Raw genomic sequence first — 111764 nt, 5'->3', positions numbered from 1 at the left:
GCCGCTCGCCGCCGTCCACGGGCTGGAGGTGCGCACCGACGACGGGCTGCTGGAGGCGGAGAACGCCTTCGAGGGCAAGACCGTCTCCGTCGGCAGCGGTGCGCTGAGCAGCCCGCGGTACTGGCCGCTGCTGCGCGACCCGTTCACCCCGTCGTGGGGCGAGCCCTACCTGCGGATCGCGCACCGCATGCTCGCCGCCGTGCACCGCGCCCGCGAGCTGGCCGAGGGCCACGAAGCCGTGTGCGTGTCGCACCAGCTGCCCATCTGGACGCTGCGCCGGTTCGTCACCGGGCAGCGCCTGTGGCACGACCCCCGGCGCAGGCAGTGCGCCCTGGCGTCGGTGACCTCGCTGGTGTTCACCGGCACGGAGCTCACGCAGCTGCGCTACACCGAGCCGGCCGGCGCCAGCGACCCCGGCCAGACCGGCGCATGAACCGGCTGCGGGCCGCGGCCCTCGCCCTGGTCGCGCTGCTGCTGGCGGGCTGCTCGAGCACGCAGGAGGCGGTGGCCACCGGCGGGGACTTCCAGTTCGTCGCCCCCGGCGGCCAGACGACGATCTTCTACGACCCCCCGGAGAGCCGGGGCACCGTCGACGGCATCACCGGCGAGAGCCTGCTGCACGAGGGCACGACGATCGGGCTCGCCGACCACGCCGGGAAGGTCGTGGTGCTCAACATCTGGGGATCGTGGTGCGGCCCGTGCCGCGAGGAGATGCCCGACCTGCAGTTCATCGGCAACGAGACCGGGGCGGTTGTGCTCGGGCTCGACGTGCGCGACGTCCGGCAGGACGCCCTCGACTTCGTCCGCAACCGCGGCATCACCTTCGACTCGATCTTCGACCCGCCGGCCCGCGCGCTGGCCGGGCTGTCGGGCTACCCGCGCAACGTGGTCCCGTCGACGATCGTGTTCGACGAGCAGCAGCGGGTGGCGGCGGTCTACCTGACGAAGATCCGCGTGGCCGAGCTGATCCCGGTGGTGGAGCGCCTGCAGGCCGAGTCCCCCGCCGCTCCCGCCTGACCGCTGCGAGTGCGCCGCCACGATCGACTACACGTTGTAGAACCCGGTGCGGGGGCCCGTTAGCACGCGGCCTACCCTCATGGGCGATGGACCCCTCGACCGCGCTCGCCGTCTCCGGCCCGTTGCTGGTCGCGGCCGCCGTGGCCGTGCTGGCCGGGGCCGTGAGCTTCGCGTCGCCGTGCGTGGTCCCGCTCGTGCCCGGCTACCTCGCCTACCTGGCCGGCCTGGTCGGTGCCGACGCCCCGCCCGCCACGCTCGCGGAGGCCGGTGAGCGGCGCAGCGGGAAGTGGCGGGTCGCCGGGGCGGCCGTCCTGTTCGTGGCCGGCTTCACCGTGGTGTTCGGCGCGATCCTCACCGGCGTCGTCTGGCTGGCCGACGTGCTCGTGGCCAACGAGGCCGCGCTGCAGCGGGCCGGCGGCGTCGTCATGATCGTGATGGGGCTGGCGTTCGTGGGGCTGGTGCCGGTGCTGCAGCGCGAGCGCCGCGTGCACTGGGTGCCCCGTGCCGGTGTGTGGGGCGCGCCGCTCCTGGGCGCCGTGTTCGGCCTGGGCTGGGTGCCGTGCATCGGGCCGACGCTCGCGGGCGTGGTGGCGGTGGCCGCGGGCACCGGCGGCGGTTCGCTGCGCGGCGTGGTGCTGACCCTGGCCTACTGCGTCGGGCTCGGGCTGCCGTTCGTGCTGATCGCGCTCGGGGCCTCGCGGGCCGTCCGCGCACTGGGCTGGCTGCGCCGCCACACCCGCACGATCCAGATCGCGGGTGGCGTCCTCATGGTGGCCGTCGGGGTCCTGCTCGTCACCGGCGTCTGGGGTGCCCTGCTCGCCCGGATGCAGGTGTCCGTCGCCGGCTTCGTCCCGGTGCTGTAGCCGTGAGCACACCCACCGAGGCACCCGCGCCCGCGGGCCCCGACCCGCGCGCACCAGGACCCCGCCTCGCGGGGGTGCGGGCCGTGCTGCGCAACGGGTGGCGCGGGCTCACCTCGATGCGCACAGCGCTCGTCCTGCTGTTCCTGCTGGCCCTCGCGGCGCTGCCGGGGGCGCTGCTGCCGCAGCGCTCGCTCAACCAGCGGCTCGTCGACCAGTACTTCACCGACTACCCCTGGCTCGCGCCCACGCTCGACCGCCTCGGGTTCTTCGACGTCTTCGCCGCGCCGTGGTTCGCCGCGATCTACCTGCTGCTGATGGTCTCGCTGGTCGGCTGCGTGCTGCCGCGGACGCTCGACCACGCCGTGGCGCTGCGGGCCACGCCGGTCGCCACACCGCGCAATCTCGCCCGCATGCCGCACCACGCCGCGGCCACGCTCGACGTCGGCCCCGACGAGGCCACCGAGCGCGTGCGGGCCCGGCTGCGCGGGTGGCGCCGCGTCGAGCGGCCCGACGGGCCGGGGCGCACGATCTCCGCGGAGAAGGGTTACCTGCGCGAGGCCGGCAACCTGCTGTTCCACCTGAGCCTCATCGGCCTGCTGGTCGGTTTCGGCGCCGGGAAGCTGTTCGGCTACGAGGGCCAGGTCATCGTCATGTCCGGGGGTGGCCAGTTCTGCAACACCGGCATCCTCGGCTACGACTCGTTCCGCGCGGGCCTGAGCGTCGACGGCACCGGCCTCACCCCGTTCTGCGTCCGGCTCGACGACTTCGAGGCCGAGTTCCAGCCGAACGGCCAGGCCGAACGCTTCCACGGGGCGCTCTCCTACCAGAGCGCCGAGGACGTCGAGGCGGGCCGCATCGACGAGTGGAAGAGCCACGAGCTGGAGGTCAACCACCCGCTGCGGCTCGACGGTCACCGGGTCTACCTGCTCGGTCACGGGTACGCGCCGCAGTTCACCGTCACGTTCCCGGACGGGCAGCAGCGCACCGGCGGGATCCAGTGGCGACCGGTCGACCAGGCCACGCTGCTGTCCGAGGGCGCCACGAAGTTCGAGCCACCCGGGATCACCGACGAGGCGCAGCGCCGGGAGTCCCAGCTCGCGATCACCGGGCTGTTCGCCCCCACGAGCTCGGGCGGTCAGATCGTCACGTCGGTGTTCCCCGGGTTGCTCGCGCCCGAGGTCGCGGTCGACGTCCTGCGCGGTGACCTGGGCCTGGACGACGGGCGCGGCCAGTCGATCTTCCAGGTCGACCAGGGCATGGTCGAGTCGGGGGAGCTCCAGCGGGTCGCCCGCGCCAACCTCGTGCCGGGCGAGTCGCTCACCCTCGACGACGGCACCGTCGTGCGCTTCGACGGTGTGGAGGACTGGGCCTACCTGCAGGTCAGCTACGACCCGGGCCAGCAGGCCGTACTGGTCTTCTCCGTGCTCCTGCTCGCCGGGCTCGGCCTGTCGCTGACGATCCGCAGGCGCCGCTTCTGGGCCCGCCTCACCCCGGCCGACGACGGCGCCCGCACCGTCGTGGAGATCGGCGGCCTCGCCCGCACCGACCGGGCGGGCTACGGCGAGGAGTTCGACCGCATGCGCGCGGACCTGCTGGAACCGACCACCGCACGATCCGAGGAGAGCTGATGCTCGCGGAACTCGCCGTCTACAGCGACCGCCTGTTCGTGGCGGCCGCCGCGATCTACGCGTTCGCGATGCTCCTGCACGCCGTGGAGTACGCGGCCGGGCGGGCGAAGGCATCCGTGCTGGTGGGCGCAGGCGGCCCGCAGGCCGAGCCCGACACCGGCGCGGAGCCGACGCAGGCGCCCCGCCGGAGCCGGGCCGAGCGCTTCGGCCGGATGGGTGTGGCGCTGGTCGTGTTGGGCGCGCTGCTGCACGCGGCGTCGATCGTCCTGCGCGGGGTGGCCGCCGAGCGGTGGCCCATGGGCAACATGTACGAGTACATCTCGGTGATCTGCCTCGCCGCGGTGGTGACGTGGCTGGTCGTGCTGCGCCGCGCGCCGGCGTCACGCCCCGCGGGCCCGTTCGTCCTGTTGCCGGTGCTCATCCTGATGCTGCTGGCCGACTCGGTGCTCTACGCACCCGCAGGGCCGGTGGTGCCGCCGCTGCGCTCGTACTGGATGAGCATCCACGTCACCACGATCAGCATCTCCTCGGGCCTGCTGCTCGTGTCGGGTGTCGTGAGCATGCTGTACCTGCTGCGCCTCACGAGCGCGCTGCCCGCGGTCACGAGCGCGCTGCCCTCCGCCGACGCGCTCGACCGGCTCGCCTACCGCGTCACGATCGTCGCGTTCCCGCTGTTCACGTTCGCGATCATCACCGGGGCGATCTGGGCGGAGGCCGCCTGGGGACGCTTCTGGGGATGGGACCCGAAGGAGACCGTGGCCTTCGTCTCCTGGGTGATCTACGCGGCGTACCTCCACGCCCGGGCGACGGCGGGGTGGCGCACCGGTCGGGCGGCGTGGGTCAACGTCGCGGGCTTCGCTACGATGATCTTCAACCTGTTCTTCATCAACATGGTCGTCGCCGGTCTGCACTCGTACGCCGGGGTGGGCTGACACGCCGTGACGCGGTGCCACCCGACCGCGCCTCGACCGCGGGCACACATCCGACTACCGTCGGCGTCCGTGCGGGGGTTCAGCGGTCGACTCGACGGGTTCGGCGGGATGCATCGATGACAGAGCGTGAATTCGGTGACGATCGGGATTACCCGGACGGATCGGTGGGCCGTTACGTGCGGGAACGATGGGGTGCCACCCCGTCGCGGGGCGCGGCCGCACAGGTCGCCGCGTCCGACCCGCCCGCGCCGCGCCGGCAGCCGGACCTCGAGTCGGTGCCGTCCACGCCACCCGCTCCGGTCGCGCCCGACCCCGAGCAGGCGTCGCCCCGGCGTCCGGCCGGTGAGCCGGCGGGCCGCAACGGGTCCGTTCCCGACCACCTGCCGCCGGGATGGCCCGCCGCCGACGACACCGTGCCGCGCACGCCGCCGCGCGGCACGGCGCGCTGGATCGACCCGGGCGCCGTGGCCGCGCAGGAGGCCCAGCGCGCCCGCAGCGCCCACGGCGCCGGTGACGACGGGCAGCGGCCCACCGACCTGGCCACGGCCCGCGTGCTGCGCCCCACGCGCCGCCCCCCGCAGTCGGGCTGGCGCCGGTTCGTCTACGTCGCGTCCGGGCGGCTGATCAATCCCGGTGAGAGCCCGTCCGACGTGCGCCGCCGCGAGCTGACCGCCCGCGTCAACCAGCCGCTGATCGGCTGCCACAAGATCGCGATCCTCAGCCTCAAGGGTGGTGTCGGCAAGACCACGGTGACGGCCACGCTGGGCGCCACGTTCGCCTCGCAGCGCGGCGACCGCGTGGTGGCGGTGGACGCGAACCCGGACCGCGGCACGCTGAGCCAGAAGATCCCGCTGGAGACCAGCGCCACGGTGCGCAACCTGCTGCGCGACGCGCAGCGCGTGCGCCGCTACACCGACGTGCGCGCCTACACCTCGCAAGGCCCGTCGCGCCTGGAGGTGCTGGCGAGCGAGCAGGACCCGGCCGTGTCGGAGGCGTTCAGCGAGGACGACTACCGGCGCACCGTCACGCTGCTGGAGCACTTCTACAACATCGTGCTCACCGACTGCGGCACCGGCCTCATGCACTCCGCGATGTACGGCGTGCTCGGGCTCGCCGATCAGCTGATCATCGTGTCGTCCGGGTCGATCGACGGTGCGCGCAGCGCCTCGGCCACGATGGACTGGCTCGACGCCCACGGCCACGGTGACCTGGTGCGCAACTCGGTCGCGGTGATCAACTGCGTGCACCGCTCGGCGGGCGGCGTGGACCTGGCCAAGGTGGGCGAGCACTTCGCGGCGCGGTGCCGCACCGTGGTGCGGGTGCCGTTCGACGCACACCTCGAGGAGGGTGCGGAGGTCGACCTCGACCGCCTGGAACCCCGTACGCGCCTGGCGCTGCTGGAGCTCGCGGCGGCCGTGGCCGACGCGTTCGAGGGTGTGCCTGCCTGAGGCCCACCCCGGGCCGCCCGGTCAGGGGCTGGGCGGCTCGTCGCGCTTGCGCACCTTCTCGTCGAGCTGACGCAGGAAGTCGGGGTCGTCGTCGGGGCCGCTGACCCGGGACGGCCGGGTCGGGCGGACCACAGGGCGTTGCCGCTGCGGCTGCGGGAACTCGACGGCGCCGGAGTTCATCGCCTTCCACAGCACCAGAGCGATGATCGCGGCGCCGACGAATGCGATGAGGAAAAGCATTGTCGAACCACCTCCGACGCCGAGGTTAGCCGAGGACGTGCGGCGTCGGGGTGAAGTCCGGCCCGGTGCTGTGAGCGGAGGCGGGTCAGGGACGGGCGGGCGGCAGCGTGGCCTCGCTCGTGAGGTCGGCCAGCATGCTGCGCACCTCGGACTCGCGGAAGCGCCGGTGGCCGCCCGGTGTGCGGATCGACCCGATCCGGCCGGCGGACGCCCACCGCGTGACGGTCTTGGGGTCGACCCGGAAGAGGGCAGCAACCTCACCGGGGGTGAGCAGTCGCTCGGTGCTGCCGGCGTGGACCGTGGTCGACATCCATGACCTCCCAGAACGAGGATGTTTCCGGGCCATCGTGACACCTGGGACCCCGGGTACTCGAACGGTTGTCCGGAGGTAAAGGGCTCTTCAAGGACGAACCGGACACAGCTGGCAGGGCTGCGGAGACCGGTCCGGCGGTCGCGGTCGTACCCTCGGTGCATGTCCTCGCCCACTCCGAGCACCGGGCAGCCGGGGCTGGCCGCCACCGTCGCGCTCTACACCGGCGCCCGCGTGGCGCTGGTCGCCCTGGTGGCGGCACTGCTGCTCCTGGCGGGGGTGCCACTGCTCCTCGCCCTGCTCATCGCGTTGATCGTCGCGCTTCCGCTGTCGATGGTCCTGTTCCGCGACCTGCGCAGCCGGCTGGACGGCGCGCTGGCCGTGGCCCGCGAGCGGCGCGCGCAGGAACGGGAGGCGTTGCGCTCCCGGCTGCGTGGCGACGCGCCTGCGGACGCCGGACCGCCCACCGCGTCAGACGAACCGGCCGACCGCGAGTCCGACCGCGGTCAACACTGACCAGGCGAGCAGCAGCACCCCGGTCTGGGCCAGCACGCGGATCAACGCGGTGCCCTCGACGCCGCGCAGGACGTCGCGCACGGGCACCACGGCGAACGGCACCGCGAGCAGCGCGAGCAGCATCGGCCAGCTGCGCACCCCGGCGCCCGCCGACAGCAGGAACGGCAGCAGCATCAGCGCCGCGTACAGGCGGCGGGTGTCGCGGTCGCCCAGGAACACCGCGAGCGTCCGCTTGCCCACGGCGGTGTCGGTGGGGATGTCGCGCAGGTTGTTGGCCACCAGCACGGCGCTGGTGAGCATGCCGACGCCGATCGCGGCGACCACGGCGAGCGCCCCCGGCGGGCCGCTCTGCGTGTACACCGTGCCGAGCACGCCGACGAGCCCGTAGAACACGAACACCGCGATCTCGCCGAGGCCGAGGTACCCGTAGGGGTGCGAGCCCCCCGTGTAGAACCACGCGGCGGCGATGCAGGCGACCCCCACCGCGATCAGCCACCACTGCTGGGTCAGCGAGACCAGGGTCAGCCCGGCCAGCCCGGCGACCGCGAGGCTGGCGAGCGCCGCCGCGCGCACGGTGGACGGCGCCGCGAGGCGGGAGCCCACCAGCCGCAGCGGCCCCACCCGTTCGTCGTCCGTGCCGCGGATGCCGTCGGAGTAGTCGTTGGCGTAGTTGACGCCGATCATCAGCGACACCGCGACGACGAGCGCCAGCACCGCCCGGCCGGGAGCGACGACACCCTGGCCGATCGCCGCTCCGGTGCCGGCGATGACGGGGGAGAGGGCGGTCGGCAGGGTGCGCGGTCGTGCACCCTCCACCCACTGCGCGAGCGTGGCCACGCATGAACGTTATCCCGCGCCCGCGTCCCCCTCGCCGGGAGTCCGGCCCGCGGAGGGCGATCCGCGTGCACCCAGAGCCCGACTCGCGGGGAGAGGGGGGCGTTCCCCCCGCGAGTCGGGGTCTCGGTGCACGCGTCTCCCGCGTCGGGTGCTCACGGCCGGGCACAGGTCGTGGCCTGCTCCAGGTCGGGGACCGCCGCGGCCTCGAGGTACTGGTCGGCGCCGATCCGCAGCCAGCGCCCGGCACCGGTGTCCAGCACGCACTCCACCGGGACGGCGGCGTCCTCCGCCGCGATCCCGACGACCTCGGCGGCGGCATCGGGGGCGGCGAGCACGTCGGTGTCGTCGTCGACCCGGGACAGCCGCTCGGCACCCGTCCACAGGTAGTCCACGGTGACCCAGGCGTTGTCCCGCAGGCCGAGGGCGTCCCAGAACAGGCCGTCTCCCAGGTCGATGCCCGCCGGGTTCGCCACCCGGCGGCCGTACTGGTCGCGCCCGCCGTTGTAGCCGTCCTGGTGCGCGGCCTGCGCCTGCGGCACCCCCCGGGGCAGGTCGCGCCACTCCTGGCGCCGCGAGGGCGGGTTCCAGTAGTCGTCGCGGGTGTTCCACGGTCCGACGTCCCAGACCGGGGCGAAGGCGCAGCGGCCGGTCGGCGCGCACACCTCCACCGAGTAGTCGCTGCTGCCGCGGGGCGCGAGCGCGCGGCGCGAGGGCAGCGCGGCGAAGTGGTCCCGGGGGCGGATGACGTGCCCGTTCGCGGTGGTGCCGCCGACGAGCCCCTCGCGCGTGGCGAACACGCGGTAGGACAGCGCCTCCGCCGCCTGCCCGCTCTCGGCGCGACCGGGCGGTGCCGGGTGGGCGGTGAGCGTCACCGACCGGACGACGGGCCCGGCCGCCGGGTCACCCGCGAGGACGAGCCTGCCCTGCACCTCGGTGGCGGCGACCGGGAGCTCCACCGCCTGCCCGCCCCCGTCCGGGGTGGCGGGGACCCACTCGGTCCAGCCGCCGCTGCTGCGCCGGGCGCGGACGTCCACGGTGGCGGTGGCGCCGGGCGGTACCTCGGCGTCGATCCTCGCGACGACCCGGTCCGCGGTGCGCTGCAGCCGCTGCGCCGGGAAGGTCAGCAGGCCGGTGGGCCGGACCGCCGCCTCCGGCGTGGCCCGGTCCTCGGCGCCGCCCTCGGTGGCGGCCGGGAAGGCGGTGGCCGGGTCGAGGCGGGCCGACGTGGCGTCGACGGCGACGCCCGCGGCCTCGCCCGTCCGCAGGTCCGCGGTCCACGAGGGCGGCGGGTCGGCGGCCGCGGCCGGCGCCGCCGCGCCGAGGGCGAGGCTGCCCGCGAGGCCCAGGACCGCGGTCGCCGTTCCCCACCTCATGCCCCGTGCCCCCTGGTGCCGCTGTGACGGGAGTACCTGTCCGGGATGCAGCAGAACGGATGAGGCGCGCGGGGTCAATGAGCGCAGGGTGAGCGCCACGAAGAGGTGTAGTCCGAAGTCATCCGTCCCGGTGGTGTGGCCGGGTGAGGATCTGGGCAGTGGCGGCGCGGTCGGGTTTGCCGATGCCCCGCAGCGGGATCGCGGCCACGGCGCGCAGGATCCGGGGCACGGCGGCACGGCCGAGCTCCGCCCGGACCGCGGCGCGCAGCCGCTCGGCCAGCACGGGATCCAGCGCCGGGTCGGGCGGGCGGCCCGGCGCGCCGCCCTCCGGGACGACGGCGGCCGCCACGAGCCGGCCCCACTCGCGGTCCGGGAGCCCGACGACGCACGCGGCGGCCACGCCTGCCTGGGCGGCCAGCACGCGTTCCACGGCGGCCGGGGCGACCTTCTCCCCGCCCGTGACGATCACGTCGTCGGCCCGCCCCAGCACCTCGAGGCGGCCGTCCCGCCAGCGTCCGAGGTCGCTCGTGCGGAACCACCCGCCCGCGAACGCCGCGGCGGTGAGCGCGGGCGCGTCGAGGTAGCCGTCGGCGAGCGTGGCACCGCCCAGCAGGATGCGGCCGTCCGCGTCCAGCGCGACGCGCACGCCGTCGAGGGGGCGTCCGTCGTAGACGCAGCCGCCCGCCGTCTCGCTCATCCCGTAGGTCGTGACGACCGCGACGCCCGCCGCACCGGCGCGGGCGCGCAGCGACGGGGTGAGTGCGGCCCCGCCGACCAGCACGGCGTCGTAGCCGCGCAGCGCGTCGAGGGCGGCGCCGCCCGCGTCGAGGATCCGGCCGAGCTGGGTGGGCACGAGGCTCGTGCTGCGCCGTCCGGTGCCGAGCTGCCGCGTCGCGGCCGCGAACGCCTCCGGCCGGAACCCGTCGCGCAGGTCCTGCACGACGGGCGGGGCGCCCGCGAGCAGGGACCGGACCACCACCTGCACCCCGGCGACGTGCTGCGCGGGCAGCGCGAGCAGCCAGCGGCCCGACCCGCCGAGCCGCGCCGCGGTGGCCAGCGCGGACGCCCGCAGCGCCGCGGCGGAGAGCACCACGTGCTTGGCGACGCCCGTCGAGCCGGAGGTGGCGATCACGAGCGCCGTGCCGGGCCCGGGATCGGCGGTGGGGACCGGCTCCCCCGGCCCGAGCGGGAGTACGGCAGGGCCGCCCTCGAGCGCCGCCCGGACGGCCGCGACGAGCGCGCGGGCCGACGCGGGCGAGCCGTCGACGGTCACGACCCGCAGGGTCACCGCCCGGTCCTGCTCGCGCTCGGGCCCCGACCCGCGGGGGTCAGTAGTGCCACGGGTAGGCCGTCCAGTCGGGGTCGCGCTTCTGCAGGAACGCGTCGCGACCCTCGACGGCCTCGTCGGTCATGTACGCCAGCCGCGTGGCCTCGCCGGCGAACAGCTGCTGCCCGACCAGCCCGTCGTCGATCAGGTTGAAGGCGTACTTGAGCATCCGCTGGGCCGTCGGCGACTTGCCGTTGACCTCCCTCGCCCACTCGAGGGCGACCTTCTCCAGGTCGGCGTGCGGGACGACCGCGTTGACGGTGCCCATCCGGTGCGCCTCCTGCGCGGAGTACTCGCGTCCGAGGAAGAAGATCTCGCGGGCGATCTTCTGGCCCACCTGCCGCGCGAGGTACGCCGAACCGAAGCCGCCGTCGAAGGAGCCGACGTCGGCGTCGGTCTGCTTGAAACGGCCGTGCTCGGCGCTGGCGAGGGTCATGTCGCAGACGACGTGCAGCGAGTGCCCGCCCCCCGCGGCCCACCCCGGCACGACCGCGATCACGACCTTCGGCATGAACCGGATGAGCCGCTGGCACTCGAGGACGTGCAGCCGCCCGGCGCGCGCCGGGTCGACGGTCTCGGCGGTCTCGCCGGACGCGTACTGGTAGCCGGTGCGCCCGCGGATCCGCTGGTCGCCACCCGAGCAGAAGGCCCAGCCGCCGTCCTTGGGCGAGGGCCCGTTGCCGGTGAGCAGCACGCAGCCGACGTCGGGGGTCTGACGGGCGTGGTCGAGCGCGCGGTACAGCTCGTCGACGGTGCCGGGCCGGAACGCGTTGCGCACCTCCGGCCGGTCGAACGCGATCCGCACGGCGCCGGTGTCGACGGCCCGGTGGTAGGTGATGTCGGCGAAGTCGAACCCCTCGACCGGCCGCCACGCGGCGGGGTCGAACAGCTCCGACGGGGCAGCGGTGTCCACGGGGTCGGAGCCTATGCGGGGCCCGCGCCCGGGCGCGGCCGGTCCTCTCCGACCTCGCCCACGTCCTCGCCCACGTCCTCGCCCGCCGGGCGCGGCAGCAGCCGTTCGGCCGCCCGGCCCGACCACTGCACCAGCACGAGCGTGGCGTCGTCGCGCAGCGAGGCGCCGCGGTGCTCGCGCACGGCGTGGGCGAGCCTGCGCAGCGTCTCCGGGGCGGGGAGGCCGTCGGCCGCCGCGCGCTCGGCGAGCGCGATCAGCCGGTCGGTGCCGAACTCCTCGCCGTCGGCGTCGCGGGCCTCCTCCACGCCGTCGCTGTAGAGGAGCACCAGGTCGCCCGGCTCCAGGAGCTCCTCGGCCGGTTCGGCGGTCTGCGGTGCGAGCGACGCGAGGCGCCCGAGTGGCATGCGCCGCGCGCCCTCCAGCGTGCGTACGGCCCGACCGGCCCGGACCAGCACCGGGGCCGGGTGCCCGGCGACGAGGTAGCGCAGCCGCCCCGTCCCGACGTCGAGCCGGGCCAGCACGCCGGTGACGAAGCGGTGGTCGCTGAACTGCTCGGTCAGGGCGGCGTCGACGCGCTCGGCCATGCCCGCGAGGTCGTGGTGCTCACGGCGGGCGGTCCGCGACGCCGCGAGCGCGACGGAGGTGGTGAGGCCCGCGCTCAGGTCGTGGCCGGACGAGTCGAAGATCGCGAAGTACGCCTCCGTGGCCCCGACCGAGTAGTCGAAGGCGTCCCCGCTGACGTCGTAGGCGGGCTCGAGCACGGCGGCGAGCGCCAGCGAGTCGGTGGCGACGGTCAGCGGAGGCAGCAGCTGCCACAGCAGCTCCCCCGCCACCGACATCGGCTGCCGGCGCCGCGTCGTCACCAGCAGGTCGCTCTGCGCGAGCTTGGAGGCGAGGACGTGGGCGAGGGTGCCGCTGAAGACCACCACCCGCTCGCGCAGCCGGGGGCCGGCTTCCGGGGCGTCCGGCGCGAGGAGCACCCGGAGCAGGCCGAGCCGCTCGACGCCGTCGACCAGCGGGACCCAGAGCACGCGGTGGCCGTCCGCGTCGTGCGCCTCGAGCACCGTGCCCAGCTGGTAGGCCCGGCCCGGAACCGTGGAGTCGACCCGGTCCGGGGACCCGGCGCCGGGGCGCAGCGGCCGGAGCTCGAGCTGCTCGTGGTCGACGAGGTACAGCTCGGGACGCAGCCGCAGCGGGGCGAGGACCTCGTCGAGGGCGGTCGCGATCGTGTCGCCGGTGAGTAGGTGGGAGCGCTCCAGCAGCGCCACGAGCGCCCGCTGCCACTGCGCGTCGAGCCCGCTCACCGGAGTGCGCGGTGGCGCATCGCGGTTCGCCTCCTCGTTCCGCCGCCCGTCGACCCGATCTCCGGTCCCGGCTACCCCGGCAGCGCCGCGTCCACGCCTCGACGCCCGCTGACCTCCCGGGGCCAGTCTCGCGGACGACCCGTTTCAGGGGCGGCGCTTCGGTGACCCCGGGCGAGCGACATCGCCGATTCCCAGAGGAGTACGGATGTTCCTCCACCGCCAGGAACTGCAGTTCAAGTCCACGCCGGACAAGCCGGATGCCGTCTACGCCCGCAAGCTGCAGGAAGTGCTCGGGGGCCAGTACGGCGAGATCACCGTGGCGATGCAGTACATGTTCCAGGGCTGGAACATGCACCTGCCCGGCAAGTACCGCGACCTGGTGTTCGGGATCGCGTCCGAGGAGATCGGGCACGTCGAGATGCTGGCGACGATGATCGCCCAGCTGCTGGAGAAGGCGCCGCTGGGCATCACGAGCGACGCCGTGCAGGACGACCCGACGGTGGCCGCGATCGTCGGCGGCACCGACGTGCAGCACGCGATCGTCGCCGGTGCGGGCGCGCGCCCCGTCGACAGCAACGGCAACCCGTGGCAGGGCTCCTACATCACCGCCAGCGGCAACCTGCTGGCCGACTTCACGGCCAACGCCAACGCGGAGATGCAGGGCCGCATCCAGGTGGCCCGGCTCTACCACATGACCGACGACGCCGGCGTGCGCGACCTGCTGTCGTTCCTGCTCGCCCGCGACAACATGCACCAGAACCAGTGGATCGCCGCGGCCCGGGAGCTGCAGGAGGAGGGCTACGAGACGCTCCCGACCCCGAGCAACTTCCCGCTGTCGAAGGAGTACCAGCCGGTGTCCTACCAGTACCAGAACTTCAGCGACGGCAAGGCGGCCGCCGAGGGCAGCTGGGCCGCCGGTCCGACGCCCGACGGCAAGGGCGAGTTCAGCTACCACGACGGCCCGACGACGACGGCGCCGATGCCCCCGCCCACGCGTCCGGACGCGCGCATGTACGGCACCACCGACGTCCCGAACCCGGTGGAGAAGGCGGCGGGCACCGCGCAGGACAAGCTCCACAAGGAGTGACGGCACCGCCGAACGGCACTTCCGTCGACCGGTGACGGGCCGGCTCGCGGCCCTGCCAGCCGTCTGAGGCCCGTCCGCACACACTTCCCGCCCCCGGCACACATGTCCGGGCGTCTGTGCGGAGTCGTGCAGGTGTGTGCGGCGGGTCGCAGCGTTGCGGAGGCGCGCGCGTCCCCGTCCGTCCTCGGCGGGCCGTGGGTCGTCAGGCGGTTGGGCGCTCCAGCGTCACCAGCAGCCCGTCCACCCCGCCCGGGCCGATCCGGCCCTTCACCTCGGTGGAGGTGATCGCCTTCAGCTGCCAGCCCTGTTGCGCCTCGTCGTTCAGCAGCTTCTCCAGCTTGTCGGCCGAGAGCTTCCCGCCGATCATGCTCTCGCGCAGCTGCAGCACCCGGTACTCGTATCTGGCCATGGGACCAGGTTGCCATGATCCGCTGGCAGTATCGGCGGGGTGCAGACCCTCGCGAAGGGCGCGAACGCGCCGCTCCCGCCCGGTCCGGTCGCGGTGCGCGTCTCGGCGGGTGCCGCGGTAGACGTCTCCGCGCTGCTGGTCACGGCGTCCGGCATGGTGCGTGGCGACGCCGACTTCGTCTTCTACAACCAGCCGGAGGCACCCGGCGTCCGGTACCGCCCGGACGGCGTGGACGTCGAGCCCGCGGCCGTGGAGCCGGCGGTCGAGAAGGTCGTCGTCACGGCGAGCCTCGACACCGGGACGTTCGGCACCCTCGGGCCGCTGCGCCTGGACGTCGCCGTGGGCGGCGTGCCGGTGGCCGTGTTCGAGCCCGGTGGCCTCGGCGCCGAGACGGCACTGCTGTGCGTCGAGGTCTACCGTCGCGGCCAGCAGTGGAAGGTGCGCGCGGTCGGGCAGGGCTACGCGTCCGGGCTGGCGGGCATCGCCACCGACTTCGGCATCACCGTCGAGGACGAACCGGTGCCCGTGCCGACGCCGAAGGTCACGCTCGACAAGGGGAGGGTGTCGCTCGAGAAGCGCCAGACCGTCTCCCTCACCAAGGGCGGTGCCCCGGCGCTGCGGCGCGTCGCGATGGGGCTGGGCTGGGACCCGGCGGCGCGCGGGCGCAGCGTCGACCTGGACGCCTCGGCGATCCTCGTCGGCACCGACGGGCGCAAGGCCGACGCCGTCTGGTTCATGAGCAAGCAGGCCCTCGACGGGCGGGTGCAGCACTCCGGGGACAACCTCACCGGGCACGGCGCGGGCGACGACGAGACGATCACCGTCGACCTGGAGGGGCTGCCGGGCTCGGTCGCGGCGATCGTGTTCGTCGTCAACTCCTTCCAGGGCCAGGAGTTCACGGCCGTGGCCGGGGCCTACTGCCGGCTGGTCGACCTCGCCTCCGGGGCCGAGCTCGTCCGGTTCGACCTCACCGAGTCGGCGCCGCGCACCGGCGTGGTGATGAGCGTCCTGCGCCGCGCGGGCGCGGCGTGGGAGATGACCGCGATCGGCGAGTTCCACGACGGCCGCAGCGCGCGGTCGATGTTCGGCGTGGCGGAGGAGGTCGTGCGGGGGCTCACCTGATCCCCGCGTCACCCCCACCTGATCCATCGATCAGTGCGCATTGATTGACGGGTCGTGTCCCGGGTGCCACGGTCGGGAGATCCCTCCCTCACCGTCGAGAGGATCATGATGGCGACCGCGAACAAGGTGAGCGTGATCCCCTGCGGAGCGATGACGGCCGACCTGACCTGGCTGTTGCTCAAGCCGGGGCGCTCGATCACCGACCGCAACCACAAGGACGGCCCGGCGCCGTGGGTCGACGTCCCCACGCACTGCGTCCTCGTGGAGACCGACGAGGGCAAGCTGCTGTGGGACACGAGCTGCCCGCGTGACTGGGAGGAGCGCTGGGGGCCGACCGGCCTGCAGGACTTCTTCCCGTACGACAACGTGAGCGACGAGGAGTACCTCGACTCCCGGCTCCACCAGATGGGCGTGGGCCTCGACGAGATCGACTACGTCGTCCTGTCGCACCTGCACTTCGACCACGCGGGCAACGCGCAGATGTTCAAGAACACCGGCGCGAAGCTCGTGTGCCACCAGCGGGAGAAGGACTTCGCGTTCGGGTTCGACGGGCTGTTCACCGGCGCGCACCTCAAGACCGACTACGAGGGCCTGGAGTTCCAGACCGTCAGCGGGGACACCGAGTTCCTGCCCGGCGTCACGCTGATCGAGACGCCCGGCCACACCGTCGGCACGATGTCGATGCAGGTGGACCTGCCCGACTCCGGCACGATGATCTTCACGTCCGACGCCGTCTACATGGGTGAGAGCTACGGGCCGCCCGCCACGCCCGCCGCGATCGTCAACAACCTCGAGGACTTCTACGCGTCCGTGGAGAAGCTGCGCGGCGTCCAGGAGCGGACCGACGCCACGATGGTGTTCGGCCACGACGCCGAGCAGATCCACCAGCTGCGGGTCGCGCCGGAGGGCTCCTACACATGACCGGGGTCGATCTCACCGAGGAGACCATCTTCACGTGGGGCGCGCCGCCGCTGAAGTTCGGCGCGGGCGCCTCCGACGAGGTCGGTTTCGAGATGTCCGGGTACGGCGTGCGGCGGGTGCTGATCGTCACCGATCCGGGGATCCACGCCATCGGCATCCCGGAGCGCATCGCCGACAACCTCCGGCGCTACGAGATCGAGTCGGAGATCTTCGACGGGGTGCACGTCGAGCCCACCGACGACTCGATGAACAAGGCCACCGAGTACGCCCGCGCCCAGGGGCCGTGGGACGGGTTCGTGGCCGTCGGCGGCGGCTCGGCGATCGACACCGCCAAGGCCATCAACCTGCTCACCAGCCACCCCGGCGAGCTGATGGACTACATCAACAAGCCGATCGGGGCCGCGAAGACACCGCCCGGGCAGCTCAAGCCGCTCGTCGCGATCCCGACGACGGCAGGCACCGGCTCGGAGTCCACCGCGATGTGCGTGCTGGACATCCTGTCGATGAAGGTCAAGACCGGGATCAGCCACTGGCGGCTGCGGCCCACGCTCGCCGTGATCGACCCGCTGCTGACCATGTCGCTGCCGCCCGAGGTCACGGCGGCGTCCGGGATGGACATCGTCTGCCACGCGCTGGAGTCCTACACAGCGCGCTGGTACACCACCTTCGACCGGAAGAAGCCCGAGGAACGGGTCACCTACTGCGGGTCGAACCCGGTGTCGGACCTGTGGTGCGAGAAGTCCATGGCGCTGCTCGCGCAGTCGTTCCGGGACGCCGTGCACCGCGGCGCCGACGACGTGGAGGCGCGGTCGAACATGATGATGGCCGCCACGTTCGCGGGCATGGGCTTCGGCAACTCCGGCGTGCACATCCCGCACGCCAACGCCTACCCGATCGCGGGGATGGTGAAGGACTACCGGCCCGCCGGCTACCCGCAGGAGGAGCCGATGGTGCCGCACGGCCAGTCCGTGTCGCTGACGGCGCCGGAGGCGTTCCGGTTCTCCTTCGACAGCGCCCCCGAGCGGCACCTGAAGGCCGCCCAGATGCTCGATCCGCGCGCGGACACGGTGAACGACCCGCGTGAGCAGCTCCCGTCGGTTCTGGTGTCGCTGATGCGCGACATCGGGATCCCGAACGGCATCGGCGGCGTCGGCTACACCGAGGCCGACGTGCCCGACCTGGTCCCCGGCACGATGAAGCAGCAGCGGTTGCTCGCCACGTGCCCGCGGACGCCCACCGAGGACGACATCGCCGACATCCTCACGAAGTCCGTCGAGAACTGGTGACCCCGTGAGTGGAGACGAGTGCTCGGGCACTCGTCTCCACCCACGACCCGCTGGAGGCGCCGACATGCCGATCTACGTCTACCGCTGCGAGTGCGGCGAGCGGTTCGAGCGGCTCGTCGGGGTCGGGGCGGCTGCACCGGCCTGCCCGGCGTGCGGCGGTGCGCCGCGGAAGATCCCCGCGGGCCCGAGCCTGCTCGGACAGGCGAGCGCCGGCCTCGCGAAGGAGCAGATGCCGCAGACCTGGCGCGGCACCCACGAGGGCAACCGGGAGTACGTCACCGGCTTGCGGCGCGAGTGGGACCGGCGCCAGCGCCTCGAGGCGAAGCACCCCGAGCTGGCGGGCGACCAGCGCCCGATCATCGCCCACGAGGGCCGCTTCCACGGCGCACCGCTGCGGGCGGGCGACCCGATGCCCGGAGCGGCGACGGGCCACGGTCACGGCCACGGTCACGGTCACGGCCACGGCGGCGCTGCCCCACCGTCGACCGGGCAGCCGCCCGCCACGTAGGGAGCTCGCACACACGTCCGGGTGTCGGCACACATGCCCGGCGGTGTGTGTGAGGGCTCCGAGGTGTGTGCCGCCTTCGCGGCGCGCAGGCCGCGGGCGCGGCGGCCGGGGTCGCCGCCGTGTCTGGCATCGGGTGGGTGACGGGGATCGCCGGTAGGGCGTCGGGGGTGGGGGTAGACAGTAGCCATGTCGCAGGTACCCAACATCCGCCTCAACAACGGCGTGCAGATCCCGCAGTTCGGGTTCGGCGTCTTCCAGATCGAGCCGGGCGAGACGGCCGGGGCCGTGCGCGCGGCGTTCGACGCCGGCTACCGGCACATCGACACCGCACAGGGGTACGGCAACGAGGAGGGCGTCGGGCAGGCCGTCCGGGAGTCCGGGCTGCCGCGCGAGGAGGTGTTCGTCACCACCAAGCTCAACAACCCCCGTCACGGCTACGACGAGGCCATCGCGGCGCTCGACGAGAGCCTGGCGAAGCTGGGGCTGGAGTACGTCGACCTCTACCTGATCCACTGGCCGCGGCCGCACGCCGACCGCTACGTGGAGACGTGGCGGGCCTTCGAGAAGATCGCCTCCGACGGGAAGGCGCGCTCGATCGGCGTGTCGAACTTCCAGGTGCCGCATCTCGAGCGGCTGGCCGCCGAGACGGGCACCGTCCCGGCCGTGAACCAGATCGAGCTGCACCCCCTGCTGCCGCAGGAGCAGCTGCGCGCCTACCACCGTGAGCACGGCATCGCGACCGAGGCCTGGAGCCCGATCGCGAAGGGCGGTGAGCTGCTGCGGGACGAGCGGCTCGTCTCGCTCGCCGAGAAGTACGGGAAGACCCCGGCGCAGATCGTGCTGCGCTGGCACATCCAGCTGGGCAACATCGTGTTCCCGAAGTCGGTCACCCCGTCGCGGATCCGGGAGAACATCGACGTGTTCGACGTCGAGCTCAGCCCGGACGACGTCGCGACGATCGCCGAGCTCGACAGCGGCACGCGCCTCGGACCCGACCCGGACACCTTCGGCTGAGCCCCCGTTCTGCGGGCCGCGGTGTGGACGCCTACCGTGGCGCGGCATGTTGGCAATCACCGATGTCGCGGCCGAAGCCATCAAGACACTGACCACTGATGCCGAGCTGCCTGACGGAGGCGGGCTGCGCATCTCGGCCCCCGACCCGGAGCAGGGGCTGGAACTGTCCCTCGCGGGGCAGCCCAGCACCGACGACGTCGTGCTGGCGGGCGACGGGGTGAGCGTCTTCCTCGAGCCCGTCGTGGCCCAGGTGCTCGACGACAAGGTGCTCGACGTGCAGCCGGTGGCCGGCTCCGACGGCGAGCAGGAGCTGCGCTTCGCCATCGGCGTCCAGGAGCAGCCGGAACAGCCGCAGGCCTGACCGCATCCACGATCCGTCCCGCGGGGCGGCCCCGCCGGCACCACTCGGCCGGCGGGGCCGCCCCGCGGTCGTGTCCGGTGCGAGCGGCGCCCCCCCGTTGACCTGTCCTCTCATCTGACGAGTAGGGCGGCCGGGACTACTGTTCGGGTGTGGAACACCGCTACCTCGGCCGCTCCGGCCTGAAGGTCTCCGAGATCACCTACGGCAACTGGCTCACCCACGGCTCCCAGGTCGAGAACGACGCCGCGACGGCCTGCGTGCGCGCCGCCCTCGACGCCGGGATCACCACGTTCGACACCGCCGACGCCTACGCGAACGGCGCCGCCGAGACCGTGCTCGGCGCGGCGCTGAAGGGCGAGCGGCGCGCGTCGGTGGAGATCCTCACGAAGGTCTACTGGCCCACGGGCCCGAAGGGCCCGAACGACTCCGGCCTGTCCCGCAAGCACATCATGGAGTCGATCGACGGCAGCCTGCGCCGGCTGCAGACCGACTACGTCGACCTCTACCAGGCCCACCGCTACGACGTGGAGACGCCGCTCGAGGAGACGATGCAGGCGTTCGCCGACGTCATCCGCTCCGGCAAGGCGCTCTACATCGGCGTGAGCGAGTGGACCGCGGCGCAGCTGCGCGACGGCCAGGCGCTCGCGGAGGACCTCGGCTTCCGCCTCGTGTCCAACCAACCGCAGTACTCGATGCTGTGGCGGGTGATCGAGGGCGAGGTCGTGCCGGCCTCGGAGGAGCTGGGCATCAGCCAGATCGTCTTCTCGCCGATCGCGCAGGGCGTGCTCACCGGCAAGTACCGGCCGGGTGCCGCGCCGCCCGCGGGTTCTCGTGCCACCGACGAGAAGGGGGGCGCCACCATGATCAAGCGATGGATGGACGACGACACGCTCACCCGCGTGCAGGCGGTGGCGCCGGTCGCGTCCGACCTCGGCCTCTCGATGGCCCAGCTCGCGGTGGCGTGGGTGCTGCAGAACGACAACGTGGCAAGCGCGATCATCGGCGCCAGCCGCCCCGAGCAGGTGGCCGACAACGTCCGCGCCGCGGGAGTGCGACTGGACCCTGAGGTCCTCGAGCGCGTGGACGAGGCCCTGGGCGAGAAGGTGGAGCGCGACCCGGGCAAGACGCAGTCACCCCCGACGCGCCCGAGCTGACCCGCCCGACGAACGGCACTCTCGTCGGCTAGGTACCGACGGGAGTGCCGTTCGTCGGTCAGGACTCCGTCAGCTGGCCTGCGTCCACATGCCAGCGGCGCGTCGTGCGCACGCTGTCGAGCATGCGCCGGTCGTGGGTCACCAGCAGGACCGTGCCGGGGAACGAGTCGAGGGCCTGCTCCAGCTGCTCGATCGCCGGCAGGTCCAGGTGGTTGGTCGGCTCGTCGAGCACCAGCAGGTTCACCTCGCGGGCCTGCAGCAGCGCCAGCGCGGCGCGGGTGCGTTCGCCCGGTGAGAGCGACGCGGCCGGGCGTGGCACGTGCTCGCCCGTCAGGCCGAACTTCGCGAGCAGCGTGCGGACTTGCGCCTCGGCCCACTCCGGCACCGCGTCGCCGAACGCGCGGGCGAGCGGCTCGGGGCCGAGGAACAGGCCGCGGGCCTGGTCGATCTCGCCGACCCGCACGCCCGAGCCCAGCCCCGCACTGCCCTCGTCGACCGGGATGCGGCCGAGCAGGGCGCCGAGCAGGGTGGTCTTGCCGGAGCCGTTCGCACCGGTGATGACGACGCGGTCGGCCCAGTCGACCTGGGCGTCCACCGGGCCGAGCACGAAGGACCCGCGGCGGACGACGACGCCGGTCATCGAGGCCACCACGGCGCCGGAGCGCGGCGCGGCGGCGATCGTCATCCGCAGCTCCCACTCCTTGCGCGGCTCCTCGACCACGTCCAGCCGCTCGATCATCCGCTGCGTCTGCCGGGCCTTCGCGGCCTGCTTCTCGCTGGACTCGGCGCGGAACTTGCGGCCGATCTTGTCGTTGTCGCTCGCCTTGCGCCGGGCGTTGCGCACGCCCTGGGCCATCCAGTTGCGCTGCGTCTGCGCGCGTTCCTTCAGCCCGGTGAGCTTGTCGTCGTACTCCTCGAACGCCTCGCGGGCATGCCTGCGGGCGACCTCGCGCTCGGCGAGGTAGCTGTCGTAGCCCCCGTCGTAGACGCCGACCTGCTGCTGCGCGAGGTCCAGCTCGACGATGCGGTTCACGGTGCGGGCCAGGAACTCCCGGTCGTGGCTGACGATCACCGCCGGACTGCGCAGGCCCTGCACGAACCGCTCGAGCCGGGCCAGCCCGTCGAGGTCCAGGTCGTTGGTGGGCTCGTCGAGCAGCAGCACGTCGTAGCGCGAGAGCAGCAGAGCGGCGAGCCCGGCGCGAGCGGCCTGGCCGCCGGACAACGAGGTCATCTCCGCGTCGAGGGAGACGCCGAGCCCGACCTCCGCGGCGACCTCGCCGGCGCGCTCCTCCAGGTCGGCGCCGCCGAGGGAGAGCCAGCGGTCCAGCGCTGCCGCGTACAGGTCGTCGACGCCGGGGGCGCCGGTGCCGAGCGCCTCGGCCGCGGAGTCCATCGCGACCTGCGCGTCGGCCACGCCGGTGCGCCGTGCGAGGAACGCGGCCACGGTCTCGCCGGGCCTGCGGTCCGGCTCCTGCGGCAGGTGCCCGATCGTGGCGTCCGGCGGGCTGACGAGGACCTTGCCCTCCTCCGGGTCCTGCTCGCCGGCCAGCAGCCGCAGCAGGGTGGACTTGCCGGCCCCGTTGGCGCCGACGAGGCCGACCACGTCGCCGGGGGCGACGACCAGGTCGAGACCGGAGAACAGGACGCGGGCGCCGTGACCGGCGGCGAGGCCGGTGGCCTGGAGCGTTGCTGGCATGACGGGGCCACGCTACCGGCCGGCGCGCGCGGATCAGAACGCATATCGCCACGGTCGCCCAGGAGGTGCGCTGATCGCCGGTTCAGTGCACGCACTGCTGCGGGCAAAGCAGTGACCGCACTCAACCGGCGATCACGAATCACAGGGTGCGACAGCGGTCGGCCAGGCCCACGAGGAACGACCGCGCCTCGTCGCCGAACGCCGCGACCCGCTCAGCGGTTGTGGATCAGGACGCCCGGGGGTTCACTGTCCGGCACTCGACCGCGCGAGCGATGGGGAGCCAAGCGATGAGAACCGTGCACCGTCGCGTCGGAGCGGCCTTCGGGCTGGTCGCGCTCCTGCTCCTGCCCGCGTGCGGCGGCGGGGGCGAGGACGCGGGCGACCCCGGCACCATCACCGTCTGGACCGCCGACACGCTGCCCGACCGCGTGGCCGCGACGCAGGCGATCATCGATCGGTTCACCCAGCAGACCGGGGTCCGGGTCGAGCTCGTGGGCGTGGAGGAGGACCAGTTCAACCAGACGCTCACGGCGTCGGCGGCGGCGGGTGACCTGCCGGACGTGATCGGCTCGATCCCGCTGTCCTCGGTCCGGACGCTGGCCGCCAACGACCTGGTGAACAGCGAGGCGACGGCCGCGGTCGTCGACGCGCTGGGGCCGCAGACCTGGAACCCCACCGCGCTGGAGCTGACGCGGGAGGGCGAGGAGCAGCTCGCGGTGCCCAGCGAGGCGTGGTCGCAGCTGCTGTACTACCGCCGCGACCTGTTCGACGCCGCGGGTCTGCCTGCCCCGACCAGCTACGATGCGATCCTCGCCGCCGCGCAGGCGCTCGACTCCGAGCAGATGGCGGGCTTCGTCGGCGCCACCGCCCCGGGCGACGCGTTCACCCAGCAGACCTTCGAGCACATCGCGCTGGCCAACGGCTGCCAGATGGTGGACCAGGCAGGCGAGATCACGATCGACAGCCCGCAGTGCGTGGCGGCGTTCGACTTCTACCGCCGGCTGATCACCGAGCACTCGGTGCCCGGCCTCCAGGACGTCGACACGGTCCGCGCCGCCTACTTCGCCGGGCAGTCCGCGATGGCGGTCTGGTCGACGTTCCTGCTCGACGAGCTCGCCGGGCTGCGCAACGACGCCATGCCCAGCTGCCCGGAGTGTGCGAGCGACCCGACGTTCCTGGCCCGCAACACCGCCATCGTCACCGGCCTGCAGGGGCCGGACGGCACCGAGCCCGCCCAGTTCGGCGAGGTGATCTCGTGGGCGATCACCGCGGACGCCGCCACGGAGCCCGCGCAGCAGTTCGTGCAGTTCATGCTGAGCGACGGCTACGTCGACTGGCTGGCGTTCGCCCCCGAGGGGAAGTTCCCTGCGCGCACCGGCAGCACGCCCGGCGCCACCGACTACGTCGACACCTGGGAGACGCTGCCCGTCGGCGTCGACACCGAGGGGCCGCTGTCGCAGTTCTACCCGCAGGACGTGCTGGACGCGCTGGCCACCGGCCCGGAGGACTTCACCCGCTGGGGCATCACCCAGGGCCAGGGCGACCTCATCGGCGCGTCGCTGGGCGAGCTGCCGGTGCCCGCCGCCGTCGCCGAGGTGACCAGCGGCGGCACCGACGCGCAGGGCGCCGCGCAGCAGGCCGCCGACGCGCTGCGCGCGATCCAGGACTCGCTCCGGTGACGGCCGGCGCGGTGCGGGCGCCCGCCGCGCCACCGCCCGGCACCGGCCGGAAGCGCGGCCGGAAGCGCGGCAGTGGGCGCACGCTGGCGAGCGCGGACGCCCGCGCGGGCCTCGCACTGATCTCCCCGACGCTGGTCATCGTCGTGGTGATGGTGGTCGTCCCCATCCTGTGGACGGTGCTGTTGGCCTTCCAGCGCCTCCGGCTGCTGAACCTGCGCAGCGCCGGGCTGTTCGGCGAGTTCAGCCTGGCCAACTTCGACAACGTGTTCGGGGCGGGGTCGTTCTGGAGCGCGCTGGCCACCACGCTCGCCTACTCGGTGCTCGGCACGGCCGGTGCGATCGGGATCGGCCTCGCCGCGGCGCTCGCGCTGCGCAGGCCGTTCCGCGGGCGCGGGTTCGTCAGGTCGCTGATGCTGCTGCCGTACGTCGCACCGATCGTCGCGGCGACGTTCGCGTGGACCACGATGCTCAACCCGCAGTTCGGGGTGACCAACCACTGGGGCACCCGGGTGCTGGGCTGGGACGAGCCGATCGCATTCCTGTCGCAGCGCAGCAGCGAGGTGACGCTCCTCGGGCTCACGTTCGGGGTGCCGACGGCGCTGCTCACCGTGATCGCGTTCGAGGCGTGGCGGTCGTTCCCGTTCGCGTTCCTGTTCCTCACGGCGCGCCTGCAGGCCGTGCCGGGCGTGCTGGAGGAGGCCGCCCGGGTGGACGGCGCCACGCTCACCCAGCGCTTCCGCCACGTGCTGCTCCCGCAGCTGATGCCGACGATCGCGGTGCTGGCCGTGCTGCGGTTCATCTGGACCTTCAACAGCTTCGACGACATCTACCTGCTCACCGGCGGCGGCGCCGGCACCGAGGTCGTCGCGGTCTCGGTGTTCAACTCCCTCACCGCGCGCGGCAACATCGGGGAGGCGGCCGCCCAGGCGCTGGTGCTCGCCGCGATCCTCGCGCTGCTCGTCGGGCTCTACCTGTGGCGGCTCGCGCCGCGCGAGGAGCGTTCGTGATGGCCACCGCGGCAGCGCCCGCGCGGCGGGGCTGGAGCCGCGACACCGTCGAGACGCGGGTGTTCGGCGTGCTCCGGGTCATGATGATCCTGTTCCTGCTGGTCATCACGGTCTTCCCGTTCTACTACATGGTCCTGCTGTCGCTGCGCCCGCTCGACCGGGTGCTGCAGGACCCGGGCGCGCTCTGGCTGCCCCCGTCCGAGGTCGAGCTCGGCAGCTACGCGAGCGTGGTCGCGCCGCCGTCGGCCGGCGGGCAGGGCTTCCTGAGCTTCATCGCGAACAGCGCGCTCGTCGCGCTCGGCACCGTGGCGCTCACCCTGCTGGTCGCGCTGCCCGGTGCCTACGCGGTGAGCCGCCTGCGGTTCTTCGGCCACCGCCAGGTCAGCGTGCTGTTCCTGGCGGTCTACCTGTTCCCGCCGATCCTGCTCGCCGTCCCGCTGTTCGTGTTCTTCACCCGGATCGGCCTGCGCGGGACGCTCGTCGGCCTGCTGATCGTCTACATCTCGCAGGTCGTGGCGGTTTCGATCTACATGTTGCGCAACTACTTCGACACCGTGCCGGTCAGCCTCGAGGAGGCCGCCGCGATCGACGGCTGCTCCCGGCTGGGCGTCATGCGGCGGGTCAGCCTGCCGCTGGCCATGCCGGCGATCATCGCGAACGCGCTGTTCATCTTCATGATCGCGTGGAACGAGTTCCTGTTCGCGCTGCTGTTCCTGATCGAGGAGCGCGACCGGTGGACCGTGTCGCTCGGCCTGTCCCAGCTCGCGGGCAGCATCGAGATCCCGACCACCGTGCTGATGGCGGGATCGGTGATCATCACGATCCCGATCGTCGTGGTCTTCTTCGCGAGCGAGCGGCTGCTCACCGAAGGCCTCACCGCAGGGGCCGAGAAGGGCTGAACCCCGCGTCGAGACGGGAGACTCGCCCTGCCGAAACGGGAGACTCGCCCTGCCGAAACGGGAGACTCGCGCGGGAGGGCACACCACCCCCGCGCGAGTCTCCCGTTCGGACAGCGCGAGTCTCCCGTTCGGACCGGGCGAGTCTCCCGTTCGGGCATGGCGAGTTGCGCGTTCGCGCGGGCAGGATCACGCCATGGTCGAGAACCCGCAGCCGGACCTCCAGCCCTACGCCGACGACTTCTCCCGCGCGCTCGCGGTCGTCGCCCACCCCGACGACCTCGAGTACGGCGGCGCTGCCGCCATCGCGCGGTGGACGGCGCAGGGCCGTGACGTCGCCTACCTGCTGGCCACCAGCGGCGAGGCGGGCATCGACACGCTGCCGCCGGCCGAGTGCGGGCCGCTGCGGGAGGCCGAGCAGCGGGCGGCGGCCGCCGAGGTGGGCGTCAGCACCGTGGAGTTCCTCGACCACCCCGACGGCCTGATCACCTACAGCATCCCGCTACGCCGCGACATCGCCGCCGCGATCCGGCGGCACCGGCCGGAAGTGGTGATCACCGTCAACCACCACGACACGTTCCCCGGTGGACACCTCAACATGGCCGACCACCGGGTGGTCGGGCAGGCCACGCTCGACGCCGTCCGCGACGCGGCCAACCGCTGGCTCTTCCCCGAGATCGGCGAGCCGTGGAGCGGGGTGCGCGAGGTGCTCGTGCTGGCCTCACCGCGGAGCACGCACGGGGTGGACGTCGCGGAGGCGTTCGAGCGCGGCGTCGCGTCGCTGCGGGCGCACAAGGCCTACCTCGAGGCGCTGGGCGGGCCGATGGCCGACCCCGAGCCGTTCCTGCGCGGCAACGCCGAGGCCGACGCCGCCCGGCTGCCCGGAGCCCGCCTCGCCGCCGCCTTCGAGGTCATCCCCACATAGGCCGCACCCTGCATGCCCTGGCCGCGTTGTCGGCCCGACCGGGTATCCGCCTACGACGGCTCGCGCCTCCGCCTTGCCGGGGAACGCCTGGATCACGAAGCCCATCGACCAGGGCCCGCAGGGCACGGCCTAGGCTCCGGCCGTGAACCCGTCGACGATGCACGCCCGCGTCGTCGTCGACGAGCTGGTCCGCTGCGGCGTCTCCGATGCCGTCCTGTGCCCGGGTTCGCGCAATGCGCCCCTGTCGTTCGCGCTGCACGCCGCCGACGCCGCGGGGCGCCTGCGGTTGCACGTGCGCATCGACGAGCGCACCGCCGGGTTCCTCGCGCTCGGGCTCGCGCTGCGCTCCGGGCGCCCCGTCCCGGTCTGCACGACGTCGGGTACCGCCGTGGCCAACCTGCACCCGGCGGTGCTGGAGGCCTCGCACGCCGGCGTGCCGCTGGTCGTGCTCAGTGCCGACCGGCCGCCCGAGATGATCGGGACCGGCGCCAGCCAGACCATCGCGCAGAGCGGGCTGTTCGGCGGTGCCGTGCGATCGGCGGTGCACGGCGGCGTCGCGGACGGCGAGCACGGTCGGTGGCGCTCGTTCGTCGACCGCGCGGTCGCGGCCGCCACCGGTGCCACCGGCGGGCCGCCCGGACCCGTGCACCTGAACCTGCCCTTCGCGGCGCCGCTCGTGCCCGACGGGGCGGGCGAGGCGCCGGAGGGCCGCGCGGACGGCGCGCCGTGGACCGCGCTGCCGCGGGTCGCCCGGCAGGCGGACCCGCTGCCGCTGGACCCGTCCGCTCCCACGATCGTCATCGCCGGGCACGGCGCGCCCGACGGCCTGCACGACCTCCCGGTCCCGGTGATCGCCGAACCGGCGTCGGCGGCGTGGCCGGCCGCGCTGCGCACCGGTCCGTGGCTGCTCGGCGCCCCGGCGGCGGCGCCGCTGCGCCCGGCGCAGGTGGTCGTGGCGGGCCGTCCGACGCTGCACCGGCCCGTCCAGAACCTGCTCGCCGCTCCGGACGTCGCGGTCCACGTGCTCGCCGACTCCCGCGGAATGCCGTGGACCGACGTCGCCGGCACCGTCCGCGCCATCGGCGCCATGCCGCCGCTGGCTCCCGACCCGACCTGGGTGCGCCGCTGGCAGGTCGCCGACTCCGCCGCTGCGCGGGCGCTGGACAAGGGCCTCGACGAGCCCTCCGCGCCGGGTGGGCTCCGGCTGGCCCGGGCGCTGGTCGCGGCGCTGCCGGACGGGGCGCAGCTGCTGTTGGGCTCGTCCAACCCGGTGCGCGACGTCGCGCTGGGCGCCGTTCCCCGAAACGGCCTCACGGTGCTCTCCAACCGCGGCGTCGCGGGCATCGACGGCACGGTCTCCACCGCGGCCGGCGCGGCGCTGGTGCACGACGGTCCCGCGTACGCGCTGCTGGGCGACCTCACCCTGCTGCACGACACCACCGGCCTCGTGATCGGCCCGGACGAGCCGCGCCCCGACCTCACGATCGTCGTGCTCAACGACGACGGCGGCGGGATCTTCGGCCTGCTGGAGCAGGGCGCCCCGGCCCACGAGGCGGCGTTCGAGCGGGTCTTCGGCACCCCGCACGGGGTCGACGTGGCCGCGCTGTGCGCCGCCACCGGTGCGGGGTACGCGCGCGTGGACGGCGCCGACATCGCCGAGGCGCTCGCCCCGGCGCCCGGTCTGCGTGTCGTCGAGGTGCGCGCGGGGCGGCGGGAGCTGCGGGAGGGCCACGCGCTGCTGCGTGCCGCCGTGGACGCCGCGGTGGCCGAGGTGCTCTGACCCTCAGGCGGACTCCGCGCCTGCGCGGGCCTCCAGCTTCTCGATCGCCCAGCGCGCCCAGCCGTGCACCGCGTCATACTGGCGCAGCCCGTACTCCGCGGCCAGGTAGCCGAAGCCGTCGGCGCCCGCGGGGATCTCCGGCGGTGCCTCCCCCAGGACGCGGCGCAGCTCGGCGCCCTCGGCCGCCGAGCGGTCGGCGATCCCGTGCAGCAGGGTCAGCGCGTCCTCGGGTTCCAGCGCGGAGATCAGGAACATCCGGAGCACCTGCTCGTTGCGCACCTTCGCCGGGCGCCGCGGCGTGAGCATCCAGGACCGCAGCTCGGCGTACCCCGCAGGCGTCACGGAGTAGGTCCGGCTGCCCCGGGCCCCCTCCTCGGTGACCTCCACCAGCCCGCGTTCGGCGAGCTTGCCCAGCTCCGGGTAGATGCTCGTGTGCCCGGCCTGCCAGGCGTAGCGACCGAGCTCGGCCGTGAACGCCTTCGTGAGTTCGTACCCGCTACGCGGTTCGACGGCGAGCAGCCCGAGCAGGGCGTGCGGGAGCGACATGCCGGGAGCTTACATGTCAGAACTGTGATGTCAGTATTGACATGTCAAGCGCGCCGGGTGCACCCTCGTCGCCATGACCGGCACCGCGCCCCCGCACCTCATGGGCCACCTCGCGCCCGTCGCCGACGAGATCGACGCCGTGGAGCTGCCCGTCGACGGCGCCCTCCCGCGCGAGCTCACCGGGCGCTACCTGCGCAACGGGCCGAACCCGCTGCCGGGTGAGGTGTCCGCTCACTGGTTCGCCGGGCACGGCATGGTGCACGGCGTCCGGCTGCGCGACGGACGTGCGGAGTGGTACCGCAACCGCTGGGTGCGCACCGCGGCGTTGGAGGGGAGGTCGTTCGTGCGGGCGGACGGCACGTTCGACCACAGCGTCGGTCACGCGAACACGCACGTGATCGAGCACGCCGGCCGGATCATGGCGCTGGTCGAGAGCAGCTTCCCGCACGTGCTCACGCCCGAGCTGGACACCGTGGGCCCCGACGACTTCGGCGGCCGCCTCACCACGGCGATGACCGCGCACCCCAAGACCGACCCGGTCACCGGCGAGCTGCACTTCTTCGGCTACGGCATCCGCCCGCCGTTCCTGACCTACCACCGGCTCTCGGCGGACGGCGAGCTCGTGACGAGCGCGGAGGTCGCGGTGCCCGGCCCGACGATGATGCACGACTTCGCGATCACCGACCGGCACGCGGTCTTCCTCGACCTGCCGATGACGTTCCAGCCGCAGCTGCTGGCGGAGGGCATGCCGTTCGGCTGGGACGACGCCTACGGCGCCCGGCTCGGCGTGATGCCCCTGGACCGGCCGGGTGAGGTGCGCTGGTTCGACGTGGAGCCGAGCTACGTCTTCCACGTCGGCAACGCCCACACCGATGCCGCCGGCCGCGTCGTCCTCGACGCCGCCCGCTACGGCGCGCCGGACGCCGTGGCGATGTGGGGCGGGCTCGGGTCCGACCCCGCGGGCCCCGCGGCCGCCGCCGCGGCGACCGGCACCGCGCACCTGCACCGCTGGGTGCTCGACCCGGTCACCGGCGCGGCCACCGAGACCGCGCTGGACGACCGCGCGGTCGAGTTCCCCACCGTCGACGACGCGCGGGTCGGCCGGGAGGCGCGCTACCGCTACGCCGTGGCCGACTCCGGCGGCGGGGCGGCGATCATCAAGTTCGACGCCGCGCACGGCGCGCGCACCGAGCACGACCTGGGCGGCGACACCGTGGCCGGGGAGGCCGTCTTCGTGCCCTCCGCCGCGCCGGACCGCGCCGAGGACGACGGCTGGCTGCTGTCCATCACCACCCGCCGCGACGGCAGCGCCTCGCAGCTGCTCGTGCTCGACGCCACCGACGTGGCCGGGCCGCCGGTCGCCGCGGTGACGCTGCCCCGCGGTGTCCCGTCCGGCTTCCACGGCTCGTGGATCGACGACGCCGCGCTGGCGCGGCGATGACGTCGGCATCCGGGAGCGCCCCGACCGAGGTGGTTCCGCCGGCCGTGTCCGAGGTGGTGGAGTTCCGGCCGCGGGCGATGATCCGCGGCCTCGCCCTGGACATCGGCCTGCCGCTGGCCGCCTACTACGGGCTGCACCTGCTCGGCGTCGCCGACTGGCCCGCGTTGCTGGCCGCGTCCGGGATCGCCGCGCTGCGCATCGCGTGGGACGCGGCGCGCCGGCGCCGGCTCAACCCGTTCGCCACCGTCATGCTGGTGGTGTTCGGCGTCGGGCTGGTCCTGTCGCTGGTCAGCGGGGACGCCCGGTTCCTGCTGCTGAAGGACTCGGTCACCACCGGCGCGGTGGCGCTGGTCTTCCTGGGCACCAGCGTGTGGGGCACGCCGCTCACCCTGGCCGCGATGCAGAGCTTCGCGCCGCACCGCGCCGCCGCGCTCGCGGCGGCCCACCGCGACGACCCGGCCGTGCGACGCGGGTTCCGCCGCGCATCCGCGGTCTGGGGGTTCGGCCTGCTCACCGAGGCCCTCGTCCGGGTGCCGCTGGTGTTCCTGCTGCCGGTCAGCGTGATGGTCGGGCTGAGCACCGTGCTCTCCGTCGCGGCGTTCGCCTGCCTGATCACCTGGAACGTCTGGTTCGTGGCCCGGGCCCGGCGCCGGATGGCGGCGGCTCGGGCCTCCTGAGCCGGCTCGGCGCCATGAGGGGGGCGCCGAGCCGTGCCGGGTGTGTCAGGCCCGCGCCGGTGGGACGTCCGCGTCCTCCAGCGCGTCGCGCATCGCGACCATCTTCGCCGCGGCCTCCCGCACCTCGGTGTCGGGATCGGAGTCGGCGACGATGCCGCACCCGGCGAACAGGCGGGCGACCGGTCCGTCGAGCTGGGCGCACCGCAGCGCGATCCCCAGCTCGCCGTCGCCGTTGCCGTCCACCCAGCCCACCGGGCCCGCATAGCGCCCGCGGTCCATGCCCTCCAGCTCGGCGATCAGCGCGATCGCGGCGTCCCGGGGCGTGCCGCCCACCGCCGCGGTCGGGTGCACGGCGGCGGCGAGCTGCAGGAGCGAGGCGGGGGTGCGGGGGTCGAGGGTGCCGTGGACGTCGCTGGCCAGGTGCGAGACGTTCGGCAGGGCGATCACCGACGGGGTCTGCGGGACCGTCAGCTCGGTGCACAGCGGGCGCAGCGCGGCGGCCAGCGAGTCGACGGCCAGCGCGTGCTCGTGGCGGTCCTTCGCCGAGCCCAGCAGCTGGCCGGGCAGGTCGTCGCCCTCGCCCGGCCAGATCGTGCCGGCCAGCACCCGGGACGCCACGGTGCCCGCGGTGCGGCGCACCAGCATCTCGGGCGTGGCCCCCACCAGCCCGTCGACGGAGTAGGACCAGCAGGTCGGGTACCGCCGCGCGAGGCCGCCGAGCAGGAACCGGGCGTCGAGCGGGGCGTCGCCCGCGGCGAGCAGGTCGTGCGCGAGCGCGGCCTTGTCGAGCTCGCCCGCCCGCATCCGGCGCACGGCCTCGGCGACGGCGCGGCGGTACCCGGCCACCGGCAGCAGGCCATCGGCGAAGCGCAGCGTGCCGCTGGGACGGACGGGGCTCACGGCCCGCACCGCGGACGGGCCGTCGCCGTGCGAGAACTCCGTGATCCACGCGACCCCGTCGCGGCGCGCCACCAGCACGCGCGGGACGACGAGCACCGAGCCCGGCGAGCCGTCGGCGAAGGTGAAGCTGGCGAACGCCACGGGCCCGGAACCGGGGGTGCCGACCTCGTCGCGGACGTCGAGCTTCTCGGTGAACGAGCTCCACCAGGCGTCCGCATCGGCGAACCGGTCGGGCCCCGTGACGGTGATGCGGGCGACCTCACCCCAGCCGACGAGCCCGTCGGCCCCGCGCACCCAGGACAACGGGTTGCGGTCGTCGGGGAGCAGGTCGAGCAGCCGGCCCGGGTCGTCGAGGGGCCTGGTCCGCACGCCCAACCCGGTCGGTAGCGGGGCGATCGTCACCTTTCCGAGAGTAGGAGGCGCCGCGCCGGGATGCGCGTCCGCCCCGGGAGGCACCGGCCACATCTCGTGCACGACCAGCCGCAATAGGATGGGCTGCGTGATGACGGGCACCACGCGCACCCGCGCGATCGACGAGCTGGCCTCGCTGCTGCGTCCGATCGGGCGCTTCGTCACCACCCGCCTGCCCGAGATCGTCGCCGGGATCGCCGTCCTCGCCACGGTCCTCGCGGTGCTGGCGCTGGCCGGAGCCGCCCTCGACGACCGCGCCATCGCCGCCAACCCGGCGGTCGCCCAGGCCGAGGTCCTGGAGGGCTCGTCGTTCCAGCGCACGCTGGTCCGCTTCACCGTCGCCAACGGCGAGGCCGTCGTGCCGGAGCGCGGGGTCTTCTACCCGTGGGGGCTGCAGGCCGGGGAGTCGGTGGCCGTCCAGTACGACGTCACGAACCCGGAGCTGGTGCGGGTGGCCGGCCGCAGCGCCCTGGACGGCGTGCTGCCGCTCGCGCTGGGCGTCGTCGCGGTGTGGGCGGTGCTGGGCCCCCTCGCGCTGTGGCTGCGCCGTCGCCGCCGCTGACGATCAGGCCCGCGGCCGGGTGGCCAGTGCCACCCCGAGCACGGCGAGCACCATCCCGCCGATCGCCACGGGCCCGAGCGTCTCGCCGAACATCGCGAACGCCATCAGGGCCGTGATCCCGGGAACCAGGTAGAAGTAGCTGGTCACCTGGGCCGCCGCGCCACGGCGCAGCATGAGGAACAGCAGCGAGATCCCGCCGCCGGTGAGCACCAGCACCGACCAGGCCAGTGCGCCGGCCAGCTGCGGGGTCCACGAGAACCGGAACGACTCGAACGCCGCCACGAACGGCAGCGTCACCACGATCGACGCGACGAACTGCACGACCTGCCCGGTCCGCAGGTCGAAGTGCGGGCAGAACCGCTTCTGGTAGAGCGTCCCGATGGTGATCCCGAGCAGCGCCGTGACCGTGAGGCCGAGCGTCAGCGCGGTGACGCCCTCCGTCGTGAGCCGGTTGGAGACGACGAGCGCGACGCCCGCGAAGCCGAGCAGCAGCCCGACGACCTGCCGCCCGCCCAGCCGTTCACCGAGCAGCCCGGCGAGCGCGGCGGTGAGCACCGGCTGCAGGTTCACGACGAGGGCGGCGACGCCCGCGGGCATCCCGGCCGCCACGGCGGCCCACACCCCGCCGAGGTACCCGGCCTGGATCCCGACGCCCGCCACCGCGATGTGCAGCACCTGGCGCCCGCGCGGCCACGGCGCCCTGGCCACCAGCGCGAGCGCCAGCATCAGCGCGACCACACCCGCGTAGCGCACGACCAGGAAGCTCAGCGGCTCGGCGTAGGGCGCGGCGTACTTCGCGACGACGAAGCCCGACGCCCAGATCACCACGAACGCGAACGGCGTGGCGCGGACGGCCAGGTTCGTGCCCGGTGACGAGGTGGTGGCGATGCCCGACCCTAACCACGCCGACCATCCGCGGTCACGCCCGAGGCGCCCTCGCAGGGCCGTGATCGCGGGGACGGCGCCGGTGCCCTCCGCGTCGGGTTCACGCCAGGAGGGTGCCCGGGGCCGGCTCGTACGGCTGGAAGAAGTCGTTGGCGCTCGCCCCGGCCAGCGTGAGCACCAGCGCAGGCACCGCCATACCGTCGATCTGCTCGCGGATGATGTCGGCGTGCCCCGCGTGCCGGGCGCACTCCTCGACCAGGTGCACCAGGTAGTAGCGAGCGTGGATCGGCCGGGCGTCGAAGATCCCGTGCCATGGCGCGGGCGGCGCCGTGGTGGCGGCGGCCGGATCGGTGGCGGCGACCGCGGCCCGCAGCTGTGCCCGTACCCGGTCGAAGTCCTCGATGGTCCCGGCCACCGTCTCGTCGTCGCGCACGGTGAAGCTGTCGGTGAACGCGGCGTACGCGGTCGCGTCCACCGGCTGCTCGGTGACCTCGGTTCGCAGGCGCTCCAGCGCTCCTCGCATGACGTAGGTGGCGTGCTTGATGATGCCGCCGACCGACAGCGCACTCCGGCACGGCGTCTCGCGCGCCTGCTCCTCGGTCAGGCCGAACGCGGCGGCACGGATGGCGCTGAGCTGCTCGTCGATGTAGTTGACGAGTCCGGTGACCTCGTCGTGCTGGGCGGGTGCGTACATCCTGCGACCTCCGGGCTCCTCGGTGGGACGGCACGACTGTGTCACCCGTAGCGGTCACTTCCTGACCGCCACCGGCCGCCGCGCGGCCGACCACGTCACGCGGCCGCGCGCCACCAGCCGAGGACGGCGTCCACGGCGCCGGGAGCCGCCACGATCATCGCGCCCTCCGGCAGCGGATCCGGCCGTCCGGCGCCGTCGACGACGAGCGCGCCGGCCTCCACGGCCAGGCAGACCGCGCCGGCGACATCCCATTCCCGGTAGTCCTCCAGCACGGCCGCGACGGCATGCCCGAGGGCCACCTGCGTGATCGCGAGCGCCGAGGAACCGAGGGCGCGGACACCGGCGTGCGCCGCGACGGCCTCCTGCGTGAACCGCGCCCCGCGCGCGGGCCCGAGCTCGGTGCAGACCAGGCCGCCCGTGGGGGATCGGGGGACGGCCCGGACCGGCACGCCGTTCGCCCGCACCCCTCGACCGCGGGCGGCGGCGTAGATCTGGGCCCGGCTCGGGTCGGCGATCACCCCCACGACCGGTCCGGCGGCGTCCACCAGCGCGAGACTGTAGGCGCACCAGGGGAATCCCGCGACGTAGTTCGCGGTGCCGTCGACGGGGTCGACGACCCACCGGTACCGGGCCGCGAGGGCGCCGTGGTCGGCGCCGTACTCCTCGCCGACCACGGGGATCTCCGGGAACTCGGCGGCCAGCACCCGGCGGGTGTGGCGTTCGAGGGTGCGATCGGTGTCGGTGACCCAGTCGAACGGGCTGGACTTGTGCGCGGCGCCGCTGTGGTGGTCGCGCCCCGCGGTCGCCGTGATCACCTCGGCCGCGTCGTTCGCGAGCCGCCCGGCCACCTCGAGGGCACGGGACAGCATGCCCGGCTCCACCGGGAGCCCGGGCGCGGGTGCGCTCGAGTGCTGCTGGACGGTCATGTGGCCCGAGCGTCACCGGCTCCGGTGTCCCGGGTGCGTCCCCCAGGTGACGTGCCATGGATCACCGGGCCAACTGTGTGACCGGGAGTCGACCGGGGGCCATCGGCCGCCGGAGCGGAGCGGAGGCAAATCAGACACTGTTGGTCCGGCGTTGGGGAGGGCGCCACCGCCGCGCTCCCCGGCAGGAGCACGGTGCCCCCGTGCGCGTCGCCATCGTCTCCGAGTGCTTCCTCCCCGTGGTCAACGGCGTCACCAACTCGGTGCTCCGGGTCGTCGAGCACCTCACCGGCGCCGGGCACGACGTGCTGGTCGTCGCCCCCGGCATGGACGGGCCCACCGAGTACGCGGGCGCCCCGGTGGTCCGGATCCCGGCCGTGGACCTGCCGGTGGTCTCCTCGATGCCCGTCGGGGTGCCGAGCAGGCGGGTGCTGACGGCCCTGCGCGAGTTCGCCCCGGACGTCGTGCACCTCGCGGCCCCGTTCGTCGTCGGGTACCGAGGGCTCGCCGCGGCCCGGCGGCTGGGGATCCCGACCGTCGCGGTCTACCAGACCGACGTGGCCGGCTTCGCCTCCTCCTACGGCCTCGGCCTGACCGCGCGCGCGGCCTGGCGCTGGACGTGCAGGCTGCACGGGCAGGCCGACCGCACGCTCGCGCCGTCGAGCTGGGCCACCGAGGCGCTGCGGGCGCGCGGCGTCCCGCGGGTGCACCAGTGGGCGCGCGGGGTCGACACCCGCCGGTTCACCCCCTCCAAGCGCGACGCGCGGCTGCGCGCCGAGCTCGCTCCCGGCGGCGAGCTGCTGGTCGGCTACGTCGGCAGGCTCGCGCCGGAGAAGCAGGTCGAGCGGCTCGGCGCGCTGGCCGGCCTGCCGGGAACGCGGCTGGTCGTCGTCGGCGGCGGGCCCAGCGAGGAGCGGCTGCGGGCGGCACTGCCGGAGGCGGCGTTCCTGGGCTTCCGGGAGGGCGACGAGCTGGCCCGGATCTACGCGTCGCTGGACGTCTTCGTGCACACCGGGCCGTCGGAGACGTTCTGCCAGGCCGTGCAGGAGGCGCTCGCGTCGGGGCTGCCGGTGGTGGCACCGGACGCCGGCGGCCCGCGCGACCTGGTGCTGCCGGGACGCACGGGCTTCCTCGTCCCACCGCATCCCGAGGGCGCGGCGCCCGACGACCCGGCCTCGGTGGCCGCGGACGCCGAGCTCGTGGCGGCGGTGCGGGCGCTGGCCGACCCCGCGCTGCGGCGCCGGTTCGGGGCGGCGGCGCGCCCGACGGTGCTGCGCCGCACCTGGTCGACGGTGTGCGACGAGCTGCTCGCCCACTACTGCGAGGTCATCGGCGTCACGGCCGCGGCAGCGTGACGTGCGGATCGTCCAGCTCGCCAACTTCTACGGCCCCCGGTCCGGCGGCTTGCGCACCGCCCTGCACCACCTCGGCGCCGGCTACGGGGCCCAGGGGCACGAGGTGGTCCTCGTGGTGCCGGGCGCGCGCTTCGCCGACGAGCCGCTGCCCAGCGGGATCCGGCGCATCACGATCGGGGCGCCCCGCCTGCCCGGCACCGGCGGCTACCGCGCCGTCGACCCGTGGCGCGTGCAGCGGCTGCTGGAGCGGCTGCGCCCCGACGCCATCGAGGTGTCCGACCGCCTGACCCTGCGCGGGCTCGGCGCGTGGGCCGCCCGGCACGGCGTGCCGAGCATCGTGATCTCCCACGAGCGCCTCGACCGGTTGCTGACGCAGTTCCTGCTGCCCGGCCCGGCCGCGCGGCGCGTGGCCGACGCGGCCAACGCCCGCATGGCCGCCGCCTACGGCACCGTCGTGTGCACCACGTCGTTCGCGCGGGCGGAGTTCGACCGGATCGGTGCCCGCAACGTCGCCCAGGTGCCGCTCGGCGTCGATCTCGCGACGTTCTCGCCGCTGCACCACGACCCGGACGTGCGCCGCGGCCTCGCCGACGGCGCCGACACGCTCCTCGTGCACTGCGGGCGGCTCTCGCCGGAGAAGCACCCCGAGCGCAGCATCGACACGGTGGCCGCCCTGCGCGCGGCGGGGCACCGGGTGCGCCTGGTCGTCGCGGGGGACGGGCCGCGCCGGGCGGCCCTGGAGCGGCGGGCCGGCGGGCTGCCGGTCACGTTCCTCGGGTTCGTGCCCGACCGCACCCGGCTGGCCACGCTGCTGGCCTCGGCCGACGTCTCCCTCGCGCCGGGCCCGCACGAGACGTTCGGCCTCTCCGCGCTGGAGGCGCTGGCCAGCGGCACCCCGGTGGTCGTCTCCGCGTCCTCGGCGCTGCCCGAGATCGTCGGGCGGTCCGGGGCCGCCGCGCTGGACCGGCCCGAGGCCTTCGCCGCGGGCGTCACCACGCTGCTGGCCGCCGACGAGGCGAGCCGCCGCGCGGCGGCCAGGGCGCGGGCCGAGCAGTTCGGCTGGCCCGCGTCGGTGGCGGGGATGCTGGGGATGCTGGCGGCGGCCTGACCACGAACGGTCTCGTGCGTCGTCGACGTCCTGCGTAGTCGCACGGAGGGCAGGGATGCGCCGGCCGGGCAGGCTGAGCGCATGGACGCCCCGCTCGGGCACCGCGTCCCGGTGCCACCCGCCCCCACGCACGCCACGATCGACGTGAACCGGCAGAACGCCGCGGTGTCGGCGCTGCACGGCGCGGAGCAGGCGTGGCGGGCGCAGACGGTCGCCGCCGTGCTGGCCGCGCCGCAGGCCTACGCGCCGCCGGTCCTCGCGGCGCTGGCCGCGGTGCTGTTCGCCGAAGGCAGGCGCGGCGAGGCCGCGTTCTGGTTCTACGCGGCGCAGCTGCGGGCCCGGTTCGACGCGAACCGGTGTGCCGACCCGACGGCGGCCGGCGCCGTCGCCGTCCTGACCCAGCGCTACGGGCCCGAGATCAACCGCCACGCGTTCGCCGACCGCACCGCGCTGCGGGCGACCGTCGAGCGGGTGGTGGCCTGGGACCGGGAGGCCGCGCACGACTACGACCACCGGTGGATCAACCTGCACGGGATGGGCGCCGTCACCGGGTCCGCGGCCCCGCTGAGCCGGCCGGAGGCCGAGTGGCCTGCCATTGCGGAGCGGACCCGGGTGGAGTACCTGGAGGGCCTCGACCGCGCGCTGCGCGGGGCGTGATCTGCAGGAGCCCACCCCACACCGCACGCTCGAGGACCTGCCGAGGTCGCCTCGATGGCGACCGCTGGTGATGACGGCCGCACCGACCCTTCGGCAGGAGGCGAGGCGCACCACTGCGCCAGCACCACGACCGTCGGACCGGACGTCGACGGGCACGACCGCGGTATGGTGGGCCGGACTTCGAGGGGTGGGCAGGGGATGGCTGACGAGGAGCACTCGCACCACCTTTCGCGGTATCTCGAAGACGGAACGCTGACCGATGAGTGGCCGGGCGATCCGGATGCCCGGACGGGTCTCGCGATCACGGCCTGTCGGTGTGGGTGGCTGGGGCCGGGGAGGCAGCTCGACCGCCCGTTCGGGGAGGTCCAGGAATGGGCGTACGACGAATGGGACAGGCTCCATTTCGGCCCGATGGTCGAGCCGGCCGCCGGGAAGAAGCTGCTGAGCTATCTCGACCCGACGGGCCGCGTTCGATTCCTGCTGGCCGGCCGCGAGGCCCGGAACGAGGCGGAGCTCGAGCTGCTCATGGAGCAGGGCTGCTGGGTCCACGGCTCGTTCCGTGAGGTGAGCAGTGTCTCTCCTGATCGACCTTCCCTCATCGCGCCGATCGGTGGTCCATGGGAGGAGCACGGAGTCGACGGTTTCGCTCCGACCGTCGAGCTGGTGATCCCCGAGTTTGCAACGCTCCGGTGGCACCGAAGTCAGATCGGCGACGATTGATTCAGCGACAGGAGATGTACCGGTAGCCGCTCGTGTCGGCTTTGAATCCGCTCGTTCCGTGGAAGTAGTACAGTTCGGCCCTCGTCCGGTAGTAGGCCCCCTGTCCGGCGAGGCACGGGTACTCGGCTGCCTTCGTGTAGGAGCCGAGTTGCTCGGATTCCGTTGCATGAACCGGCTCCCAGTTGGAGTACCCCCCGTCGGGGTACTTGATCCGCTCCTCCAGTGTCAGGTCGAGGTTCTGGAGTGTCTCCGGCTGGACCTCGTTGCACCTCACCTCGGTCCTGTAGTCGATGAAGCCCGCGCGCCCCGCTGTCGGAGTGCTGGCGTGCACGCTGCAGCCGTACACGTGAGCAGACGCAGGCTCGGCCAGCAGTAGCGTGGCGAGTAGTGATCAGGCGGTGAGGGCAACGGTTGTTGTGATCGTCAAGCGCACGCGGGTGGCGTCAGGGCGTGGAGCCGGGTGTGGGCCCGGGCTACGGCGACGCAAGAACACGATCTTTTCCCGTAGGGGTGGTTGCTTGTCCATCCATGAACGATGAGGCTCTCAAGTCTCGATGGGCGGGTTTCGGGACGAAGTGATCTGCGATCGCGAACGCCAGCCGTCGAGTTCCTACGGTCCCAACCGCGGCCGGCTCGATCACGTCGTCCGCACGAGTCCGCCCCGCCGTCGCGAGGCGACCTCGTCGACCGGCGCCGGGCACCGCGTAGCGTTCCGTCCGTGAGCCGGGCCGACCTCGACAAGGACCCCACCGACGTCGCCGCGATGTTCGACGGCGTCGCGCGGCGCTACGACCTCACCAACACGGTGCTGACGGCCGGGCAGGACCGGCGGTGGCGCCGGCTCACGCGGGAGGCGCTGGGGCTGCGACCCGGGGAGCGGGTGCTGGACCTCGCTGCCGGCACGGCCGTCTCGACGGTGGAGCTGCGCCGGTCGGGGGCGTGGTGCGTGGCCGCCGACTTCTCGCTGGGCATGCTGCAGGCGGGCGCGCAGCGCGACGTTCCCAAGGTCGCGGCCGACGCGCTGCACCTGCCGTTCCGCGACGGCGCCTTCGATGCGGCGACGATCTCCTTCGGGCTGCGCAACGTCGCCGACACCGACCGCGCCCTCGCCGAGCTCGCGCGCGTCACACGGCCGGGTGGGCGGCTCGTGGTCTGCGAGTTCAGCCGCCCGACGGTCACCGCGTTCCGCGCGGCCTACTACGTCGGGCTCGAGCACGTGCTGCCCGCGATCGCCCGCCGGGTGTCGAGCAACCCCGAGGCCTACACCTACCTGGGCGAGTCGATCCGGGACTGGCCGGCCCAGCCCGACCTCGCCCGGCGCATCGCGCAGGCCGGCTGGACCGGCGTCGCCTGGCGCAACCTCGCCCTCGGCGCCGTGGCCCTGCACCGCGCCACCCGCGCCTGACGCCGGGGTCACAGGGCCGGCGCCGGCCACGGTGATCGACGAGAGTGGTCGCAGTGCCGCACCGACGAGGCTGGAGAACCGCACGCACTGATCACAGCTCAGCCGCCGGCGCCGAGACGGCGCTCGAGCGCGTGGGCCTCGAGCCCTTGATCGATGCGAGCCGCTCGTTCCCGTGGTCGTGACAGCAGCGGTGTGCGGCTCGGGCCGATCACGAGCTCATGATCGTTGTGAACCGCACGCCAGCGCTCTCGTTGCGACCCTGACGCGCGGCTCGGATCGATCGTCGGTCGTCGCGGCGGTCGTCGGCCCCTGACCGGTGATCGTTCCGAGGTCCAGCTCGTCGCCCTGGCCGGGGCGATCCCGTCGACCTCGGACCGATCATGAGCGGTTGATTGTTCCGAGATTGCGCTGTGCGCCCTGGCCGGGCGATCGCGTCGAGTTCGGAACGATCACACCGGGCCGGGCCGGACCATCGTCAGCTGGTGCACCCGCCCGCCCTCGTACCGCAGGCCGGGGACCGCGGGCGTGGGGCCGTGGGCGTGGAAGCCCATGCGTTCGAAGAAGCGGGTCGCCCGCCGGTTCTCCACCAGCGTCTGCAGGTAGCAGCCGGGGGTGCCGGTCTCGCGCAGCCGGGCGAACCAGTGCTCCATCAGCCCGGCCGCGGCGCCGGTGCCGCGGGCCCGGGGCAACAGGTTGATGTGCAGGTGAGCGGGCCAGCGGGGGTCGTGGAGCTCACCGGCGGTGGGCTGCCGGCGGAGGGCCGCGCCTGCCACGTCGACCACGCTGCGCGCGAAGAAGGCGGCCGGGCCGCGGCGCAGGACCAGGCGGTGCTCCCGGATGGCCCGTTCCATCCGCGCGTTCTCGCCGGGTACGGCGGTGCCGAGGGAACCCGTCAGGTACCCCGCGAGCTCCCCGTCCACGACCGCGACGAACAGCGACTCCGGCTCGAGGTCCATGTACGGGGTGAGGTAGACGGCCGCCTCGGACTCCACGTGCCCCCACAGCGACGCGGTCGGAGCGCCCTCGCCCGCCCGGCCGAAGAGAGCCCGCAGCGCGGGCCGGTCGGCCTCCTCGAAGTTCCGGATCTCCACCGCGCCAGCCAACCTGAGGCGGCGTCACTCGACCAGGGTGTTTAGACTCGGCCCCGACTTCGTGAATCCGTTCACAAGGAGCCGCATGGCTGCGCCCGAACCCACCACATCGGATGCCGACGTCATCGTCGTCGGCGCCGGACCCGCCGGATCCACCGCCGCGGCGTACCTCGCCCGGGCTGGACTCGACGTCCTCCTCCTGGAGAAGTCGACGTTCCCGCGCCCCAAGGTGTGCGGCGACGGCTTCACCCCGCGGGGCATGAAGCAGCTGATCGACCTGGGCATCGACTGCTCGCAGGAGAACGGCTGGCTGCACAACAAGGGCCTGCGGGTCGTCGGCGGCGGGGTCACCCTCGAGCTGGCATGGCCCACGCTGGCGAGCTTCCCCGACTACGGAGCGGTGCGCCCCCGGCAGGACTTCGACGAGCTGCTCGTCCGGCACGCCGAGAAGCTGGGCGCCCGGCTGCACGAGGACACCACGGTCACCGAGGCCGTCACCGACGAGCGCAGCGGCCGCGTCGTGGGCGTGCGCGGCACCGTCGGCAAGGGCGGTAAGAACGGCGGGGAGAAGCGGCCGGTCTCCTACCGGGCGCCGCTCACCCTGGCCTGCGACGGCGTGTCGGCGCGCCTCGCGCTCAGCCTCGGCATGGCCAAGCGCGACGACCGGCCGATGGGCGTGGCCGTGCGCCGCTACTACGACTCCCCGCGCACGCACGACGACCACCTCGAGAGCCACCTCGAGCTGTGGGACCGCTCGGACCCGGCGAACCCGAAGCTGCTGCCGGGCTACGGCTGGATCTTCGGGATGGGTGACGGCACGTCGAACGTCGGGCTGGGGATCCTGTCCACGTCCAAGGCCTACGGCTCCACCGACTACCGCGCGCTGCTGAAGTCGTGGCTCGACGGCACGCCGGAGGAGTGGGGCTACCGCGACGAGAACGCGGTGGGCACCGTCGGCGGCGCCGCGCTGCCCATGGGCTTCAACCGCGTGCCGCACTACCGGCCCGGGCTGTTGCTGGTCGGCGACGCGGGCGGCATGGTCAACCCGTTCAACGGGGAGGGCATCGCCTACGCCATGGAGTCCGCGGCGATCGCGGCGCGCTGCGCGGTGCAGGCGCACGCCCGTTCGGGCTCGTCGGCGGAGGCGGCGCTGGCGGGCTACCCGGCGGCGATGAGCCAGGCGCTCGGCGGCTACTACCGCATCGGCAACATCTTCTCGAAGCTGATCGGCAACCCGACGATCATGGCGACGGCCACGAAGTACGGCCTGCCGCGCGTCACGCTCATGCGGTTCATCCTCAAGCTGCTCGCCAACCTCTACGACCCGCACGACGGCGGGGTCAGCGACCGCGTCATCACCGCGATGACCAGGCTCACACCGAGCCTGTAGTAAGGCTTGCCTGGGTCCGGACGGGCTACACGCCCGACTTAGGGTCCCGGCGGAATCAGATAGCGCGATTCATCAGACGACGAGACGACGACGAGGGCAGAACGGATGCTCGACCCCTACCTCCCGCTGGTGCTGCTGTTCGCCCTGGCAGGTGCGTTCGCCCTGTTCTCGGTGACGGCCGCGCCGTACGTCGGCCCGCGCCGCTACAACCGGGCCAAGCTCGACGCCTACGAGTGCGGCATCGAGCCCTCGCCCCAGCCCGTCGTGGGCGGCGGCCGGATGCCGGTCGCCTACTACCTCACGGCGATGTTGTTCATCCTGTTCGACATCGAGATGGTCTTCCTCTACCCGTTCGCGGTGAGCGCCAACGCGCTGGGCCTGTTCGGGCTGGTGGAGATCGTGCTGTTCATCGTCACGGTCGGCTTCGCCTACATCTACGTGTGGCGGCGCGGCGGGCTGGATTGGAACTGAGATGGGTCTCGAAGAGCACCTGCCCAGCGGCGTCCTGCTGACCAGCGTCGAGAAGCTGGTCAACTGGACGCGCAAGTCGTCGCTGTGGCCCGCCACGTTCGGGCTCGCCTGCTGCGCCATCGAGATGATGACCACCGGTGCGCCCCGCTACGACCTCGCCCGCTTCGGGATGGAGGTCTTCCGCGCCTCGCCCCGCCAGGCCGACCTCATGATCGTCGCCGGCCGGGTGAGCAACAAGATGGCGCCGGTCCTGCGCCAGATCTACGACCAGATGCCCGAGCCGCGCTGGGTGCTGGCGATGGGCGTCTGCGCCTCGTCGGGCGGGATGTTCAACAACTACGCGATCGTCCAGGGCGTCGACCACGTGGTGCCGGTCGACATGTACCTGCCCGGCTGCCCGCCCCGGCCGGAGATGCTGATGGACGCGATCCTCAAGATCCACGCCAAGATCATGGACGAGCCGCTGGGCTCGCGGCGCGCCGCGGAGCTGGCCGAGAGCGGCCACAAGACCGAGCTCGTGCCGTCCTCGATCAAGTTCGCGAAGAAGTGACCGCAGATGCCTGACCAGAACAACGGCGCGGAGAACACCGGCACCTCGAAGGACGACGCGGAGCGCACCGGCGCACCGCAGTCCTCGGCGCAGCAGAGCGGGTCCGACGCCGCCGAGCAGCGGGCCCGCGGGGCGGAGGACGCGCGCGGCGGGGAGGTCGAGCAGACCGACGCGCCGATCGACGCCCCGTCCGACACCGAGGGCGACGAGCAGACCACCCCGGAGGGCGGCACCCGCGTGGCGCCGACCCGCGAGCGGCGCGGCATGTTCGGCGTCTCCGGCTCCGGCGACACGTCCGGCTTCGGCGGCCTGCGCCTGCCGGGCCACGTGCCCGCGCCGGCCGAGCGGCCCTTCGGCGGCTGGTTCGACGAGTTCGCCGACGACTTCGGCGACGCGCTGGCCGAGCGCGGGATCCCGCGCAGCGCCGTGCAGCAGATCACGATCGACCGCGGCGAGATCACCTTCTACGTGCAGCGCGAGCGGATCCTCGACCTCTGCCGCACCCTGCGCGACGAGGAGTACCTGCGCTTCGAGCTGTGCTCCTCGGTCTCGGGGGTCGACTACGGCGAGGACGTGCCGCAGCGGCTGCACGTCGTCTACCACCTGACGTCGATGACCTTCCGCCGCCGGATCCGCCTCGAGGTGGCCCTGGACGTCGACGACGCGCACGTGCCGAGCGTCGTGGAGGTCTACCCCACGGCCGACTGGCAGGAGCGCGAGGCCTGGGACATGTTCGGGATCGTCTTCGACGGCCACCCGGCGCTCACCCGCATCCTGATGCCGGACGACTGGGACGGCCACCCGCAGCGCAAGGACTACCCCCTCGGCGGGATCCCGGTGGAGTACAAGGGCGCGGAGATCCCTCCGCCCGATCAGCGGAGGGCCTACACATGAGCCAGGACTCCTACGCCCCCGGCCGCGAGACCACCGAGGGCACCGTCTACACGGTCACCGGTGGCGACTGGGACACGCTCCTCGACGAGGAGCACGACGACCGCATCGTCATCAACATGGGTCCGCAGCACCCGTCCACGCACGGCGTGCTGCGCCTGGTGCTGGAGCTCGAGGGCGAGACGGTGCAGCAGGCCCGGTCGGTGATCGGCTACCTGCACACCGGCATCGAGAAGAACTGCGAGTACCGCACCTGGACCCAGGGCGTCACGTTCGTGACGCGCATGGACTACCTGGCGCCGATCTTCAACGAGGTCGGCTACTGCCTCGCGGTGGAGAAGCTGCTCGGCGCCGAGGTGCCGCGCCGCGCGCAGGTGGCCCGCGTGCTGCTGATGGAGATCAACCGCATCGGCTCGCACCTGGTCTGCCTCGCCACCGGCGGCATGGAGCTCGGCGCGCTCACCGGCATGACGGCCGGGTTCCGCGAGCGCGAGGAGGTGCTCCACCTGCTGGAGTTCCTCACCGGCCTGCGCATGAACCACGCGTTCGTGCGGCCCGGCGGGCTCGCCCAGGACCTCCCGGAGGGCTGGGAGGAGCGGGTCGCCGAGTTCGTCAAGGTCATGCGCAAGCGGCTGCCGGACTACGACAACCTGCTCACCGGCCAGCCGATCTGGCGCCAGCGCCTCGAGGGCGTCGGCTACCTGCCCGTGGACGGCTGCCTCGCGCTCGGTGCCACCGGCCCGATCCTGCGCTCCGCGGGCCTGCCGTGGGACCTGCGCAAGGTCGAGCCGTACTGCGGGTACGAGGAGTACGACTTCGAGGTCCCGGTGGCCACCGAGGCCGACTGCTACGCCCGCTACCGGCTGCGCGTCCAGGAGATCCGGGAGTCGCTCAAGATCATCGAGCAGGCCGCGGCGAAGATGGAGCCGGGGCCGGTGATGGTCGAGGACCGCAAGATCGCCTGGCCTGCGCAGCTCACGATCGCGTCCGACGGCATGGGCAACAGCCTCGAGCACGTCCGCAAGATCATGGGTCAGTCGATGGAGTCGCTGATCCACCACTTCAAGCTGGTCACCGAGGGCTTCTCGGTGCCGGCCGGGCAGGCGTACACGGCGGTCGAGTCGCCGCGCGGCGAACTGGGCTACCACCTGGTCTCCGACGGCGGCACCCGGCCGGTGCGCGTCCACGTGCGGGACCCCAGCTTCGTGAACCTGCAGACGATGCCCGCGATGAGCGAGGGCGGCATGGTCGCCGACGTCATCGCGGCGGTCGCCTCGATCGACCCCGTCATGGGAGGTGTGGACCGGTGACCTTGCCTGAAGGCACGCCGGAGTCCTACGGCCCGATCACCGGGCCGGAGGAGGTCGTGTTCGAGCCGGTCGTCGACGACGCCGGCCCGGTCGTCGAGCGGTTCGACGAGCTCACGCGCCAGCGCACGAAGGAGATCATCGCGCAGTACCCGCAGTCGCGGTCCGCGCTGCTCCCGCTGCTGCACCTGGTGCAGTCGGTGGAGGGCCACGTGAGCCAGGACGGCATCCGCTACTGCGCGGAGGCGCTGGAGCTGACCACCGCCGAGGTCTCGGCGGTGGCCACCTTCTACACGATGTACAAGCGCACGCCGTGCGGCCAGCACCTGGTCAGCGTCTGCACCAACACCCTGTGCGCCACCCTGGGCGGCGACGACATCTACAAGCGACTCTCGGAGAAGCTCGGCGTCGGCCACGAGGGCACCGCGGGCGAGCCGGGTGCGGAGGGCTCGATCACGCTCGAGCACGCCGAGTGCCTCGCTGCGTGCGACCTCGCGCCGGTGCTGCAGGTCAACTACGAGTACTACGACAACCAGACGCCGGAGTCGGCCGAGGCGCTGGTGGACGCATTGGCGCGGGGCGAGAAGCCGGCCCCCACCCGCGGCGCGCCGCTCACCGACTTCCGCACGGTGGAGCTGGAGCTCGCGGGGATCTTCCCCGACCTGCCCACGAGCGTGGAGGGCCCGTCCGTGGCGCCGGAGTCGGTGCGGGGTGCCCAGCTCGCCTCCGAGCGCGGCTGGGTGGCGCCGGCCATGCCCGACACCCCGCCCGCGTTCCCCGCTCTTCCGGAGAAGAAGTAGCCATGGTGGATCAACTCACGCCGGTGCTCACGAGGCGCTGGCAGTCGCCGCGCTCGTGGTCGATCGACACCTACGAGCAGCTCGAGGGCTACCAGGCCCTGCGGCACGCGCTGACCGCCCATCCCGACCAGCTCATCCAGCTGGTGAAGGACTCCGGGCTGCGCGGCCGCGGCGGTGCCGGCTTCCCCACCGGCATGAAGTGGGGCTTCATCCCGCAGGGGCCCACCGGCCCGGGCGCCAAGCCCAAGTACCTGGTGATCAACGCCGACGAGGGCGAGCCGGGTACCTGCAAGGACATCCCCACGATGATGGCCGACCCGCACTCCCTCGTGGAGGGCTGCATCATCACCAGCTACGCGATCCGCGCGAACTTCTGCGCGATCTACGTGCGCGGTGAGGCGCTGCACTGCATCCGCCGCATGCGGCGGGCGGTGGAGGAGGCCTACGCCAAGGGCTACCTCGGCCGCGACATCCTCGGCTCGGGCTTCGACCTCGACATCGTGGTGCACGCCGGCGCGGGTGCCTACATCTGCGGCGAGGAGACGGCACTGCTCGACTCGCTCGAAGGTCGTCGCGGTCAACCCCGCCTCAAGCCTCCCTTCCCGGCCACGTCGGGGCTCTACGCCTCGCCGACTGTGGTGAACAACGTGGAGACCATCGCCTCGGTTCCCGCCATCGTGATGGGCGGCAGCGACTGGTTCCGCACGATGGGCTCGGAGAAGAGCCCCGGCCCGAAGATCTACTCGGTGTCCGGGCACGTCGAGCGGCCCGGCCAGTACGAGGCCCCGCTGGGCATCACGCTGCGGCAGCTGCTCGAGCTGGCGGGCGGCATGAAGGGCGGGATCCCGCTCAAGTTCTGGACGCCGGGCGGCTCGTCCACGCCGATCTTCACGGCCGAGCACCTCGACGTCCCGCTGGACTTCGAGGGTGCCGCTGCGGCCGGCTCGATGCTGGGCACCACGGCCGTGCAGGTCTTCAACGAGACCGTCTCGGTGCCGTGGGCCGTCATGAAGTGGACCGAGTTCTACAAGCACGAGTCGTGCGGCAAGTGCACCCCGTGCCGCGAGGGCACCTACTGGCTGGTGCAGATCCTCGAGCGGATGGTGCACGGCCAGGGCACCGAGGCAGACGTCGAGACGATGCTCGACGTCTGCGACAACATCCTCGGCCGCTCGTTCTGCGCCCTCGGTGACGGCGCCACCAGCCCGATCACGAGCGCCATCAAGTACTTCCGCCAGGAGTTCCTGGACCTCATCGCGGAGCAGCCCGCGGTGGGACGTCCGGAGCAGCTGGACGATCTGGTTGGAGCCCAGGCATGACGATCGCCCCCGAGGAGAAGAAGGAGGCGCGACCGGTCCCGGAGGGGCACGTGCGCCTCACGATCGACGGGCAGGAGGTGGACGCGCCCAAGGGTGAGCTGCTGATCCGCACCTGCGAGCGGCTCGGGATCATCGTGCCGCGGTTCTGCGACCACCCGCTGCTCGACCCGGCGGGCGCGTGCCGGCAGTGCCTGGTCGAGGTGGAGATGGGCGGCCGGCCGATGCCGAAGCCGCAGGCCAGCTGCACCATGACGGTGGCGGACGGCATGGTCGTCAAGACCCAGCACTCCTCGCCGGTGGCCAAGAAGGCCCAGGAGGGGGTGATGGAGCTCCTGCTCATCAACCACCCCCTGGACTGCCCCATCTGCGACAAGGGCGGCGAGTGCCCCCTGCAGAACCAGGCGATGAGCACCGGGCGCACCGACTCGCGGTTCATCGAGACCAAGCGGGTCTTCGAGAAGCCGCTGCCGATCTCGTCGCAGGTGCTGCTGGACCGCGAGCGCTGCGTCCTCTGCCAGCGCTGCACCCGCTTCTCCGAGGAGATCGGCGGCGACCCGTTCATCGACCTGCTGGAGCGCGGCGCCAACCAGCAGGTCGGGGTGGCGCAGGACAAGCCGTTCCAGAGCTACTTCTCCGGCAACACCATCCAGATCTGCCCGGTCGGCGCGCTCACCAGCGCCGCCTACCGGTTCCGCTCCCGCCCGTTCGACCTGGTCTCCACGCCGGGCGTCGACGAGCACACCTCGAGCGGCGCGGCCCTGCGCGTCGACACCCGCCGGGGCACGGTCATGCGCCGCCTCGCCGGCAACGACCCCGAGGTCAACGAGGAGTGGATCGACGACAAGACCCGCTTCGCGTTCCGCTACCTCTCCTCGAAGGGCCGCATCACCCGGCCGCTGGTGCGGGGCGAGGACGGGCAGCTGCACGAGTCCTCGTGGACCGAGGCGCTCGCGGTCGCCGCGGAAGGCCTGCTCGCCGCGCGTGAGCAGGGGATCGGGGTGCTCGCGGGCGGGCGGCTGACCGTCGAGGACGCCTACGCGTACGGCAAGTTCGCGCGGGTCGCAGCCGGCACGAACGACGTCGACTTCCGGGCGCGCGCCCACTCGGCGGAGGAGCTGGACTTCCTGGCCTCGCAGGTGGTCGGGAAGGGCCCGGAGACCCTCAGCTACACCCGCCTCGAGGCGGCGCCCGCGGTGCTCTGCGTGGCGCTGGAGCCGGAGGAGGAGGCGCCGGTCGTCTACCTGCGGCTGCGCAAGGCGGCGCGCAAGCACGGCCAGCGCGTGTTCCACCTCGGCCAGTGGACGACGCCGGCCGTCGAGCGCACCTCGCTGGAGACGGGCGCGGCGGCACCGGCGGCGAAGGACAACCTCATCCCGGCGGTGCCCGGGGCCGAGGCCGCGGTGCTGGCGGACCTGCCGGCGCACGTGGTGGAGGCGCTGACCGGCGGCGGCGTGATCCTCGTCGGCGAGCGCGCCGCCGAGGTGCCCGGCCTGTACTCGGCCGTGGCCGCCCTCGGGGCGCGCACCGGCGCGGCGATCGGCTGGGTCCCCCGCCGCGCAGGCGACCGCGGGGCGCTCGACGCGGGCGCCGTGCCCACGCTGCTGCCCGGTGGCCGCCCGGTCGCCGACGCCGCGGCCCGCGCCGAGGTGGAGCAGGCGTGGGGCCTCGCGGCCGGCGCGCTGCCGACCACCCCGGGCCGCGACACCGACGAGATCCTCACCGCGGCCGCCACCGGCGAGCTGGCGGCGCTGGTCGTCGGCGGTGTCGACCCGCACGACCTCGCCGACCCGGCGGCCGCGCTGGCCGCCCTGCGCGACGTCGGGTTCCTGGTGAGCCTCGAGATGCACTCCTCGGCGGTCACCGAGCTCGCCGACGTCGTGCTGCCGGTGGCCCCGGACGTGCAGCGCGCGGGCAGCTACCTCAACTGGGAGGGGCGCAGGCGCGAGTTCGGGCCTGCCCTGGACGCCAGCGGCGTGCTCCCGGACTGCCGCGTGCTCGACACGCTCGCCGTCGAGATGGACGTCGACCTGTTCACGCAGACCCCCGCGGCGGCCGCGGGCGAGCTGGGCCGCCTCGGCGCCCGGACGGGCGCCGCTCCGGCCGCCCCGTCGGTCCCTTCGGGCGAGCCGCTGCGGCCCGGGTTCGGGCAGGCGGTGCTCGCGACCTGGCGCCAGCTGATCGACGGCTCGACCCTCGCGATGGAGGAGCCGGCGCTGGCCGGCACGGCCCGCCCGGCCTACGTCCGGGTGAACGCCGCCACGGCCGAGCGGCTGGGTGTCACGGAGGGCGCGCCGGCCACGGTGCGCACCGACCGGGGCGCGATCACGCTGCCGGTGGCGCTGGCCGACCTGCCCGACGGCGTCGTGTGGCTGCCGGGCAACTCGGGTGACTCCCGCGTCCGGAGCGTCCTCGGCGCCGGGCACGGCGACCTGGTGGGGGTGACGGCATGAACCTGCTGGCGCAGGCTCCCGAGGGGATGACCCGCACGCAGGAGCTGCTGGCCGACGACCCGCTCTGGCTGGTGGTCCTGAAGGTCGTGGCGCTGTTCGCGATCGGCGTCGTGCTCACGCTCTTCATGATCAACTGGGAGCGCAAGGTGGTGGGCCGGATGCAGCAGCGTCCGGGCCCGAACCGCACCGGCCCCGGTGGCTGGCTGCAGTCCTTGGCGGACGGGCTCAAGCTCGCCTTCAAGGAAGACATCATGCCGGTGATGGCCGACAAGCGGGTGTACTTCATCGCCCCGGTCATCTCCACGATCCCGGCCTTCGTGGCGTTCTCGGTGATCCCGTTCGGCGGCGAGGTGTCGATCTTCGGTGAGCCGACGGTGCTGCAGCTGGTCGACCTGCCGGTCGGCGTGCTGGTGGTGCTGGCCTGCTCCTCGATCGGCGTCTACGGGATCGTGCTGGGCGGCTGGGCGTCGGGTTCGCCGTACCCGCTGCTGGCGGCGCTGCGCTCGGCGGCGCAGGTGATCTCCTACGAGATCGCGCTGGGCCTGTCGATCGTGGGGGTGATCCTCTACGCGGGGTCGCTGTCCACCGCCGACATCGTGGCGTCCCAGGCCAGCGGCTGGTACCTGCTGCTGCTGGCGCCCAGCTTCGTGGTCTTCGTGATCGCGATGGTCGGCGAGACCAACCGCGCGCCCTTCGACCTGCCGGAGGCGGAGTCGGAGCTGGTGGGCGGGTTCCACACCGAGTACTCGTCGCTGAAGTTCGCGCTGTTCTTCCTGGCCGAGTACGTCAACATGGTCACGGTCTCGGCGATGGCCACCACGCTGTTCCTGGGCGGCGGGCAGTGGCCGTGGCCGCTGTCGTTCCTGAACGCGAACGGCTGGCTGCAGATGGTGGCCTTCCTGATCAAGACGCTGATCTTCCTGTTCGTGTTCATCTGGCTGCGGGGCACCCTCCCGCGGCTGCGCTACGACCAGTTCATGCGCCTGGGCTGGAAGGTCCTGGTGCCGGGCAGCCTGCTGTGGATCCTGGCGATCTTCGCGATCCGCACCTGGCGCACCACCGGTGGTGAGGTCAGCGCGCTGCTGATCGGGCTGGGGATCGCGCTGGCGGTGGTGCTGCTGGTGGCGTTCCTGGTGCCCGACCGCAAGATCGAGGGCCCTGCGCCGGTCGAGCTCGCCTCGGACTACCCGGTGCCGCCGCTGGACCTGGCCGTGCCCACCCCCTCGCGGCACAAACTGCGCTCCCGGCCGGTGGACGGCGCGGCGGAGCCGCGAACGCCCGCCCTCAGCGGGAAGGAGACGGAGTAGATGTTCGACTTCTTCAAGGGCTTCGGCGTCACCTTCGGGACGATGTTCAAGAAGGTCGTCACCGAGGAGTACCCGGAGGACTTCCCGCCCGCCGCGCCGCGCTGGCACGGGCGGCACCAGCTCAACCGCCACCCGGACGGGCTCGAGAAGTGCGTGGGCTGCGAGCTGTGCGCCTGGGCCTGCCCGGCCGACGCGATCTACGTCGAGGGCGGGGACAACACCGAGGAGGAGCGCTACTCGCCCGGTGAGCGCTACGGCGCGATCTACCAGATCAACTACCTGCGCTGCATCGGCTGCGGCCTGTGCATCGAGGCCTGCCCCACCCGGTCGCTCACGATGACCAACTTCTACGAGCTGGCCGACGACAACCGGCAGGACCTGATCTACACGAAGGAGCAGCTGCTCGCGCCGCTGCTGCCGGGCATGGAGCAGCCCCCGCACCCGATGCGGCTGGGCGAGGACGAGCAGGACTACTACGTGCAGGGGCCCGTTCTGGCGCGCAAGGGAGCCGAGAACGACCCGGTGGGGGAGCAGGTCAAGTGACTCTCGATCTCCTCGCCCAGGCCGCGCCCGCGCCGGACGTCGTCAGCACCGGCGAGGCGGTGGTGTTCTGGATCATGGGCCCGCTCGCCCTGCTCGGCGCGCTGAGCATGGTGTTCGCCCGCAACGCCGTGCACTCGGCGCTCGCGCTGGTGGGCACGATGTTCTGCCTCGCGGTGTTCTACATCGTGCAGCAGGCGCCGTTCCTCGGCTTCGTGCAGATCATCGTCTACACCGGCGCGATCATGATGCTGTTCCTGTTCGTGCTGATGCTGGTCGGGCGCGACAGCTCCGACTCGGTCGTGGAGGTGCTGCGCGGCCAGCGGCTCGCGGCGCTCGCGCTCGGCGTCGGGCTGGCGGTGCTGCTGGTGGCCACGGTCGGGCGCTCCCTCACCGCTGTCACCCCGGTCGGCCTGGCGGCGGGCGGCGCGGGCTCGACCGCCAACGTCACCGGCCTCGGCACGCTGATCTTCACCGACTACCTGTTCGCGTTCGAGCTCACCTCGGCGCTGCTGATCACGGCGGCGCTCGGGGCGATGGTGCTCGCCTACGCCCAGAGCAAGGGGCACGCCAAGCGCGGCCAGCGGGCCACGGTCGAGGCGCGCCTGCGCGGCGAGCACGACCGGATCTCCCCGCTGCCCGGCCCCGGCGTCTACGCCACCGGCAACTCGGTCGCGGTGCCCGCCGTGCTGCCCGACGGGTCGATCGCCCCCGAGTCGATCTCGTCCATCATCGACGCCACCCCGGTCCGCGGCGTCGAGGACGAGCCCGCCCCGGACGCGCGCGCCCTCACCGGCGGCACGGGCGCCGGCGGCGAGCGCGACACCACCCTCGACGACACCCACGAGGACCACCGGTGACCCCCACCTACTACCTGCTGCTCTCGGCGCTGCTGTTCTCCATCGGCGCGGTCGGCGTGCTGGTGCGGCGCAACGCGATCGTCGTGTTCATGTGCATCGAGCTGATGCTCAACGCCGTGAACCTCTCGCTGGTCACGTTCGCGCGGATCAACGGCACGCTCGACGGCCAGGTCATGGCGTTCTTCGTGATGGTGGTGGCCGCGGCGGAGGTCGTCGTCGGCCTCGCGATCATCATGTCGATCTTCCGCACCCGCCGGACGGCCTCGGTGGACGACGCAAACCTCCTGAAGTACTGAAGGCGTGTGAGAGATGCTCCCCCACAACGACCGCACCTTGGAGCCCTTCCGCTGTTCCAGGCCCGGTTCTGACGTCGCTATGGCCCCCACGTGCTCCGGAGGGGCGTTGTGAACGCGTTCCTCGCGGCTGCCGAGCTTCCTTCCACCGAGCTGCCTTCCGTCGGGCTCGCGTCCGGCTCGGCCTCGCTCGCCTGGCTGCTGTTCGCGCTGCCGGCGGCCGGTGCGCTCGTGCTGTTCGTGGCCGGGCGGCGCGCCGACTCGTGGGGCCACTGGCTGGGCCTGCTCACGGTCGTCGCCTCGTTCGTCATCGGCCTGCTGATCTTCCTGGAGACCGCAGGGCTCGCCCCCGAGGAGCGCACCCGGGAGCTGTCGCTGTACGAGTGGATGAGCGTCGGTGACCTCTCGGTCGACTTCGGGCTCCGGCTCGACCCGTTGTCGCTGACGTTCGTCCTGCTCATCACCGGGGTCGGTGGCCTGATCCACCTCTACTCGGTGGGCTACATGAGCCACGACCCCGGCCGGCGGCGCTTCTTCGCGCAGCTGAACCTGTTCGTGGCGGCGATGCTGCTGCTGGTCCTCGGCAACAACTTCGTGATGCTCTACCTCGGCTGGGAGGGCGTCGGCCTGGCGTCCTACCTGCTGATCGGCTACTACCAGGACCGCCCGTCGGCCGCCACGGCGGCGAAGAAGGCCTTCCTGATGAACCGCGTCGGCGACGTCGGGCTGGCCATCGCGATCTTCCTGCTCTGGACGAACCTGGGCACGCTCCAGTACACCGAGGTCTTCGCGCGGATCGGTGAGATCGACGGCGGCACGATCGTCGCGATCACCGTGCTGCTCCTGCTCGGCGCCTGCGGCAAGTCGGGCCAGTTCCCGCTGCAGTCCTGGCTGCCGGACGCGATGGAGGGCCCCACACCGGTCTCGGCGCTGATCCACGCGGCAACGATGGTCACGGCGGGGGTCTACCTGATCGCCCGCGCCAACCCGATCTACAACCTCACCGAGACCGGGCGGCTGGTCGTCGCGCTCGTCGGGGTGGTCACGCTGCTGATCGGCGCGATCATCGGCTGCGCCTACGACGACATCAAGAAGGTGCTCGCCTACTCCACGGTGAGCCAGATCGGCTACATGATCCTGGCCGTCGGGCTGGGCCCGGCCGGCTACGCGCTGGGCATCTTCCACCTGCTGACCCACGGCTTCTTCAAGGCGGGGCTCTTCCTCGGTGCCGGCTCGGTGATGCACGCGATGAACGACGACGTCGACATGCGGCGCTTCGGCGGGCTCTACCGCTACATGCCGATCACGTTCGTGACGTTCGGGCTGGGCTACCTCGCACTGATCGGCTTCCCGTTCCTGTCCGGGTACTTCTCCAAGGACGAGATCATCGCCGCGTCCTTCGGGCAGCCGGGCTGGCAGGGCTGGGTGTTCGGCGGCGCGGCCACGCTCGCGGCCGGGCTCACCGCCTTCTACATGACGCGCCTGATGTTCATGACGTTCTTCGGCGAGAAGCGCTGGGAGAACCTCAAGAGCGCCGACGGGCACGACTACCACCCGCACGAGTCGCCCGCCGTGATGACGATCCCGATGATCGTGCTGGCGTTCGGCTCGGTGTTCGCGGGTTTCGTGCTCTACAACGGCCACCTGCTCGTCGACTGGCTCGCGCCGACCCTGGGCGAGCTGGAGGAGCCGCACGACGGCGTCCTCGGGCACGCGGTCGTGCCGTACCTGGTCGTCGGGGTCTCCGCGCTCGGCGTGCTGATCGCCTGGCTCACGGTCGGGCGCAGGCGCACACCGGTGGAGCGGCCCGAGCCGGTGTCGCTGCCGGTGCGCGCGGCCCGCCGCGACCTGTACGCCAACGCGATCAACGAGGCGCTCATCGCGCGGCCCGGGACCTGGCTCTCACGGGCGCTGGTCTACTTCGACAACCGCGGGGTCGACGGCGTGGTCAACGGCACCGCCGCACTGCTCGGCGGCAGCTCGGGCCGGCTGCGCAAGCTGCAGACCGGCTTCGTCCGCTCGTACGCGCTCTCCATGCTCGGCGGCGGGGTGCTCGTCGTCGCGGCGCTCCTGGCGGTGCGGTTCGCATGACGTCCACCGGAGGCTCTTCCGTGCTGCTCCTGATCCTGCTGGTGCTGCCGCTCGTCGGGGCGCTCGTCGTGGCGCCCATGAAGAACAGCGCGGGCACCGCGAAGCTCACCGCGATGGGGTTCGCGCTCGCGTCGCTCGTGCTCACCGCGATCACCTGGTTCTCCTACTCGGTGGCGGCGGCCACCGAGGGCACCCGGTTCCAGCTCGAGCTGTCCGTGCCGTGGATCCCGGCATTCGGCACCCGGTTCGCGCTCGGCGTCGACGGCATCGCGCTGGTGATGCTCGCGCTGATCGCGGTGCTGGTGCCGATCGTGCTGGCCTTCTCGTGGGAGGAGAAGCTCCCCGAGGACCGCACGGTGTCCGGGTTCTTCGCGCTCCTGCTGGCCACCCAGGGCCTGCTCGTCGGCGTGTTCGCGGCCACCGACGTGTTCCTGTTCTACGTGTTCTTCGAGGCCATGCTGATCCCGATGTACTTCCTCATCGGGCGGTTCGGCGGGCCCCGCCGCCAGTACGCGGCGGTGAAGTTCTTCCTGTACTCGCTGCTCGGCGGGTTGATCATGCTCGCCTCGGTGATCGGCCTGTTCGTGGTGAGCGGGCAGCAGCTGGGCGAGGGCACGTTCACCTGGACCGAGCTGCAGGCGATGGCGGCCTCGGTGCCCGAGTCCACGCAGATCTGGCTGTTCCTCGGGTTCTTCGTGGCGTTCGCGATCAAGGCGCCGCTGGTGCCGTTCCACACCTGGCTGCCCGACGCCGGTGCCGAGGCCCCGGTCGGGGCGGGCGTGCTGCTCGTCGGCGTGCTGGACAAGGTCGGCACGTTCGGCTTCCTGCGCTACTGCCTGCCGCTGTTCCCGCTCGCGTCGCAGCGGCTCGCGCCGCTGGTGCTCACGCTCGCGGTGATCGGGATCCTGTACGCGGCGCTGCTGGCCGTCGCGCAGAGCGACCTGAAGCGGTTCGTGACCTACACCTCGATCGCGCACTTCGGGTTCATCGCGCTGGGGATCTTCGCGTTCTCCACGCAGGCGTTCTCGGGCGCCACGCTCTACATGGTCAACCACGGCATCACCACCGGGATGCTGTTCATCGTCCTCGGCATGCTGATCGCCCGGGGCGGATCCCGGCTGATCGGCGACTACGGGGGCGTGCACAAGCTCGCGCCGCTGCTCGCGGGCACGTTCCTGCTCGCAGGGCTCGCCTCGCTCGCGCTGCCGGGCACCAACTCGTTCGTCAGCGAGTTCCTGGTGCTCCTCGGCTCGTTCCCGCGGGAGCCGGTCTTCACGATCCTGGCCACGGTCGGGATCATCTTCGCGGCCCTCTACGTGCTGTGGGTCTACCAGCAGACCATGCAGGGACCGGTGCGCGGCGCCGCCGTGCTCGGTGCGCTGGAGCGCGGAGGCAGCGGCCCGGGCACGATGCTCGACCCGGGTGTCGCGGCGAAGCGCGACAGCAGCGCGTTCCCGGACCTGTCCCGCCGTGAGATCGCCGTGCTGACTCCGCTGATCGTGCTCATCCTCGTGCTCGGCTTCTTCCCCGGGCCGGTGCTCGACGTCATCAACCCGTCGGTGACGGCCACCCTGACCGAGGTGGGCCTCACCGACCCGGTGGGAGGAATGTCCTCGTGAGCGAGCTTGCGAGCGGACCGTTGGTGCTGCCCCCCCTCGCCCAGGGCACGATCACGGTGCCCCCGATCGACTACGCGGCGATCGCTCCGCTGCTCATCGTGCTCGGCGCGGCCTGCGTCGCCGTGCTCGTCGAGGCGTTCCTGCCCCGGCACCAGCGGTGGCCCGCGCAGGTGGCGCTGTCGATCGTCGCGCTCGGCGGCGCCGGTCTCGCCCTCGGCCTGTACGCGGGCAGCGGGCCGGACGCGGTCACCACGCTGACCGAGTCGCTGGCGATCGACCGCCCGACGCTGTTCCTGTGGGGCACGCTGCTCGCCCTCGGGCTGGCCGGCCTGCTGCTGATCGCCGACCGCTCCGTCGAGCCGGGCGGCGCGATCCTCGCCTCCGCCGCGTCGCGCGCCGCCGTCGGCGGTGGCACCAGCGACCTCACCGAGCCGCCGGAGGACCGCTCCTACGGCACGCCCGGCCTCGCGCCGACCATGCAGACCGAGGTCTTCCCGTTCACGCTGTTCGCGCTCGGCGGGATGATGACCTTCGTCGCGGCGAACGACCTGCTCACGATGTTCATCGCGCTCGAGGTGCTGTCGCTGCCGCTGTACCTGATGTGCGGGCTCGCGCGCCGGCGCAGGCTGCTCTCGCAGGAGGCGGCGGTCAAGTACTTCCTGCTCGGCGCGTTCGCGTCGGCGTTCTTCCTCTACGGGCTCGCGCTGATCTACGGCTACGCCGGTTCGGTGCGGTTCCCGGAGATCGCCGAGGCCGCGGTGGGCTCCGTGCGCTCCGACGCCCTGCTGCTGGGCGGCCTCGCGCTGCTCGTGGTGGGCCTGATGTTCAAGGGCTCGGTCGGGCCGTTCCACACCTGGACGCCGGACGTCTACCAGGGCGCGCCCACGCCGGTCACCGCGTTCATGGCGGCCTGCACGAAGGTCGCGGCGTTCGGCGCGATCCTGCGCGTGCTGCACGTCGCGTTCGGCGACCTGCGCTGGGAGTGGCGCGGTGTCCTGTGGGCCATCGCGATCGCCTCGATGGCGATCGGCGCCGTCATCGGTCTCACCCAGACCGACATCAAGCGGATGATCGCCTACTCCTCGGTGGCGCACGCCGGCTTCCTCCTGCTCGGCGCGATCGCCGTCACCGAGCAGGGCGTGTCGAGCACGCTGTTCTACCTGCTGGCCTACGGCTTCACGACGGTCGCCGTGTTCGGCGTGATCAGCCTCGTCCGCGACGCGGACGGCGAGGCCACGCACCTCTCGCAGTGGGCGGGGCTCGCCAAGCGGTCACCGGTGGTGGCGGGTGTGATGACGTTCCTGCTGCTCGCCCTCGCCGGCATCCCGCTCACCAGCGGGTTCACCGCCAAGTTCGCCGTGTTCTCCGCGGCGCTGGACGACGGCATGGCACCGCTGGTCGTGATCGCGCTGGTGGCCAGCGCCATCGCGGCGTTCTTCTACGTCCGGGTGATCGTGCTGATGTACTTCAGCGAGCCGGCGGCCGACGGTCCCACCGTCTCGGTGCCCGGCGCGTTCACCACCGCGGCGATCACGCTCGGCGTCATCGTCACCCTGCTGCTCGGGATCGTGCCGACGCTGGCCCTGAACTGGGCCGGTGGCGGCGGGTTCCTCGGCTGACGACCGTGAAAAGCTGGGGGACGTGAACGCGAACGCGATTGCGGGCGTCGAGCTCGGGGACCCGGGCCTCGCCGCCGCCACGGAGGCGGGGCTCTCCCGCGTGGAGGACCTCCTGCACCGGGAGGTGTACAGCGACTACCAGTTCGTCACGGAGACGTCGCTGCACCTGATCGATGCCGGTGGCAAGCGGTTCCGGCCGCTGTTCACGCTGCTCGCGGCCCAGATCGGGCCGCGGCCCGAGGACGACGCGGTGTACACCGCCGCGGCCGTCGTCGAGATGATCCACCTGGCCACGCTGTACCACGACGACGTCATGGACTCGGCCACGATGCGCCGGGGCGCGGAGAGCGCCAACTCCCGCTGGGACAACACGGTCGCCATCCTCACCGGTGACTTCCTGTTCGCCCACGCCTCCCGCCTCGTGGCCGACCTCGGCCCGGACGCCGTGCGGATCATCGCCGAGACGTTCGCCGAGCTCGTCACCGGGCAGATGCGCGAGACCCGCGGCGCCCGCGCCGACGAGGACCCGGTGCAGCACTACCTCGCCGTCATCGCCGAGAAGACGGGGTCGCTGATCGCCACGTCCGGCCGCTACGGCGGGATGTTCTCCGGCTGCCCGCCCGAGCACGTGGAGGCGCTGCGCCGCTTCGGCGCGACGATCGGCACGGCGTTCCAGATCTCCGACGACGTCATCGACATCGCGTCGCCGTCGGACAGCTCCGGCAAGACACCCGGCACCGACCTCCGCGAGGGCGTGCTCACGCTCCCGATGCTCTACGCGCTGCAGGACAGCGGCGCGGCCGCCGACCGCCTGCGCGTCCTGCTCGCGCGGCCCATCAGCGACGACGCCGAGGTCGACGAGGCACTGGAGCTCCTGCGCAGCGGCGACGGTCTCGCGCGGGCGCGCGACGTCCTCGCCGGGCAGGCCACCGACGCGCGGGCGGAGCTGGGCAAGCTCCCGGCCTGCGCGGCCACCGACGCACTGGCGTCGCTCACGACGTACGTGGTGGACCGCACCGGCTAGACGGCGGCGGGGTTCGACTGGTGAGGCGCCCGCGCCCGTGGCACCGTAGTCGCGTCCGGGAGAGCACACTGGGGGCGCCGTGGCGGTGCGGGATGCACGAGCGCCCAGGCGCTGGGTGTGGTGGGCGCTCGCCCTGCTCACCGTCCCCACGGCGTTGGCGGCGGTCGCGGTCCTGGCACCGGTCGGCGAATCCCCCGCGCCCGGTCGGAGCGTGCCGGGGAACGACGCCGTCGCGGACCTGAGCATCGTCGCGGCCCCGACCGCCGCCCGGCCCACCCCGGCCGACCGTGACCCGGCTGCGGCCGAGCGGGAGCGGGTCACCGTCCTGCTCGCCGACCGGCCGATCGTCTTCACCGCTGACTCCGCGGACCTCACCGCCCCCGCGGCCGAGACCGTCCGGGAGGTGGCGCGGCTCCTCGCCGCTGTCCCCGGCGCGGCGGTGCTGGTCGAGGGCCACGCGGCGGACACCCCGGGAGGGCTGGAGGCCGCACGCCTGCTCTCCGAACGACGAGCGGACGTCGTCGCGGACGCCCTGGTGGCCGCGGGTGTGTCCGCGGAACGGGTCGCGACCCGGGGCCGCGGCGCGGAGGCGCCGCTGACCACCGTGGAACGGAGCCGTCGCGTCGAGATCAGCGTCCGGTAGGGGGTTCGGGATGTTCGGGCAGGTCTGGGTCCTGTGTGCGCTCTCCTTCGTCGCCGGGTCGGTCGTGACGTGGCTCCTGTTCGCCCGGCCGCCGCGCCGTCCACCGCCGACACCACCCCCGCCGGTGACGCCGATGGCGCCGTGGGCGCCGGACCCGGCGCCCGAGCAGCCGGCACCTCCTCCGCCCGTGCCGCCTGCGCCCGCGCCGCGATCCGCCGGGGAACCGGCCCTCGCGAACCTGGACACCCACCGCGACGACGTCCGGCGCCGGCACGCGGGCTCGGCCGCGGCGGGCGCCCTGGACCGCTGGGGCATCGGCGACCCGCCGCGAGCGCCCGAGATCCCGAGGCAGGCCGGCCCGGCCGACGCCCCACCCCCCGACACCCCCCGCTGAGCGCTGATCCGGAGGCACTTCGCGCACCCAGCATCCACTTCGCACAAGGCCCGCCTTGCGCGAAGTGGCCACCCGGTGTGCGAAGTGGTGCAACGATCACCGGCCGACCGCGAGTGCGTCGTCACCGACCTCCAGTGGGCGGTGCAGCTCGCTCGCAGCCAGCGGGGGTCAGCCGGCGATCGTCCAGGTGTCGCGGCCGTTGAGCATCGCCTGCAGGTCGGCGGTGCCCGTCGCGGTGGCCTCGGCGACCTGCGCGCGTGCCGCGTCGTCGTAGGTGACGCGGTCGGTGTTGCGGAAGATGCCGGTGACCGTGTGGTTGAGGTCCTGGTCCGAGAGCCGGGACAGGGCGAAGGACAGGTTCAGGTCGGTGGCGTCGTGCACCACCACCTGGTCGAGGTCCACCTCGTCGACCTTCGCCACGGCCAGCCCGAAGCCCTCGCGCACGACGGCGTAGCTGCCCAGCCCGTCCTCGGCCTCCGGGCCGAAGCGGATCGGCTCGCCGTGGCGCACCGGGATCACACGCTCGGCGGCGTCCTCGCCCTTGCGCAGCACGTCGAAGCTGCCGTCGTTGAAGATCGGGCAGTCCTGGAAGATCTCGACCAGCGCGCTGCCGCGGTGGGCGGCGGCCGCGCCGAGCACCGCGGTGAGGCCCTTGCGGTCGGAGTCGAGCGCGCGGCCGATGAACGAGGCCTCGGCCCCCAGCGCCAGCGAGATCGGGTTGAACGGGTGGTCGATCGAGCCCATCGGCGTGGACTTGGTGACCTTGCCCTCCTCGCTGGTGGGCGAGTACTGGCCCTTCGTCAGCCCGTAGATCCGGTTGTTGAACAGCAGGATCTTGAGGTTGACGTTGCGGCGCAGGGCGTGGATCAGGTGGTTGCCACCGATCGAGAGCGCGTCACCGTCACCGGTGACGACCCACACCGACAGGTCGGGCCGGGTGACGGCGAGCCCGGTGGCGATCGCCGGGGCGCGCCCGTGGATCGAGTGCATCCCGTAGGTGTTGAGGTAGTACGGGAACCGCGAGCTGCACCCGATGCCCGAGACGAACACCGTGTTCTCGCGCTTGATCCCCAGGGTGGGCAGGAACTGGCGCACGGCGGCCAGCACGGCGTAGTCGCCGCAGCCGGGGCACCAGCGCACCTCCTGGTCGGAGGTGAAGTCCTTGGCGGTCTGCTTCTCGTCGGTGGTCGGAACCCCGTCGAGGCCGCCCAGCTGGGGCAGCCCGAGGTCGATCGCGGTCATGCTCGCACCCCGTTGAGGTAGTCCAGGAACAGGTCCTGCAGCTCTTCGGCCTTGAACGGCAGGCCGGAGACCTTGGTGTAGCTCTTGACGTCGACGAGGTAGCGGGCCCGCAGCAGCAGCGACAGCTGCCCGAGGTTCATCTCGGGCACCAGCACGGTGCGGTAGCGGGCGAGCACGTCGCCGAGGTTGGCGGGCAGCGGGTTGAGGTGCCGCAGGTGCGCTTGGGCCACCTTGTGGCCCAACGCGCGGACGCGGCGGGCACCCGCGCCGATCGGGCCGTACGTCGAGCCCCAGCCCAGTACGAGCAGCTCGGCCGGGTTGTCGGGGCCGTCGGGGTCGTCGACCTCGAGGTCCGGCACCGGGATGCCGTCGATCTTGGCGGCGCGCAGCCGGACCATGCGGTCGTGGTTGTCCGGGTCGTAGGAGATGGCGCCGCGGCCGTCGGCCTTCTCCAGGCCGCCGATGCGGTGCTCGAGCCCTGCGGTGCCGGGCACGGCCCACGGGCGGGCGAGCGTGTCGTCGTCGCGCAGGTACGGCCAGAACTCGCCGGACCCGTCGGGTGCGTTGGGCTCGGTGGCGAAGCCCGGGTCGACCGTGGGCAGCGTGGAGGCGTCGGGCACCTTCCACGGCTCCGACCCGTTGGCCAGCGAGCCGTCGGACAGCAGGATCACCGGCGTGCGGTAGGTGACCGCCATCTGCACGGCCTCCAGGGCGGCCTGGAAGCAGTCGCCGGGCGAGCGCGGCGCGATCAGCGGCAGCGGCGCCTCGCCGTTGCGGCCGAACATGGCCTGCAGCAGGTCGGCCTGCTCGGTCTTGGTGGGCAGCCCGGTGGAGGGCCCGCCGCGCTGCACGTCGACGACCAGCAGCGGCAGTTCGAGGGCCACCGCGAGGCCGATCGTCTCCGACTTCAGCGAGATGCCCGGCCCCGACGTCGTGGTGACGCCCAGCGCACCGCCGAACGCCGCGCCCAGCGCCGCGCCGACGCCCGCGATCTCGTCCTCGGCCTGGAACGTGGTGACGCCGAAGGACTTGTGCTTGGACAGCTCGTGCAGGATGTCCGACGCCGGCGTGATCGGGTACGAGCCGAGGAACACCGGCAGGCCCGTGACCTGCCCGGCCGTGACGATCCCGTAGGCGAGCGCGGTGTTGCCGGTGATCTGGCGGTAGGTCCCGACGTCCAGCTTCGCGGGCGCCACCTCGTAGGTGACGGCGAAGGCCTCGGTGGTCTCCCCGTAGGCGTGACCGGCCTTGAAGGCCAGGATGTTGGCCTCGGCCAGGTCGGGGCGCCGGGCGAACTTCTCGCGCAGGAACCGCTCGGTGCCCTCGTGCGGCCGGTGGTACATCCAGGACAGCAGGCCGAGGGCGAACATGTTCTTCGCCCGCTCCGCGTCCTTCTTCGACAGCCCGGTCTCCTCCAGCGCCCCGCGGGTGAGCGTGGCCATCGCGACCGGGAACACCGAGTACTGCTCCAGCGAGCCGTCCTCGAGCGGGTTGGCCTCGTAGCCGACCTTCGTGAGGTTGCGCTTGCTGAACTCGTCGGTGTTGACGATGAGGATCCCGCCCGCAGGCAGGTCACCGATGTTGGCCTTGAGCGCGGCCGGGTTCATCGCCACGAGCACGTCGGGGCGGTCGCCCGGGGTGAGGATGTCGTAGTTCGCGAAGTGCAGCTGGAACGACGACACCCCGGGCAGGGTGCCCGCGGGTGCCCGGATCTCGGCGGGGAAGTTCGGCAGCGTCGAGAGGTCGTTTCCGAACGCCGCGGTCTCGGAGGTGAAGCGGTCGCCGGTGAGCTGCATGCCGTCGCCGGAGTCGCCGGCGAACCGGATGACGACGCGGTCGCGCTGCTGCACCTCGCGTCCGCCGTCGGACGGTGCGGGAACCTGGTCGACGGCGGTGTCAGAAGTCATTCGAGGTCGGTCCTCGGGTCGACGGGGCGTGCCACGGATCTCCCATCGAGGTTAGCTCTCGTTGCGCTCGAGTGTCGTTCTACCCCGGTCCACGTCACACCGCGTCGTTCGGCTGTGCGCAACCCGCCGTCAACGGCCGGACTTGCTGATCCTCGCCTGGAGTTCGGCGAGGCGCTCGGCGAACTCGGGCGAGCGCACCGACTCGGCCTGGGCGCGCACCTCCACCTCCACCGCCTCGGCCTGGCTCGTCATCCCCGCGGTCAGCCGCAGCGTCGCCTTCGTGGTGCGCACGAGGTCGCGCGCCGCGGCCGCGGCCCGGGCGGCGAGCTCGACGGCGGCGGCCACCACGTCCTCGGCCACGCGGTGCACCAGCCCGATCCGCTCGGCCTCGGCGGCGTCCACGACCTCGCCGAACAGCGTGAGCGCGGCAGCGCCCTGCGCGCCCAGCACCCGGTGCGCCATCCACGTGTAGCCGCCACCGGGGTGCAGGCCGAGCGGGAGGAAGCGGGCGTCGAACCGCGCGCGGGGCCCCGCGAGCCGCAGGTCGCAGGCGAGCGCGAGGTTCAGCCCGGCGCCGACGGCGGCGCCGTTGACGGCCGCGATCGTGGGCAGCGGGCAGTCGGCGACGGCGAGGAAGCCGCTGTAGACGGTGCGCAGCGTGTCGGGGTCGGCCGTGGCGAGCTCGGAGAGGTCGCCGCCCGCGCAGAAGGCGGGGTCCTCGCCGGTGATGACGATCGCGCCCACGCCGTCGTCGGCCGTGGCGGCGCGCAGGGCGTCGACCAGCTTCGCGGACAGTTCGATGTTCATCGCGTTGCGCCGCTCCGGGTTGGAGACGGTGAGGACGGCGACGCGGTCGGTGATCTCGGTGCGGACGTCGGTGGCCATGGCCCGCATCCTGCCTCGGACCGCGCTGTTCCGCGGCGAGGTGTCGCTCACGTCGCCCCCACCCGGAACACGACCGAGTGGTTGCTCGTTGAAGCACACGGGGGAGGAAGGACCCGACGTGCACAAGTCGATGAACGGGCTCAAGACGGCGCTGCTGCTGGGTGGTCTGAGCGCTCTCGTGCTGCTCGTCGGCTCGATGTTCGGTCGTGGCGGTCTGGTGATCGCCCTGCTGGTGGCGCTGGGCGTCAACGGCTACGCGTACTTCAACTCCGACAAGCTGGCGCTGCGCGCCATGCACGCCCGCCCGATCACCGAGCCCGAGCACCCCGTGATGTACCGCATCGTGCGGGAGCTGTCCCGAGCGGCGCGCCAACCCATGCCGCGGCTCTACGTCAGCCCCACCGCGGCGCCCAACGCGTTCGCCACCGGCCGCAGCCCGCGCCACGCGGCCGTCTGCGCCACCACCGGCCTCCTGCAGATGCTCGACGAGCGGGAGCTGCGCGCGGTGCTGGGCCACGAGCTGTCCCACGTCTACAACCGGGACATCCTCATCTCGTCCGTCGCCGGTGCGCTCGCGTCGATGGTGAGCTTCCTGGCCAACATCGCGATGTTCGCCGGCCTGTTCGGCGGCGGCGACGAGGAGCGGCCCAACCCGATCGCGATGCTGCTGATCGCGCTGCTCGGGCCGGTCGCGGCCGGCGTCGTCCAGATGTCGGTGAGCCGGTCGCGGGAGTTCCAGGCCGACGCGAGCGGCGCCGCGCTCACCGGTGACCCGCTCGCGCTCGCCTCGGCGCTGCGCAAGCTCGAACGCGGCACGCAGCTGGCGCCGCTGCCACCCGACCCGCAGCTCGTGTCGCAGTCGCACCTGATGATCGCCAACCCGTTCCGCACCGGCGAGCACCTGAGCCGCCTCTTCTCCACCCACCCGCCGCTGGGCGAGCGCATCCGGCGCCTGGAGGAGATGCACCTGCACCGGTCGTGAGTGTCGGACCTCGCGGGCATCCTGGGCGGGTGCCGGATCCGGATGTCGCCACCACCAGCGAGTACGGCGTGCTGGGCGTGCGCACGGAGTCCCGGTCCGGGGCCCACAGCTTCACGCTCGACCGGTACCCGCCCGCCGCCGGGCTCGCCGAGCTCGTGGAGCGCTACTGGGTCGTCTCGTGGGAGCTGCCGCCCGGGCGCGAGGCCTCGATCACGCTGCTGCCGCACCCCTGCGTCAACGTCGTGCTCGACCGCGGCCGGCTCACCGTCTCCGGCGTCGGCAGCGACCGGTTCACCTACGCCTACCGGGGCGCGGGCGGGGTGTTCGGGATCAAGTTCCGGCCCGGTGGGTTCCTGCCGTTCCTGGGCGGGCCGCTGTCCGACATCACCGACGCCGTGCTGCCCGCCGAGCAGCTGTGGGGCCCGGCCGCCACGGTGCTCGCCGAGCGGATGACGGCGGCCACCGGCCTCGACCGGCGCGTCGCGCTCGTCGAGGCGTTCCTGCGCGAGCGGTGGCCGGAGCCGGACCCGCAGGTGGCGCTCGTCCAGCGGATCGTCGCCGCGCTGCTGCACGACCGCACGATCGCGCGGGTCGAGGACGTCACCGGGATGTTCGACATCAACCCGCGCACACTGCAGCGGCTGTTCCAGCGCTACGTCGGCGTCAGCCCGAAGTGGGTGCTGCGCCGCTACCGGCTGCACGAGGCCGCCGCGGTGCTCGCCCGCGAGCGGCACCGGCCGTGGGCGGAGGTGGCGGCCGAGCTGGGCTACTTCGACCAGAGCCACTTCATCCGCGACTTCACCGCCGCCATCGGCATGACACCCGGTGCCTACGCCCAGGCCTGCCGGCGGATGGAGGCGCCGGTCAGCGCCTGAGCGGGGCCGTGGCGAGCACCGATCAGCCTGCCGGGGACGATCACGGGCACCGCGCGGGGAGAGATCGCAGGCCCGGCGCGCCCGTCCGGCAGCGGGTCGCACCAGCCGTCGGACGTGGACCACGCTCGATTCGGAGCACCGCCCGCCCGTGTCACCGGCCGAACAGCACGTACCCGGCCCACACCGAGCCGGCGATCACTCCGACGTAGCACAACGCGGTGATCGGGGCCCGCAGCCGGCTGAGCTGCAGCCCGTCGAAGAGCGTGTAGCGGAACCGGTGGGCCCAGTGCAGCAGCGCGAGCACGCACAGTCCGAGGAGCACGATCTGGACGAGCGGGTGGCGCAGCAGCGCCGCGAACTCGGCGTGCGCAGGTGGGGCCAGCACACCCAGCGGGAAGAGCACGCCGAAGAGCAGCAGCAGCACCGGGACGAGCAGCGCGGAGACCATCCCGCCCGCGCTGAACAGCAGCCACGCCGCGGCCTCGGCCCTCGACGGCCTCGTCATCACAGCACCACCACCAGCATCCACGCCACGACCGCGGACGCCACGAACCACGCGCCGAAGTGCCCCGCGGCGACCATCCGCGGCGGCACCTGATGCCCCTGCATGCGCACTACGAGCGCCTTCGGCGCCAGGTTGAACCACGTCACGGCGTGCAGCAGGACGAACGCCAGCGCGACGAGGTTGACCGCGAGGATCCCCGGGCTCGCGCCCCAGCCGAGGAACGTCTCGTAGGCCGCGGTACCGCGGTGGACGGCGGCGACCAGGAGCAGGAAGTGCACCACGAACCACGCGACGGCGACGCTCGACAGCTCCCGCAGCACGAACAGCAGGTACGAGCGGCGGCGCACCCACCAGAGCAGCGGGACCGGTTGCCGGTACTGCGCGGTCATCGCTTCCCCCACGGCAGCAGGGTCCGGGCGGCGGCGGTGAGCTTGTAGCGCTGGATGGCCCCCGCCGGGTCCACGCCCTTCGGGCACGCCCGGGTGCACTCCCCGACGTAGGTGCACGCCCACACGCCCATGTCCGTGGCGAGCACGTCCAGCCGCTGGTGGGCGCCCTCGTCCCGGGAGTCGAGGTTGTAGCGCTGGGCGAGCGCGATCGCGGCCGGGCCGAGGAAGTCCGGTTCGATCCCGTACACCGGGCACGCGGCGTAGCAGAGCATGCAGTTGATGCACATGCTGTACTGCTTGTACGCGTCGAGCTGGCCGGGCGTCTGCAGGAACTCGACGTCGTCGATCGTCGCGGCGTCCTCGCGCACCAGCCAGGGCTTGACCTCGGGCAGCTTGTGCAGGAAGTCGTCGATCCCCACGACGAGGTCGCGGATCACCGGGAAGTTCGCCAACGGCTCCACGCGGACGGGCCCCGGCGCGTAGTCGGTGAGGAACGTGCCGCAGGTCAGCGCCGGGTCGCCGTTGACGGTCATCCCGCAGCTGCCGCAGATCCCCATCCGGCACGACCAGCGGAACGACAACGTCCCGTCCAGGTGGTCCTTGACGTAGTTCAGCCCGTCGAGGACGGCCCAGTCCTCGCGCATGGGCACCGCGTACTCCTGCAGGGTCGGCACGCTCTCGGACTCCGGCCGGTAGCGGGTCACCTGCAGCGTGATCGTGTCGGGCACGGTGCTCACCTCCCGTAGACCCGCTCGCCCGGGGGCCAGCGGGTGATCGTCACCGGCAGGTACTCGACCTGGGGCGCTCCGCTCGGGACACGACTGACGAGCGAGTGCGCGAGGAAGCGCGTGTCGTCGCGGCGGGGGAAGTCGGTGCGCTGGTGGGCGCCGCGCGACTCCTCGCGGCGCAGTGCGCTGGCCACCATCGTCTCGGCCACGTCGAGCATGAACCCGAGCTCGAGGGCCGCGACCAGCTCGGTGTTGAACGTGCGGCTGGTGTCCTCGAGGGTCGCCTTGTCGAACCGCTCCCGCAGCTCCTGCAGCTTCTCGGTGCCCTCCACGAGCGACTCGGTGTCGCGGAAGATGCCGACGCTGCCCTCCATCGTGTGCTGCATGTCCGTGCGCACGTCGGCGATCCGCTCCCGCCCGTTGCGGCGCGCGAGCAGGTCGTGCTCCAGGCGCCGCCGCTCGTCGGCGACCTGAGCCTCGACGACGGGGGCCGCGCCCTTGTGCGCAACGGCGTACTCAGCGGCCGCGATCCCGGCCCTGCGGCCGAACACCAGGCACTCGGGCAGCGAGTTCGAGCCGAGCCGGTTGGCTCCGTTGATGCTCACGCAGGCGACCTCGCCCGCGGCGTACAGGCCGGCGAGCCCGGTGGCACCGTCGATGTCGGTGTGGACGCCGCCCATCATGTAGTGCTGCACCGGCCGCACCGGGACCAGCTCGTGCACCGGGTCGATGCGCTCGTAGGCCCGGCACAGCTCGCGCACGAACGGAAGCTTGGCGTCGATCACCTTCTCCCCGAGGTGGCGCAGGTCGAGGTAGACGACCGGGCCGTAGGGCGTGTCGACCGTGTTGCCCTTCTCCTGCTCGTGCACGAAGGCCTGGGAGAGCCGGTCGCGCGGGCCGAGCTCCATGCTGCGCAGCACGGGCTCCGGCGACGGTGTGCCGAGGTCGTAGTCCTGCAGGTAGCGGTAGCCGTCCTTGTTGAGCAGCCAGCCACCCTCGGCCCGTGCCGCCTCCGTGATCAGGATCCCGGTGAAGGGCAGGCCCGTCGGGTGGTACTGGACGAACTCCATGTCCTTGAGCGGGGCGCCGGCCCGGTAGGCGAGCGCCATCCCGTCCCCGGTCTTGATGTTGCCGTTGGTCGTGAACGGGAAGACCCGCCCGCACCCGCCCGTGCACAGGACGACGGCCCGCCCGGTGACGGCCTCGATCCGCCCGGTCGCCAGCTCGATCCCGACGACGCCGCGCACCCGGTTCTCGTCGCGCAGCAGCGTGGTGGCGAACCATTCGTCGTAGCGGACGATCTGCGGGTACCGCAGCGACGTCTGGAACAGCGTGTGAAGCAGGTGGAAACCGGTCTTGTCGGCGGCGAACCAGGTGCGCATCTTCTTCATGCCGCCGAACGCCCGCACCGCGACCTCGCCGTCGGGCTGGCGGCTCCACGGGCAGCCCCAGTGCTCCAGCTGCAGCAGCTCGCGCGGCGCCTCTTCGACGAACGCCTCGACCGCGTCCTGGTCGCACAGCCAGTCGCTGCCCGAGACGGTGTCGTATGCATGCTCGTCCAGGCTGTCGTCGCCGGCGATCGCGGCGGCGGCCCCGCCCTCCGCAGAGACCGTGTGGCTGCGCATCGGGTACACCTTCGACACGACCGCCACCGAGAGCTGCGGCTGCGCCTGCACGATCGCGAGGGCAGCGCGCAGCCCCGCGGCACCGCCTCCCACCACCACCACGTCGTGGTCCGACATCCCGCGCTACTCGGCGTGCTCGGCGGACAGCTCATTCAGCAGCACTCGGCCGTCGTGCCGGGTCACCCGGGTGCGACAGCTGCCGTCGTGGAACTGGTGCGAGATCGAGCGGCAGCCGCACGCGTACGACACGTCGTCGCACCGGATGCCGGAGCCGTCGTCCTCGAAGTAGCGCGCGCCGCTCACCCGCTTCCCGCACGGCGCGCGTTCGCTGGTGAACGGGGTCCTCGTGCCGATCATGACCCACCTCCGCGCGTCGGTCATGTGACCGACGTCACGTTCATGGCACAACGCGACAGGTGATCGAGTCAAGCACTCTTCTGGCTCACGTCAGGGTGGTCATGACGAACGCGGCCGCCTCGGCGATCACGGCCTGGTCGTACGGGGCGTCCTGGGCCGCCTTGCTGGACATGACGGAGACGACGAGCGGCGCGCGGTCCGGGGGCCACACGATCGCGATGTCGTTGAGCGTCCCGTAGTCGCCGGTGCCGGTCTTGTCCGCCACCGTCCAGCCCCGCGGAACGCCGGCGCGGACGCGCTCGGCGCCGGTGGTGTTGCGCTCCAGCAGATCGCGCAGGAACGCGCGCGCCTCGCCCGGGAGGGCGTCGTCCAGGACGATCCGCTGGTAGTCGGTGCCCAGCGCCCGCGGTGAGCTCGTGTCGCGCGGATCGCCCGGCGTGGCCTCCACGATGTCCGGCTCGACGCGGTCCATCCGCGTGACGGTGTCGCCGAGGCCGCGGGTGTAGGCCGTCAGCTCGGCAGGGCCGCCGAGGTCGCGCAGCAGCAGGTTGCCCGCCGTGCCGTCGCTGAAGCGGACCGCCGCGTCGCACAACTGCCCGATCGTCATCCCCGATGCGACGTGCTCGCGGGTGACGATCGCGCTCTTGAGCAGGTCACCCTCGCCGTAGGTCACGACGGTGTCCAGGTGGGACATCGGGTTGCGGTGCAGCACGGCGGCCGCCGCCAGGCCCTTGAACGTCGAGCAGAACGCGAACCGCTCGTCCGCCCGGTGGGCGATGGTGGCGCCGCTGCCGGTATCGAGGGCGTACACGCCCAGCCGCGCGTCGAACCGGCGCTCCAACTCGAGCAGGGGCGCGAGGTCCGGTGCCGGGGCGGCGGGCGGAGGGGGAGGGGGAGGGGACGCGGGTGCCGTGATGCCCGCGCATCCGGCGAGCGGCAGCAACGCCGCCATCCCCAGCAGCGCTCGACGTCCGATCGTGCGTTCCACCGTCATCCCCCGAACGACGTTGCGCGACGCCGCCGCTACGGCGCGGCGAGCACGCAGAACTCGTTGCCGGAAGGATCCAGGAACAGGAGCCAGGGCAGCTCACCGGGGTCGCCGATCGGGCTCGCCCCCATCGCGACGAGCCGCTCGGTCGGGTCGTCCTCGCCCGCCTCGCGGCGGACGTCGAGGTGCAGGCGGTTCTTCCCCCGCTTCGGCTCCGGCTCGGGGCAGAGCTCGAGCAGCGGTCCGACGCCGGACGGGTGCCGCAGCGTCGCGGCACCGGGCATCCCCTCGCCCGGCACCCAGCCGGTGATCGCGGCCCAGAACTCCGCGTCGCGGTCGGGGTCAGCGCTGTCCAGCGGCAGCGCCGCGATCGGGCCCGTCCCGCGGTAGACCGCGCGCTCCTCCATCACGCAGAACGCGTTGCCCTCCGGATCGGCGAGTACCACCCACGGCACGTCGCCCTGGCCCACGTCGGTGTGCGCCGCACCGAGGCCCAGCAGGCGCTCCACCACCTGACGCTGCTCCGCCCCGCCCTGCAGGTCGGGGTGCAGGCGCGCCGGAGCCGTGGACGGCACAGCGACCCGTTGGAAGCACAGGTCGAGGAACGCGTCCTCGCCCAGCGTCATGCGGGCCTCGAACGCGTCCGGCTCGTCGGTGATCGGCTCGGCCCCGAGCGCCGCTGCCCAGAACCGGCCCAGCCGGTGCGGGTCGCGGGCGTCCCAGACGATGTTCTCGAGTCGCACTGCTCGCACGCTCCTCGCGCTGGCCCCGGGTCGGGATGGTGCCGAACATCATCGCGGCCAGGAGTTGATCGAGCAACGGGTATTTCTATACCGCGCCGTGCTACGGTCGGTATAGAAATACCACTACTGGTGACGTGAGGTACTCGTGATCGAACTGAAGACGCCCGCGGAGATCGCCTGCATGCACGTGACCGGGCGTTTCGTCGCCGAGGTGCTCGACGAGGTGGGCCGGCTCGCCGATGTGGGTGTGAACCTGCTGGACCTGGAGCACCACGTGCGCGGCATGATCGAGCGGCGCGGCGCCGAGTCGTGCTACTGGGACTACGCGCCGTCCTTCGGGCGCGGCCCGTTCCGCAACGTCATCTGCCTGGCGGTCAACGACGCCGTCCTGCACGGCATGCCCCACGACTACACGCTGCGCGACGGCGACGTGCTCACCGCCGACCTCGCGGTGGGCATCGACGGCTGGGTGGCCGACTCGGCGCGCACGGTGATCGTCGGCACCGCGGCCGAGGAGGACCTGCGGATCGTCCGCGCCACCGAGGAGGCGCTGGAGGCGGCGATCGACGTGGCGCGTCCGGGCAACCGCCTGGGCGACATCTCGGCGGCCATCTGGGCGGTGGCTCGGGACCACGGCTACCCCGTCAACGACGAGTTCGGCGGTCACGGCATCGGCCGCACCATGCACGAGGACCCCCACGTCCCCAACAAGGGCCGAGCGGGCCGCGGCCTCACGCTCCGGCCGGGTCTGACCCTCGCGCTCGAACCCTGGTTCGCCCGTACCACCGACCGGATCGTCCACGACGCCGACGGCTGGACGATCCGCTCGGCCGACGGCTCGCGCACGGCCCACTCCGAGCACACGGTGGCCATCACCGAGGAGGCCCCGCTGGTGCTCACCCGGCGCGCTCCCAGCATGACGAACGGCACTCCCGTCGGTACCTAGCCGACGAAAGTGCCGTTCGTCACCTGTAGTTGGTGAACTGCAGGGCGATGCCGAAGTCCTTGCCCTTCAGCAGTGCGATCACGGCCTGCAGGTCGTCCTTCTTCTTGCCCGAGACCCGCAGCTGGTCGCCCTGGATCTGCGCCTGGACGCCCTTGAGCTTCTCGTCCCGGATGGCCTTGCTGATCTCCTTGGCCTTGTCCTGGGCGATGCCCTGCAGGATCTTGCCGCTGACCTTGTAGGTCTTGCCCGAGACGGCGGGCTCGCCCACCTCGAACGCCTTCAGGGAGATGCTGCGCTTGATCAGCTTCTCCTTGAACACGTCGACCGCGGCCAGTGCCCGCTCCTCGGTCTCGGACTCGATCGTCACGGCCTCCTCGCCCGCCCAGGCGATCGAGGTGCCGGTGCCGCGGAAGTCGAACCGCTGGGAGAGCTCCTTCGCGGCCTGGTTGAGGGCGTTGTCGACCTCCTGTCGGTCGACCTTGCTCACCACGTCGAACGACGGGTCTGCCACTGCGTGCCTCCTCGCCGGCCGGGCCCCCTGCGGAACCCGGTTCGTCGCTGTCGTATCCTCGTTGCCGCGCCACGGCGCACCCCGGCAGGTTGCCCGAGTGGCCAAAGGGAGCGGACTGTAAATCCGTCGGCTTAGCCTACGAAGGTTCGAATCCTTCACCTGCCACACCCGGGGAAACGGCCCCTGACCAGCGGAGACGCGGGTCAGGGGCCGTTCTCGTCTGTCCGGCCACTCCACGCGCCACCCGGACGAACGGCACTCTCGTCGGTACCTGGCCGACGAAGGTGTCGTTCGTCATGCGAGCTTCGACCGCCACCTGACAGCGCTGTTATATTAGCGCTGTGACATCTCCGGATCCCACGAGGTCTCGCGATCGGTGGCAGCCGCTGCGCGACCTGCTGGCAGAGGTCGAGGCCGAGATCGAGAACGTCTACAAGGCGCGTGGCCTGCACGAGGTGCGCCCGCGGTACGCCTATCCGCTGCTCCGGCTGGCCCATGCCGGGCCGATGACGATCCGCGAGCTCGCCGAGTCGCTCGACCGCACCCACTCGGCGATCAGCCAGACCCTGGCCGGCATGCGCCGGGAAGGGCTGGTCGACTCGGAACCCGGTGAGGACGCCCGCACCCGGCGGATCACGCTCACCGAGCGGGGCCGCTCGCTCGTGCCGTTCCTCGAGGCGGAGTGGCGGGCCACCGAGCAAGCGGTTGCCCAGCTCGACGACGAGGTGATGCCCCACTCGCTGAGCCGGGCGGTCGTCGCCACGGCGGAAGCGCTCCGTCGACGCAGCATGGAGGACCGCATCTCCGACCTCATCGGTGACGCCATGCCTCCGGTGTCGCCGGACGACCAGGAGGCGGCACGGCGGGCGGCCACCGGCGAGGGTGCCGCGACGTCCGGGCCCGGTGTGGGCACGTGAGCGGGCCCGGCCGGGTCCGGGCGGCGCATGTCGTGGTCCAGCGCGTGACGTGCTCGGAACGGCGCGACCACGCGGGACCGGCCGCGGTCACCGCTTCCGAGGAGGCGTAGTGCGGACGGGTCTGCTGGACACCCGCCCGCTGCGGACCTCGCCTGCGTTCCGGCGGCTCTGGATCGGGACGGTGGCGATCCGCTGCAGCGGGCAGATGGCCGTTGTCGCGGTGCTGTACCAGGTGTGGGAGCTGACCCGCAGTCCCCTGTGGACCGGGGCGATCGGCGTGGCGACGGCCGTCCCGAACATCGTGCTCGGCCTCCTCGGAGGAACGATCGCCGACACGTTCGACCGGCGGCGAGTCGTGCTGCTGACCAGCTCGGGTGCGGTCGCCGCGGCGACGCTGCTGGCGGCGCAGGCGGTGGCCGGGCTCGGGTCCGCACCCCTCGTCCTCGTCCTGGTCGCGGCGCAGACCTCCTGCACCGCGCTGGGGGCGGCGTCGCGGCGAGCGATCATGCCGCGACTGCTGCCGCAGTCCCAGGTCGCGGCCGGGGTCGCGCTCGACCTCGCCGCGTTCCAGGTGGCGATGCTGGTCGGCCCGGCGGTGGCCGGGGTGGTGCTGGCCGGCTGGGGTCCGAGCTGGGTCTACACCGTCGACGCTCTGGCGATCCTGATCGCGCTGTACGGGGTTGTTCGGCTGCCGCCGATGCGTCCCGAGGGCGGCTCGACCCGGGCCGGACCACGCGCGACCGGCGAGGGGCTCGCGTTCCTCTGGCGGCGCCCGGCGCTGCGCGGGGTGCTGGCCGCCGACCTGGCCGCGACCGTCCTGGCGATGCCGGTCGCGCTGTTCCCGGTGATCAACCAGGAGCGCTTCGGCGGTGACCCGCACACCCTCGGACTGTTCCTCACCGCGGTCGCGGTCGGCGGGATGACCGCGGGGCTGCTGTCGGGCCTGGTCACCAGCGCCGTCCGACCGGGCGCGGTCATGCTCGGAGCGGCCGCGGTCTGGGGCGTGGCGCTGGCCGGGTTCGGTCTGGTCGACGGCCTCGTCGCGACGCTGACCTGCCTGGCCGTCGCGGGCGCCGCGGACACCGTGTCGGTGACCTCGGGCGGAACGCTCGTCCAGCTGGAGACACCCGACGGGTTCCGCGGCCGGATCAACTCCGCGCAGTACGCCGTCGGTGCGGGCGGCCCGGGTATCGGCGACGCACGGGCCGGGCTCGTCGCCGGCCTGGTGTCCGCCTCGGCGGCGGCCGTCAGCGGTGGGGTGGCCTGCGTGCTTGCGGTCATGGTGATCGCCGGCACGCATCCCGCGCTCCGACGCTGGCGGCACCCGGACCCCGTCGACGACCGAGCCTGACCGCGTCAGACCGCCGACGTCATGATCGTCGAGCAACTCAGGACGGCTCTCCGTAACAGGCGGCGATCGCCGCCCCGCGCTCGCGCAGGGAGGTGCGCAACCACTGGGGGGCGAGGGCTTCCGCGTTCGTGGCGAGCTGCCACAGCGCCCACTCGGCGTGCCACGGATCTTGGAAGCTCACCTCGAGCCGTAGCCTGCCGTCGGCGTCGGTCTCCTCGGTGTGGACGGCCAGTGCGGTGTCCACCAGGTCCGCCCGCCGCGCCGGGTCCACCCGCACCAGCACGGTGACCTGGTCGCCGCCGCTCCGGAACCGCGTGCTGCGTTCCTGCCATGCCCGGTCCAGGTCGACCCGCTCCGGTCGCTGTGCCGGCTCGCTGAGCTCCTCGGCCGCCAGCACCCGCGACAGCCGGTAGGTGCGGTCCGCGCCGGACCTCGTGGCCAGCAGGTAGCCCTGGTCGCGCACGGTGACCAGGCCGATCGGGTCGACCGTACGCCACTCCGGCGCCTGGCCCGGCACCGCGTAGTGGATGCGCAGCTTGTGGCCGGCGAACACCGCGCGCCGGACCTCCGTGACGACGGCGTCGGGAACCTCCTCGGCGACCTGCCGGCGCGAGAGGAGGTCGGTCTCCGGGTCGATCAGCAGTCGTCGGGCGGCCTCGTCCGCGGTGGCCCGATAGCTCTCGGGCAGCGCGTCGGCCACCTTGAGCATGGCCGACGCGAGCGCCGAGCCCAGGCCGAACACCTGCGCGCCGCGCCGCGATCCGGCGACCAGCAGGGCGAGCGCCTCGTCGTGGTTCAGCCCGGTGAGCTCGGTCCGGAAGCCGGGCAACAACGCGAAACCCCCGTGCCGGCCGCGTTCGGCGTAGACCGGGACGCCGGCCGCGGACAGCGCCTCGATGTCACGCAGCACGGTGCGGGGGGACACCTCCAGCTCGCGGGCCAGCGCGTCCGCGGTGAGCCGGCCGTGCCGGCGCAGCAACAGCACCAGCGAGACGAGCCGGTCGGCGCGCATGCAAGATCTCCAGCGAAATACACGACAAGAGATGTCGTGATTTGTCGGGAGGCTGACGTCCGCACGAACTCGACGGATCGAATGGAGCTGGTACGGCGATGGAACGGACGGCGGTCAACCCCGTGGCGTGGTCGGTGGCGATGGGATTCAACCAGGGCGAGGTGATCTCGGGACACACCCGGACCCTGTACATCTCGGGGCAGACCGCGATGAGCGGCGACGGCGAGCCCCGGCACAGCGGTGACATGGCGGCGCAGCTGGCGCTGTCCGTCGACAACATGGAGGCCGTGCTCGGCGAGGCCGGCATGTCGCTCGCGAACCTCGTCCGGCTGGGCGTCTACACCACCGACGTGGATCTGCTCTTCCAGCACTACGGCGTGCTGGCGTCGCGGCTGGGTGCCGCCGCCGTGGCCCCGACCACCACGATGCTCGGGGTCACCCGGCTGGCGATCCCCGGTCAGATGGTCGAGCTCGAGGGCACCGCCGTCGCGTGACAGCACCTCGCCCGTCGGTCAGCGGACGACGCGGCCGCGGACGATCACGTGCTCCGGGTGGTCGAGGGCCGCGAGGTCCGCGCGCGGGTCGTCGCGGAAGACGAGGAGGTCGGCGGGCGCGTCCTGGACGATCCCGGGATACCCGAGCCACTCGCGCGCGGCCCACGACCCCGCGCCCAGCGCGTCGTGCGCGGACAGGCCGGCGGCGGCCAGCCAGCGGATCTCGCTCGTCAGCGATCCGGGCGGGAGGTCCGTCCCGGCGAGGACCGTGACGCCGGCCTCGTGGGCGTCGCGCACCAGGCCCGTGTGACGGGCGAACCCGCTGGTGAACCACGCGCGCAGCCCGGCAGGCACGTCGGCGGAGTCCATCAGGGGCAGCAGCTCCGCGAACGTCGACGCGGTCGGGACGAGGACCGTCCCGGCCGCGGCGACGTCGTCGAGCACGTCGGTGGGCAGGTGCATGCCGTGCTCGATCGCGTCGACCCGCGCGGCCACGGCGGCTCGCCCGCCCGCTTCCGACTGCGTGTGGACGGCGACCCGCCCGCCGGTGGCGTGGACCGCGCGGGTGGCGTCGGCGACGAGCGCGGCCGGCATCGTCGGCGCGTAACCACCCTCGTCGGTCATCCAGTCGATGATCAGCTTGCACCAGCCGGACGCGCGAGCCTCCTCGGCGGCGGCCTGCGCGACGCCGCCCGCCGGCACCTGACGGCCCCAGCCGGGGAAGAACCCGCCTTCCACGGCCACCGGCAGGCCGGCGTGGACCACGCGCGGGAGGTCCGGCCGCTGCCCGAACCACCCGGGTAGGCGGCTGGCGGAACCGGGCACGCGCAGCAGTGCCGTTCCCGCCCGGACGTGCGCGGTCCCGTCGGCGACGAGCTGGTCGTCGTCGAGCGGGGCGCCGATGCCGACGGTGCCGGGGTGGCAGTGCGCGTCGACCAGCGCGGGCACCAGGTAGCCACCGGAATGCAGCGTCGTCGCGCCGGGCAGGGGCTCGAGGCTGATGCGGTCGCCGCGCACCCAGACGTCGCGGGAGGTCCCGTCCGGGAGCACCGTTCCCCGGAGGTGGACGGTCGGCACGCGGGTGCCCGCGGTCACGGCTTCTCGGCGGCGCCGACCGCCTCGGCGACGAGGGCGCGCCAGCGTTCGACGCCGGCCGGGCCGTCGGGCAGCCCCACGGCGACCCAGCTGCGCATGGGCTTCTTCCCCATGTACGGGACGTCGGCGTCGCCCGCGGTGAGCAGCGCGTCGGCGGTCTCCGGGGGGAGCTGCAGGGCCAGCCGGTCGTCGTGGAAGAACGCGACGTTGCGCCCGCCGACGGTCAGGCAGTCCCGTCCGAACATCATCCGCCGCCCGGCCCCCGGTCGCTCCAGGTGCTCGGCGGCCAGGTCCTCGAACACCTCGCGCGCAGTGGTCACCCGCACAGTCAAGCCGAGGACCGCAGCGCGCGCCGTTGACCCCGGGCGGAGGACACCCCACAGTGGCCGCGTGACTTCCCGGTGAACCGCGCCCTCGCGGTGCTGACCGCCGGTGCCTACCTCGCGCTGGCGCTCGGGTCCCTCGGTTCGGCGGACCCGGTTCCGCTGCTGCTGCTCGGGGCGGTGTTCACGGTGCTGGGCACGGCCGGGTTCCTCTGGGTGCGCAGGCGGGGCGGGCTCGGGTGGGCCGTCGCCTACGTCACAGTCCAGCTGGCCCTCGCCGTCGCCGTCTTCGCGAACGACCCGGGCGTCGGGGCCACGCTGCTGCTCGTCGCACTGGTGTGCCAGTGCGTGCTGCTGCTCCCGCTCCCGGGCACCGCCGTCGTGGTCGCGCTCGTGCCGTTCCTGCACGCCGGCATGCCGTGGGAGGAGGCGCTGCGCGAGGGCTCCGGCCTGCTCGCCGCGGTGCTGTTCGCGGCGGTCGTGACGGAGCTGCTGCGCCGCGAGCAGGAGACCCGTCGCGCGCTGGCCGAGGCCCACGCGCAGCTGCGCGACTACGCGTCGCAGGCGGAGCGGCTCGCGACGGCGCAGGAGCGCAACCGCGTGGCGCGCGACATCCACGACGGGCTCGGCCACGTGCTCACCGTCGTCCAGATGCAGGTCAAGGCGGCCCGGGCGGTGCTGCGCGCCGACGTCGAGCGGGCCGACGCCGTGCTCGCGAAAGCGCAGCAGCAGTCCGAGGAAGCGCTGGCCGAGGTGCGCCGGTCGGTGGGCGCGCTGCGCGAGCCGCGGTCGGTGCCGCCCCTGCGCGAGGCGCTGCGGGTGCTGGCCGAGGAGACCTCGGCCGCGGGCGTCCCCACGGAGCTCGCCGTGCGCGGCGTGGAGCGCGCGGTGGCCGACGAGATCCGGGAGGCGCTGTTCCGCGCCGCGCAGGAAGGGCTGACGAACGTCCGCAAGCACGCGCGTGCCACCCGTGCCGATCTCGTGCTGGACTACGCGGACGACGCGGTCCGCGTCGAGGTCCGGGACGACGGGACGGGCATGGCCGACGGGGCGACGACGGGCTTCGGCCTGCTGGGCCTGCGGGAGCGCGCCGCGCACCTCGGCGGCCGGTTGCAGGTGGAGCCGGCGCCGGACGGGGGCTGCACGGTGCGCATGGAGGTGCCCGGTTGAGCGCGGTGCGGGTGCTGCTGGTGGACGACCAGGCGCTGTTCCGCGAGGCGCTGGCCACGCTCCTGGCCGTCCACCCCGACGTCGAGGTGGTCGGCGAGGCGGGGGACGGCGACGCGGCGCTGCGCCGGGCCGCCGAGCTCGCGCCCGACGTCGTCCTGATGGACCTGCGGATGCCCGTGCTCGACGGCATCGCGGCGACGCGCAGGCTGCGCGTCGAGCTCCCCGCCGTCCGGGTGATCGCGCTGACGACCTTCGACGACGACGAGGACGTGTTCGCGGCCCTGCGCGCGGGTGCCGTCGGCTACCTGCTCAAGGACGTCTCGTCGGCGCGGTTGGTCGAGGCCGTGCTCGCCGCGGCCCGGGGCGAGTCGGTGCTGCAGCCCTCCGTCGCGGCGAAGGTCGTGGCCCGGTTCGCCCAGCTGCCCGAGACCGCGCCGGACCCGCGGCCGCAGCCGCTGGTCGTGCCGCTGTCGGAGCGTGAACTGGAGGTGCTGCGGTTGCTGGCCGACGGTCGCAGCAACCGGGAGATCGCCGGCGCGCTCTTCCTCGCCGAGGGCACCGTCAAGAACCACGTGACGAACGTGCTGGCCAAGCTCGGCGCCCGCGACCGCACCCAGGCGGCGCTGCGCGCCCGTTCCCTCGACCTCCTGTGACGGGGGGGTCATGCCCGGACGTGACCCCGGTCCATGACCTCCGGCACGGGGCACCGGCCCGATCCGGCGCGACCCTCGTCCTCGACAGCACAGCCGAGGAGGGCACCGCGATGACGACCACCCGGACGACCACCCGCCCGACCGCCCGCAAGCTGGCCCGTTTCACCGGGCACTACGTCGAGATGGTCGTCGCCATGCTCGTCGGCATGGTGGCGCTCGACCCGCTCTGGCCTGCAGAGTGGGTGGCCCGGGCCGACGTGCACGCGCTCGTGATGGCCACGAACATGACGGTCCCGATGGCGCTCTGGATGGGGATCCGCCGCCACTCGTGGCCCCGGATCGCCGAGATGTCGGCCGTGATGTTCCTGCCCTTCGTGGCCCTGCTGGTCCCGTACTGGCTCGGCGTCCTGTCCGGGTCGGGTCTGATGACCGCAGGACACGTGATCATGTTCCCGCTGATGCTCGCCGCCATGCTGTGGCGGCACCGCGAGTACTGGCACTGAGCGGCGGCGGGCAGGATCGCACCCGTGCCGGATCTCGCGACGCTCGACCTCCCCAGCGCCACCGTCGTGCTCCGGGAGGCGGTCGCCGAGGACCTGCCGGACCTCGTGGCGATGCTCGCCGCCGACGAGCTCGGCGCCCACCGGGAGAGCCTGGAGCGGACGCCCGAGGCGCTGCGCCCCTACCGGGAGGCGTTCGACGCGATCGCGGCCGATGCGGCGCAGCTGCTCCTCGTCGCCGCGGACGGCCGGCGCCCGGTCGGCACCCTGCAGCTCAGCTTCCTCCCGGGGCTGTCCCGCCGCGGCGCGTGGCGCGCGCAGATCGAGGCCGTGCGGGTGCACGAGGACTTCCGGGACGGGGGCGTCGGGGCGTGGATGGTCGGGTGGGCGATCGAGGAGGCGCGGCGACGGGGGTGCGCGCTCGTGCAGCTCACCACCGACAAGAGCCGGACCTCGGCCCACCGGTTCTACGAACGGCTGGGCTTCGTCGCCTCGCACGAGGGCATGAAGCTCGCCCTGGAGGCGTAGGACCGCACCCCGGGTGATCAGGTCCCTGTGCAGGGCGGCGCGGCTGTGCCAGTCTTCGGGGATGGCCGCCGTCGAGACGGAGCGGGCAGCGCCGGACGCGCCCGTGGCGACCCTGCTGCCCGGCCGTGGTTACGGGCCGCAGGCCCCGCTGCTGTACTACACCCGCCTGCTGCTGCGCAGCCGCGGCTGGTCGGTGCGCACGCTGCACTGGGAGCGCGTCCCGGACCTCGACCCGGCCGACCACGCGGGCGTGCGCGGCGTCGCCGCCGACGTGCTCGCCACGGCCGATCCCGCACGCGACCTGGTCATCGGCAAGTCGCTCGGCTCCCTCGCGCTGCCCGCGGCGGCGGAGCGGGGGATCCCGGGTATCTGGCTCACCCCGTTGCTGGGCATCGAGGACGTGCGGCGCGCCGCCGCCCGCGCGGCCGGGCGCGCGCTGCTGGTCGGGGGCACCGCCGACCCGTACTGGGACGGGGCCGCAGCCGAGGCCACCGGGGCCGCGGTGCTGGAGGTGCCGGGCGCCGACCACTCCCTCGAACGGCCCGGCGACCTCGACGGCACGCTCCGGGTGCTGTCCACCGTCCTGGCGCGGGTGGCCGATCGGCTCGACGCGCTCGCCGTCGGCTCGTAGCGCGCCATCGGAAACGATCACGGCCTACGCCGGCGGCGCCTCGTAGCTGCGCGCGACGGTCGCCGGTCGGAAGCCGAACCGGGCGTAGAGGTGCTTCGGGGTGTCGTCGACCTCGGCGCCGATGAGCACCGGGCCCGCGCCGTGCGCCCGCGCGTGCCCGACGGCGTGGCGGAGCAGGTCGGTGGCGACGCCGAGGCGCCGGTGGTCCGGGTGCACGAACACGTCCTCGATCATCCCGACCCCCTCGTCGCCCGGCCAGGACGCGATGCAGCCCGCCACCTCGCCGGAGCGCTCGGCGAGCAGGTAGGCGACGCCGAGGCGACGGCGCAGCGCCACCGCCGCGGCCGTGTCCTCGGCGGAGCGGGCGGGCCGGTCGAGGCGCGTGTCCTCCTCGAGGTGGTCGATCCGGAACAGCCGCTGGACGTGCGCCCACCCGGCGTCGTCGGTGACCGGCCGCACCGGGCCGGCGGGGGCCCCGACCGCGGTGCCCGCGGGGAGGACGAGCTGCAGCACGACGTCGAGCCGCCAGCCGTGCAGCGCGAGGTGCGCCTCGGCGGCGGGCGGGGTGTCCGGGTCGACCAGCACGCGCGGGCAGGGCGTGCGCGTGCGCCGCGCGAACTCGACGAGCGCGCCCGCGGGCTCCGCCGTGCGCACCTCGCACAGGAACGTGCCCAGCGGGTGCCCGGGCGCGGCCGGGCTCCGGACCGCGGTGGCGCCGCCCAGGTCGAGCACGTCCGCGCCGAGCGACCAGAACCGCCGCGAGGTCCGGGACACCGCTCGCTCGTCCACGTCCCGATCCTGCCGGACGCTCACGCTAGGCGCGGGAAGACCGCGCCGGGCGGGCCGACGGCGTCGCCGGACCCGAGCCGGGTGAGCAGCCGCGCCGCGCCGTCGGGGAGGAACGGCAGGCACTCGCCTGCCGCGGTCCGGCAGGCGTCGACCAGCCCCGCGAGCACGGCGTCGCGGCGTCCCGCCGCGCGCTCCCACGGTCGTTCCCGCTCCAGCGCGCGGTTGGCGCACTCGACGAACTCGCAGATCGCTCCGGCGGCGGCGCGCAGGTCGAAGCGCTCCAGCGCGTCGTCGATCCGTGCGGGGAGCGCGCGGGCGGCCGCCGCGGGTCCGGGTGGCACGTCGTCGCCCGGCACCAGGCGGCCGCCGCCGGTCCGGTGGGCGAGCACGACGAGCCGCTGGACCAGGTTGCCCAGCCCGCCTGCCAGCTCCCGGTCGGCCCGGTCGACGAGCCGGGCGACCGTGAAGTCGGCGTCGTCGCGGCCCGAGCCTTCCCGGAGCAGCCACCAGCGCACCGCGTCGACGCCGAAACGCTCGACCAGCGCGACCGGGTCCACGCCGGTACCCGCGCTCTTGGAGATCTTCGCGCCCTCGACCGTGAGGTAGGGGTGCACGAACACGGCGGTCGGCAGGGGGAGCCCGGCGGCGGACAGCAGTGCGAGCCAGTGCACCGCGTGGAACCGGACGATCCCCTTGCCGACGACGTGCACGCGTTCGGCGGACCGCACCCACCACCGCGCCAGCGCGTCGTCGTCGCTGTCGCCGCTGCCGTCGTCGCCGTAGCCCAGCGCGGTGACGTAGTTGGCGAGCGCGTCCCACCAGACGTAGACGACCTGGTCCGGGTCGCCCGGCACCGGGATGCCCCAGCCGCCTGCCCGCGCGGCCGGGCGCGACACGCTGATGTCGGCGAGGCCCGACCGGACGAAGGCGAGCACCTCGTTGCGCCGCGTCGCCGGCTCGATGCGGACCCGTCCGGACGCGATCGCGTCCTCGACGACCCCCGCGTAGCGCGACAGCCGGAAGAACCAGTTCTCCTCGGCGACGTGCTCGGGCTCGGTCCCGTGCTCGGGGCACGGCCCGTCCACCAGCTCGGCCGTGGCGTAGAACTGCTCGCACCCCGCGCAGTAGCGGCCCTCGTACCGGCGCCGGTACAGGTCGGCCGAGTACCGGCGCCAGAGCAGCTCCACGCCGCGGCGGTGGCGGGGGTCGGCGCCGGTCCGGATGAAGTCGTCGAACGACAGCGACAGCGGCCCGCGCAGCGCGGCGAACCGCGCGGCGCCCGCCGCGACGAACGCGGGCACCTCGACGCCCGCGGCCCGTGCCGCGGTGACGTTCTTGAGCGCGTTCTCGTCGCTCCCGGTCAGGAAGCGCACCGGTTGCCCGCGGCGGCGCCGGTGCCGGGCGAGCACGTCGGCCTGCACCAGCTCGAGCGCGTGCCCGAGGTGCGGGGCCGCGTTGACGTAGGGGATGGCGGTGGTGATGTAGAAGCCGTTCACGAGTTGTCCTTCCGCCCGCAGGCGACGGACCCCGAGAACGCGGCCCCGCGCTGCGGGGCCTGGTGGGGATGGCTGGGTTTCAGCGCACGCCGGAGGAGCCCCGGGAGGGGCGCATCATGGTCACGGCGGCGCGGTGCACCCGCTCACGGTCGCACGGGGAGCGCGCCGGTCCAAGCCGATTGCGTCAGAGCGCGAGCGTCACGGCCCGTCCGGCCTGGCGGCCGGAGAACAGGCAGCCGCCCAGGAAGGTGCCCTCCAGCGAGCGGTAGCCGTGCACGCCCCCGCCGCCGAAGCCTGCGACCTCGCCCGCGGCGTAGAGGCCGGGGAACGGGGTGGCGTCGGGCCGCAGGACCCGGCCGGTGAGGTCGGTCTGCAGGCCGCCGAGGGTCTTGCGGGTGAGGACGTGCAGCTGCACCGCGATCAGCGGCCCGTTCGACGGGTCGAGGACCTTGTGCGGGGCGGCGGTGCGGACCAGCCGGTCACCGCGGTAGCGCCGCGCCCCACGCAGGGCTGTGACCTGCAGGTCCTTCGTGAACGGGTGGTCGATCTCGCGGTCGCGGGCCACGATCTGGCGCTGCAGGTCCGCGAGGTCGATGAGCGGCTCGTCCGTCAGCCGGTTCATGCCGGCCACGAGCTCGGGCAGGGTGTCGGCCACGACGAAGTCGGCGCCGTGCTCCTTGAACGCCTCCACCGGGCCCGGCGCGGTGCGCTGCCGGACGCGGGTGAGCACCTTGCGCAGGTCCTTCTCGGTGAGGTCGGGGTTCTGCTCGGAACCGGAGAGCGCGAACTCCTTCTCGATGATCTTCTGGGTGAGCACGAACCAGGAGTGGTCGTAGCCGCTGGTGGTGATCGCCTCCAGCGTCGCGAGGGTGTCGAAGCCGGGGAAGCACGGGGCCGGGAAGCGTCGTCCCCTGGCGTCGAACCACAGCGACGAGGGCCCGGCGAGGATCCGGATGCCGTGCTGCGCCCAGATCGGGTCCCAGTTGCGCACGCCCTCCGTGTAGTGCCACATGCGGTCGCGGTTGACGACGCGCGCGCCTGCCTGCTCGGTGATGCCGAGCAGCCGCCCGTCGACGTGCGCGGGCACCCCGGAGATCATGTTCTTCGGCGCGGGCCCCAGGCGGGACGGCCAGTTGGCCCGCACGAGGTCGTGGTCGCCGCCGATCCCGCCGGACGTGACGATCACGGCCTGCGCGCGCAGCGCGAAGTCGCCGACCCGCGTGCGGGAGCTATCCGTGCCGCGCGCGGCCGCGCTCGGTTCGAGCACCGCGCCGTGCACGCCGTCGACCACTCCGTCGGTGACGGACAGGCCGTCGACGCGGTGGCGGAACCGCAGCTCGACCCGGCCCGCCTCGACCGCATCGCGCACCCGGCGCTCGAACGGCGCGACGACCCCGGGACCGGTGCCCCAGGTGACGTGGAAGCGCGGCACCGAGTTGCCGTGCCCGTCGGCGAGGTGCCCGCCGCGCTCCGCCCAGCCGACGACCGGGAACCAGCGCATGCCCATCCCGTGCAGCCAGGCGCGCTTCTCACCGGACGCGAAGTCCAGGTAGGCGGTGGCCCACTGGCGCCCCCAGAAGTCCTCGCCCGCGGGGTCGTCGACGCCGCGGTCGAAGGCGGCGGTGCCGAGCCAGTCCTGGAGGGCGAGGTCGAGGGAGTCGTGCACGCCCATCCGGCGCTGCTCGGGCGAGTCGACGAGGAACAGCCCGCCGAACGACCAGAACGCCTGCCCGCCGAGGCTCGCCTCCGGTTCCTGGTCGAGCAGCAGCACGGTGCGGCCGGTGTCGGCCAGCTCCGCCGTGGTGACCAGGCCGGCGAGGCCGGCTCCCACCACGATGACGTCGGCGTCCATCCGATCACCCTCCTGGCGACGGGGGAGCCGGTCAAGCACCGGCGCCGCGCCCCGGCAAACCCCCGGCGAGTCTCCCGTTCCGGCACGCCGAGTTGCGCGTCCCGACAGCGTCACCGCCGGATCAGCTCCCGCCCAGCGGGAACTCGGCCACGGTCGTCCACGATCCGGGCTCCCGGGACCCGGTCATCAGCACCGCCGAGCGCACCGTCGCCCGCACCGGCGGCCCGTCCGCGACCTCGGCCGCCGCAGCCCGCAACCGCGGCACCGGCGCCCCGTGCGCGATCGTGAGGTGCGGGGTCACGCCATCGCCGTGGGCTCCCCCGTAGGGCTGCAGCCCGAACCGCCGGGACACCGAGCTCGTCAGTCGCACGAAGGGGCCGGCCGGCTCCGGCGCCCACCACACGACGTCCTCGTCGAACCACGCCACGCGCTCGAACGTGACCTCGAACGGCGGCGCCGCGGCACACACCTCGCCGAGCGCGGCCCGCGCGCCGTCGTCGATCCGGGGCGGGGCCAGGAACGGGAACATGATCGTGACGTGCGCCGGCACGCCGAGCGCGGCGGAGGGGTCGAGCGCGGCGCGCAGCGCTCCCACCCGCGGCTCGGCCTCGGGCACGGGGACGACGACGGCGCTCAGGGTGGGTTCCACGGGGCCGGCGTGCCGGAGCCCGGCCGGCCCCGCGATCATGTTGCGAGCCGATCCAGCAGCACGCCCGGGTTCAGCACACCCCGCGGGTCCAGTGCCGCCTTCGCCGCCCGCAGCGCGGTGGCGAAGACCTCCGGCCGCTGCCGGTCGTAGGCGGGCCGGTGGTCGCGGCCGACGGCGTGGTGGTGGGTGATGGTGGCCCGGTGGCGGCCGAGCACCTCGGTGGCCGCGTGCTTGATCTCGTCCCACTGCGCGAGCTGGGCGCCGATGCGTCCGGCGGCCAGGACGGTGAAGTACGGGGCAGGCCCGTCCGGGTAGAGGTGCGTGAACCGGCAGTTGACGATGCCCGGTGCGCCGCACACCTCCCGCACGGCGGCGCCGACCTCCCGGCGCACGGCCGTGATCAGCTCCTCCGCGCGGTCCCACGTGCACGCCGTCTCGAACGTCTCGACCACCGCGCCGCAGCGGGCCAGCCCGTCCCGGGCGTAGGGCGCGCGCAGGAACGCCGAGCGCCAGGCGCCCACCGCCGTGTCGCCGTCGCGCGGCCCGCTCACGGTGCCGCCGTGCCCCCTGGCGATCTCCACGGCCTCGGCGAGCACGTCACCCACCGGTCCCGCGGCCGACTCCGCCCCGAGCACGAGCACGGCGTGCTCGCCGGTCCCGGCCCCGCTGAACCGCGCCTCGCCGTGGTCGAGCAGGCGGCAGTTCGCGAGCACCGGGCCGGCCTGGCTGATCGCCCGCACCGCCGCCACGGCGTCGCTGAACCCGGTGAACCGCACCGCCGTCGACGCCCGGTGCTCCGGCCGGTCCTGCAGCCGCACCCAGGCCTCGGTGAGGACGCCGAGCGCGCCCTCCGAACCCAGGAACAGCCGGTCCGGTGACGGACCCGCACCCGAGCCGGGTAACCGCCACGACTCGCTCACCCCGGCGGGCGTCACCACGCGCAGCGCCTCCACCGCGTCGTCGATGCGCGTGCGGCCCATCGCGTAGTGCCCGGCCGAGCGGGTGGCGAGCCAGCCGCCGAGCGTGGAGAACTCGAAGCTCTGCGGGAAGTGGCGCAAGGTCAGCCCGTGCGGGCGCAGCTGCTCCTCCAGCACGGGGCCGAGCGCGCCGCACTGCACGCGCGCCGCACGGCTCACGGGGTCGATCTCCAGCACCCGGTCGAGCCGAGTGAGGTCGAGCGAGACGACGCCCGCATGCCCGCCGCCGCGGTACTCGGTGCCGCCGACCACCGAGCTGCCGCCGCCGTACGGGACGACGGCGACGCCGGCGTCACCCGCCCAGTCCAGCACGGCGACGACATCGGCCTCGGTGCGCGGGAACGCGACCAGGTCGGGTGCCGCGGCGAGGTCCCCGGCGAGGGCGCGGACGACGTCGCGGAACGCCTTGCCGTAGGTGTGGGCGGCGCGGTCGCGCGGCGCGGTGGAGAACCGGTCGGCGAGCGCGGCCGGGGGCGGCAGCCGCGACGGCGGCAGGCCGGTCGGGACCGGGACGGGGACCGGTGCTGTGGCGCAGCCCGGGAGAGCCGCGGCGAGCGCGACGCAGGCATCGTCGGGCAGCGCGTCCTCGACCCGACCCCAGCCCCACCACGACCGCGTACCGCTCATGGCCCGATCATCGCGCGATCCCTACGGCGAGCGCTCGGTCGTCCGCCCGGTCGCCGCGTCGTGGCGTTCCTGGGCCGCGAGGACCTCGGGCGTGTGGGTGCCGATCCACGCCACCAGCGCCTTGAGCGGCTCGGCGGCTCCCACCCCGAGCGGTGTCAGCGCATAGGACACCTTGGGCGGCACGGAGGGCTCGACCTCGCGCTCGATCAGTCCGTCTCGGACGAACGCGCGGAGGTTCTGCGACAACATCTTCTCGCTGATCCCGCCGATCCGATCTCGGAGCAGGTAGAAGCGCAGCGGCCCATCGCGCAGGGCGGTCAGGATCAGGATTCCCCAGCGGTTGGTCAGGTGGACGAACACGGTGCGGCCCGGACAGTCGCTGTTGAACGCGTCACTCAACGGGTCGGGCAGATGGCGGGTGTCCTCGACTCCTACCGGCACGACCTGAGCGTACCCGTAGGTATGCCCTTACGGGAAGTAAGCCGCCTTCTTACGGTTTGCCCATGCCACCTCTTCCCGTCGACATCTGGTTCGATCTCGTCTGCCCCTGGTGCGGCATCGGCAAGCGGCGGTTCGAGGCCGCGCTCGCCGAGTTCGAGCATCGGGACGACGTGCGGGTCCGGTGGCGCAGCTTCGAGCTCGACCCGCATGCCCCCCGCGACGCCACGCTGACCATCCCGGAACGCATGCAGCAGGACCTCGGCCTGACGGCGCGGCAGGCCGAGGAGGGCGCGGCGGGGCTCACGGCGCTCGCTGCGGAGCTGGGCCTGGTCTACCGGCTGGCCGCGGCGCGCCCGGTCAACAGCTTCGACGCCCACCGCCTCCTGCACGCGGCTGCAGGCCGCGGGCTCGGTGACGCCGTACGCGAGCGGCTGATGGTGGCCTACACGGGCGAGGGCGCCCACCTCGCCGATCACGCGACGTTGGCCGCACTGGCCTCCGAGGTCGGGTTTCCCGCCGCGGACGCCCGCACCGTACTGGCGGGCGACGACCACACCGACGCCGTACGCGCCGACGAGGAGCAGGCCGCCCGCATCGGGGTGACCGGCGTCCCGACCGTCGTCATCGCAGGTCGTCGGATCACCGGCGCCCAGCCCCCTGATCTCCTCCTCGCGGAGCTCGGCGCGGCGTGGCGCAATGCCGGCCGGATCTCGCTCGACCGTTCCGGAGACCTGTCATGAAGGCCGATGTCCCGATGCGCGCGAGCTGGCGGGAGTGGACGGGCCTCGCCGTCCTCGCACTCCCCGCCGTGCTCGTGATGATCGACATGAGCGTGCTCCACCTGGCTGTGCCCCGTCTCGCCGCCGACCTCGATCCCAGCGCCTCCCAGCTCCTGTGGATCACCGACGTCTACGGGTTCCTCATCGCGGGATCGCTGATCACGATGGGCGCACTCGGCGATCGCATCGGTCGCCGCCGGATCCTGCTCATCGGCGCAGCGGCCTTCGGCGCGGCCTCGGTGCTCGCCGCGTACGCATCCAGCGCCGAGATGCTGATCGCCGCTCGCGCGCTGCTCGGGATCGCGGGGGCGGCCCTGGGCCCGTCCACACTGTCGCTGATCAGCGTCATGTTCCGCGACCCGCGGCAGCGCACCACCGCGATCACCGTGTGGATGGCCGGCTTCATGGGCGGCGGGGCGGTGGGGCCGCTCGTCGGTGGCGTGATGCTGGAGTACTTCTGGTGGGGATCGGTGTTCCTCGCGGCGGTGCCGGTGATGGTGCTGCTGCTGACGGTCGGCCCGGTGCTGCTTCCCGAGCACCGGGCCGCCCACCCCGGCAGGCTGGACCTGCCGAGCGCGGCGTTGTCGCTGACCGCGACGCTGGCGGTCGTCTACGGCATCAAGGAGATGGCCGCGGGCGGTCTCGACCTGCACCCCGCGCTGATCGTCGCGGCCGGACTGGCCGTCGGCGTGCTGTTCGTGCGGCGGCAGCAACGGCTGGCCGACCCCCTGCTGGACCTGTCGCTGTTCCGGAACCGGAACTTCTCGGTGTCGCTCGGCACGCTGACCGTCACCGTGATCTTCATGGTGGGCACCCAGTTCCTCATGGCCCAGTACATGCAGATGGTCCTGGGGCTCTCCCCGCTCCACGCGGGCTTGTGGGGACTGCCGCTGGTGATCGCGGGAACACGTCGATCTTCGTCGCCTCGGCGCTGGCGGGCGCCGTCCACCGCGCCCACATCTTCGGCGCCGGCCTGCTCGTCGCGGCTGCGGGCTTCGGCGTTCTCACCCGGGCCGACGTCACGGCGGGGCTTCCCGTGGTCGTGGTCGGGTCCGCGCTGCTGTTCGCCGGACTCATGCCGGTGTCCGCGCTCGGCATCGACATGATCGTTGGTGCCGCCCCTCCAGGACAGGCGGGGTCGGCGGCCGCGGTGGGCGAGACCACCCAGGAGCTGGGTGGTGCCTTGGGAATCGCGCTCATCGGCAGCCTCGTCACGACGATCTACCACCGCCGGATGTCCGACGCGGTACCGGAAGTAGTGCGATCCGCGGCGCCGGGCGCCGTGGACACCCTGGCGGGGGCGCTGGCCGCGGCGGGTCGGCTTCCCGGATCCGCTGGATCCGAGCTCGTCTCGACGGCCCGTGCCGCCTTCACCGACGGACTGCAACTGACCGCAGCCATCGCGATCCCCCTGCTCGTGGTCCTGGCAGTCGTGTCCGTGGCCCTGCTGCGGCAGGTGCGACCCCACGTCGGACCTCCGGCCGACGAGCCCGTGCCGTGGGCCTGATCGGGTGATCTCGCATCGATCCGCAGCGGTGCGGGACGTCCGGCTTCAGGATCGGGGGATGCGAGCGTGGGCGGTTCCCGTGGCGGCCGCGCTGCTCTGCGCGGCGTGGGCCGGACCCGCCGAGCCGGCGCCGCGGTCGGTGGCCCACGCGCAGGAGCAGCCTCTCGCGCCGGTCCGGGTGAGCGACGACGGGCGCTTCTTCGTCCACGCCGACGGCAGGCCGTTCTTCTGGCTCGCCGACACGGCGTGGAGCATCTTCGTCAACCTCGACCGTGCGGAGGTGCAGCGCTACCTCGACGCCCGGGCGGCGCAGGGTTTCACCGTGATCCAGGCCGTGGCGGTGTTCCCGCAGGCCGGTGGCCCGGGCCCGAACCGCTACGGCCACGACCCCCTCGCCGAGGGGATGACCCCGGCGGTGAGCGACTCCGGGGACGACTACTGGGACCACGTCGACTTCGTGATCGACGCCGCCGCCGAGCGCGGCCTGCGGATCGGGCTGCTCCCGGTGTGGGCCGACAAGCAGGCGGGCGAGCTCGTCACCACCGAGAACGCGGGGGCGTACGGCGAGTTCCTCGGCGCTCGCTACCGCGACCGCGTCGTGTGGATCATGGGTGGCGACTCCGGCGCCGACGGGGTCGAGGACGTCTGGCGCGCGCTCGCCGAGGGCGTGGCGGTCGGGGCCAACGGCCGGCCCGACCACACCGGCCTGCTGATGACCTACCACCCGCGCGGCGACCAGACCTCGGCCGAGTGGTTCCACGACGACGAGTGGCTGTCGTTCAACATGCTGCAGGGCGGGCACTGCCGACGCTGGGACAACCTGCTCGGGCTGATCGAGGGCAACTACGCGCGGACGCCGCCCAAACCGTTCCTCGACGGCGAGTCGATCTACGAGGACCACCCGATCTGCTGGAAGCCCGAGGACGGCTTCTCCACGCCGGAGGACGTGCGCCGCAACGCCTACTGGAGCGTCTTCGGCGGCGCGGCCGGGCACACCTACGGCCACCACGCCGTATGGCAGTTCCTCATCGAGGACGGGGACGCATCGCTCGGCGCGCGGGGCACGTGGACCGAGGCGCTCGACTTCCCGGCGGGGCAGCAGATGCGGCACCTGCGCGCATTGGTGGAGTCGCGCCCCTACCTCACGCGGATCCCCGACCAGTCGGTCGTCGACGGCAGCGGTGTGCGGGCCACGCGGGACGCCGACGGCTCCTACCTGATGGCCTACACCACGGACGGGGCGGCGTTCGCGGTCGACACCACGGTGCTCACGGGCGACGCGCTGCGGGCGTGGTGGTACGACCCGCGGACGGGCACCGCTACGGACGCCGGCACGGTCGAGCGGGGCGCATCGGTCGAGTTCGGCCCGCCCGAGGAGACCGACTGGGTCCTCGTCGTCGACGACGCCGCCCGCGGATTCGGTCCCCCCGGCTCGTGAACTCCTGTCCACGCACGACCGCGGAGCGGCGATCACCCGCTGTAGGGTCGATGCCGTGGCGAAGCTCGAGGTGGATGCGGAACCGGGCGAGGTCGGGTTCGACGCGGAGCGGTTGCAGCGGGTCGGTGCGCACTTCCGCCGCTACGTCGACGACGGGAAGCTCGCGGGGTGGACGATCGCGGTCGCCCGGCGCGGCCGGGTGGCGCTGCTCGAGCACCACGGTCTGGCCGATGTCGAGGCGCAGCGGCCGGTCACCGACGACACGCTCTGGCGCATCTACTCGATGACCAAGCCGATCACCTCGGTGGCCGCGCTGATGCTCTACGAGCGCGGGGCGTTCGAGCTCACCGACCCGGTGTCACGCTTCATCCCGGAGTTCGCCGACGTGCGCGTCTACGCCGCGGGCTCGGCGGCCAACCCGAGCACCGTGCCGGCCGTCGAGCCGGTGCGGATCTGGCACCTGCTCACCCACACCGCGGGTCTCACCTACGGCTGGCACCACGCCCACGCCGTCGACGAGGTGTACCGGTCCAAGGGCTTCGAGTTCGGGGCGCCCCGCGGGATGGACCTGGAGGCGGCCTGCGCGACGTGGGCCGGCCTGCCGCTGCTGTTCCAGCCGGGCAGCGAGTGGAACTACTCGGTGGCCACGGACGTGCTGGGCCGGGTCGTCGAGGTGGCATCCGGCAAGCCGTTCGACGCGTTCCTGGCCGACGAGGTGTTCGCACCGCTCGGCATGGACGACACGGCGTTCTGGGTCGGGCCCGACGACCTCGAGCGGCTCGCCGCGCTGTACGTGCTCAACCCGGCGGGCGGGCTGCTGCGCAACGCTGCGATGGGCGACGCCGCCACGCGCGAGCCCACCTTCCTCTCCGGTGGCGGCGGGCTGGTCTCCACCGCGGCCGACTACCACCGCTTCACCCAGATGCTCGCCCGCGGCGGCGAGCTCGACGGCGCCCGCCTGCTCGGCCCGCACACCGTCGCCTACATGACCCGCAACCACCTGCCCGGCGGCGCCGACCTCGACACGTTCGGCAGGCCGCTGCACGCCGAGTCCGCCTTCCGCGGTGTCGGGTTCGGGCTCGGGGTGTCCGTGGTCACCGACGCCGCGGCCGGCAAGGCCGTCACCCACGACGGTGAGTTCGCCTGGGGCGGGCTCGCGAGCACCGCGTTCTACGTCGATCCCGTTGCGGAGGTCACCGCGATGTTCTTCACGCAGCTCATGCCTTCGAGCGCGTACCCGATCCGCCCGCAGCTGCGGTCGCTGGTCAACCAGGCCCTGGTGGGCTGAGCCGTGTCGAACGCGCTCGCGCTCACGATCCGGGTGGTGGTGGTCGCCGTCAGCCTGTGGGTCGCCACCCTGATCGTCCCCGGCATCGACAACACGGCGGGCACCACCGGCTCGCGGATCGGCACGCTCGTCGTCGTCGCGCTCATCTTCGGTCTGGTCAACGCGGTGCTGAAGCCGCTGATCAAGGTGGTCGGCTGCCCGTTCTACATCCTGACGCTCGGCCTGATCGGGCTGGTCGTCAACGCGCTGCTGTTCATGCTCGTCGGCTACCTCGCCGAGGGCATCGGGCTGCCGTTCACCGTCGGCGGGTTCGGCGCGGCGTTCTTCGGGGCGATCGTGGTCGGCGTGGTCGGGTTCATCCTCCACGTCCTCATCCCCGACCGGCTCGACCAGCGTTAGACGGGCCAGGTCTCCCGCCGGTACCCGGCGTCCCAGAACATCCACTCGTAGGTCGAGGTCCGGCGGAAGTGCTGGCGCAGCAGCGCGCTCTCCCCGTCGGAGAGCGTCTCGCCCACGCGGTCGGTGAGGTCCAGCACGGAGTCGACGACCGCCTGGAACTCGTTGCCGCCGTACGTCGCGATCCACCGGGCGTAGAGCGGGTCGGGCGAGCTGCGGGCCAGCAGCTCGTCGCCGATGCGCGCGTAGATCCAGTAGCAGGGGAGCACCGCGCCCAGCGCCTCGGCGAAGGACCCGCCGTAGCCGGTGGCGAGCAGGTAGCTGACGTAGGCCTGCGTGGTGGGCGCGACCGGCTCCAGCGCGGCCTCCTCCGGCGACGAGCCCAGATCGCCCATCAACGCCGCGTGCAGCTCGCGCTCGGCCGCGATCGCCGACGCCGCGTGCTCGGCGAACATCACCGTGCCGTCCTCGTCCGGTGCCTTCGCGGCGCAGATCGCGAGGGCCCGCGCGTACCCACGCAGGTAGTGCGCGTCCTGCACGATGTAGTGCCGGAAGGACTCGCGCGGCAGCGTGCCGTCGGCCAGCCCGGTGAGGAACGGGTGGGTGAGGATCGCGGCGTAGACGTCCTCCACGTCCGCCCAGAGGACGTCGCGGGTGCGCAGTGCGGAGCGGGCCGGGGTCACCATGGCCCCGACGCTACGACGTCGCCGGGCCTGCGCGGAACCGTCCGTTTGCCTCCCGTCGCCACGGGAACGCTGATGAGACATCGGTCACTCGGTGCTCCGGAGGGCCGTGGTGGGTGGGTCACGATGGGTGCCACCACGGTCGCGACTCACCGCCGAGCGTCGAACCGCCACGCACGCGGAGGTGAGCCGGACATGGATCCCGCACCGATGGACCACCACGAGAAGATGCGGCTGCGCGCGGCGGCGTTCCGCGCCACCCGCCTGTACCCCGGCCCGGTCGGCGAGCTGCTCTCCCGCGAGCTGCTCACCTGGGAGGAGTTCGGGTACCGCCTCGGTGGCGAGCAGCTCGTCATGCGGCTGGTCGACCACGTGTTGAAGGCGCCGATGCCGCAGCAGGACGCGGCGTAGGCGCGACTACCGCTCGAACGTCGCCGTCACCGTCTCGTCGCCGGCCGGCATGCCGTCGGCGAGCGCCCCCGCGGTGGCCGCCAGCACGAGCATCGCGGTCAGCGTGACGAGGCTGCCGACCCGGCCGACGACCTCGACACCGGCGCGCATCCGCGCGGCCCGGCGCGCGTGGGCGTCGGCGGAGAAGCGGGGCAGCGCTGCAGGGGCGGGCATGCCGGTGGTATCGCCCGTCGTTACCCCGTCGTTAGCGAGTGCTGGTCAGGCGGTCGCGCAAGGTGCGCTTGAGGACCTTCCCGGCCGCCGACACCGGGATCTCGTCCACCAGGTGCAGCTCGCGCAACCGCTTGTAGGGCAGCACCTGCGCGTTCACGGCCTCCATCAGTGCGGGCGCGTCCCCCTCGGCGAGGCCGGGTGCCACGACGAACGCCACCGGCAGCTCACCGGCCATCGTGTCCGGCCGCCCGACCACGGCGGCTCCGGTGACTCCGGGTTGCGCGAACAGCAGCTCCTCCAGCTCCCGCGGGTACACGTTGTAGCCCTTGTAGAGCAGCATGTCCTTCTTGCGGTCGACGATGGAGAGGTAGCCGTCCTCGTCGAGGACGCCGATGTCGCCGGTGCGCAGCCACCCGTCCACGAGCACGGCCGCGTTCTCCTCGGGCCGGTTGCGGTACCCCGTCATGACCTGGGGACCGCGGATGCACACCTCGCCCGGCTCACCGGTGGGCAGGGGTGCGAGGTCGGCACCCGCCGGGTCGACGATGCGGACCTCCGTGTCGGGCACCGGCAGCCCGACGGTGCCCACCTTGCGCACCGCGGACCGGGCGGCCGGGCCGATCGTGGCGCCCATCGTGACCTCGGTGAGGCCGTAGCCCTCGGTGATGACGACGTCGTCGCCGAACCGGCGCTGCAGCGCCTGGATCAGCTCGACCGGGAGCGGGGCCGCCCCCGAGGAGATGCCGCGGACGTGCGACAGGTCGCGGGTGGCGAAGTCCGGGTGCCGCACGAGCGCGCCGAACAGCGGCGGCGCGCCGCCCATGCCGGTGACCGCGAAGCGCTCGGCGTCGGCGAGGTAGGCGCCCGGGTCGAACCGGTCGTGCAGCACGATGGTGCCGCCGGTCAGCACCGGGACGTTCAACCCGCCGATGGTGCCCATCGCGTGGAACCACGGGGTGAGGTTGATGGCGACGCCCGTGCCCAGGCGCACGGGGTGCTCCTCGGGCGGCGAGACCTGGTCGAGCACCACGCCGCCCGCGTCGTCGCGCGCCGGCACCGAGCCGCTGCCCCCGCACGCGTACTGCAGGGAGTTGACCACCACGTTGCGGTGCGGCAGCTGCACGCCCTTCGAACGGCCGGTCGTCCCGCCGGTGTAGGCCAGGTGCGCGAGGTCGTTCCGCACGTCGATCGGCACGTCCGGCGGGGTGGTCGGGGCGCAGGCGTGGAACTCCTCGAAGTCCTGGGCACCCGGCACGGCGTCGAGCTCGACCCGGCGGCCCGGGTCGAGGGCCTGCGCGCGGTCGGTGACCAGTACGAGTCGCACGGCCGTCCGGTCGCGCACCGCGGCGAGGGCCGGAGCCGCCGGAACCCAGGTCACGGCGGCCACCGCGCCGCAGTCGGCGAGCTGGGCGGCGAGGTCGGCCGGTGGCAGCAGGGGGTTGGCGGGCGAGAACGTGGCGCCCGCCAGCAGGATGCCGTAGTAGGCGATCGGGTACTGCGGGCAGTTCGGCAGGTGGATCGCGACCACGTCGCCGCGCCCGATCCCGGCGCCGATCAGGGAGTGCGCGAACGCCGCCGCGCGCTCCTGCAGCTGCGCGTACGTCAGCTCGCGGCCGTAGTAGTGCACCGCCGGACGCGGGCCGAAGCGTCGCGCCGCGCCCGCGAGCAGCGCCCCGACCGGCGCATCCGGGTACTCCAGGGACGTGGCCGTCACCGGGCACCGCCGGGCGTGAACGCCACCGGCAGGCTCTTGATCCCGTTGATGAACATCGACTGCAACCGCCGGGGCGGTGCGGTGGCAGCGATGTCGGGCACCCGGGTGAGCAGCTCGCGGAACATCACCGTCATCTCGCGGCGCGCGAGGTGGGCGCCGAGGCAGAAGTGCGGCCCGGCGCCGCCGAAGCCGACGTGCGGGTTGGGGGAGCGGCGCACGTCGAACGCGTCCGGGTCGCGGAAGTGCGCGGGGTCCCGGTTGGCGGCCCAGTAGAACAGCGCGACCTTGTCGCCCTCTCGCATCTGCTGCCCGCCGAGCACCGCGTCGGTGGCCAGCGTGCGGCGCATGAAGATCACCGGGGACGCCCAGCGGACGATCTCCTCCACCGCGGTGGGCGTGACGCCGTCGAGGTCGGCCAGCCATGCGGCGCGCTGCTCCGGGTGCTCGGTGAGCAGGTGCAGGCCCCAGCTGATCGCGTTGCGCGTGGTCTCGTTCCCGGCCACGACCAGGAGGATGAAGAAGCTGGCGAGCTCGTCGGGGGTGAGTCGTTCACCGTCGACCTCCGCGTTCACCAGGGCGGAGGTGACGTCGTCGGTGGGGTTCTCGACGCGGTACCTGCCGAGGTCGCGCATCAGTTCTGCGAGCTCGTGCCCGGCCTGCAGCAGCGCGGTGATGATGTTCTCCGCGTCAGGCACGTACTCCGGGTCGCTGGCGCCCAGGATGATGTTGGAGCGGTCGAACACGAACTCGTACTGGCTCACCGGCACGCCCATCATGTCGCACACGATCTTCAGCGGCAGCCGGGCCGAGATCGCGGTGACCGCGTCGCACTCGCCGTGCTCGATCACGTCGTCGACGATGGTGCGCGCGGTGCGCTGAACCTCCTCGGTGAGCCCGGCCAGCCGCTTCGGCGTGAACCCGCGGGACACGATGCGCCGCAACCGGGCGTGCCGGGGGTCGTCCATGTTGATCATCGAGCCGTAGAACTCGAGGAACTCCGGCGGCATGTCCACGACGTTCGTGGCGCCCTTCCCGGAGGTGAACACCGAGGCGTTGCGACTGGCCTCGGCGAGGTCGTCGTGCCGGGTGAGGGCCCAGAAACCGGGTCCCTTGGGCAGCGGCCCCAGCTCCGGTTCCGGGTAGAACGGCACCGGTTCGCGCTCGCGCAGGGCGGCGAACGCGGCCGCGCGTTCCGCGATCGGTGCCGTCCAGAAGCCGTGGACGTCGGACAGGTCCGGTCGCCCGGTCCAGGTGCTGCCCTCGGTGCTCGTGCCCGTCGGCGCCATCGCCGAGCCTCCTCGTGGTGGGTGGACCCGATCACACACACCCTAGTTACCGCGAGGTAGCACTCAAGGGTCCGAGCGCGCCAGTTCGCGGTCCGGCGGGGCCAGCAGCCCGCGGTCGTAGGCGATGCTGACGGCCTCGGTGCGGCTGCTCGCGCCGAGCTTCGCCATCACCCGCGACAGGTGCACGCTCACCGTCTTCTCGCTGATGAACAGCTCGACGCCGGCCTGCCGGTTGGTGAGCCCCCGGGCGACGAGCACCAGGACGGAGCGCTCCCGCGGGGTGAGCGGGTGGGGCCCGGCGGGCTCGGGTCGCGCGGTGGGCGGCGCGTCGTCCAGCGCGACCCCGGCCCGCTCCGCCAGCCCGTGCACCGCCTCCGCCAGCGGTGCGGCACCGAGGGCCCGCGCCGCGGCACGGGCCCGGCGCAGGTCCGGTGCGACCTGCGCGCGCTCCCCGGTGGCCAGCGCGGCCTCGGCACCCCGCCACAGCGCGTACGCCTGGCGGTAGCCCGGTGTCGCCGCCCCGCCGGTCTCGTAGGCGAAGGCGCTGACGACCTCCCTCCACGAGGCCGGATCCGGCCCCACCAGGCGGGTGAGCTCGGCCCGTGCGCACGTCAGCCACGCCCGCCCCTCCGGCCCGAGCCGCCCGGCCCGGGGCAGGCCGCGCTCGGCCGCTTCCTCGGCCACGCGCACCATCTCGGTCGCAGCCGCGACGGCCTCGTCGTGGGGTTGCAGGCCCGCAGCGGCCATGTCGGCGTGGGCGGCGGCCCCCAGCGCGCCGAGCATGAGGCGACCCAGGTGCGGGGCGAGGTCGGAGTAGGCGCCCGTGTTCAGCCCCGCGACCGCCTCGCGGACGCAGCGGGCCGCCTCGTCGGGCCGGCCCTGCCAGAGGGCCGCTTCCGCGCCCGCCTGCCCGACCAGCGTGATCACCTGCTCGTCGACGGGCGCCGACTCGCGCAGCTCCGCCAGCCGTCGCTGCGCGGCCGCGAACCGGCCGCGCCCGACCGTGGTGAGCAGCCCGGCGGCCGCGAGCCGGAACGCCACGGTGGCGGACACCGACTCGCCCGCGATCTCGGCGGCGGCCTCGGCGGTGTCCCACTCGCCCCGCATGTAGCGGGTGATCACGTGCGCCACCCGCAGCTCGAGGCCGTAGGCGCTCCACGTGGTGCCGGTGGCGTCGGCGCGCTCGCCGCCCGCCGCGAACTCGGCGGCGGCCTCGGCCAGCCTGCCCTCGTCGAGCAGCGAGATGCCGACCGCGTAGAAGGCGCGCAGCTCCACCGCGAGGTCGCCGGACCGGCGGGCCAGCGGCTTCGCCTCGGCCAGCAGCTCACGTGCGCGCTCCGGATCGCCGCCGTACTCCGTGCACACGGCGAGCGTGACGAGCGCGTCGGCAGTGGCCGCGTGCGCGTCACCGTCGGGGTCGACCGGGACCTGGCGCGCGACCCGCAGCGCCGTCTCCGCCTCGGCAACGGCCTCGGCGAAGTGGTCGAACTTGGCCAGGACGCGGGCCAGCACGGCGTGCGCCCACGCCTGTTCGACCGACGCCGGCTCGTGGGCGATGAGCTCCACCGCGTGCCGGGCGGCGGCGAGGGCCTCCTGCTCGTGACCGGCCAGGTCGAGCAGGCGCAGCGCATAGCGACGCCCGATCGCCGAGCTCAGCCCGGGGTCCTGGTGTTCGTCGACCAGCTCGAGGGCACGGCGGCCCAGCGCGATGCCGCGGTCGGGGTCGCCGGTGCTGCTCGCGCCCCACGCCGCCCACCGCGTGAGCCTGGCCTCGCCGATGCCGGCCACGCCCTCGGCGTCCGGTACCGCCGACCACAGCTCGAGGGCACGCTCGGCGTGCAGCAGCACCTCGGCGGGTGCCTCGCGGTCGGCGGCCTCGGAGGAGGCCTGCACGGACGCGGCGAGCGCCAGCGGCAGGTCGTGGCCGGCCATCGCGTGGTGCGCGAGCTCCGCCGCGTGCCCCGGCTCCGCGACGCCGCGCGGGCCGGTGCCGCCGGGCACCGCGAGCAGCGCGGCGTAGGCGGCGTGCAGCCGGCTGCGCTCGCCGGGCAGCAGCTCGTGGTAGATGGCCTCGCGCAGCAGCGCGTGGCGGAAGGCGTAGGCGTCGTCGGTGCCGGCGGGTTCGTCGTGGGCGGCCACCAGCACGTGGTGCGCGACAGCCTCGCGCAGCGCCTGCTCCAGCTCGTCGACCGGGAGGCCGGACACCGCCGCCAGGCGCGCGTGGCTCACGCGGCGCCCCGCCACCGAGGCGATGCGCAGGACCCGCTGGGTGGTGGGTGAGAGCCCCTCGACGCGCGCGACCAGCACCTCGACGAGGCCGTGCGGCAGCCCGTCGCCGGCCGCGCTCACCAGCTCCTCGGCGAAGAACGCGTTGCCCTCGCTGCGACGCGCCACGCCGTGCAGCACCGGCTCGGGGAGGCTGCCGTCGGCGAGGCGGCGCACGAGCTCGAGCGCCTCGTGGTGCTCCAGCGGAGCGAGGTCGATGCGCTCGACGGCGGGCAACCGCACCAGCTCCGACAGCACGGGACGCAGCGGGTGGCGGCGGTGCAGGTCGTCGCTGCGGTAGGTGGCGAGCACGACCAGGCGCTGGCCCCGCAGCCGCGAGAGCAGGAAGACGAGCAGGTCGCGGCTGGAGCGGTCGGCCCAGTGCAGGTCCTCCACCACGAGGAGCACGGGTGCGGCCGCGCCGAGCTCCTGGAGCGCGGACAGGACGGCGTCGAACACCTGCAGCTGGCCGAGGTCGCGCCGCTCGCCGGTGGTGTCCGGGCGGGTGAACCCGCCGGGGAGCAGGTGCCGCAGCGCGACGTGCTCGGCCACGAGCGTGGGGTGGGTGGCCGCCAGCGTGCCGACGACCTCGGTGAACGGGAGGTACGGCAGGGCCGACTCGGCGGTGTCGAGGCACCGGCCGACCAGCACGGTGAAGCCCGCGGCCGCGGCCCGGCCCGCCGCCTCGGCCACCATGCGGGACTTGCCCACCCCGGCGTCGCCGGCCATCAGCAGGCCTGCGGGGGTGCCGGCGGCCGCGCCGTCGAGTGCAGCGGTGAGGGCCGACACCTCGTGCCGGCGCCCCACCAGCTCGATGCCGACCCCCAACCGCGCCACGCCGGTCATCGTGGCACGGCGTACCGACGTTCTGCGCTGTCGTTGTGGGGTGCAGCAGTGCACTGTGCGCGATCGGGCCCCGGCGGCGCGGACTGCGGTAACCGCGGCGGCTCGCTCCGCGGCGTCCCCCGCCCGCGCCGCCCGGCCCGGCGCACGAGCCGGGCGAGCCGGAAGTTCTCGGCGTCGGCGAGCAGCCCGGCCCGGTGGGATTCGGACTGGACGGACAGGTGCGAGATGTCGATGAACATGCGACCAGGTTCGGCCTGAGGGCGCTGCCCCGGCATCGGTCGTCCACGTCGTCCTGGCGCCCGGCGCGGGGTAAGGGGTCGGCGTTCCCCCTTACGGTCCCCTGAGCTGCGTGAACCTCCTCACGCGGCACGACTGCGACCGGCGCCTCCTGATCCGTCCGACCCGCACCGCACGGCGGCCGGTACGACGCTCACGCACGGCTCGGACCGATCTGGACGAGGTGATCGCAGCGAGTCGCACGTCGGCGCGGGCGGCACGACCGTGGTGTACGACTGGGATCGATCTGTGTGTGGCCGGCGGCTGGAGGCGTGATCGGCGGATGTGGTGCTGGAGTCGCAGCCGTGCGGGTCTGCAACCGCATACGCTGATCAACCCTCGGGGCGGCCTTTGGAACGTCGCCGTGCCGCCTTCGCGGGAGCCGTCGGTGGTGCGGGTTGCGTGAGCGCGCCCGTCCCCCGGCTCGCGGCCCGGTTCTGCGGGTGAACGGAACCCCAGGGTTGTTCGGTCATGCCGGGACAGCTCTGGTGTTCCGTTCACCCGCGAACGGGGCGGCTCGGCGTTCTCGCGGGAGCGGCTGCGGTGGGCGCGCCGTTCCCGGCTCGGGGCGAGCTGCACCACGCCTCGGCCCTGGCTTTCCACGCGGTCGCTCCGGCGCCGAGCGTGATCTGCCGATCCGGTGGTGGCCGGGTTGGCACAACTACCGAGTGACGTGGTCGTCCGGGCGGCCGTCCCCGACCTGGCGGCACGCCCGTTGACGACGAGCCCGTCTCTGCCGGGTGCCACGCCACTGGCTGTGGTGCCGTTCCCGACCCCGTGCCACGGTCACGATCAGTGAAATCGGGAGCTGACCTGCAGCGCTGCAGCGCATGTCGCGATTCCGTCGATCATGAGCTGCGACGGCCCGCTGATCACCGGATCCGCACGGGTAGAGGGGTGCACCGGGACCACCGCAAGACGCGTGGCACCCGGCAGAGACGTGCTCGTCCCTGGACGGGCGTGCCGCCAGGTCGGGGACGGCCGTCACGGTGACCACGATGCTCGGTAGTTGTGCCAACCCGACCACCCGCCCACGGATGGGGACGGCCGTGGCGTACTGCTCGAAACGATCAGGCGCGATGATCGCTGCGAGGCGCGCCTCACGGCTGTCGTGGCCGCGCCGGTGCGCGGCTCGTACGGATCACCGCCGGTGCCGGTCACTCCGGTGGCGTCAGCAGCCCGCGCTGGTAGGCCCGCACCAGGCGGCGGGGGACGAGATGGCGGCGGCCGGCGATCGTCACCGGTACCAGGTCCGGTGGGGTCGCCTTCCACTGCGCCCGCCGGCTGCGGGTGTTCGACCGCGACGTGCGGCGCTTCGGGACGGCCATCAGTGCTCCTCCTGCTCGGTCCGCGCGGACACGGCCGGCAGCCCGGCCGGGGGTCCGCAGGGGTCGGTGTGCCACCAGCCGAAGGGGTCGGGCAGGGCGCGCCACGACTCCTCGCCCGCCGCGAGCTCGGCGTCGGTCAGCAGTGCGGCGCTCAGCCGTTCCTCGACCTCGGCCGGGTCGGCGTCGTGGACGAGCACGACGAGGTCCTGCGCGCGGTCCCCGAACCGCGGGTGCCAGCCCAATGACGCCATGGCCCGCCGTTCCGGCGACGCCTGCGCCCACGCCCGCTCGCCCGCGCCGTCGAGCCAGTCGCCCGCGTGCCCGATCTGCAGCCCGCCGCCCGCCGACTCCAGCCACAGCACGGCGTCCGGGCGGGTGGCCAGCCAGATCCGCCCGCGGGTGCGGACGACGCCGTCGAGCAGCGCGTCCATCGCCTCGTGCAGGCGCTCGGGGTGGAACGGGCGGCGCGCGGCGAGGACGAGCAGCTGCACACCGCAGTCGCGGGCGAGCGGGGGCTGCCCGCGCAGCAGCGGTGCGTGCACGTCGTCGGGTCGGCCACGCCGCGCGGAGGGCGGGAGGTCGGCGAGCAGCGCGCGCTCGTCGAGCGCGGCCAGGTGCACCCGCTGCGCGGAGGGCGCGAGGCGGGCGAGCACGGCGTCGGTGCGGGCGAGCTGCCACGCGTCCGCCGTGCCGGTGTGCACCAGCAGGTCGGCGAGCTCCGCCTGCCCGACGGCGACCTGCGCCAGCGTGCGCTCGTCGTCGGGCAGCTCGGCGAACCCGCGCTCGGCCACGGTCGCGTCGCCGGTGGCGTCGTCGAGCCAGCTGCCGGCGTCCACGCAGGTGAGCACGCCCCGCAGGTCCACGCGGTCGGTGATCGGCGCCCCGTCGACGAGCACGTGCAGCAGCGACCAGCAGACCTGCTCGGGCTCGAGCGCGGGGTCGAGGTGCAGCACGATGCGCCGCGGTCCGCCCGGCCCGGAGAGCGCGTGCAGCTGCGGCAGCAGGTCCTCGCGCAGGGTGCACGAGACGCAGCCGTGGGCCAGCTCCAGCACGGTGTGCTCGTCACGGGCGCCGTGGCGCAGCCTGCGGTGCACCCGGCCCGTCGCGACGCCGCGCAGGTCGTGGTGCAACACGGCGACGTCCGGGTCGAGCGCCCTGATCCGGGCGGCGGTGGCCTCCACGCCGGGCTCGTGCAGCCCGGTGAGCACCAGCAGCTCTGGTCGGGTCACGTGGTCCTCCTCGATCGGTCTGGGTTAGCCTAGATGAAAATGGATGTCGTTACGAAGGAGGGTCCATGGCGCGCAACGATGTGCGGCCGATCGTGAAGCTGCGGTCGACCGCGGGCACCGGCACGACCTACGTCACGCGCAAGAACCGGCGCAACGACCCGGACCGCATGGTGCTGCGCAAGTACGACCCGGCGGTCCGGCGCCACGTCGAGTTCCGCGAGGAGCGCTGACGTGCCCGGCCGGGAGCGCCGCCCGCTGAAGCGCAAGGCCAACCCCCTGCACACGAGGGGGATCACCGAGGTCGACTGGAAGGACGTGACGATGCTGCGCACCTTCGTCTCCGACCGCGGCAAGATCCGCGCCCGCCGGGTGACGGGCCTGACGCCGCAGCAGCAGCGGCGGGTCGCCGTCGCCATCCGCAACGCCCGCGAGATGGCGCTGCTGCCCTACCCGCACGCCGGGAGGGGCTGAGGTGTCCCGGCGCTGCCAGCTCACCGGGGCCGAGCCCGGCTTCGGCCGGTCCGTCTCGCACTCCCACCGCCGCACGAGCCGCCGGTGGGACCCGAACATCCAGTCCAAGCGCTACTGGTTCGCGCGGGAGGGGCGGTACGTGCGGCTGCGGATCTCCGCCGACGCCATCCGCACCATCGACCGGATCGGTGTCGCCGCCGCGGTCGCGCGGATCAGGGCCCGAGGGGAGAAGGTCTGATGGCCACGAAGGGGAAGATCGCGCGCAACGAGCACCGCAAGGCGGTGGTGGCGCGGTACGCGGCACGGCGCGCGGAGCTGAAGGCGGTCGTCGCGCGGCCGTCGTCGACACCGGAGGAGCGCGCCGACGCGCAGCGCGCGCTCGCCCGCCAGCCGCGGGACGCGAGTGCCACCCGGGTGCGCAACCGCGACGCCGTCGACGGTCGCCCGCGGGGGTACCTGCGCGCCTTCGGCGTCTCGCGGGTGCGGGTGCGGGGGCTCGTGCACGAGGGCTTCCTGCCGGGGGTGCGCAAGTCGAGCTGGTGACCGGGGTCCCCGCGCAACCCCGTGGCGGGGGTTGTGTAGCATCGTCAGCGGCCGTGCGGGAGTGACCGACCGTCCGGCCTGCCGCCCCTTTAGCTCAGTCGGCAGAGCGTCTCCATGGTAAGGAGAAGGTCTACGGTTCGATTCCGTAAAGGGGCTCAGCGCGCTGGGAGTGACCAGCGTCGCGAAGCGGTGTAGCTCAGTCGGTAGAGCAAGCGGCTCATAATCGCTGTGTCGCCGGTTCAAGTCCGGCCACCGCTACCAGACACGAGAGATACACAGCAGGAGGCACCCGCGATGGCGAAGGCCACCGACGTCCGGCCCAAGATCACGCTGGCGTGCGAGCAGTGCAAGCACCGGAACTACATCACCAAGAAGAACCGGCGCAACGACCCCGACCGGCTCGCGATCAAGAAGTTCTGCCCGAACTGCGGCACCCACCGCGAGCACCGCGAGACGCGCTGAGCGTGCCGAACGCGGCGTACGTCGGTACGGCTCTGCCGCCGACGGCCCCGTACCGGGTCGGCCGGGAGAAGGTCCGGGAGTTCGCCCTCGCCATCGGCGAGGGCGCTTCCGTGTGCCTGGACGTCGAGGCCGCCCGCGCGGCCGGTCACCCCGACGTCGTGGCGCCACCCACGTTCGCGGTGACGTTCACGATGCCGGTGATCGAGGCGTTCCTGCGCGACCCGGACTTCGGCTGGGACTACTCGCGCATGGTGCACGGCGACCAGTCGATCACCCTGCACCGCCCGATCCACGGCGGTGACGACCTGGTCACCACCATCCACGTCGAGGACCTCAAGACCCGGGGCGGCAGCCACATGCTGACCCTGCGTTGCGAGGTCGCCGACACCGGCGGCGAGCCGGTGGCCACCACGCGCCTGCTGCTCGTCACCGCGGCGCAGGAGGCGTCATGACCGCCGTCGGCCCCGAGGTCGGCCCGGAGGTCGGCACCGAGCTGCCGCCGCTGTCGGTGCGCGTCACGCGCGCCGACCTCGTGCGCTACGCGGGCGCGTCCGGGGACTTCAACCCGATCCACTGGAGCGACCGCGTCGCCGGCGCCGTCGGCCTGCCGGGCGTCATCGCCCACGGCATGCTCACGATGGCGCTGGCGGGGCGGCTCGTCACCGGGTGGGTGGGCGACCCGGCTGCGGTCCGCAGCTACGGCGTGCGCTTCACCCGGCCCGTCGTGGTGCCCGACGACGACGAGGGCGCTCTCGTCGAGTTCACCGGCAAGGTCACCGCGGTCGGCGAGGGCGAGCACGGCGAGCGCATCGCGAAGGTCGCGATCACCGCTTCCTTCGACGGGAAGACGGTGCTGGGTCGCGCCGTGGCCGAGGTCGCACTCGGATCGGGATCCGCGTCCGCGGGCTGACGCGCGGCGTTCGCGACCGCTGAACCGGCCTCCGCGGCCTCCGACCGCGCACCTGCCACCACCCGACGAACCGATCAGGTGGAGCCCTGCTGCTCCGCTTGCCCGGCGTGGTGGTCGGGTCGATCCTGCCCCCGGCAGGTTCTCGCGACGCGGAAGGAGCACGACGTGCAGTTCGGCAAGCTCGTGGACAAGGCGTGGGAGGACAAGACGGCGGCCGAGATCCTCAAGGCTCCGCCGTCCGCGCTCGAGGGGCTCACGGAGAAGCACGACGAGGCGCTGAAGGCGATGGGCGTCAAGACGGTCGGCGACCTGGGCAAGTGGAAGTACGCCACCCGGGCCGCGGCGCTCGTGGCGCTCGCCGAGCTCGACAAGTGACGCCGCGGACGGGCCCGGTCGCCCGGGCCCGTCCGCCGTCGTCTCAGCGCGCCTCGGCCAGCAGGGCGCCCATCCGCTCCACGCCGGTGCGCAGGTCGTCGTCGCCGAGTGCGTAGGAGAGCCGGAAGAAGCCGGGGGTGCCGAACGCCTCGCCGGGCACCACGGCCACCTCGGCGTGCTCCAGCACGGCGGCCGCCAGCTCCACGCTCGTCGCCGGCCGCGCGCCCCGCAGCTCCCGGCCCAGCAGCTGCTCCACGGAGGCGTAGGCGTAGAACGCGCCGCGCGGGGTGGGGCACTCGACGCCGGGGATCGCGCGCAGCAGCTCGACCATCGTGCGCCGCCTGCGGTCGAAGGCCGTGCGCATCTCGACCACCGCGTCCAGCGAGCCCGAGACGGCCGCCAGCGCCGCGCGCTGCGCCACGTTGCAGACGTTGGACGACAGGTGCGACTGCAGGTTGGTGGCCGCCTTGACGACGTCGGCCGGGCCAGCCAGCCAGCCGACCCGCCACCCGGTCATCGCGTAGGTCTTCGCGACCCCGTTGAGCACCACGCAGCGGTCGGCCAGCTCGGGCACGGCCACCGGCATGGAGACCGCCTCGGCGTCGTCGTAGACGAGGTGCTCGTAGATCTCGTCCGTGATCACCCACACGCCGTTCTCGACGGCCCAGCGCCCGACCTCCTCGGTGAGAGCGCGGGAGGCGACGGCGCCGGTCGGGTTCGAGGGCGAGCACCAGACGAGCACCTTGGTGCGCTCGGTGAGCGCGGCGTCGAGCTGGGCGACCGAGGGCAGGAAGCCGGCTTCCGGGCCGCAGGTCACCTGCACCGGCACCCCGCCCGCGAGGGTGATCGCCTCCGGGTAGGTCGTCCAGTACGGGGCGGGCAGCAGGACCTCGTCACCCGGGTCGACCAGCGTGGCGAACGCCTGGTAGACGGCCTGCTTCCCGCCGTTGGTGACCAGCACCCGGGACGCGGAGAGCTCGAGCCCGGAGTCGCGGAGGGTCTTCGCGGCGATCGCCTCCCGCAGCTCGGGGAGGCCGGCCGCGGGGGTGTAGCGGTGGTTGCGCGGGTCGGCGCACGCGGCCTCCGCGGCGGCGACGACGGCGGCGGGCGTCGGGAAGTCCGGCTCGCCCGCCCCGAAGCCGATGACCGGGCGGCCCGCGGCCTTGAGCGCCTTCGCCTTCGTGTCGACCGCCAGCGTCGCGGACTCGGCGATGCCGCCGATGCGGGCCGAGACCCGGCCGCGGGTGGCGGGGGCGGACGAGGTGGTCGCAGCGCCTGGAGTCATGTCGGGCATCCTGCCCGCAGGAGACGCCGACCGGCCGCCGGGGGCGCACCGGGGGTGTGCCGTGTCGGGAGCCGACACGAGGTGCCGTACACTCGAGTAGCTGGGTGCGTCGCTCCGCGATGTGCTCCTCCGTCCGTGGGCCGGGTGTTCCGGGCGGGGTTGGTCTAGGGGTGTAGCTCAATTGGCAGAGCAGCGGTCTCCAAAACCGCAGGTTGCAGGTTCAAGTCCTGTCACCCCTGCCACTGCAGGATGTGCTGGATCGAGACGTGGGGAACGAAACGGCGGCCGAGCCGCGGGTGAGCTGGAGGATGCGGCGTGACTGAGGAACGCGAGGCGAGCGGGAACGGGCGGGAACGCCCGAGCACCGCCGCCGACCGTCGGGGTCGGCGCTCCGGCCCGGCGCCCACCGGCGACGGCAAGGGCGGACGGGCCGCGGTCCGCGAGGCCCGGCCGGCACGCGCGTCGTTCTTCAGCCGGATCGCCAGGTTCCTGCGCGAGGTGGTCGCCGAGCTGCGGAAGGTCATCTGGCCGACCCGCAACCAGCTGGTCACCTACACGATCGTCGTGCTGGTCTTCGTGTCGTTCATGGTCGCGCTGGTCTGGCTGCTGGACTTCGTGTTCGCGCAGGGTGTGTTGTTCCTGTTCGGCACGTGACCACCGGCACGCACCACACGACGAAGGAAGCGAGAGGCACGTGACCGAGCGCGAGGCCGACCAGCTCGATGCCGCGGCGGACGCCGAGCAGGGCATCGAGGAGCAGTCCGCGGCCGACGCCGCCGAGCACGCGTCCGTCGACGCGGCCGACGCCGACGCCGACGAGGCTGTCGACGGTGCCGCCGCCGAGGCGGCCGACGACGAGACCGCGGACGACGAGACCGCCGAAGAGGCGGGCGAGGGCGCCGCGGATGCCGCGGGGCCCGACGCCGAGCCGGAGGCCGAGGCCGACCCGGTCGAGGAGATGCGTGCGGCGCTGCGCCGCGCGCCGGGCGACTGGTACGTCGTGCACTCCTACGCCGGCTACGAGAACAAGGTGAAGACCAACCTCGAGACGCGTGTGCAGACGCTCGACGTGGAGGACTACATCTTCCAGGTCGAGGTGCCCACCGAAGAGGTCACCGAGATCAAGAACGGGCAGCGCAAGCAGGTGCAGCGCAAGGTGCTGCCCGGCTACATCCTGGTGCGGATGGAGCTCAACGACCAGTCGTGGGGCGCGGTGCGCAACACGCCCGGCGTCACGGGGTTCGTGGGCGCCACCTCGCGTCCGTCCCCGCTGACGCACGACGACGTCATCAAGTTCCTGCTCCCGCGCGTCGAGGCGAAGCAGCCGGCCGCGGCGGGCGCCGGTGGCGCCAAGGCCGACTCCGGCACCGGGGCCGCAGGCAAGGCCACCGTCGAGGTGGACTTCGAGGTCGGCGAGTCGGTCACGGTGATGGACGGCCCGTTCGCCACGCTCCCGGCCACCATCAACGAGGTCAACGTCGACGCCCAGAAGCTCAAGGTGCTCGTCTCGATCTTCGGCCGCGAGACCCCCGTCGAGCTGGCCTTCAGCCAGGTCTCGAAGATCTGACCCCCGTCGCGGCAGGCAGGGCCGCGATGTGCACAACCACGACAGGGAATAGACATGCCTCCCAAGAAGCGGAAGCTCTCCGCGATCATCAAGCTCCAGATCAAGGCGGGCGCCGCGACGCCCGCCCCGCCGGTCGGCCCCGCGCTCGGCCAGCACGGCGTCAACATCATGGAGTTCTGCAAGGCCTACAACGCCGCCACCGAGTCGCAGCGCGGCGACGTGGTGCCCGTCGAGATCTCGGTGTACGAGGACCGCTCGTTCACCTTCGAGCTCAAGACGCCCCCCGCCGCGCGGCTGCTGCTCAAGGCGGCCGGGGTGGACAAGGGCAGCGGCGAGCCGCACGTCAAGAAGGTCGCGTCCGTGACGATGGAGCAGGTGCGCCAGATCGCGGAGACCAAGATGCGCGACCTGAACGCCACCGACATCGACCAGGCGGCGAAGATCATCGCCGGCACCGCGCGGTCGATGGGCATCACCGTCAACGGCTGATCCAGCCGAAGTTCGCGTGGGAGAGCCGGGCGCGGCTCGCACCACGACCTGACCGATTGAGGACAGAGCACATGGCACAGCGCAGCAAGGCGTACCGCCAGGCCGCCGAGAAGATCGACCCGAACCGGCTCTACAGCCCGCTCGAGGCCGCCGGGCTGGCGAAGGAGACCTCCAGCGCCAAGATGGACGCCACCGTCGAGGTCGCGATGCGGCTCGGCGTGGACCCCCGCAAGGCCGACCAGATGGTCCGCGGCACCGTGAACCTGCCTCACGGCACCGGCAAGACGGCGCGAGTGATCGTGTTCGCCACCGGTGACAA

120 protein-coding genes and 4 tRNA genes (2 of these 124 running past the window's edge) are annotated in these 111764 nt (G+C 73.3%); 80 read left to right on the top strand and 44 right to left on the bottom strand.

What is annotated here, in order from left to right; genetic code table 11:
• The 6 genes from FB558_RS11720 to FB558_RS11695 all read left to right on the top strand — a co-directional run.
• Positions 1-433, top strand: the 3' portion of a protein-coding gene (locus FB558_RS11720; protein WP_142051638.1) for a histidine phosphatase family protein. It extends 203 nt beyond the left edge of the window; 433 of the gene's 636 nt are visible here — the last part of the coding sequence; its start codon lies off the left edge, out of view; it ends in the stop codon at positions 431-433.
• Positions 430-1017 carry a TlpA family protein disulfide reductase gene (locus FB558_RS11715; protein ID WP_142051635.1) on the top strand — a complete coding sequence of 196 codons (588 nt, stop codon included), beginning with the start codon at positions 430-432 and terminating at the stop codon, positions 1015-1017. The genes FB558_RS11720 and FB558_RS11715 overlap by 4 nt, the downstream gene beginning before the upstream one ends.
• Positions 1018-1103: 86 nt before the next feature.
• The gene (locus tag FB558_RS11710; protein ID WP_142051632.1) at positions 1104-1880 is read left to right on the top strand and encodes a cytochrome c biogenesis CcdA family protein; all 777 of its coding nucleotides are present in this window, start codon (positions 1104-1106) and stop codon (positions 1878-1880) included.
• 116 nt (positions 1881-1996) lie between these two features.
• A complete protein-coding gene (resB, locus tag FB558_RS11705; protein WP_142054023.1) occupies positions 1997-3508 on the top strand; it encodes a cytochrome c biogenesis protein ResB in 1512 nt (503 codons plus the stop codon).
• Positions 3508-4440, top strand: coding sequence for a c-type cytochrome biogenesis protein CcsB (gene ccsB, locus FB558_RS11700; protein WP_425467990.1), 933 nt, complete (start codon positions 3508-3510; stop codon positions 4438-4440). The genes resB and ccsB overlap by 1 nt, the downstream gene beginning before the upstream one ends.
• 116 nt (positions 4441-4556) lie before the next feature.
• Positions 4557-5888 carry a MinD/ParA family ATP-binding protein gene (locus FB558_RS11695; protein ID WP_142051625.1) on the top strand — a complete coding sequence of 444 codons (1332 nt, stop codon included), beginning with the start codon at positions 4557-4559 and terminating at the stop codon, positions 5886-5888.
• 21 nt (positions 5889-5909) lie between these two features.
• Here the strand turns inward: FB558_RS11695 and FB558_RS11690 are convergent, their stop codons facing one another.
• Both FB558_RS11690 and FB558_RS11685 read right to left on the bottom strand, forming a co-directional pair.
• A complete protein-coding gene (locus tag FB558_RS11690) occupies positions 5910-6128 on the bottom strand; it encodes a hypothetical protein (protein ID WP_142051622.1) in 219 nt (72 codons plus the stop codon).
• Positions 6129-6213: 85 nt separating this feature from the next.
• A complete protein-coding gene (locus tag FB558_RS11685; protein WP_094926410.1) occupies positions 6214-6438 on the bottom strand; it encodes a BldC family transcriptional regulator in 225 nt (74 codons plus the stop codon).
• A 162-nt stretch (positions 6439-6600) separates the two neighbouring features.
• Between FB558_RS11685 and FB558_RS11680 the strand changes: the two genes are divergently transcribed.
• Complete coding sequence (locus tag FB558_RS11680) at positions 6601-6954, top strand: DUF4229 domain-containing protein (RefSeq protein WP_142051619.1); 354 nt, start codon at positions 6601-6603, stop codon at positions 6952-6954.
• Here FB558_RS11680 and FB558_RS11675 read toward each other — a convergent pair.
• From FB558_RS11675 to FB558_RS11655, 5 genes are all read right to left on the bottom strand, one after another.
• Entirely contained in the window at positions 6910-7791 is an 882-nt protein-coding gene (locus tag FB558_RS11675) for a 1,4-dihydroxy-2-naphthoate polyprenyltransferase (RefSeq protein ID WP_142051616.1), read from the bottom strand. The genes FB558_RS11680 and FB558_RS11675 overlap by 45 nt on opposite strands.
• A 152-nt stretch (positions 7792-7943) precedes the next feature.
• Complete coding sequence (locus tag FB558_RS11670; RefSeq protein WP_142051613.1) at positions 7944-9164, bottom strand: hypothetical protein; 1221 nt, start codon at positions 9162-9164, stop codon at positions 7944-7946.
• 118 nt (positions 9165-9282) lie between these two features.
• A complete protein-coding gene (menE, locus tag FB558_RS11665) occupies positions 9283-10446 on the bottom strand; it encodes an o-succinylbenzoate--CoA ligase (RefSeq protein WP_142054021.1) in 1164 nt (387 codons plus the stop codon).
• A gap of 46 nt (positions 10447-10492) precedes the next feature.
• Entirely contained in the window at positions 10493-11404 is a 912-nt protein-coding gene (locus FB558_RS11660; protein WP_142051609.1) for a 1,4-dihydroxy-2-naphthoyl-CoA synthase, read from the bottom strand.
• Between the two features lie 11 nt (positions 11405-11415).
• A complete protein-coding gene (locus FB558_RS11655; protein WP_142051606.1) occupies positions 11416-12708 on the bottom strand; it encodes a PP2C family protein-serine/threonine phosphatase in 1293 nt (430 codons plus the stop codon).
• A gap of 205 nt (positions 12709-12913) precedes the next feature.
• Here FB558_RS11655 and FB558_RS11650 point away from each other — a divergent pair, with 205 nt between their 5' ends.
• Positions 12914-13795 carry a manganese catalase gene (locus tag FB558_RS11650; RefSeq protein ID WP_142051603.1) on the top strand — a complete coding sequence of 294 codons (882 nt, stop codon included), beginning with the start codon at positions 12914-12916 and terminating at the stop codon, positions 13793-13795.
• Between the two features lie 202 nt (positions 13796-13997).
• On the opposite strand, the gene FB558_RS11645 is transcribed toward FB558_RS11650, so the two are convergent.
• Entirely contained in the window at positions 13998-14204 is a 207-nt protein-coding gene (locus tag FB558_RS11645) for a DUF4177 domain-containing protein (protein ID WP_142051600.1), read from the bottom strand.
• A gap of 39 nt (positions 14205-14243) precedes the next feature.
• Here FB558_RS11645 and FB558_RS11640 point away from each other — a divergent pair, with 39 nt between their 5' ends.
• From FB558_RS11640 to FB558_RS11610, 7 genes are all read left to right on the top strand, one after another.
• Positions 14244-15326: a TerD family protein gene (locus tag FB558_RS11640; RefSeq protein ID WP_142051597.1), complete on the top strand. Its 1083-nt coding sequence runs from the start codon at positions 14244-14246 to the stop codon at positions 15324-15326.
• Positions 15327-15431: 105 nt separating this feature from the next.
• Complete coding sequence (locus tag FB558_RS11635) at positions 15432-16247, top strand: N-acyl homoserine lactonase family protein (RefSeq protein WP_246106370.1); 816 nt, start codon at positions 15432-15434, stop codon at positions 16245-16247.
• Complete coding sequence (locus FB558_RS11630; protein ID WP_142051595.1) at positions 16244-17533, top strand: hydroxyacid-oxoacid transhydrogenase; 1290 nt, start codon at positions 16244-16246, stop codon at positions 17531-17533. Before FB558_RS11635 ends, FB558_RS11630 begins: the two co-directional genes overlap by 4 nt.
• Positions 17534-17597: 64 nt before the next feature.
• Complete coding sequence (locus FB558_RS11625) at positions 17598-18041, top strand: FmdB family zinc ribbon protein (protein ID WP_142051592.1); 444 nt, start codon at positions 17598-17600, stop codon at positions 18039-18041.
• Between the two features lie 186 nt (positions 18042-18227).
• Positions 18228-19055, top strand: a complete 828-nt coding sequence (locus FB558_RS11620) for an aldo/keto reductase (RefSeq protein ID WP_142051589.1) — start codon at positions 18228-18230, stop codon at positions 19053-19055.
• Between the two features lie 46 nt (positions 19056-19101).
• Positions 19102-19416: an adhesin gene (locus FB558_RS11615; RefSeq protein WP_142051586.1), complete on the top strand. Its 315-nt coding sequence runs from the start codon at positions 19102-19104 to the stop codon at positions 19414-19416.
• Between the two features lie 149 nt (positions 19417-19565).
• Positions 19566-20570 (top strand): aldo/keto reductase family protein, encoded by a 1005-nt coding sequence (locus tag FB558_RS11610; RefSeq protein ID WP_142051583.1) that lies wholly within the window; start codon positions 19566-19568, stop codon positions 20568-20570.
• Between the two features lie 58 nt (positions 20571-20628).
• On the opposite strand, the gene FB558_RS11605 is transcribed toward FB558_RS11610, so the two are convergent.
• Positions 20629-22266, bottom strand: coding sequence for an ABC-F family ATP-binding cassette domain-containing protein (locus FB558_RS11605; protein ID WP_142051581.1), 1638 nt, complete (start codon positions 22264-22266; stop codon positions 20629-20631).
• Between the two features lie 287 nt (positions 22267-22553).
• Between FB558_RS11605 and FB558_RS11600 the strand changes: the two genes are divergently transcribed.
• The 5 genes from FB558_RS11600 to menD all read left to right on the top strand — a co-directional run bounded on the left by FB558_RS11600 (position 22554) and on the right by menD (position 28553).
• The gene (locus FB558_RS11600; RefSeq protein ID WP_142051578.1) at positions 22554-23945 is read left to right on the top strand and encodes an ABC transporter substrate-binding protein; all 1392 of its coding nucleotides are present in this window, start codon (positions 22554-22556) and stop codon (positions 23943-23945) included.
• Positions 23942-24952 carry a carbohydrate ABC transporter permease gene (locus FB558_RS11595; protein ID WP_211366308.1) on the top strand — a complete coding sequence of 337 codons (1011 nt, stop codon included), beginning with the start codon at positions 23942-23944 and terminating at the stop codon, positions 24950-24952. The genes FB558_RS11600 and FB558_RS11595 overlap by 4 nt, the downstream gene beginning before the upstream one ends.
• Positions 24952-25851: a carbohydrate ABC transporter permease gene (locus FB558_RS11590; protein WP_142051575.1), complete on the top strand. Its 900-nt coding sequence runs from the start codon at positions 24952-24954 to the stop codon at positions 25849-25851. Before FB558_RS11595 ends, FB558_RS11590 begins: the two co-directional genes overlap by 1 nt.
• Before the next feature lie 193 nt (positions 25852-26044).
• Entirely contained in the window at positions 26045-26773 is a 729-nt protein-coding gene (locus FB558_RS11585) for a PIG-L deacetylase family protein (RefSeq protein ID WP_142051572.1), read from the top strand.
• A gap of 142 nt (positions 26774-26915) precedes the next feature.
• Complete coding sequence (menD, locus tag FB558_RS11580; RefSeq protein WP_142051569.1) at positions 26916-28553, top strand: 2-succinyl-5-enolpyruvyl-6-hydroxy-3-cyclohexene-1-carboxylic-acid synthase; 1638 nt, start codon at positions 26916-26918, stop codon at positions 28551-28553.
• A 3-nt stretch (positions 28554-28556) separates the two neighbouring features.
• On the opposite strand, the gene FB558_RS11575 is transcribed toward menD, so the two are convergent.
• Complete coding sequence (locus tag FB558_RS11575) at positions 28557-29099, bottom strand: PadR family transcriptional regulator (RefSeq protein WP_142051566.1); 543 nt, start codon at positions 29097-29099, stop codon at positions 28557-28559.
• Between the two features lie 73 nt (positions 29100-29172).
• Between FB558_RS11575 and FB558_RS11570 the strand changes: the two genes are divergently transcribed.
• Both FB558_RS11570 and FB558_RS11565 read left to right on the top strand, forming a co-directional pair.
• Positions 29173-30540, top strand: a complete 1368-nt coding sequence (locus tag FB558_RS11570; protein ID WP_142051563.1) for a carotenoid oxygenase family protein — start codon at positions 29173-29175, stop codon at positions 30538-30540.
• Positions 30541-30584: 44 nt separating this feature from the next.
• Positions 30585-31217, top strand: coding sequence for a VC0807 family protein (locus tag FB558_RS11565; RefSeq protein ID WP_142051560.1), 633 nt, complete (start codon positions 30585-30587; stop codon positions 31215-31217).
• 45 nt (positions 31218-31262) lie between these two features.
• On the opposite strand, the gene FB558_RS11560 is transcribed toward FB558_RS11565, so the two are convergent.
• On the bottom strand, positions 31263-32519 hold the full coding sequence (locus tag FB558_RS11560; RefSeq protein ID WP_246106369.1) for an isochorismate synthase: 1257 nt from the start codon (positions 32517-32519) through the stop codon (positions 31263-31265).
• Positions 32520-32616: 97 nt separating this feature from the next.
• Between FB558_RS11560 and FB558_RS11555 the strand changes: the two genes are divergently transcribed.
• A complete protein-coding gene (locus FB558_RS11555; RefSeq protein WP_142051557.1) occupies positions 32617-33090 on the top strand; it encodes a DUF3592 domain-containing protein in 474 nt (157 codons plus the stop codon).
• A 3-nt stretch (positions 33091-33093) separates the two neighbouring features.
• On the opposite strand, the gene FB558_RS11550 is transcribed toward FB558_RS11555, so the two are convergent.
• The 3 genes from FB558_RS11550 to FB558_RS11540 all read right to left on the bottom strand — a co-directional run bounded on the left by FB558_RS11550 (position 33094) and on the right by FB558_RS11540 (position 35595).
• Complete coding sequence (locus tag FB558_RS11550; protein WP_211366305.1) at positions 33094-33918, bottom strand: DMT family transporter; 825 nt, start codon at positions 33916-33918, stop codon at positions 33094-33096.
• Between the two features lie 157 nt (positions 33919-34075).
• Complete coding sequence (locus tag FB558_RS11545) at positions 34076-34669, bottom strand: mycothiol transferase (protein WP_142051554.1); 594 nt, start codon at positions 34667-34669, stop codon at positions 34076-34078.
• A gap of 95 nt (positions 34670-34764) precedes the next feature.
• The gene (locus FB558_RS11540) at positions 34765-35595 is read right to left on the bottom strand and encodes an inositol monophosphatase family protein (protein ID WP_211366303.1); all 831 of its coding nucleotides are present in this window, start codon (positions 35593-35595) and stop codon (positions 34765-34767) included.
• Positions 35596-35795: 200 nt separating this feature from the next.
• Between FB558_RS11540 and FB558_RS11535 the strand changes: the two genes are divergently transcribed.
• The 4 genes from FB558_RS11535 (at position 35796) to FB558_RS11520 (ending at position 39432) form a co-directional block, all read left to right on the top strand.
• A complete protein-coding gene (locus FB558_RS11535; RefSeq protein ID WP_211366301.1) occupies positions 35796-36947 on the top strand; it encodes a glycosyltransferase family 4 protein in 1152 nt (383 codons plus the stop codon).
• A gap of 1 nt (position 36948) precedes the next feature.
• Positions 36949-38055, top strand: coding sequence for a glycosyltransferase (locus FB558_RS11530; RefSeq protein WP_142051547.1), 1107 nt, complete (start codon positions 36949-36951; stop codon positions 38053-38055).
• A gap of 81 nt (positions 38056-38136) precedes the next feature.
• Positions 38137-38712 carry a hypothetical protein gene (locus tag FB558_RS11525; protein ID WP_142051544.1) on the top strand — a complete coding sequence of 192 codons (576 nt, stop codon included), beginning with the start codon at positions 38137-38139 and terminating at the stop codon, positions 38710-38712.
• Positions 38713-38910: 198 nt separating this feature from the next.
• Positions 38911-39432 carry a hypothetical protein gene (locus tag FB558_RS11520; protein WP_142051541.1) on the top strand — a complete coding sequence of 174 codons (522 nt, stop codon included), beginning with the start codon at positions 38911-38913 and terminating at the stop codon, positions 39430-39432.
• Position 39433: 1 nt separating this feature from the next.
• Here the strand turns inward: FB558_RS11520 and FB558_RS11515 are convergent, their stop codons facing one another.
• Complete coding sequence (locus FB558_RS11515) at positions 39434-39763, bottom strand: hypothetical protein (protein ID WP_142051538.1); 330 nt, start codon at positions 39761-39763, stop codon at positions 39434-39436.
• Between the two features lie 387 nt (positions 39764-40150).
• On the opposite strand from FB558_RS11515, the gene FB558_RS11510 reads away from it, so the two are divergent.
• Positions 40151-40837, top strand: a complete 687-nt coding sequence (locus FB558_RS11510; protein ID WP_211366298.1) for a demethylmenaquinone methyltransferase — start codon at positions 40151-40153, stop codon at positions 40835-40837.
• 449 nt (positions 40838-41286) lie between these two features.
• Here the strand turns inward: FB558_RS11510 and FB558_RS11505 are convergent, their stop codons facing one another.
• Complete coding sequence (locus FB558_RS11505) at positions 41287-41928, bottom strand: GNAT family N-acetyltransferase (protein WP_142051532.1); 642 nt, start codon at positions 41926-41928, stop codon at positions 41287-41289.
• An 85-nt stretch (positions 41929-42013) separates the two neighbouring features.
• Between FB558_RS11505 and FB558_RS11500 the strand changes: the two genes are divergently transcribed.
• The 18 genes from FB558_RS11500 to FB558_RS11415 all read left to right on the top strand — a co-directional run bounded on the left by FB558_RS11500 (position 42014) and on the right by FB558_RS11415 (position 61496).
• Entirely contained in the window at positions 42014-43318 is a 1305-nt protein-coding gene (locus FB558_RS11500; RefSeq protein WP_142051529.1) for a geranylgeranyl reductase family protein, read from the top strand.
• A gap of 105 nt (positions 43319-43423) precedes the next feature.
• Positions 43424-43789 (top strand): NADH-quinone oxidoreductase subunit A, encoded by a 366-nt coding sequence (locus FB558_RS11495; protein WP_094926486.1) that lies wholly within the window; start codon positions 43424-43426, stop codon positions 43787-43789.
• 1 nt (position 43790) lies between these two features.
• Positions 43791-44339 carry a NuoB/complex I 20 kDa subunit family protein gene (locus tag FB558_RS11490; RefSeq protein ID WP_142051526.1) on the top strand — a complete coding sequence of 183 codons (549 nt, stop codon included), beginning with the start codon at positions 43791-43793 and terminating at the stop codon, positions 44337-44339.
• Between the two features lie 6 nt (positions 44340-44345).
• On the top strand, positions 44346-45233 hold the full coding sequence (locus FB558_RS11485; protein ID WP_246106368.1) for an NADH-quinone oxidoreductase subunit C: 888 nt from the start codon (positions 44346-44348) through the stop codon (positions 45231-45233).
• Positions 45230-46540, top strand: a complete 1311-nt coding sequence (locus tag FB558_RS11480) for an NADH-quinone oxidoreductase subunit D (RefSeq protein WP_142051523.1) — start codon at positions 45230-45232, stop codon at positions 46538-46540. Before FB558_RS11485 ends, FB558_RS11480 begins: the two co-directional genes overlap by 4 nt.
• Complete coding sequence (gene nuoE / locus FB558_RS11475) at positions 46537-47337, top strand: NADH-quinone oxidoreductase subunit NuoE (protein ID WP_142051520.1); 801 nt, start codon at positions 46537-46539, stop codon at positions 47335-47337. Before FB558_RS11480 ends, nuoE begins: the two co-directional genes overlap by 4 nt.
• Before the next feature lie 2 nt (positions 47338-47339).
• Entirely contained in the window at positions 47340-48656 is a 1317-nt protein-coding gene (gene nuoF / locus FB558_RS11470; protein WP_142051517.1) for an NADH-quinone oxidoreductase subunit NuoF, read from the top strand.
• Complete coding sequence (locus FB558_RS11465) at positions 48653-51106, top strand: NADH-quinone oxidoreductase subunit G (RefSeq protein WP_142051514.1); 2454 nt, start codon at positions 48653-48655, stop codon at positions 51104-51106. Before nuoF ends, FB558_RS11465 begins: the two co-directional genes overlap by 4 nt.
• A 26-nt stretch (positions 51107-51132) precedes the next feature.
• Positions 51133-52413, top strand: coding sequence for an NADH-quinone oxidoreductase subunit NuoH (nuoH, locus tag FB558_RS11460; RefSeq protein WP_142054007.1), 1281 nt, complete (start codon positions 51133-51135; stop codon positions 52411-52413).
• The gene (gene nuoI / locus FB558_RS11455; protein WP_142051511.1) at positions 52414-52956 is read left to right on the top strand and encodes an NADH-quinone oxidoreductase subunit NuoI; all 543 of its coding nucleotides are present in this window, start codon (positions 52414-52416) and stop codon (positions 52954-52956) included.
• The gene (locus FB558_RS11450) at positions 52953-53813 is read left to right on the top strand and encodes an NADH-quinone oxidoreductase subunit J (protein ID WP_142051508.1); all 861 of its coding nucleotides are present in this window, start codon (positions 52953-52955) and stop codon (positions 53811-53813) included. Before nuoI ends, FB558_RS11450 begins: the two co-directional genes overlap by 4 nt.
• Entirely contained in the window at positions 53810-54109 is a 300-nt protein-coding gene (nuoK, locus tag FB558_RS11445) for an NADH-quinone oxidoreductase subunit NuoK (protein ID WP_142051506.1), read from the top strand. Before FB558_RS11450 ends, nuoK begins: the two co-directional genes overlap by 4 nt.
• Before the next feature lie 150 nt (positions 54110-54259).
• Positions 54260-56197 (top strand): NADH-quinone oxidoreductase subunit L, encoded by a 1938-nt coding sequence (nuoL, locus tag FB558_RS11440; protein WP_142054005.1) that lies wholly within the window; start codon positions 54260-54262, stop codon positions 56195-56197.
• Complete coding sequence (locus FB558_RS11435) at positions 56194-57816, top strand: NADH-quinone oxidoreductase subunit M (RefSeq protein WP_142051503.1); 1623 nt, start codon at positions 56194-56196, stop codon at positions 57814-57816. Before nuoL ends, FB558_RS11435 begins: the two co-directional genes overlap by 4 nt.
• A gap of 50 nt (positions 57817-57866) precedes the next feature.
• Positions 57867-59435 (top strand): NADH-quinone oxidoreductase subunit NuoN, encoded by a 1569-nt coding sequence (gene nuoN, locus FB558_RS11430; protein ID WP_425468020.1) that lies wholly within the window; start codon positions 57867-57869, stop codon positions 59433-59435.
• Between the two features lie 22 nt (positions 59436-59457).
• Positions 59458-60459: a polyprenyl synthetase family protein gene (locus FB558_RS11425; RefSeq protein ID WP_142051500.1), complete on the top strand. Its 1002-nt coding sequence runs from the start codon at positions 59458-59460 to the stop codon at positions 60457-60459.
• Positions 60460-60538: 79 nt separating this feature from the next.
• Positions 60539-61102, top strand: a complete 564-nt coding sequence (locus tag FB558_RS11420; RefSeq protein WP_142051498.1) for an OmpA family protein — start codon at positions 60539-60541, stop codon at positions 61100-61102.
• Between the two features lie 10 nt (positions 61103-61112).
• On the top strand, positions 61113-61496 hold the full coding sequence (locus FB558_RS11415; protein ID WP_142051495.1) for a hypothetical protein: 384 nt from the start codon (positions 61113-61115) through the stop codon (positions 61494-61496).
• 168 nt (positions 61497-61664) lie between these two features.
• Here the strand turns inward: FB558_RS11415 and FB558_RS11410 are convergent, their stop codons facing one another.
• From FB558_RS11410 to FB558_RS11400, 3 genes are all read right to left on the bottom strand, one after another.
• Positions 61665-62738 (bottom strand): 2-oxoacid:ferredoxin oxidoreductase subunit beta, encoded by a 1074-nt coding sequence (locus FB558_RS11410; RefSeq protein WP_142051492.1) that lies wholly within the window; start codon positions 62736-62738, stop codon positions 61665-61667.
• The gene (locus tag FB558_RS11405) at positions 62735-64645 is read right to left on the bottom strand and encodes a 2-oxoacid:acceptor oxidoreductase subunit alpha (RefSeq protein ID WP_142051489.1); all 1911 of its coding nucleotides are present in this window, start codon (positions 64643-64645) and stop codon (positions 62735-62737) included. Before FB558_RS11405 ends, FB558_RS11410 begins: the two co-directional genes overlap by 4 nt.
• 129 nt (positions 64646-64774) lie before the next feature.
• Positions 64775-65530 carry an enoyl-CoA hydratase gene (locus tag FB558_RS11400; protein ID WP_142051486.1) on the bottom strand — a complete coding sequence of 252 codons (756 nt, stop codon included), beginning with the start codon at positions 65528-65530 and terminating at the stop codon, positions 64775-64777.
• 118 nt (positions 65531-65648) lie between these two features.
• Between FB558_RS11400 and htpX the strand changes: the two genes are divergently transcribed.
• Both htpX and FB558_RS11390 read left to right on the top strand, forming a co-directional pair.
• Positions 65649-66512: a zinc metalloprotease HtpX gene (gene htpX / locus FB558_RS11395; RefSeq protein ID WP_142051483.1), complete on the top strand. Its 864-nt coding sequence runs from the start codon at positions 65649-65651 to the stop codon at positions 66510-66512.
• A gap of 29 nt (positions 66513-66541) precedes the next feature.
• Positions 66542-67387, top strand: a complete 846-nt coding sequence (locus FB558_RS11390) for a helix-turn-helix domain-containing protein (protein WP_142051480.1) — start codon at positions 66542-66544, stop codon at positions 67385-67387.
• 151 nt (positions 67388-67538) lie between these two features.
• On the opposite strand, the gene FB558_RS11385 is transcribed toward FB558_RS11390, so the two are convergent.
• The 7 genes from FB558_RS11385 to FB558_RS11355 all read right to left on the bottom strand — a co-directional run bounded on the left by FB558_RS11385 (position 67539) and on the right by FB558_RS11355 (position 72722).
• Complete coding sequence (locus FB558_RS11385; RefSeq protein WP_142051477.1) at positions 67539-67892, bottom strand: succinate dehydrogenase/fumarate reductase transmembrane subunit; 354 nt, start codon at positions 67890-67892, stop codon at positions 67539-67541.
• Positions 67892-68293: a succinate dehydrogenase/fumarate reductase transmembrane subunit gene (locus FB558_RS11380; RefSeq protein ID WP_211366295.1), complete on the bottom strand. Its 402-nt coding sequence runs from the start codon at positions 68291-68293 to the stop codon at positions 67892-67894. Before FB558_RS11380 ends, FB558_RS11385 begins: the two co-directional genes overlap by 1 nt.
• Entirely contained in the window at positions 68278-69009 is a 732-nt protein-coding gene (sdhB, locus tag FB558_RS11375) for a succinate dehydrogenase iron-sulfur subunit (protein ID WP_142051474.1), read from the bottom strand. The genes FB558_RS11380 and sdhB overlap by 16 nt, the downstream gene beginning before the upstream one ends.
• Before the next feature lie 5 nt (positions 69010-69014).
• Positions 69015-70751: a fumarate reductase (quinol) flavoprotein subunit gene (gene frdA, locus FB558_RS11370; protein ID WP_142051470.1), complete on the bottom strand. Its 1737-nt coding sequence runs from the start codon at positions 70749-70751 to the stop codon at positions 69015-69017.
• A gap of 6 nt (positions 70752-70757) precedes the next feature.
• A complete protein-coding gene (locus tag FB558_RS11365) occupies positions 70758-70991 on the bottom strand; it encodes a hypothetical protein (protein ID WP_211366292.1) in 234 nt (77 codons plus the stop codon).
• Between the two features lie 85 nt (positions 70992-71076).
• A complete protein-coding gene (gene bla / locus FB558_RS11360; RefSeq protein WP_142051467.1) occupies positions 71077-71985 on the bottom strand; it encodes a class A beta-lactamase in 909 nt (302 codons plus the stop codon).
• Between the two features lie 29 nt (positions 71986-72014).
• Positions 72015-72722, bottom strand: a complete 708-nt coding sequence (locus FB558_RS11355; RefSeq protein WP_142051464.1) for a VOC family protein — start codon at positions 72720-72722, stop codon at positions 72015-72017.
• A 145-nt stretch (positions 72723-72867) separates the two neighbouring features.
• Between FB558_RS11355 and map the strand changes: the two genes are divergently transcribed.
• The gene (gene map, locus FB558_RS11350) at positions 72868-73668 is read left to right on the top strand and encodes a type I methionyl aminopeptidase (RefSeq protein ID WP_142051461.1); all 801 of its coding nucleotides are present in this window, start codon (positions 72868-72870) and stop codon (positions 73666-73668) included.
• Between the two features lie 19 nt (positions 73669-73687).
• On the opposite strand, the gene FB558_RS11345 is transcribed toward map, so the two are convergent.
• Entirely contained in the window at positions 73688-74179 is a 492-nt protein-coding gene (locus FB558_RS11345) for a YajQ family cyclic di-GMP-binding protein (protein WP_142051458.1), read from the bottom strand.
• 83 nt (positions 74180-74262) lie between these two features.
• Here FB558_RS11345 and FB558_RS11340 point away from each other — a divergent pair.
• From FB558_RS11340 to FB558_RS11330, 3 genes are all read left to right on the top strand, one after another.
• Positions 74263-74344, top strand: a tRNA-Tyr gene (locus FB558_RS11340).
• Between the two features lie 176 nt (positions 74345-74520).
• Positions 74521-75096 (top strand): MarR family winged helix-turn-helix transcriptional regulator, encoded by a 576-nt coding sequence (locus tag FB558_RS11335; RefSeq protein WP_142051455.1) that lies wholly within the window; start codon positions 74521-74523, stop codon positions 75094-75096.
• Positions 75097-75205: 109 nt separating this feature from the next.
• A complete protein-coding gene (locus FB558_RS11330) occupies positions 75206-76447 on the top strand; it encodes an MFS transporter (protein WP_142051452.1) in 1242 nt (413 codons plus the stop codon).
• 37 nt (positions 76448-76484) lie between these two features.
• Here FB558_RS11330 and FB558_RS11325 read toward each other — a convergent pair whose 3' ends face one another.
• Positions 76485-77459: a helix-turn-helix transcriptional regulator gene (locus FB558_RS11325; protein ID WP_142051449.1), complete on the bottom strand. Its 975-nt coding sequence runs from the start codon at positions 77457-77459 to the stop codon at positions 76485-76487.
• Positions 77460-77557: 98 nt separating this feature from the next.
• Here FB558_RS11325 and FB558_RS11320 point away from each other — a divergent pair, with 98 nt between their 5' ends.
• Positions 77558-77953, top strand: a complete 396-nt coding sequence (locus FB558_RS11320; protein WP_142051446.1) for a RidA family protein — start codon at positions 77558-77560, stop codon at positions 77951-77953.
• An 18-nt stretch (positions 77954-77971) separates the two neighbouring features.
• On the opposite strand, the gene FB558_RS11315 is transcribed toward FB558_RS11320, so the two are convergent.
• Complete coding sequence (locus FB558_RS11315) at positions 77972-79048, bottom strand: amidohydrolase family protein (protein ID WP_246106367.1); 1077 nt, start codon at positions 79046-79048, stop codon at positions 77972-77974.
• Complete coding sequence (locus FB558_RS11310; protein ID WP_142051443.1) at positions 79045-79368, bottom strand: MmcQ/YjbR family DNA-binding protein; 324 nt, start codon at positions 79366-79368, stop codon at positions 79045-79047. Before FB558_RS11310 ends, FB558_RS11315 begins: the two co-directional genes overlap by 4 nt.
• Positions 79369-79449: 81 nt before the next feature.
• Here FB558_RS11310 and FB558_RS11305 point away from each other — a divergent pair, with 81 nt between their 5' ends.
• The 5 genes from FB558_RS11305 to FB558_RS11285 all read left to right on the top strand — a co-directional run bounded on the left by FB558_RS11305 (position 79450) and on the right by FB558_RS11285 (position 82853).
• A complete protein-coding gene (locus FB558_RS11305; protein WP_142051440.1) occupies positions 79450-80541 on the top strand; it encodes a sensor histidine kinase in 1092 nt (363 codons plus the stop codon).
• Positions 80538-81194, top strand: coding sequence for a response regulator (locus FB558_RS11300; RefSeq protein ID WP_142051437.1), 657 nt, complete (start codon positions 80538-80540; stop codon positions 81192-81194). The genes FB558_RS11305 and FB558_RS11300 overlap by 4 nt, the downstream gene beginning before the upstream one ends.
• 110 nt (positions 81195-81304) lie before the next feature.
• Positions 81305-81697 carry a hypothetical protein gene (locus FB558_RS11295; RefSeq protein ID WP_142051434.1) on the top strand — a complete coding sequence of 131 codons (393 nt, stop codon included), beginning with the start codon at positions 81305-81307 and terminating at the stop codon, positions 81695-81697.
• A gap of 111 nt (positions 81698-81808) precedes the next feature.
• The gene (locus tag FB558_RS11290; protein ID WP_142053995.1) at positions 81809-82222 is read left to right on the top strand and encodes a GNAT family N-acetyltransferase; all 414 of its coding nucleotides are present in this window, start codon (positions 81809-81811) and stop codon (positions 82220-82222) included.
• Between the two features lie 61 nt (positions 82223-82283).
• A complete protein-coding gene (locus FB558_RS11285) occupies positions 82284-82853 on the top strand; it encodes an alpha/beta hydrolase (RefSeq protein WP_142051430.1) in 570 nt (189 codons plus the stop codon).
• A 24-nt stretch (positions 82854-82877) separates the two neighbouring features.
• Here FB558_RS11285 and FB558_RS11280 read toward each other — a convergent pair whose 3' ends face one another.
• The 6 genes from FB558_RS11280 to FB558_RS11255 all read right to left on the bottom strand — a co-directional run bounded on the left by FB558_RS11280 (position 82878) and on the right by FB558_RS11255 (position 89684).
• Complete coding sequence (locus FB558_RS11280) at positions 82878-83642, bottom strand: GNAT family N-acetyltransferase (RefSeq protein ID WP_142051427.1); 765 nt, start codon at positions 83640-83642, stop codon at positions 82878-82880.
• A gap of 20 nt (positions 83643-83662) precedes the next feature.
• Positions 83663-85138, bottom strand: a complete 1476-nt coding sequence (gene metG, locus FB558_RS11275; RefSeq protein WP_142051424.1) for a methionine--tRNA ligase — start codon at positions 85136-85138, stop codon at positions 83663-83665.
• Positions 85139-85322: 184 nt separating this feature from the next.
• A complete protein-coding gene (locus FB558_RS11270; RefSeq protein WP_142051421.1) occupies positions 85323-86990 on the bottom strand; it encodes an FAD-binding dehydrogenase in 1668 nt (555 codons plus the stop codon).
• A gap of 121 nt (positions 86991-87111) precedes the next feature.
• Entirely contained in the window at positions 87112-87639 is a 528-nt protein-coding gene (locus tag FB558_RS11265) for a 2'-5' RNA ligase family protein (RefSeq protein ID WP_246106366.1), read from the bottom strand.
• Positions 87640-87674: 35 nt separating this feature from the next.
• Positions 87675-89243: an FAD-binding oxidoreductase gene (locus FB558_RS11260; RefSeq protein WP_142051415.1), complete on the bottom strand. Its 1569-nt coding sequence runs from the start codon at positions 89241-89243 to the stop codon at positions 87675-87677.
• 21 nt (positions 89244-89264) lie between these two features.
• Positions 89265-89684 carry a winged helix-turn-helix transcriptional regulator gene (locus FB558_RS11255; RefSeq protein WP_142051412.1) on the bottom strand — a complete coding sequence of 140 codons (420 nt, stop codon included), beginning with the start codon at positions 89682-89684 and terminating at the stop codon, positions 89265-89267.
• Between the two features lie 62 nt (positions 89685-89746).
• Between FB558_RS11255 and FB558_RS11250 the strand changes: the two genes are divergently transcribed.
• Genes FB558_RS11250 through FB558_RS11230 form a run of 6 tightly spaced genes read left to right on the top strand, consistent with a single transcriptional unit; the run spans position 89747 to position 95095 of the window.
• Entirely contained in the window at positions 89747-90424 is a 678-nt protein-coding gene (locus FB558_RS11250; RefSeq protein WP_142051409.1) for a DsbA family oxidoreductase, read from the top strand.
• Positions 90421-91569, top strand: a complete 1149-nt coding sequence (locus FB558_RS11245; protein ID WP_342787300.1) for an MFS transporter — start codon at positions 90421-90423, stop codon at positions 91567-91569. The genes FB558_RS11250 and FB558_RS11245 overlap by 4 nt, the downstream gene beginning before the upstream one ends.
• A complete protein-coding gene (locus tag FB558_RS45485) occupies positions 91500-91970 on the top strand; it encodes an MFS transporter (protein ID WP_342787299.1) in 471 nt (156 codons plus the stop codon). Before FB558_RS11245 ends, FB558_RS45485 begins: the two co-directional genes overlap by 70 nt.
• 58 nt (positions 91971-92028) lie before the next feature.
• Positions 92029-93408 carry a glycoside hydrolase family 140 protein gene (locus FB558_RS11240; protein ID WP_142051406.1) on the top strand — a complete coding sequence of 460 codons (1380 nt, stop codon included), beginning with the start codon at positions 92029-92031 and terminating at the stop codon, positions 93406-93408.
• A gap of 55 nt (positions 93409-93463) precedes the next feature.
• The gene (locus tag FB558_RS11235; protein WP_142051404.1) at positions 93464-94696 is read left to right on the top strand and encodes a serine hydrolase domain-containing protein; all 1233 of its coding nucleotides are present in this window, start codon (positions 93464-93466) and stop codon (positions 94694-94696) included.
• Between the two features lie 3 nt (positions 94697-94699).
• On the top strand, positions 94700-95095 hold the full coding sequence (locus FB558_RS11230; protein ID WP_142051402.1) for a phage holin family protein: 396 nt from the start codon (positions 94700-94702) through the stop codon (positions 95093-95095).
• Here the strand turns inward: FB558_RS11230 and tenA are convergent.
• The gene (tenA, locus tag FB558_RS11225; RefSeq protein WP_142051399.1) at positions 95092-95778 is read right to left on the bottom strand and encodes a thiaminase II; all 687 of its coding nucleotides are present in this window, start codon (positions 95776-95778) and stop codon (positions 95092-95094) included. The two genes, FB558_RS11230 and tenA, sit on opposite strands and share 4 nt — an antisense overlap.
• 192 nt (positions 95779-95970) lie before the next feature.
• Here tenA and FB558_RS11220 point away from each other — a divergent pair, with 192 nt between their 5' ends.
• Entirely contained in the window at positions 95971-96186 is a 216-nt protein-coding gene (locus tag FB558_RS11220; protein ID WP_246106365.1) for a hypothetical protein, read from the top strand.
• 6 nt (positions 96187-96192) lie between these two features.
• On the opposite strand, the gene FB558_RS11215 is transcribed toward FB558_RS11220, so the two are convergent.
• From FB558_RS11215 to mrf, 6 genes are all read right to left on the bottom strand, one after another.
• Positions 96193-96399, bottom strand: a complete 207-nt coding sequence (locus tag FB558_RS11215) for a hypothetical protein (RefSeq protein ID WP_142051396.1) — start codon at positions 96397-96399, stop codon at positions 96193-96195.
• 31 nt (positions 96400-96430) lie between these two features.
• Positions 96431-98113 carry a class I adenylate-forming enzyme family protein gene (locus FB558_RS11210; protein ID WP_142051394.1) on the bottom strand — a complete coding sequence of 561 codons (1683 nt, stop codon included), beginning with the start codon at positions 98111-98113 and terminating at the stop codon, positions 96431-96433.
• Positions 98110-99399: a cytochrome P450 gene (locus FB558_RS11205; RefSeq protein WP_142051391.1), complete on the bottom strand. Its 1290-nt coding sequence runs from the start codon at positions 99397-99399 to the stop codon at positions 98110-98112. The genes FB558_RS11210 and FB558_RS11205 overlap by 4 nt, the downstream gene beginning before the upstream one ends.
• A gap of 63 nt (positions 99400-99462) precedes the next feature.
• The gene (locus FB558_RS11200; protein WP_142051388.1) at positions 99463-102510 is read right to left on the bottom strand and encodes a helix-turn-helix transcriptional regulator; all 3048 of its coding nucleotides are present in this window, start codon (positions 102508-102510) and stop codon (positions 99463-99465) included.
• Between the two features lie 1433 nt (positions 102511-103943).
• A complete protein-coding gene (rpmF, locus tag FB558_RS11195) occupies positions 103944-104114 on the bottom strand; it encodes a 50S ribosomal protein L32 (RefSeq protein WP_142051385.1) in 171 nt (56 codons plus the stop codon).
• A complete protein-coding gene (gene mrf, locus FB558_RS11190) occupies positions 104114-105343 on the bottom strand; it encodes a ribosome hibernation factor-recruiting GTPase MRF (RefSeq protein WP_211366289.1) in 1230 nt (409 codons plus the stop codon). The genes rpmF and mrf overlap by 1 nt, the downstream gene beginning before the upstream one ends.
• Positions 105344-105408: 65 nt before the next feature.
• Here mrf and rpmG (FB558_RS11185) point away from each other — a divergent pair, with 65 nt between their 5' ends.
• The 10 genes from rpmG (FB558_RS11185) (at position 105409) to FB558_RS11140 (ending at position 108104) form a co-directional block, all read left to right on the top strand.
• Positions 105409-105573 (top strand): 50S ribosomal protein L33, encoded by a 165-nt coding sequence (gene rpmG, locus FB558_RS11185; RefSeq protein WP_142051378.1) that lies wholly within the window; start codon positions 105409-105411, stop codon positions 105571-105573.
• 1 nt (position 105574) lies between these two features.
• Positions 105575-105814, top strand: a complete 240-nt coding sequence (gene rpsR, locus FB558_RS11180; protein WP_142051375.1) for a 30S ribosomal protein S18 — start codon at positions 105575-105577, stop codon at positions 105812-105814.
• A 1-nt stretch (position 105815) separates the two neighbouring features.
• On the top strand, positions 105816-106052 hold the full coding sequence (gene rpmB, locus FB558_RS11175) for a 50S ribosomal protein L28 (protein WP_142051372.1): 237 nt from the start codon (positions 105816-105818) through the stop codon (positions 106050-106052).
• Complete coding sequence (gene rpsN / locus FB558_RS11170; protein WP_142051369.1) at positions 106052-106357, top strand: 30S ribosomal protein S14; 306 nt, start codon at positions 106052-106054, stop codon at positions 106355-106357. The genes rpmB and rpsN overlap by 1 nt, the downstream gene beginning before the upstream one ends.
• An 83-nt stretch (positions 106358-106440) precedes the next feature.
• Positions 106441-106513: transfer RNA gene (locus tag FB558_RS11165), tRNA-Thr, on the top strand.
• 29 nt (positions 106514-106542) lie between these two features.
• Positions 106543-106618 (top strand) — tRNA-Met (locus FB558_RS11160).
• A 33-nt stretch (positions 106619-106651) separates the two neighbouring features.
• A complete protein-coding gene (rpmG, locus tag FB558_RS11155) occupies positions 106652-106819 on the top strand; it encodes a 50S ribosomal protein L33 (protein ID WP_094926598.1) in 168 nt (55 codons plus the stop codon).
• A gap of 2 nt (positions 106820-106821) precedes the next feature.
• Positions 106822-107271, top strand: a complete 450-nt coding sequence (locus FB558_RS11150; RefSeq protein WP_170231273.1) for an FAS1-like dehydratase domain-containing protein — start codon at positions 106822-106824, stop codon at positions 107269-107271.
• Positions 107268-107729: a MaoC family dehydratase gene (locus tag FB558_RS11145; protein ID WP_142051363.1), complete on the top strand. Its 462-nt coding sequence runs from the start codon at positions 107268-107270 to the stop codon at positions 107727-107729. Before FB558_RS11150 ends, FB558_RS11145 begins: the two co-directional genes overlap by 4 nt.
• A gap of 165 nt (positions 107730-107894) precedes the next feature.
• Positions 107895-108104: a hypothetical protein gene (locus FB558_RS11140; protein WP_142051360.1), complete on the top strand. Its 210-nt coding sequence runs from the start codon at positions 107895-107897 to the stop codon at positions 108102-108104.
• 43 nt (positions 108105-108147) lie between these two features.
• On the opposite strand, the gene FB558_RS11135 is transcribed toward FB558_RS11140, so the two are convergent.
• Positions 108148-109389: a pyridoxal phosphate-dependent aminotransferase gene (locus FB558_RS11135; protein ID WP_142051357.1), complete on the bottom strand. Its 1242-nt coding sequence runs from the start codon at positions 109387-109389 to the stop codon at positions 108148-108150.
• Between the two features lie 166 nt (positions 109390-109555).
• On the opposite strand from FB558_RS11135, the gene FB558_RS11130 reads away from it, so the two are divergent.
• From FB558_RS11130 to rplA, 5 genes are all read left to right on the top strand, one after another.
• A tRNA-Trp gene (locus tag FB558_RS11130) sits at positions 109556-109631 on the top strand.
• A gap of 73 nt (positions 109632-109704) precedes the next feature.
• Complete coding sequence (gene secE, locus FB558_RS11125) at positions 109705-110043, top strand: preprotein translocase subunit SecE (protein WP_142051352.1); 339 nt, start codon at positions 109705-109707, stop codon at positions 110041-110043.
• Between the two features lie 40 nt (positions 110044-110083).
• Positions 110084-110956, top strand: coding sequence for a transcription termination/antitermination protein NusG (gene nusG, locus FB558_RS11120; protein ID WP_142051348.1), 873 nt, complete (start codon positions 110084-110086; stop codon positions 110954-110956).
• 54 nt (positions 110957-111010) lie between these two features.
• A complete protein-coding gene (gene rplK / locus FB558_RS11115; RefSeq protein ID WP_142051345.1) occupies positions 111011-111445 on the top strand; it encodes a 50S ribosomal protein L11 in 435 nt (144 codons plus the stop codon).
• A 71-nt stretch (positions 111446-111516) separates the two neighbouring features.
• Positions 111517-111764, top strand: partial view of a 50S ribosomal protein L1 gene (gene rplA / locus FB558_RS11110; RefSeq protein WP_142051342.1) — the 5' end (the start) only. Its footprint extends 475 nt past the window's final position; the window shows 248 of its 723 coding nt (coding positions 1-248); its start codon is at positions 111517-111519; its stop codon lies beyond the right edge, outside the window.

Source organism: Pseudonocardia kunmingensis, from assembly GCF_006716445.1.
Lineage (GTDB): Bacteria > Actinomycetota > Actinomycetes > Mycobacteriales > Pseudonocardiaceae > Pseudonocardia > Pseudonocardia kunmingensis.
Note: the sequence above shows the minus strand (reverse complement) of the source record. Positions and strands in the feature narration are given on the sequence as shown.

Bases quoted from the DNA above. Each gene is read 5' to 3' on its own strand.
- FB558_RS11385 (WP_142051477.1), bottom strand. From the start codon at position 67,892: ATGACGAGGCCGTCGAGGGCCGAGGCCGCGGCGTGGCTGCTGTTCAGC.
- FB558_RS11575 (WP_142051566.1), bottom strand. From the start codon at position 29,099: ATGTCGCTCCCGCACGCCCTGCTCGGGCTGCTCGCCGTCGAACCGCGT.
- FB558_RS11615 (WP_142051586.1), top strand. From the start codon at position 19,102: ATGTTGGCAATCACCGATGTCGCGGCCGAAGCCATCAAGACACTGACC.
- rplK (WP_142051345.1), top strand. From the start codon at position 111,011: ATGCCTCCCAAGAAGCGGAAGCTCTCCGCGATCATCAAGCTCCAGATC.
- FB558_RS11145 (WP_142051363.1), top strand. From the start codon at position 107,268: ATGACCGCCGTCGGCCCCGAGGTCGGCCCGGAGGTCGGCACCGAGCTG.
- FB558_RS11650 (WP_142051603.1), top strand. From the start codon at position 12,914: ATGTTCCTCCACCGCCAGGAACTGCAGTTCAAGTCCACGCCGGACAAG.
- FB558_RS11285 (WP_142051430.1), top strand. From the start codon at position 82,284: ATGGCCGCCGTCGAGACGGAGCGGGCAGCGCCGGACGCGCCCGTGGCG.
- FB558_RS11325 (WP_142051449.1), bottom strand. From the start codon at position 77,459: ATGCGCGCCGACCGGCTCGTCTCGCTGGTGCTGTTGCTGCGCCGGCAC.
- FB558_RS11630 (WP_142051595.1), top strand. From the start codon at position 16,244: ATGACCGGGGTCGATCTCACCGAGGAGACCATCTTCACGTGGGGCGCG.
- FB558_RS11260 (WP_142051415.1), bottom strand. From the start codon at position 89,243: ATGAGCGGTACGCGGTCGTGGTGGGGCTGGGGTCGGGTCGAGGACGCG.
- FB558_RS11465 (WP_142051514.1), top strand. From the start codon at position 48,653: ATGACGATCGCCCCCGAGGAGAAGAAGGAGGCGCGACCGGTCCCGGAG.
- bla (WP_142051467.1), bottom strand. From the start codon at position 71,985: ATGACGGTGGAACGCACGATCGGACGTCGAGCGCTGCTGGGGATGGCG.
- FB558_RS11495 (WP_094926486.1), top strand. From the start codon at position 43,424: ATGCTCGACCCCTACCTCCCGCTGGTGCTGCTGTTCGCCCTGGCAGGT.
- tenA (WP_142051399.1), bottom strand. From the start codon at position 95,778: ATGGTGACCCCGGCCCGCTCCGCACTGCGCACCCGCGACGTCCTCTGG.
- FB558_RS11500 (WP_142051529.1), top strand. From the start codon at position 42,014: ATGGCTGCGCCCGAACCCACCACATCGGATGCCGACGTCATCGTCGTC.
- FB558_RS11435 (WP_142051503.1), top strand. From the start codon at position 56,194: ATGACGTCCACCGGAGGCTCTTCCGTGCTGCTCCTGATCCTGCTGGTG.
- FB558_RS11670 (WP_142051613.1), bottom strand. From the start codon at position 9,164: ATGAGGTGGGGAACGGCGACCGCGGTCCTGGGCCTCGCGGGCAGCCTC.
- FB558_RS11220 (WP_246106365.1), top strand. From the start codon at position 95,971: ATGGATCCCGCACCGATGGACCACCACGAGAAGATGCGGCTGCGCGCG.
- FB558_RS11590 (WP_142051575.1), top strand. From the start codon at position 24,952: ATGGCCACCGCGGCAGCGCCCGCGCGGCGGGGCTGGAGCCGCGACACC.
- ccsB (WP_425467990.1), top strand. From the start codon at position 3,508: ATGCTCGCGGAACTCGCCGTCTACAGCGACCGCCTGTTCGTGGCGGCC.
- FB558_RS11245 (WP_342787300.1), top strand. From the start codon at position 90,421: ATGAAGGCCGATGTCCCGATGCGCGCGAGCTGGCGGGAGTGGACGGGC.
- FB558_RS11525 (WP_142051544.1), top strand. From the start codon at position 38,137: ATGGACGCCCCGCTCGGGCACCGCGTCCCGGTGCCACCCGCCCCCACG.
- FB558_RS11205 (WP_142051391.1), bottom strand. From the start codon at position 99,399: ATGGCGCCGACGGGCACGAGCACCGAGGGCAGCACCTGGACCGGGCGA.
- resB (WP_142054023.1), top strand. From the start codon at position 1,997: ATGCGCACAGCGCTCGTCCTGCTGTTCCTGCTGGCCCTCGCGGCGCTG.
- nuoI (WP_142051511.1), top strand. From the start codon at position 52,414: ATGTTCGACTTCTTCAAGGGCTTCGGCGTCACCTTCGGGACGATGTTC.
- FB558_RS11690 (WP_142051622.1), bottom strand. From the start codon at position 6,128: ATGCTTTTCCTCATCGCATTCGTCGGCGCCGCGATCATCGCTCTGGTG.
- FB558_RS11600 (WP_142051578.1), top strand. From the start codon at position 22,554: ATGAGAACCGTGCACCGTCGCGTCGGAGCGGCCTTCGGGCTGGTCGCG.
- frdA (WP_142051470.1), bottom strand. From the start codon at position 70,751: ATGTCGGACCACGACGTGGTGGTGGTGGGAGGCGGTGCCGCGGGGCTG.
- FB558_RS11240 (WP_142051406.1), top strand. From the start codon at position 92,029: ATGCGAGCGTGGGCGGTTCCCGTGGCGGCCGCGCTGCTCTGCGCGGCG.
- nuoH (WP_142054007.1), top strand. From the start codon at position 51,133: ATGACCCGCACGCAGGAGCTGCTGGCCGACGACCCGCTCTGGCTGGTG.
- nuoF (WP_142051517.1), top strand. From the start codon at position 47,340: ATGGTGGATCAACTCACGCCGGTGCTCACGAGGCGCTGGCAGTCGCCG.
- FB558_RS11490 (WP_142051526.1), top strand. From the start codon at position 43,791: ATGGGTCTCGAAGAGCACCTGCCCAGCGGCGTCCTGCTGACCAGCGTC.
- FB558_RS11270 (WP_142051421.1), bottom strand. From the start codon at position 86,990: ATGGACGCCGACGTCATCGTGGTGGGAGCCGGCCTCGCCGGCCTGGTC.
- FB558_RS11320 (WP_142051446.1), top strand. From the start codon at position 77,558: ATGGAACGGACGGCGGTCAACCCCGTGGCGTGGTCGGTGGCGATGGGA.
- FB558_RS11570 (WP_142051563.1), top strand. From the start codon at position 29,173: ATGACCGGCACCGCGCCCCCGCACCTCATGGGCCACCTCGCGCCCGTC.
- FB558_RS11545 (WP_142051554.1), bottom strand. From the start codon at position 34,669: ATGTACGCACCCGCCCAGCACGACGAGGTCACCGGACTCGTCAACTAC.
- FB558_RS11585 (WP_142051572.1), top strand. From the start codon at position 26,045: ATGGTCGAGAACCCGCAGCCGGACCTCCAGCCCTACGCCGACGACTTC.
- FB558_RS11200 (WP_142051388.1), bottom strand. From the start codon at position 102,510: ATGACCGGCGTGGCGCGGTTGGGGGTCGGCATCGAGCTGGTGGGGCGC.
- FB558_RS11625 (WP_142051592.1), top strand. From the start codon at position 17,598: ATGCCGATCTACGTCTACCGCTGCGAGTGCGGCGAGCGGTTCGAGCGG.
- FB558_RS11215 (WP_142051396.1), bottom strand. From the start codon at position 96,399: ATGCCCGCCCCTGCAGCGCTGCCCCGCTTCTCCGCCGACGCCCACGCG.
- FB558_RS11295 (WP_142051434.1), top strand. From the start codon at position 81,305: ATGACGACCACCCGGACGACCACCCGCCCGACCGCCCGCAAGCTGGCC.
- FB558_RS11405 (WP_142051489.1), bottom strand. From the start codon at position 64,645: ATGACTTCTGACACCGCCGTCGACCAGGTTCCCGCACCGTCCGACGGC.
- FB558_RS11540 (WP_211366303.1), bottom strand. From the start codon at position 35,595: ATGACCGTCCAGCAGCACTCGAGCGCACCCGCGCCCGGGCTCCCGGTG.
- FB558_RS11400 (WP_142051486.1), bottom strand. From the start codon at position 65,530: ATGGCCACCGACGTCCGCACCGAGATCACCGACCGCGTCGCCGTCCTC.
- rpmG (WP_142051378.1), top strand. From the start codon at position 105,409: ATGGCGCGCAACGATGTGCGGCCGATCGTGAAGCTGCGGTCGACCGCG.
- FB558_RS11620 (WP_142051589.1), top strand. From the start codon at position 18,228: ATGTCGCAGGTACCCAACATCCGCCTCAACAACGGCGTGCAGATCCCG.
- rpmG (WP_094926598.1), top strand. From the start codon at position 106,652: ATGGCGAAGGCCACCGACGTCCGGCCCAAGATCACGCTGGCGTGCGAG.
- FB558_RS11645 (WP_142051600.1), bottom strand. From the start codon at position 14,204: ATGGCCAGATACGAGTACCGGGTGCTGCAGCTGCGCGAGAGCATGATC.
- FB558_RS11635 (WP_246106370.1), top strand. From the start codon at position 15,432: ATGATGGCGACCGCGAACAAGGTGAGCGTGATCCCCTGCGGAGCGATG.
- FB558_RS11520 (WP_142051541.1), top strand. From the start codon at position 38,911: ATGGCTGACGAGGAGCACTCGCACCACCTTTCGCGGTATCTCGAAGAC.
- FB558_RS11480 (WP_142051523.1), top strand. From the start codon at position 45,230: ATGAGCCAGGACTCCTACGCCCCCGGCCGCGAGACCACCGAGGGCACC.
- FB558_RS11410 (WP_142051492.1), bottom strand. From the start codon at position 62,738: ATGACCGCGATCGACCTCGGGCTGCCCCAGCTGGGCGGCCTCGACGGG.
- rpsN (WP_142051369.1), top strand. From the start codon at position 106,052: ATGGCCACGAAGGGGAAGATCGCGCGCAACGAGCACCGCAAGGCGGTG.
- FB558_RS11695 (WP_142051625.1), top strand. From the start codon at position 4,557: ATGACAGAGCGTGAATTCGGTGACGATCGGGATTACCCGGACGGATCG.
- FB558_RS11290 (WP_142053995.1), top strand. From the start codon at position 81,809: ATGCTCGCCGCCGACGAGCTCGGCGCCCACCGGGAGAGCCTGGAGCGG.
- FB558_RS11135 (WP_142051357.1), bottom strand. From the start codon at position 109,389: ATGACTCCAGGCGCTGCGACCACCTCGTCCGCCCCCGCCACCCGCGGC.
- FB558_RS11365 (WP_211366292.1), bottom strand. From the start codon at position 70,991: ATGATCGGCACGAGGACCCCGTTCACCAGCGAACGCGCGCCGTGCGGG.
- FB558_RS11605 (WP_142051581.1), bottom strand. From the start codon at position 22,266: ATGCCAGCAACGCTCCAGGCCACCGGCCTCGCCGCCGGTCACGGCGCC.
- FB558_RS11680 (WP_142051619.1), top strand. From the start codon at position 6,601: ATGTCCTCGCCCACTCCGAGCACCGGGCAGCCGGGGCTGGCCGCCACC.
- FB558_RS11485 (WP_246106368.1), top strand. From the start codon at position 44,346: ATGCCTGACCAGAACAACGGCGCGGAGAACACCGGCACCTCGAAGGAC.
- FB558_RS11250 (WP_142051409.1), top strand. From the start codon at position 89,747: ATGCCACCTCTTCCCGTCGACATCTGGTTCGATCTCGTCTGCCCCTGG.
- FB558_RS11415 (WP_142051495.1), top strand. From the start codon at position 61,113: ATGTTCGGGCAGGTCTGGGTCCTGTGTGCGCTCTCCTTCGTCGCCGGG.
- rpmF (WP_142051385.1), bottom strand. From the start codon at position 104,114: ATGGCCGTCCCGAAGCGCCGCACGTCGCGGTCGAACACCCGCAGCCGG.
- FB558_RS11710 (WP_142051632.1), top strand. From the start codon at position 1,104: ATGGACCCCTCGACCGCGCTCGCCGTCTCCGGCCCGTTGCTGGTCGCG.
- FB558_RS11715 (WP_142051635.1), top strand. From the start codon at position 430: ATGAACCGGCTGCGGGCCGCGGCCCTCGCCCTGGTCGCGCTGCTGCTG.
- FB558_RS11685 (WP_094926410.1), bottom strand. From the start codon at position 6,438: ATGTCGACCACGGTCCACGCCGGCAGCACCGAGCGACTGCTCACCCCC.